The sequence below is a fragment of the Fibrobacter sp. UWH9 genome, from assembly GCF_900129715.1.
Classification (GTDB): Bacteria; Fibrobacterota; Fibrobacteria; order Fibrobacterales; family Fibrobacteraceae; genus Fibrobacter.
Genome location: NZ_FQWP01000005.1, coordinates 173,015 through 256,998 on the forward strand (window position 1 = coordinate 173,015; position 83,984 = coordinate 256,998).

Annotated in this window: 72 protein-coding genes and 1 pseudogene (1 of these 73 cut by a window edge); 55 read left to right on the top strand and 18 right to left on the bottom strand. The window is 48.3% G+C overall.

What is annotated here, in order from left to right; translation table 11 throughout:
- On the top strand, positions 1-1,272 hold the 3' portion of the coding sequence (locus BUB94_RS06550) for a carboxylesterase family protein (protein WP_112131790.1). The gene continues 129 nt to the left of window position 1, outside the view; only the last 1,272 of its 1,401 coding nucleotides appear in the window; its start codon lies off the left edge, out of view; its stop codon occupies positions 1,270-1,272.
- A gap of 421 nt (positions 1,273-1,693) precedes the next feature.
- Here BUB94_RS06550 and BUB94_RS06555 read toward each other — a convergent pair whose 3' ends face one another.
- Positions 1,694-2,809, bottom strand: a complete 1,116-nt coding sequence (locus BUB94_RS06555) for an FISUMP domain-containing protein (protein ID WP_073235299.1) — start codon at positions 2,807-2,809, stop codon at positions 1,694-1,696.
- A 322-nt stretch (positions 2,810-3,131) separates the two neighbouring features.
- Positions 3,132-4,604, bottom strand: coding sequence for a DUF2914 domain-containing protein (locus BUB94_RS06560; RefSeq protein ID WP_249505503.1), 1,473 nt, complete (start codon positions 4,602-4,604; stop codon positions 3,132-3,134).
- A gap of 123 nt (positions 4,605-4,727) precedes the next feature.
- On the opposite strand from BUB94_RS06560, the gene BUB94_RS06565 reads away from it, so the two are divergent.
- From BUB94_RS06565 to BUB94_RS06595, 7 genes are all read left to right on the top strand, one after another.
- Positions 4,728-6,422: a proline--tRNA ligase gene (locus BUB94_RS06565; RefSeq protein WP_073235305.1), complete on the top strand. Its 1,695-nt coding sequence runs from the start codon at positions 4,728-4,730 to the stop codon at positions 6,420-6,422.
- Between the two features lie 15 nt (positions 6,423-6,437).
- Complete coding sequence (locus BUB94_RS06570; protein ID WP_073159411.1) at positions 6,438-7,742, top strand: FKBP-type peptidyl-prolyl cis-trans isomerase N-terminal domain-containing protein; 1,305 nt, start codon at positions 6,438-6,440, stop codon at positions 7,740-7,742.
- A gap of 151 nt (positions 7,743-7,893) precedes the next feature.
- Positions 7,894-9,810 carry a tRNA uridine-5-carboxymethylaminomethyl(34) synthesis enzyme MnmG gene (mnmG, locus tag BUB94_RS06575; protein WP_073159409.1) on the top strand — a complete coding sequence of 639 codons (1,917 nt, stop codon included), beginning with the start codon at positions 7,894-7,896 and terminating at the stop codon, positions 9,808-9,810.
- A 90-nt stretch (positions 9,811-9,900) separates the two neighbouring features.
- Positions 9,901-10,233: a hypothetical protein gene (locus tag BUB94_RS06580; protein WP_073159407.1), complete on the top strand. Its 333-nt coding sequence runs from the start codon at positions 9,901-9,903 to the stop codon at positions 10,231-10,233.
- A 95-nt stretch (positions 10,234-10,328) separates the two neighbouring features.
- Complete coding sequence (locus BUB94_RS06585; protein ID WP_073159405.1) at positions 10,329-10,937, top strand: penicillin-binding protein activator LpoB; 609 nt, start codon at positions 10,329-10,331, stop codon at positions 10,935-10,937.
- A 27-nt stretch (positions 10,938-10,964) separates the two neighbouring features.
- Positions 10,965-12,137: a putative heme d1 biosynthesis radical SAM protein NirJ1 gene (gene nirJ1, locus BUB94_RS06590; RefSeq protein WP_073235308.1), complete on the top strand. Its 1,173-nt coding sequence runs from the start codon at positions 10,965-10,967 to the stop codon at positions 12,135-12,137.
- Between the two features lie 73 nt (positions 12,138-12,210).
- Complete coding sequence (locus tag BUB94_RS06595) at positions 12,211-13,275, top strand: Lrp/AsnC family transcriptional regulator (RefSeq protein ID WP_073235311.1); 1,065 nt, start codon at positions 12,211-12,213, stop codon at positions 13,273-13,275.
- On the opposite strand, the gene BUB94_RS06600 is transcribed toward BUB94_RS06595, so the two are convergent.
- On the bottom strand, positions 13,272-14,114 hold the full coding sequence (locus BUB94_RS06600; RefSeq protein WP_158535416.1) for a hypothetical protein: 843 nt from the start codon (positions 14,112-14,114) through the stop codon (positions 13,272-13,274). The two genes, BUB94_RS06595 and BUB94_RS06600, sit on opposite strands and share 4 nt — an antisense overlap.
- A gap of 61 nt (positions 14,115-14,175) precedes the next feature.
- Here BUB94_RS06600 and BUB94_RS06605 point away from each other — a divergent pair, with 61 nt between their 5' ends.
- From BUB94_RS06605 to BUB94_RS06635, 7 genes are all read left to right on the top strand, one after another.
- A complete protein-coding gene (locus BUB94_RS06605; RefSeq protein ID WP_175549687.1) occupies positions 14,176-15,414 on the top strand; it encodes a CotH kinase family protein in 1,239 nt (412 codons plus the stop codon).
- Positions 15,415-15,444: 30 nt separating this feature from the next.
- A complete protein-coding gene (hemA, locus tag BUB94_RS06610) occupies positions 15,445-16,671 on the top strand; it encodes a glutamyl-tRNA reductase (RefSeq protein ID WP_073235317.1) in 1,227 nt (408 codons plus the stop codon).
- A gap of 32 nt (positions 16,672-16,703) precedes the next feature.
- On the top strand, positions 16,704-17,705 hold the full coding sequence (gene hemC, locus BUB94_RS06615; RefSeq protein ID WP_073235435.1) for a hydroxymethylbilane synthase: 1,002 nt from the start codon (positions 16,704-16,706) through the stop codon (positions 17,703-17,705).
- A 45-nt stretch (positions 17,706-17,750) separates the two neighbouring features.
- The gene (gene cobA / locus BUB94_RS06620; RefSeq protein WP_073235320.1) at positions 17,751-19,427 is read left to right on the top strand and encodes a uroporphyrinogen-III C-methyltransferase; all 1,677 of its coding nucleotides are present in this window, start codon (positions 17,751-17,753) and stop codon (positions 19,425-19,427) included.
- Positions 19,424-20,311: an NAD(P)-dependent oxidoreductase gene (locus tag BUB94_RS06625; RefSeq protein WP_073235323.1), complete on the top strand. Its 888-nt coding sequence runs from the start codon at positions 19,424-19,426 to the stop codon at positions 20,309-20,311. The genes cobA and BUB94_RS06625 overlap by 4 nt, the downstream gene beginning before the upstream one ends.
- Before the next feature lie 86 nt (positions 20,312-20,397).
- The gene (gene hemB / locus BUB94_RS06630) at positions 20,398-21,366 is read left to right on the top strand and encodes a porphobilinogen synthase (protein WP_073159389.1); all 969 of its coding nucleotides are present in this window, start codon (positions 20,398-20,400) and stop codon (positions 21,364-21,366) included.
- Positions 21,367-21,534: 168 nt separating this feature from the next.
- Complete coding sequence (locus tag BUB94_RS06635; RefSeq protein ID WP_073235326.1) at positions 21,535-23,358, top strand: FISUMP domain-containing protein; 1,824 nt, start codon at positions 21,535-21,537, stop codon at positions 23,356-23,358.
- Between the two features lie 125 nt (positions 23,359-23,483).
- Here BUB94_RS06635 and BUB94_RS06640 read toward each other — a convergent pair whose 3' ends face one another.
- The gene (locus BUB94_RS06640) at positions 23,484-24,008 is read right to left on the bottom strand and encodes an Rpn family recombination-promoting nuclease/putative transposase (RefSeq protein WP_256375049.1); all 525 of its coding nucleotides are present in this window, start codon (positions 24,006-24,008) and stop codon (positions 23,484-23,486) included.
- A gap of 303 nt (positions 24,009-24,311) precedes the next feature.
- On the opposite strand from BUB94_RS06640, the gene hemL reads away from it, so the two are divergent.
- From hemL to BUB94_RS06710, 14 genes are all read left to right on the top strand, one after another.
- Entirely contained in the window at positions 24,312-25,598 is a 1,287-nt protein-coding gene (gene hemL / locus BUB94_RS06645) for a glutamate-1-semialdehyde 2,1-aminomutase (protein ID WP_073235332.1), read from the top strand.
- A 52-nt stretch (positions 25,599-25,650) separates the two neighbouring features.
- A complete protein-coding gene (locus BUB94_RS06650; protein ID WP_073235335.1) occupies positions 25,651-25,989 on the top strand; it encodes a hypothetical protein in 339 nt (112 codons plus the stop codon).
- Positions 25,990-26,126: 137 nt separating this feature from the next.
- The gene (locus tag BUB94_RS06655) at positions 26,127-27,314 is read left to right on the top strand and encodes a cytosine permease (RefSeq protein WP_073235338.1); all 1,188 of its coding nucleotides are present in this window, start codon (positions 26,127-26,129) and stop codon (positions 27,312-27,314) included.
- A gap of 85 nt (positions 27,315-27,399) precedes the next feature.
- The gene (locus BUB94_RS06660) at positions 27,400-27,750 is read left to right on the top strand and encodes a hypothetical protein (RefSeq protein WP_073159377.1); all 351 of its coding nucleotides are present in this window, start codon (positions 27,400-27,402) and stop codon (positions 27,748-27,750) included.
- A 109-nt stretch (positions 27,751-27,859) separates the two neighbouring features.
- Positions 27,860-28,852: a putative heme d1 biosynthesis radical SAM protein NirJ2 gene (gene nirJ2 / locus BUB94_RS06665; protein ID WP_073235350.1), complete on the top strand. Its 993-nt coding sequence runs from the start codon at positions 27,860-27,862 to the stop codon at positions 28,850-28,852.
- 44 nt (positions 28,853-28,896) lie between these two features.
- Entirely contained in the window at positions 28,897-29,316 is a 420-nt protein-coding gene (locus BUB94_RS06670; RefSeq protein WP_073159373.1) for a hypothetical protein, read from the top strand.
- 18 nt (positions 29,317-29,334) lie between these two features.
- A complete protein-coding gene (gene tadA / locus BUB94_RS06675) occupies positions 29,335-29,847 on the top strand; it encodes a tRNA adenosine(34) deaminase TadA (RefSeq protein WP_212668344.1) in 513 nt (170 codons plus the stop codon).
- A gap of 23 nt (positions 29,848-29,870) precedes the next feature.
- A complete protein-coding gene (locus tag BUB94_RS06680; protein ID WP_073159371.1) occupies positions 29,871-30,701 on the top strand; it encodes a hypothetical protein in 831 nt (276 codons plus the stop codon).
- Positions 30,698-31,432 (top strand): right-handed parallel beta-helix repeat-containing protein, encoded by a 735-nt coding sequence (locus BUB94_RS06685; protein WP_249269270.1) that lies wholly within the window; start codon positions 30,698-30,700, stop codon positions 31,430-31,432. Before BUB94_RS06680 ends, BUB94_RS06685 begins: the two co-directional genes overlap by 4 nt.
- A gap of 48 nt (positions 31,433-31,480) precedes the next feature.
- The gene (locus BUB94_RS06690) at positions 31,481-32,356 is read left to right on the top strand and encodes a hypothetical protein (protein ID WP_249269269.1); all 876 of its coding nucleotides are present in this window, start codon (positions 31,481-31,483) and stop codon (positions 32,354-32,356) included.
- 17 nt (positions 32,357-32,373) lie between these two features.
- Complete coding sequence (locus BUB94_RS06695; RefSeq protein ID WP_073159367.1) at positions 32,374-34,266, top strand: fimbrial protein; 1,893 nt, start codon at positions 32,374-32,376, stop codon at positions 34,264-34,266.
- A 3-nt stretch (positions 34,267-34,269) separates the two neighbouring features.
- Positions 34,270-34,908 (top strand): OmpA/MotB family protein, encoded by a 639-nt coding sequence (locus BUB94_RS06700; RefSeq protein ID WP_073159365.1) that lies wholly within the window; start codon positions 34,270-34,272, stop codon positions 34,906-34,908.
- Positions 34,909-34,930: 22 nt separating this feature from the next.
- Positions 34,931-35,587 (top strand): hypothetical protein, encoded by a 657-nt coding sequence (locus BUB94_RS06705; protein WP_073235353.1) that lies wholly within the window; start codon positions 34,931-34,933, stop codon positions 35,585-35,587.
- Positions 35,588-35,656: 69 nt separating this feature from the next.
- Positions 35,657-36,100, top strand: a complete 444-nt coding sequence (locus BUB94_RS06710; protein ID WP_073235356.1) for an FISUMP domain-containing protein — start codon at positions 35,657-35,659, stop codon at positions 36,098-36,100.
- 215 nt (positions 36,101-36,315) lie between these two features.
- Here the strand turns inward: BUB94_RS06710 and argH are convergent, their stop codons facing one another.
- Genes argH through BUB94_RS06735 form a run of 5 tightly spaced genes read right to left on the bottom strand, consistent with a single transcriptional unit; the run spans position 36,316 to position 40,803 of the window.
- The gene (gene argH / locus BUB94_RS06715) at positions 36,316-37,770 is read right to left on the bottom strand and encodes an argininosuccinate lyase (RefSeq protein WP_254793690.1); all 1,455 of its coding nucleotides are present in this window, start codon (positions 37,768-37,770) and stop codon (positions 36,316-36,318) included.
- Positions 37,771-37,788: 18 nt separating this feature from the next.
- A complete protein-coding gene (locus BUB94_RS06720; protein WP_139260155.1) occupies positions 37,789-38,208 on the bottom strand; it encodes a hypothetical protein in 420 nt (139 codons plus the stop codon).
- Between the two features lie 10 nt (positions 38,209-38,218).
- On the bottom strand, positions 38,219-38,992 hold the full coding sequence (locus tag BUB94_RS06725) for a lysophospholipid acyltransferase family protein (protein ID WP_073159358.1): 774 nt from the start codon (positions 38,990-38,992) through the stop codon (positions 38,219-38,221).
- Positions 38,993-38,997: 5 nt separating this feature from the next.
- Positions 38,998-39,687 (bottom strand): beta-ketoacyl synthase chain length factor, encoded by a 690-nt coding sequence (locus BUB94_RS06730; protein WP_073235362.1) that lies wholly within the window; start codon positions 39,685-39,687, stop codon positions 38,998-39,000.
- 24 nt (positions 39,688-39,711) lie between these two features.
- Positions 39,712-40,803 (bottom strand): methyltransferase, encoded by a 1,092-nt coding sequence (locus tag BUB94_RS06735; protein WP_073159355.1) that lies wholly within the window; start codon positions 40,801-40,803, stop codon positions 39,712-39,714.
- A 127-nt stretch (positions 40,804-40,930) separates the two neighbouring features.
- Here BUB94_RS06735 and BUB94_RS06740 point away from each other — a divergent pair, with 127 nt between their 5' ends.
- The 14 genes from BUB94_RS06740 to BUB94_RS06805 are packed head-to-tail and all read left to right on the top strand — an operon-like array spanning position 40,931 to position 54,920.
- On the top strand, positions 40,931-41,206 hold the full coding sequence (locus tag BUB94_RS06740) for a phosphopantetheine-binding protein (protein ID WP_073159353.1): 276 nt from the start codon (positions 40,931-40,933) through the stop codon (positions 41,204-41,206).
- Positions 41,207-41,224: 18 nt separating this feature from the next.
- Complete coding sequence (locus tag BUB94_RS06745; protein WP_073159351.1) at positions 41,225-41,482, top strand: acyl carrier protein; 258 nt, start codon at positions 41,225-41,227, stop codon at positions 41,480-41,482.
- Complete coding sequence (locus tag BUB94_RS06750) at positions 41,482-43,821, top strand: ApeI family dehydratase (protein ID WP_073235364.1); 2,340 nt, start codon at positions 41,482-41,484, stop codon at positions 43,819-43,821. The genes BUB94_RS06745 and BUB94_RS06750 overlap by 1 nt, the downstream gene beginning before the upstream one ends.
- Positions 43,814-44,569 (top strand): glycosyltransferase family 2 protein, encoded by a 756-nt coding sequence (locus BUB94_RS06755; protein ID WP_073235367.1) that lies wholly within the window; start codon positions 43,814-43,816, stop codon positions 44,567-44,569. Before BUB94_RS06750 ends, BUB94_RS06755 begins: the two co-directional genes overlap by 8 nt.
- A gap of 19 nt (positions 44,570-44,588) precedes the next feature.
- Positions 44,589-45,554, top strand: a complete 966-nt coding sequence (locus BUB94_RS06760; RefSeq protein WP_073235369.1) for a lipid A biosynthesis acyltransferase — start codon at positions 44,589-44,591, stop codon at positions 45,552-45,554.
- A 39-nt stretch (positions 45,555-45,593) separates the two neighbouring features.
- Complete coding sequence (gene hutH / locus BUB94_RS06765) at positions 45,594-47,120, top strand: HAL/PAL/TAL family ammonia-lyase (RefSeq protein ID WP_083538154.1); 1,527 nt, start codon at positions 45,594-45,596, stop codon at positions 47,118-47,120.
- Positions 47,121-47,135: 15 nt separating this feature from the next.
- Entirely contained in the window at positions 47,136-47,561 is a 426-nt protein-coding gene (locus tag BUB94_RS06770; RefSeq protein WP_073159343.1) for an acyl-CoA thioesterase, read from the top strand.
- A complete protein-coding gene (locus tag BUB94_RS06775) occupies positions 47,561-48,253 on the top strand; it encodes a LolA family protein (protein WP_073235374.1) in 693 nt (230 codons plus the stop codon). The genes BUB94_RS06770 and BUB94_RS06775 overlap by 1 nt, the downstream gene beginning before the upstream one ends.
- Positions 48,254-48,265: 12 nt before the next feature.
- Positions 48,266-50,587: an MMPL family transporter gene (locus tag BUB94_RS06780; RefSeq protein ID WP_249269267.1), complete on the top strand. Its 2,322-nt coding sequence runs from the start codon at positions 48,266-48,268 to the stop codon at positions 50,585-50,587.
- A 26-nt stretch (positions 50,588-50,613) separates the two neighbouring features.
- A complete protein-coding gene (locus BUB94_RS06785; protein ID WP_073235377.1) occupies positions 50,614-51,222 on the top strand; it encodes a DUF3261 domain-containing protein in 609 nt (202 codons plus the stop codon).
- Positions 51,222-52,451 carry a beta-ketoacyl synthase N-terminal-like domain-containing protein gene (locus BUB94_RS06790; RefSeq protein ID WP_073159337.1) on the top strand — a complete coding sequence of 410 codons (1,230 nt, stop codon included), beginning with the start codon at positions 51,222-51,224 and terminating at the stop codon, positions 52,449-52,451. The genes BUB94_RS06785 and BUB94_RS06790 overlap by 1 nt, the downstream gene beginning before the upstream one ends.
- 15 nt (positions 52,452-52,466) lie before the next feature.
- A complete protein-coding gene (locus BUB94_RS06795) occupies positions 52,467-52,934 on the top strand; it encodes a hotdog family protein (protein WP_073159335.1) in 468 nt (155 codons plus the stop codon).
- A gap of 16 nt (positions 52,935-52,950) precedes the next feature.
- A complete protein-coding gene (gene fabG / locus BUB94_RS06800; protein ID WP_073159333.1) occupies positions 52,951-53,694 on the top strand; it encodes a 3-oxoacyl-ACP reductase FabG in 744 nt (247 codons plus the stop codon).
- Positions 53,691-54,920 (top strand): beta-ketoacyl-ACP synthase, encoded by a 1,230-nt coding sequence (locus BUB94_RS06805; RefSeq protein WP_073159331.1) that lies wholly within the window; start codon positions 53,691-53,693, stop codon positions 54,918-54,920. Before fabG ends, BUB94_RS06805 begins: the two co-directional genes overlap by 4 nt.
- Before the next feature lie 74 nt (positions 54,921-54,994).
- On the opposite strand, the gene BUB94_RS06810 is transcribed toward BUB94_RS06805, so the two are convergent.
- Positions 54,995-55,876: a tRNA modification radical SAM protein MnmL/YtqA gene (locus tag BUB94_RS06810; RefSeq protein ID WP_073159329.1), complete on the bottom strand. Its 882-nt coding sequence runs from the start codon at positions 55,874-55,876 to the stop codon at positions 54,995-54,997.
- A gap of 137 nt (positions 55,877-56,013) precedes the next feature.
- On the opposite strand from BUB94_RS06810, the gene BUB94_RS06815 reads away from it, so the two are divergent.
- Positions 56,014-56,964, top strand: coding sequence for a fibrobacter succinogenes major paralogous domain-containing protein (locus tag BUB94_RS06815; protein ID WP_139260156.1), 951 nt, complete (start codon positions 56,014-56,016; stop codon positions 56,962-56,964).
- Positions 56,965-57,041: 77 nt separating this feature from the next.
- Here the strand turns inward: BUB94_RS06815 and yfcE are convergent, their stop codons facing one another.
- Together yfcE and BUB94_RS06825 are read right to left on the bottom strand one after the other, a co-directional pair.
- Positions 57,042-57,629, bottom strand: coding sequence for a phosphodiesterase (gene yfcE, locus BUB94_RS06820; RefSeq protein ID WP_073235382.1), 588 nt, complete (start codon positions 57,627-57,629; stop codon positions 57,042-57,044).
- Positions 57,630-57,923: 294 nt separating this feature from the next.
- Positions 57,924-58,652, bottom strand: coding sequence for a sulfite exporter TauE/SafE family protein (locus tag BUB94_RS06825; RefSeq protein WP_073235444.1), 729 nt, complete (start codon positions 58,650-58,652; stop codon positions 57,924-57,926).
- Between the two features lie 104 nt (positions 58,653-58,756).
- Between BUB94_RS06825 and BUB94_RS06830 the strand changes: the two genes are divergently transcribed.
- From BUB94_RS06830 to tnpA, 4 genes and pseudogenes are all read left to right on the top strand, one after another.
- On the top strand, positions 58,757-61,216 hold the full coding sequence (locus tag BUB94_RS06830) for an FISUMP domain-containing protein (RefSeq protein ID WP_073235385.1): 2,460 nt from the start codon (positions 58,757-58,759) through the stop codon (positions 61,214-61,216).
- Positions 61,217-61,418: 202 nt separating this feature from the next.
- Positions 61,419-62,366, top strand: a complete 948-nt coding sequence (gene mdh, locus BUB94_RS06835; RefSeq protein WP_073159321.1) for a malate dehydrogenase — start codon at positions 61,419-61,421, stop codon at positions 62,364-62,366.
- 276 nt (positions 62,367-62,642) lie between these two features.
- Positions 62,643-62,819, top strand: coding sequence for a type II toxin-antitoxin system RelB/DinJ family antitoxin (locus BUB94_RS17480; protein ID WP_073159319.1), 177 nt, complete (start codon positions 62,643-62,645; stop codon positions 62,817-62,819).
- Between the two features lie 210 nt (positions 62,820-63,029).
- Positions 63,030-63,338: pseudogene (gene tnpA / locus BUB94_RS06845) on the top strand (IS200/IS605 family transposase); the annotation flags it as partial.
- A 312-nt stretch (positions 63,339-63,650) separates the two neighbouring features.
- On the opposite strand, the gene BUB94_RS06850 reads toward tnpA, so the two are convergent.
- From BUB94_RS06850 to BUB94_RS06865, 4 genes are all read right to left on the bottom strand, one after another.
- Positions 63,651-63,995 carry a hypothetical protein gene (locus tag BUB94_RS06850; protein ID WP_249269265.1) on the bottom strand — a complete coding sequence of 115 codons (345 nt, stop codon included), beginning with the start codon at positions 63,993-63,995 and terminating at the stop codon, positions 63,651-63,653.
- 132 nt (positions 63,996-64,127) lie between these two features.
- Positions 64,128-65,243, bottom strand: coding sequence for a hypothetical protein (locus BUB94_RS06855; RefSeq protein ID WP_073235389.1), 1,116 nt, complete (start codon positions 65,241-65,243; stop codon positions 64,128-64,130).
- Positions 65,244-65,325: 82 nt separating this feature from the next.
- A complete protein-coding gene (locus tag BUB94_RS06860; RefSeq protein ID WP_073159315.1) occupies positions 65,326-66,684 on the bottom strand; it encodes a response regulator transcription factor in 1,359 nt (452 codons plus the stop codon).
- Positions 66,685-66,923: 239 nt separating this feature from the next.
- Entirely contained in the window at positions 66,924-68,321 is a 1,398-nt protein-coding gene (locus tag BUB94_RS06865) for a hypothetical protein (RefSeq protein ID WP_139260157.1), read from the bottom strand.
- Positions 68,322-68,806: 485 nt separating this feature from the next.
- On the opposite strand from BUB94_RS06865, the gene BUB94_RS06870 reads away from it, so the two are divergent.
- Both BUB94_RS06870 and BUB94_RS06875 read left to right on the top strand, forming a co-directional pair.
- Entirely contained in the window at positions 68,807-69,907 is a 1,101-nt protein-coding gene (locus BUB94_RS06870) for a DUF2278 family protein (RefSeq protein WP_073235395.1), read from the top strand.
- A gap of 224 nt (positions 69,908-70,131) precedes the next feature.
- Positions 70,132-71,874 (top strand): PLAT/LH2 domain-containing protein, encoded by a 1,743-nt coding sequence (locus BUB94_RS06875; RefSeq protein WP_254793697.1) that lies wholly within the window; start codon positions 70,132-70,134, stop codon positions 71,872-71,874.
- Between the two features lie 206 nt (positions 71,875-72,080).
- Here BUB94_RS06875 and BUB94_RS06880 read toward each other — a convergent pair whose 3' ends face one another.
- The gene (locus BUB94_RS06880; protein WP_073235400.1) at positions 72,081-75,503 is read right to left on the bottom strand and encodes a LamG-like jellyroll fold domain-containing protein; all 3,423 of its coding nucleotides are present in this window, start codon (positions 75,501-75,503) and stop codon (positions 72,081-72,083) included.
- Between the two features lie 838 nt (positions 75,504-76,341).
- Between BUB94_RS06880 and BUB94_RS06885 the strand changes: the two genes are divergently transcribed.
- On the top strand, positions 76,342-76,614 hold the full coding sequence (locus tag BUB94_RS06885; RefSeq protein WP_139260158.1) for a hypothetical protein: 273 nt from the start codon (positions 76,342-76,344) through the stop codon (positions 76,612-76,614).
- 179 nt (positions 76,615-76,793) lie between these two features.
- Here BUB94_RS06885 and BUB94_RS06890 read toward each other — a convergent pair whose 3' ends face one another.
- A complete protein-coding gene (locus BUB94_RS06890) occupies positions 76,794-79,121 on the bottom strand; it encodes a cellulase family glycosylhydrolase (protein ID WP_073235405.1) in 2,328 nt (775 codons plus the stop codon).
- A 300-nt stretch (positions 79,122-79,421) separates the two neighbouring features.
- On the opposite strand from BUB94_RS06890, the gene BUB94_RS06895 reads away from it, so the two are divergent.
- The 4 genes from BUB94_RS06895 (at position 79,422) to BUB94_RS06910 (ending at position 83,829) form a co-directional block, all read left to right on the top strand.
- A complete protein-coding gene (locus BUB94_RS06895) occupies positions 79,422-81,506 on the top strand; it encodes a family 43 glycosylhydrolase (protein ID WP_254793691.1) in 2,085 nt (694 codons plus the stop codon).
- A gap of 77 nt (positions 81,507-81,583) precedes the next feature.
- Entirely contained in the window at positions 81,584-83,248 is a 1,665-nt protein-coding gene (locus BUB94_RS06900; RefSeq protein WP_073235450.1) for a family 43 glycosylhydrolase, read from the top strand.
- Between the two features lie 97 nt (positions 83,249-83,345).
- Positions 83,346-83,552, top strand: a complete 207-nt coding sequence (locus tag BUB94_RS06905; protein WP_073235409.1) for a NusG domain II-containing protein — start codon at positions 83,346-83,348, stop codon at positions 83,550-83,552.
- Complete coding sequence (locus BUB94_RS06910; protein ID WP_073235412.1) at positions 83,536-83,829, top strand: Gx transporter family protein; 294 nt, start codon at positions 83,536-83,538, stop codon at positions 83,827-83,829. The genes BUB94_RS06905 and BUB94_RS06910 overlap by 17 nt, the downstream gene beginning before the upstream one ends.
- Positions 83,830-83,984 lie beyond the last annotated feature (155 nt).

Sequence of the window (83,984 nt, forward strand, 5' to 3'; positions counted from 1 at the left end):
GTTAGCTTCGCTACCAAGGTGCCGCACCTCAGCTCCTATCATACCATTACGGAATCCCTGCTGAAGTACAATCAGGCTGCTTCAATTCTGAAGCAGGACCCCACGACGGTCGCCTACTTCTACAACAACGAAAATGATACCGAAAAGCGCGACCTGAAGCTGGACCTTTATGAACCGAAGGATGACAAGGCCAAGGATCGTGCCCTGGTGATCGTGAGTCATGGTGGTGCCATGGTGGCCGGAGCCAAGGACGATTTCGAACAGAAGTCCGTGAACTATTGCGACTCCCTGGCTGCCCGCGGTTACGTGGCCGCTTCCATTGAATACCGCCTGGGCGTAACCTTGACCGGTAAGGATAAGCAGCTCAGCATCGATAGCGTTGACTTCGCCCGCGCCGTTTACCGTGGCGTTCAGGACGTTCGTGCCGCCGTTCGTTACTTCCGTGCCAACGCCGACAAGTACGGCATCAACCCCGAACGTATCTACCTCCTCGGAAATAGCGCCGGCGCAATCATCTCCCTGGAAGATGTTTATGCCCGTACCGAAGATGATTTCCCCTCTTATATCAAGAAGAAGGGCGCTCCTGACCTGGGTCTCCTGGATGATTACGGTTCTGAGGGAAATCCCTTTGCCAACGGTGTGGTTGCCCTGTGGGGTGCCGTTCACAACCTGAAGATGATTGGTGACAACAAGACTCCGGTGCTCCTGATTCACGGCACCAAGGATGAAACCGTTTACTTCAAGACGGGTCGCCCCCTGAGCAATGTGGCCAAGGTGCTGCAGAACCTGATTCCTTCTGAATTGGGTGCCACTGTGGCTTCTTATGCCTTGGATTTGCACGCTCCCACTCTGTATGGCAGCTATGTGATTGACTCCCTGCTGACCAAGAAGAAGATTGAACATGAAACTTACTTTGTCGAAGGTGTTGCCCACGAATTCTACGATGACGATCCCAAGTACGAAAAGGAAGTGCAGAAGAGAGCCTTCGAGTTCCTTTACAAGCTGACCCAGAGCGAACCTGTGGTGGGTATCGAACGCAAGCCCATTATGCTTGCCCAGGCTTCTGCAATCCGCATGGGCGCAGGCAACATGAACTTCAGCGTTTCTCGCGGCAAGGACCTGCAGTATGCAGTTGTGGACCTTCGCGGTCGTGCAGCCATGAGCGGCAATGTTTCTGCCGGTCAGATGGTTGACCTGAGCTCCCTGAATAGCGGCGTGTATGTGCTCCGCGTGCAGGGTGAACGCGCTATCCGCTTCGGCCTGGGCAAGTAATCGGCCTGAACAAAATCAGCCCGAGTAAGTAATTGCTGCGGGCTCCCTCGGGGCTGTAGACCTCGGAATGGCGCAAAAAAACGGACTAAACTTTGCTTTGATGCAGGTTTAGTCCGTTTTGTTTTTATGGGTTTGATCCGCGAAAGAGTTCGTCTGACCTTTAATATTTAGGCTAAAATACTAAAAAATGGTCTAACCCAACAAAAATTAGGTTAGACCAAGTATCTAAGATACAGTTTTTAGGTAGGTAAATCTCAGATTATAATAGGGTGTGTTTTTTAGATAGTTATATTACATCTACACTTTGAAAGAACATAGCCTGTTTTTATTGATATTGGACAAAGATTCCCCCCTGCACGGTGTATCGCCGTGCCTTTTTTGTTTAAAATTTCTTGAATTTGGCCTGGATTATGTCAGGCGGCTAGTAATTCTTGACGCAGCGGATGTAAAGAATGTTCATTCTCTTAAAAGCACCAACACTCTTTCCGTAACTCACGTAATCATCATTAACAGACACCACGTTCGCCAATGAGTCATTCATTTCTTGAGGCAATACAAAATCAGTCAGCATCCAGCTGAGTTCATAGTCGCGCATGTCGAACAGCACGGACATGCCGAGCAGGTTCGCGCCGGTCTTGTCCGTTGTCCAGTTCGCCTTCGACGCCATGTCCTGGCCGGTGCCCTTCGCATAGTTTTCCCACTCGTAGCCGTTCATGATGTGCCACCCCTCCGGGCAGATGCCCTGGTGTATGCGGGTGTTGCCGCCGGTCGTATCCTTCCAGAGCACGGAATCGTACTTCGACGATATCCCCATCGCCTCGCTCCAAGTGTAGCGGCCGCCCCAGCCGTTCTCGCAGAACCACTCGTCGTTTAGCTCGCAGTACTTCTCCACCTTGCCGTCGTCCAGCCGGTGGACGCTCGAGTCAACCATCTCGCCGTAGTTCAGGTTCTGCGCGAAAACCTCGATGGAATCGTCTTCCACAAGTTTTCCATTCAAATCATACTTGTGGAGTATCAGCGTCGTGTACTTCTGGCCGTCACGCGGGTCCGTGAACTCGCTGAGTGTGCTGTACGGGTTTTCGAATTGGCGGTCCATGTTCGGGTAAACCTTGGGCTTGGGGGCACATATCGTAGAGTCAATATTCCACTCGAAATCCACACAACTAAAATACACCATGCACGACAAATCATCCACAAAGCTTAGAGTGTCACCACTTTCGCACATGTGGTAAACAAACGTACTGCTCGACGATGCCGCCCCGCTACTGCTAGACCCCCGGTCGGTGCCAGCTGCAACGCTCGAACTTGACAGCCGACCCTGAGACGAGCTCAGGGTGACATCCGCGGAGCTTGCGCCGTCGCTCGAGGAGCTATTCTTGGAAGTCTTCCCGCTGCTGGAGGCGGCGTCGAGGCCTTCGTCGTCGCTCGAGTTCACGGAAATTTCGTCGCTTGCGCCACTCCCGGAGTCGCCTCCGCAGGCGGTAAAGAACATGGTGGCGGCAACAAGGGCAAGGGCAAAAGGTAACAGTCGATTCATTTGTTCACTCCAAAGAAAGAAGATAGAAATTGTTGATGAGGCACGGTTCGAGCGACTCGATTTTGAAGCTGTTCTTGCGAGACTTGTTCTTTTTCTTGTTGTTTTTAGGCTATGTTCTATTAGAGTGTAGGACTGCCATTTTATGTTGAATTTACTGAAAAAATGGTCTAACCCAACAAAGATTAGGTTAGACCAAGTATCTAAGATACAGTTTTTAGGTAGGTAAATCTCAGTTTCTAAAAGGGTGTGTTTTTTAGATAGTTATATTACATCTACACTTTGAAAGAACATAGCCAATATTTATGTAGGGGAGTCAGGTTGATTACTGCAGGGTATCGCGGACGAAGGTGTCTTCGGGGGTGGCGTCAAAGACCTCGAACGCACCTGCGCCAATCACGGCGCCGTTCTTGTAGGCGATTTCTACGCGGTATTTGCCGGGGGGCGCGTTCTTCTTGCGAGAGAAACTGCGGAATCCGGTTTCGCGTCCACCGTTAATGACCATGCGGCCCGAAGAGATCTTGTCGGTCAGCTTGAACTTTTCGGTGGTGGGGTCTTCGTAGTACCAGCGGTATTCTATTTCGGCCTTGAGCTTGGCGGGGGCATAAACCGAGGCCAGGAAGTAGACTTCGTTGCCTTCTTGCTTATGGACGGTGGGGGTGCCCAGGCCGATCTTTTGCAGGAAGGTGGGTTCGTCCATGTCGCAGGTGTAGGTGGCCTTGTCAAAATTCTGGCAGGCCATGTGTTGCTTTAATACCAGGGGAACAGGCGGAACCCAGTTCATGAGGTAAGCAACCACCAGCAGGATGCTGATGAGGGCGGGTGCAATCAGGACGCCCCTGGAACGGCGGGAAATCTTCCAGATGGCGGTACAGATGCCGAAGGAAAGAAGTGTAGAGAGGAAGAACCATCCGAAACCGATGCTGTGAACCACATGGGGGATGGTGAAGTTCATGAACATGGTTCCCAGCAGGCAGAACAGCGCCAGGTTCAAGCCGAAACTTTCGTAATGCTTCTTGAGGAATTCGTTTCCGACCAGGAGAATTGCAAGTAAAATAACGAGGATGAAGGAGGCGATGGAACCGCTGCTCTTGAAATAGCAGACCACCAGGGCGCTGAACATGCCGCCGAAGAAGAACTGCAGGGCCCAAGTGAAACGGTCCTTCCAGACGGGACTCCATTCGCGGTCCAGGAAGTGGTGCTCTACGACGATGGCGTTCTGGGGGATGGCGGTACTTTCGTAGCCCACCTTGTCGGCCAGCTTCCCGGCGGCGTTTGCTGCGGCTCGGGCGGTGGCTCCGGCGGCGTTTGCTGCGGCATTTGCAGTTGCCTTGGCGGCAACTCCCGCGGCGTTTGCGGCTACACCTGCTGCATTTGCGGCCACTCCTGCTGCCATTTCGGCGGCCTTGCCCAGTTTGCCGGTGGGGGCGGCCTTGGCGGCAGTTGCGGGCTTGGGGGCTTCTGCCTTGATTTCGGCAGGGGGTTCAACCTTTGCTTCGGCCTTGCTGTCGGTTTTTGCAGTGCTTTTGGCGGCGGGCCTTACAGGCTGTGCGGCGGCAGCGGCTGCCAGGCGCTCCTTGGTCCATCCTTCAGGGTGTTCCAGGCGGGCAGACAGCAAAATGACCAGGATCAGGGCGCCGGTGTAGTAGGCCAGCAGAAACCACAGGTCCGAATCATCGATAGACATTCCCAGGGTAATGGAATCCCAGCCGAAACCGCCTAAAAAGGCGATTGCCGGGAAAAACTTCATGATTTTTTGAACGGAAGGCTTGTTGCGAACTTTATCTATAAATTCCATGGCCGAAAAAATACAAAATTGGCGGTGCCAAACCCTGACATTTAAAAAAATAGCTGTTGTAATATTGCTAAATTTTCGCCCGAAAAATTTGTCTTATAGTCCATACGGATTTAAAGGATCGTTATGAAACTCTCTAAGTACTTCTACGTCACGCTCCGCGAAACGCCCAGCGACGCTACCATGCCCAGCCACATCTTCCTGATGCGCGGCGGCTACATCAAGCCCGTTTCCACCGGTATCTATTCCATGATGCCCATGGGTTTCCGCGTGATCCAGAAGATCACCAACATTGTTCGCGAAGAAATGAACAAGATTGGCGGTATCGAAGTGGATCTGCCTGTGGTTCAGACCGCAGACCTGTGGAGCGAATCTGGCCGTTACCAGGCCATTGGCGAAGAACTTCTCCGCTTTAAGGATCGTAACAACCACAACATGGTGCTGGCCATGACCCACGAAGAAGCCATGACCGATATGGCTCGCTACGTGCTGAACAGCTATAAGCAGCTGCCTTTCATGCTGTACCAGTTCAAGACCAAGTACCGCGACGAAGCCCGTGCCCGCGGCGGTCTGATCCGCGTTCGCGAATTCCTCATGAAGGATGCCTACAGCTTCCACTCTTCTCAGGAAGACCTGGACAAGCACTACCAGGAAGAATATGACGCCTACCTCCGCATCTATCGCCGCGTAGGCATTGAACCGGTGGTGGTGCAGAGCGATACCGGCATTATGGGCGGTAAGGTTGCCCACGAATTCATGCTGGACACTCCCAACGGCGAAGACTACCTGATCCTCTGTAAGAAGTGCGGCTACCAGGCCAACCGCGAAATCGCAAAGTTTACCCGCGAAACCTACAAGGGCGACGCCAATGCCATGCCCGAAAAGGTTGAAACTCCTCACTGCCCGTCTATCGAAGAACTGAGCGCATTCCTGAAGATCGACCCCAAGTCCACTGCCAAGTGCGTGTTCTTCGACTTCGAAGGCAAGCTCATTACCGTCATGGTTCCGGGCAACCTGGACGTTTCCGAAATCAAGCTCCACAACCTGCTGAAGGCCAAGGAACTTTACCCGGCAGACGACGCTCTCATCAAGTCTTGCGGCATGGTGCCGGGCTTTGCTAGCCCCATCGGCGCACACGACACCCGCATCATCGTTGACGAAGCTCTGGCTGACGCTTGCGATCTCGTTATGGGCGCAAACGAAGAAAACTACCACTTGCTGCACTGCACCCCGAAGCGCGACTTCCCGGCATTCGAAGTGGCCGACATTGCCGAAGCTCAGGGCGGCTGCAAGTGCCCCAGCTGCGGTGGCGAACTTTCTGAAACCCGCGGTATCGAACTGGGTAACATCTTCAAGCTGGGCACTAAGTTCTCTGAATCCATGGGTGCCAAGTATCTCACTGCCGAAAAAACTACCGCTCCCGCCATCATGGGCTGCTATGGTATCGGTATCGGCCGCCTCATGGCTTCCGTTGTTGAAAACAGCCACGATGACTTCGGCCCCATCTGGCCCAAGTCCATCGCTCCCTTCCAGGTGGAAATCGTTCCCATCGGCAAGGAACCGGAACTGGTGGAACTTGCAGAAAAGTTCGAAGCAGAACTTGAAGCAAACGGCATCGACGTTCTCGTTGACGATCGTGACGAACGTCCGGGTGTCAAGTTCAAGGATGCCGACCTGTGGGGCAGTCCTGTCCGTATCGCTATCGGCAAGAAGGGTCTTGCAAACGGCGAAGTGGAATGGAAGTTCCGCAACGAAAAGGAATTCACCATGGTCAAGGTGGAAGACGTTGTCGCCAAGGCCAAGGAATATTTTGCTGAATAATTAGGAGATTACAAAATGAACATGAAAAAGTTTGCTCTGGGTGCCGCAGCCCTCGCTCTGGTTGCCTGTAATGAACAGGCTGCCAAGAAGGTTGTTGCCATCGATGCCAATTCTACCGACGACCAGAAGTTCGCCTATATGCTTGGTGCTCAGTTTGGTGGTCAGAACGCTACCTTCATTCCTCGCCAGATGGGCGAAGAACTGTACATGGACGCTGTGGTCCAGGGCGTACGCGACATGGTGAAGGCTTCTAAGGATACCAGCTTCAAGCCGCAGATGACCGATGATTCCCTGCAGGCAGTGGGTGGCCGTTACACAGCTATCGCCCGTAACCGTGCCCAGGCAACCCGCCCGGATAGCGCAACCTTCGCTTCTTTCGAAGGCGACCAGCAGAAGATGCGTGCCTGGATGGATTCTGCAACCAACGCCCTGCCTGTTGTTGCAGCCCAGGCTTCTACCGGTGCTAACGTTACCATTAACGCACAGTCCAGCGACAATGCCAAGTTCTCTTACCTGATCGGTATGCAGTTCGGTAACCAGCTGAACGCTATTGGTGGCCAGTTCGATACTTCTCTTGATGAAGACTACTTCATTCTCGGTATCAAGGAAGCTGCCGCCAAGGTGAAGGACTCGACCCTTACCCTCCAGCTGCCCCAGGATTCTCTGGCTGCAGTGGGCCAGCGCTACCAGCAGAAGGCTCAGGAACTCCGTCAGGCAGCCATGAAGAAGCAGCAGGAAGAACAGGAAAAGGTGAAGGCTGCCGTGGCTGAACTCCGTGGCGATACTCTCGCTAACGGCATGCCCAAGCTCATGAACTACAAGGTTCCTGTAACTGGTGTTACCGGTAAGTCTACCGACCTTTCTGACATCGCCGGCAAGTCTGCCCTGGTGTTCTACTTCTCTGCAACTTGCGGCCACTGCCAGCACGCTGCTCCCCAGATTCTCGACATCGCCAAGGAATTTGCTTCTACCGGCCTGACCACCCTGGCTGTTGCTAGCGGCGGAAACAACAAGGTTGGCATCCGTAAGTTCATGGACAACGCCAAGTGGGACGAAACCATTAACGTTGTGTGGGATGAAACCCGCGAATTCGGCGAACTCTATAGCGATGGCTACGTTCCCAAGGTCTACCTGGTGAACCCGGATGGTACCTACAAGCTGTACGGTTCCTTCGAAAGCGAAAAGGAAACTTTGAAGACCGAAATCGCTGCCTTGCTGAAGGGCACTCCGGTTGTCTGGACTGTCGAAGCTCCCAAGGCTGCCGAAGCTCCGGCTGAAGCACCTGCCGCTCCTGCAGCACCTGCTCCCGCAGCTAAGTAGTTTAGAGTTTAAAGGTTAAAGATTAAAGGTTAAAGGATTTGGCTGATTCTAATGAGCTCGATTCTTTAACCTTTATCCTTTCCGCTTTATCCTTTCCGCTTTAATCTCGCTTTAACCCTTATCCTTTCTGCGATCCGCTTTATCCTAACCTATGATTATTGCTGAATACGACGTTGTTGTGATTGGTGGCGGTCATGCCGGTATCGAGGCCACGCATGCTGCCTGGAAACTTGGCGTAAAGACGGCCATGCTGACTATGGAAATTGATGCCATCGGTCGCATGAGTTGCAACCCGGCTGTGGGCGGTGTGGCCAAGGGCCAGATCGTTCGCGATATCGATGCCTTGGGTGGCCTGATGGGCTTGCTGACCGATAAGGCCGGTATTCAGTTCCGCATGTTGAACATGAGCAAGGGGCCTGCCGTTTGGGGCCCCCGCGCCCAGTGCGACATGAAGTATTATAGCGAAGTGGCGAAGGAAGTGATTACGAACCTCCCGGGGCTGGATGTAATCGAAGGGGAACTGGCTGCCTTTGAACGTATGGCTGATGGCCGCCTGGAATTGACCTTGCTGGACGGCAAGCGTTACATTACCAAGTCTATCGTGGTGACGAGCGGAACCTTCCTGGCTTCTAAGATGTTTACCGGTCTGGATACCAGCATCGGTGGGCGAGTCGGGGAGCCTAGTTCCGACAAGCTTTCGGAATGCCTGGCCCGCGAAGGGGTGCAGCTCCGTCGCCTTAAGACGGGTACGCCTAGCCGCCTGGATCCGGATTCCATCGACTTTAACGAATGCGAAGTGCAGCGTGGTGACGATTCCCCGTGGCCCATGAGCGACCGCCACTTGGACAATGCCGTTCCCGGCCGCGATGCGAACTACTTCTGGGGCGACCCCAAGAACAGCTTTGTCCGCAACGATTGCGTCTGCTGGATTACCCGCACCAACATAAAGACTCACGATATTCTGCGTAGCGGCTTTAAGGATAGCCCCATGTTCAGTGGACGTATCCACGGCAAGGGCCCCCGCTATTGCCCCAGTATCGAAGACAAGATCAACCGCTTTGGCGACCGTGATGGCCACCAGCTGTTCCTGGAACCGGAACAGGCCGATATTGGTCGAGTGTATATCAACGGTTTCAGCTCCAGTCTGCCGGCGGATATTCAGCTCCAGGCCATTCATACCATTCCCGGTTTGACCCGCGCCAAGGTGCTGCAGATCGGTTATGCGGTTGAGTATGATTCCGTAGATGCGACCCAGCTTTACCCCACCTTTGAATGCAAGAAGGTGCCCGGCCTCTATTTTGCCGGCCAGGTTTGTGGCACCAGCGGTTACGAAGAGGCTGCTGGCCAGGGTTTGATGGCTGGTATTAATGCTGCCCTTAAAGTTAAAGGCGAAGAACCTCTGATTCTGGGCCGCTCCGAAAGCTACCTGGGCGTCATGGTGGATGACCTGGTGAACGTTCTGCTGGACGAACCCTACCGTATGTTTACCAGCCGTGCCGAATACCGTCTGTTCCTCCGCAGCGATAACGCCGAAGCCCGCCTCAAGGAAAAGGCCCGCAAGATCGGCATGCTGTCGGAATCCGACTTTGCCGACTGGGTCCGCCGTCAGGAACTGATGGCTACTGTAAAGGAACGTCTTGCAACTACCAGCGCCCTCCCCGAAGAGGCAAACAGCATTCTGGCCGAAGGTGGTCAGGCCCTGGCAACGGAACGTACCCGCTGGATTAACGTTTTGCGCCGCCCCGGCATCGACCCTGAAGTGTTCTTCAAGGTGGCTACTCCCGATTTGAACATTTCCCGCCGCGACCAGTGGTATATGTATGCCGAAGAGATTTATGCCGGTTTCTTCGACCGTCAGGCCCGAGAAATCGACGACCAGAAGAAGATGGAGTCTGTAAAGCTGTCTCCGGACCTGGATTTCATGCAGATTTCGGCCATCAGTATCGAAAGTCGTCAGCGCCTGAACGCCCAGAAGCCCCTCACATTGGGCCAGGCAAGCCGAATTCCGGGGGTCCGACCGGCCGATATTACGGTTTTGGCCCACTGGTTGGAGAATCGCTACGCCTAAAGAGGGATTTTTTGCTTTACAATCTTTGCTAAAAATCAAAAAATTACTACATTTGGCCCGACAATTAACAATATTTTCAAGAGGTATATCATGGCAGAAGAAAAAGTCGAAGAAGTTAAGGTTGAAGCTGCAGAAGCTGCAGAAGTTAAGGTAGAAGCTAAGGAAGAAGTTAAGGCTGCCGATAAGAAGAAGGCTCCCCGTAAGGGTGGCAAGCGCCCGTTCAACAAGAAGGGTGGTAAGTTCGGTGGCAAGCCGGCCGCTCCTAAGGCTCCCAAGGTATTCAGCGACTCTCTTGAAGATCGTTTCCCGGCTCTCGCTGCAAAGCTGAAGAAGCAGATCGAAGATGGTATCAAGCAGAAGATCAAGGACGCTCAGAAGGACCCGAAGGTTGCTGAAGCTTCCAAGAAGTTCGCTGATAAGTAATTCTTCTGAATCTCAAAAAATCTTGAAAGTGCCCCTGTCCTCGGATGGGGGTATTTTTTCTATATATGGGTCATAAAATCTAAAAGGAGATAATTATGCGTAAACTGTTCGCTCTTCTCGCCGTTGGTTGCAGCCTTTGCTTTGTTGCTTGCAGCAGCGGTGGTGGCAAGTCCGTTACCCGTATCGACGAAAATTCCACTACTGACCTGTCTGGCAAGTGGAACGACACCGATTCCCGCCTGGTGGCTGACGAAATGATCTCTAGCTGCCTTTCTAGCGCAAAGATCGACCGTCTCATCAAGTCTATGGATCGTACTCCCACTGTCGTAATCGGCAAGGTCAAGAACAAGAGCCACGAACATATCAGTGTCGAAACCTTTACCAAGGACATGGAACGTGCCCTGCTGAACTCCGGTGCTGTTGACTTCGTTGCCAACTCCGACGAACGCGCAGAACTCCGCCAGGAAGTTATGGACCAGCGCGGCAACGCTACCGAAGAAACCGCCAAGGAACTGGGCATGGAACAGGGCGCCGACTGGATGCTCACCGGCACCATCAACACCATCGTCGACCAGGAAGGTGGCAAGTCCGTTATCTTCTACCAGGTTGATATGGAACTTACCGACCTCCAGTCTCACAAGAAGCTCTGGATTGGCGACAAGAAGATCAAGAAGTTCGTCTCCCAGGATTCTGTGAAGATGTAATTTGACCTTAGGAACCGAGAATTCACGATGATCAGTATTACCAAGCTTTTGATGGATGCCCCAAATTATGGGGACCAGTTGCGCTATACTCCCAAGGCTCACGAAGCCAAGAACGGAGTTTCTGAAGGCCGCGGCCCGGTGGTGGTTTGGAACTGCACCAAGACCTGCAACCTGAAGTGCGTACACTGCTATGCCCGTTCTGAAGCCATCAAGTATCAGAACGAACTGACCCACGAAGAAGGTCTGGCACTTATCGATCAGCTGGCTGAATTCAAGGTTCCTGTGATCTTGTTCAGCGGTGGCGAACCTCTGCTTCGCCCCGACTTTTTTGAACTGGCCAACTATGCGGCCAGCAAGGGCATTCGCCCTACAATTTCTACCAACGGTACATGCATCACTCCCGAAGTGGCCGAAAAGCTGAAGGCCATGGGGGTGGGCTATGTTGGTATTAGCCTTGATGGTAACGAGTCTACCCATGACAAGTTCCGCGGTAAAGAGGGCGCCTATAAGCTTGCCATCCGCGGCATTCGTAACTGTGTGGCTACCGGTCAGAAGGTGGGCCTCCGCTTTACCATTACCAAGGACAATTTCCGCGACCTGAATTCCATCTTCGATTTGATCGAAGCCGAAAACATCGATCGCGCCTGCTTCTACCACCTGGTCTATAGCGGCCGTGGCAGCGGCATTGTTGACCATGACCTGAGCCACGAAGAAAGCCGTGAAGTCATGGACTTGATTATCGACCGCGTTCTTGATTTTAAGAAGCGTGGTCTCAATAAGGAAATTCTGACTGTCGACAATCACGCCGACGCCGTGTATCTGTACCAGCGCATGAAGCGCGAAGATCCGGAACGCGCCAAGAAGATTCTGGAGCTGATCCAGAGCAATGGCGGTAACCGTAGCGGTATGGCTTTCGGTAACATCGACAGTATCGGTAACGTTCATCCCGACCAGTTTACCCAGTACATAACCCTGGGCAATGTTCGCGAACGCAAGTTCGGCGATATCTGGACCGACGAATCCAATCCCATTATGGCGGGCCTCAAGAACCGTAAGCCGCTGCTTAAGGGGCGCTGCCCCAAGTGCGCCTTCCTGAACCTTTGCAACGGTAACTTCCGTACCCGCGCCGAAGCTGTTACAGGTGACTTCTGGGAAATGGACCCGGCCTGCTACCTGAACGACGACGAAGTGGTTATCTAGTCAACAGTGATTAGTGGTTAGTGATTAGGATTATAAACCTGTTTACTAACCACTGCTTACTAACCACTATATTATGACTGAATTAGAACAGCAAATCCTTGACATCATCCAGGACGGATTCCCCATTGTGGAACGTCCTTATGCTGTCTTGGCCGATATGCTGAATCGCGAAGCCGTGTTGCAGCATGCGGATGATGCTCAACATTTGCATACTACGGAACAGCTTGTATTTGATGTGGTTGAATCCCTTCGTTCATCTGGCGTTATCCGTCGACTTGGCGGTGTGTACGATACAAAACGACTTGGTCTGGTAAGCCGCCTGTGTGCCGGCAAGGTTCCTAGCGTGGCGACTGGTGCCACTGACGATTCTGCCCTGGAACAGTTTGCTGCTGCGGTTATGGAAATTCCTGCCATTACCCACAATTACGTCAGGTCTCACCAGTATAATGTGTGGTTTACGGTCATTGCCGAAAGTGAATTGGCTTTGCAGGCTGTAATCGATAAACTTTGCGGGGAGACCGCTCTGCACGATGTTCATTCCATGCCGGCCCGCAAGATGTTCAAGATCAACACGGTCATGTCTCGGCGTTCCAGGACTTCGGCAAAGCAGGGCGAACCTTCGGCTAGCGCGATGAACTCGGTAAGTTCGGCGAATGCCTTGAACGTTTCGGCGTTGTCTGTTTCTGACCGAACCCGCATCCGGTTGCTGAGTGGAGATTTGCCTCATTCCCTGACTCCGTTTAACGAACTTTTCGCGGATGTCATTAGCGGGACGAAGTCTCTGGAGGATCTTTTACAGGATGCTTGTTCTGACCTGACGTCCAGGCGTATGCGCCGATTCGGGGCCGTACTTCGCCATCAGGATGCCGGCTTCCCGTGTAATGCCATGGTTTGTTTTGATGTGGCTGATGGGTCTGCTGCCGGTGCGGTTCTCGCGGCGAATCCTCATGTGTCCCATTGCTATGAACGCCCTCCGTTTGAGGGGTTCCCCTATAATGTTTATGCCATGTTCCATGCTTCTACAAACGAAGAACTTCTGCGTTTTGTGAACGAGGCTGTGGCGGCTCTTGGCAATCCTCAGTTTGCGGTACTGCATTCTGTACGCGAACTTAAGAAGACCAGCTATAAGTACTTCTAGATTCCTGCTTTCAGGAAGATGCCGATGCGATGACCCGTCTCGAAACCGAAGAGGGTGCCTTCGTGAATTTCGTAATTGAGACCTAGGCTAATGGGGAGGGCGCTGAACCTTCTGGAAAGGTCGAATCGCATCTTGTAACCATGGAAGTCGTCCTTCATTTTGCGGTAGGGCTTGTCCATGTGCAGGTTTTCGGATTCGTGGATTCGGTTCTGGTATAGGAACACCTGGTCAAAAATCCAGCCACTCTGTGTGCTTTCGTTCCACCAGAATTTCCATGCCAGAGATGCCTTGAAGCCGACTTCGTCACCTGGGGCGAAGTCGTTCTTTTCAAAAAATCTGTTGTACCTGAATGCGGTCCCCAAAATCAATCTTTGCGTAAACTTGAACGCGTAGAAGGGCTCTATGTTCAGACGGTGGAATCGGTTCCGCTGGGAACCTTCTCCTGGAGGGAATCGCCAGCCGACGTTCAGGCCGGCACCTTTCAGAATGTCGGCTTCTTCGTTGACGAAGGGCATGAACTTGGCGCCTACGTAGGTTTCGTTAAAACCGTTTACGTGAAGGTTGCAGTAATTGTGGACGTACCCCTTGGTCGAATATTCGTAGCTGAAGCTCAAGAAGCGGAAGGCTCCGTCAACATAAAGGCTGGCCTTGCCACCGGTCATAGGAAGGGCGAACTCGGCAGAGACATTCATGTCGGCACTGTAGATGTCTTCGTCTAGATCGACGGCTCCTTCTACAGAGGCCCAGGTGCTTGGGGGTAAAATAGGGTGCAGGACTTCGGTTGCGTAGGCCATGGCGGCCGCGCCCAACAACATTAAAATGGAAGTCCCTCGCATCATGCTCCAAATATATCAAAGATTTAAACAAATGATGATTTATGTTGTATTTTTGAAATGTCGTATGCGGTTGTCTTTCGTAAAAAGTTTGATGTTCCTTTTGATCGCCTTGTTGTTTGGCGGTTGTGTTTATGATGGAACGGATGACGAAATGGATTACTTGCCCATTGATGATTCGCAGTACCCTTATGCGGGTATTCCCCGTGTGGTTATCGAGACCGAAAATTTTTCTCAGATCCGGGATGTTGAAACGGAATTCCCGTCGCGGCTCCAGATTTATGGCGACTCGGCTCCGGTTAGCGGTGTCTATAAGCTGACTGTTCGTGGCCGCGGAAATTCAAGCGCCAAGATGCCCAAGTACGGGTTGAAACTGGAATTTGAAGACAAGGTAAAAATGTTCGGCATGCCCAAGAATAGGGACTGGGCCCTGATCGCCAATTATGGGGACAAGACTCATTTGCGGAATTTTATGATGTCCAGAATTTCGGAATGGCTTGGGGCGAGATATACTCCCAAGATGCAATTTGTAGAGCTTTATCTAAATCGCAAATATATGGGCCTCTACCTTTTTTCTGAAACCGTAAAGGTGGGCAAGAACCGGGTGAACATCGAAGAGAACGATTCTACCTTTTTGTTTGAAAAGGAAGACAGTAAAAAATTGGATCCGCCTTATGTGACCACGAATTTGGGATACACATTCCATGTGAAGTCGCCCAAGAATATGACGGAAAAGTCAGAAGCGCTGCTGACGGAACACCTGAATGAATTTGAGATTTTTATTCATGGCGGTCACAATGGTTATTCTGATACCATGAGCAAATGGATTGATATGGAAGATTATCTGCGCTACTATTGGGTGCAGGAATATTCAAAGAATGAAGATGGCTCTTTTGCCCGAAGCGTTTATATGACTTGGTCGAAGGGAGGCTTGATTCATTTTGGCCCCCTGTGGGATTTTGACCTGGCTTTCGGCAATGCTTCCTATGATCAGAATAAATCTGCCGATGGTTGGTACATTCGTTCTCAACGCTGGAACCGTCTAATTTTCAATGACTATTACATTCGGTTGGAAGCGCAAAAATTCTGGGAAGATCACAAGGAACTTTTTTATGACTTGATCGATAGCGTGCCCCTGTACCGTAAGGGAATCGAGAAGGCTATTGCCAATGAATACAAGCGTTGGCCCATTATCCGCAATACCGAAAACTGGGCTTTGAAGGAACCGTATGATTCTTACGATGAAGCGGTTGAAGCCATGGTGAAGTGGATGAAAGAACGGTACGAATGGATTGAAGAACATTAAAGATCAGAACGTTTTTTCTACATTTGGGCCATGCGAAAAATCTACATGGCAGGAATGAGTCATAAGGTCGCGGATATTGCTGTCCGCGAGAAGTTCTATATCCCCATGGATATAAAGACCGAAGCTCTCCAGCGCAAACCTTTTGATGAACTTTTGATTCTTGCCACCTGTAACCGCACTGAATTTTACGTGGCCAGCGACAGGGAACTTGAGGAAGGCGAACTGGTCCGCTACATTTGCGGATTGGTTGGACAGAAGTTTGAAGACTTCGGACAGTTCTTCTATGTGAAGTGTGGTGACGATGTGGCCCATCATGTGATGAACGTGTGTGCGGGCCTGGATTCCGTGGCCGTGGGGGAGGACCAGATCCTTAACCAGATTAATCGTGCTTACGAAACGGCTCACCAGCTTGGGGCTACAGGCAACAGCCTGAATAAGCTTTTTCAGAGTGCCATTCACACCACCAAGCGCATCAAGACCGAAACCAATTTGAGCAAGCTTAGCTGCAACATTCCCTTTTTGGCCATGAAGCAGGTCCTTAAGACTTTTGACGATCTTGAAAACCGTTCGGTCTACATTATCGGCCTTGGCGAAATGGGTTCCCTGATGTTGAAGTATGTTCAGGAATATACGACTCACATTTTTGCCAGCAGCCGCACTTTTTCTAATGCCGAAAAGTTTGCCGACGTGTTGACTCCTGTTCCTTTTGAAAACCGCTACGATGTGGTTGGAACGTGCGATGTGGTCATTCTATGTAGCGCTTGCCATGACCCGATTATTACCAGGGATGAGTACGCTGCCGCCTTAAAGGAAAAGTCCCACTTGGTCATCGACTTGGGAAGCCCCCGTAATGGTGAAGCCTCTATTGGCGAACTTCCGGACGTTACCTATGTCTGCGTCGATGAACTGCAGAAAGTTGTGGATGAAAACCGCCGCCTCCGCGTTATCGAACTGGAGGCCGCCCAGAAAATCCTTCAGGAAGGTATCGAGGAATTTTTGCAGTGGTACCGCATGGATGATGTGGCCAAGCTTATTAATGTCCAGGCCGAAAAGATGATGCGGATGGCTTCCGAGGAATCTGAGAAATTGCTCCGCTCCTTGCCGAATTTGGAAACTGCGGAATCTGAAAAAATTCAGATGATGTTTGAACGGTTCGCCAAGAAAATCGCCAGCGAGTACCTCTATAAGGTAAAGGACAAAAATTCTCCTGAAGACGTTCAGAAGTATTTGGAATGCCTTTGCAACGTGTCATCCTGAGCGTAGCGAAGGATCTAGCAGAAGGTTTTGTAATGAAGCTAAGAATCGCGACCCGTAAGAGCGCCTTGGCGCTTGCCCAGACCACCCAGGCTGCCGATGAAATCGTTGCGGCCAACCGCAGTTTTTTCGCTGACGAAAAGGTCGGTGGGAATTGCGCCGATGGTGGGGACTGCGCGGGCCTCTCATACGAACTGGTTTCTATGACTACTGAAGGGGACCGTCGTCTGGACAAGTCCCTGGCAAGTTTTGGAGGCAAAGGCGTTTTTATCAAGGAACTTGAAGTGGCTCTTCTGGAAGGGCGCGCTGACATTGCGATTCATAGCCTGAAGGATATGCCTGCCGAAGTGCTTCCCCAGTTTAAGTTGGCTGCCGTGTTAAAACGCGAAGATCCCCGTGACGCTTTTTTGGCCCGCGGGGGTGTCGCTGGCATCCGCTTTATGGACCTGCCTGCGGGAGCCAAGGTTGGAACGGGTAGCATTCGACGTGTCGTTCAGCTGAAGGCCTTGCGCCCGGATTTGGAATACGTTCCCATTCGCGGAAACATCCAGACCCGCATTTCTAAGCTGGCCGAATTGGACGGTGTTGTCCTTGCTGCCGCCGGCTTGAACCGAATGGGTTTGGCGGATCAGGTGACTGAATATTTTAGCACCGGACAGATGCTCCCTGCCAGCGGCCAGGGCATCCTCGCCATTGAAACCCTGCGCCAACCCGAAGAGCTGTGTGTCGAAACGATCCTCTCCCGCGTAAACCACGTTCCCACCTTCTGTATTGCCGTTGCCGAAATGGCTTTCTTGAAGGCTCTGGATGCAGGATGCCAATTTCCTGTGGCAAGTTTTGCAGAATTTGAAAAAGACGCAATTGGTGATGTACGTACTTTGAAAATTCGCGGTATCTATTGGGACGAATCTTCCTCTCGTTTGCTTCGTGCTGAAACGTCCCGTGAAATCCACATGAATGAATCCAATACGCTCGAAGAATCCAAGGCTTTGGGCGTTGCCCTTGCGGAACTCATTAAAAAGCAGCTGGCTGAATAATAAAAGATTTTACGTCCTACCATAAATTCTAAATTTTAATACGGAATGAAGAATTTTGGAAAAGTTTATTTGATTGGCGCAGGCCCCGGTGATCCGGGTCTGTTTACCTTGAAGGGCAAGTCCATTTTGGAACGTGCCGATGTTGTTGTGTACGACCGTTTGGTTTCTCCGGCAATTTTGTCTTTTTGTAATGCAAGTGCCGAAATGGTGGATGTAGGCAAGATGCCTACTCATCACAAGGTTAAGCAATCCGAAATCAATAAACTGTTGGTGAAGTTTGCCCAGGAAAAGCCTGGTGCCGTAATCGCCCGCCTGAAAGGTGGTGATCCCTTTGTGTTCGGTCGTGGTGGCGAAGAGGCTTTGGAACTGATTGATGCCGGTGTGGAATTCGAAGTGGTTCCCGGTATCACAAGTGCCATTTCTGTGCCCGCCTACGCAGGCATTCCTGTAAGCCATCGTGGAATTGCTACCAGCTTCCACATTGTTACCGGCCATGAAAAGCAGGAAATGCAGACGTGTCATTCTGAGCTATACGAAACTAAGAACTTTAGTTCTCAAGTTGAGTTATGCCCTTTGGGTAGAAGCACGAAGGGCGGAGTCGAAGAATCTAGCATTTCTGGTCTCGATTTTCCCGCTCTTGCCAAGTGCCCTGGCACTCTGATTTTCTTGATGGGCATTTCCAATATGGAAATGATTTCTCGCCGTCTGATTGAATGCGGTAAGGATCCCAAGACTCCTCTGGCTTTTATCGAAAAGGGAACAACCCCCTACCAGCGTACCGTTATGTGTACCTTGGAAACCGCAGGGGAGACTATCCTTCGTGAAAACGTAACCGCTCCTGCCATTACCATTATGGGTGGCGTAGTGGAATTGGGCAAGTCTCTCGCTTGGCGAAAGAACTTGCCACTTTCGGGTAAGCGTCTGGTGATTACTCGAGCCGCAAAGCAGGCTGGGGGAATCGCTTCCCGCCTGACGGCTCTCGGAGCCGAAGTTATTGAGACGCCCATGATCGAGACTCGTGGTGTTGAACCTCGCGTAGGTTCTTTGGATGGGACTGCTGCTGATTTCGCAGACCTTTCAAACTTTGACGTCCTCGCATTCACCAGTACCAACGGCGTAGATTCCTTCTTTGAAGCCCTCTTCAAGGCGGGCCTGGACATTCGCATCCTTGCCGGCAAGAAGATTGCATCTGTCGGGAAAATTACCGAGAAGAAGTTGCTGGAACGTGGCATCCGCTGCGACTACGTTCCCGAAGACCACACCGGCGAAGGATTGGGCAAGCTGCTTGCCGCCATATGTCATCCTGAGCAAGCGCCGCGCGTCGACGGATCCCGTCTTGACGAATCTCGCATCCTCCTTCTCCAGGGAAATCTTGCCGACGATACCATCTTGAAGCTTTTGCCGAAGGCAACCCGTTGGGTGGTTTACGAAACCCTTCCTGTGGCCACCTTGCCCGACTGGAAGCGTGAAGCCGTTGCCGGTGCTGATGCCGTCGTATTCGCCAGCTCCAGTGCCGTGGAAAATTTCATGAACGCTTTGAAATTACCTCAAAGCACCGAAGGTGCGGCCTCAAACCTCAGCGCGCAGCGCCCTCATTTGGCCTTCTCCATTGGTCGCCTGACCTCTGCCACCGCCAAGAAGTACGACTTTGAAGTTGTGGAAAGCGAAGAGACTTCCATGGATTCCCTGGTCAAGAAAATCACGGAATACTACGCCGTATGAAAGTCGTTCTGATTATCGCCCATAACTGCATCCGTCCGGGAGCTTACCGCGGTTTTGAAACTGTTCTTGACCGCCTTCGTAAGGATATGCCTGGCGCTCGTATAGCAAGTACTAGCCTTGTGGATTTGGATAATGATTTGCGTGCTATCTTACGCGAGGATGTGGAATCCGTAACCTTGTTGCCTTACTTGCTTTTGAACGGTCAGCATTCCAAGGGTGATATTCCCGCCATTGTTGCCGCAGCCCAGAAGGACTTCCCGCAGATTCCCATGACGCTTTTGCCACCCCTGGGAGAATGGGATGGCTTTGCGGATATGGTGGTCAATGGTGTTCGTCGTGCGAATCGCGCCGAAGCACAAAAGGAAAATCAAGCTCATTCCAATTCCAGCCTTTTCGCTATTGAAATGAATCTGGAAGGTAAAAATGTGCTGGTGGTGGGCGGTGGCCGCATAGCCCTTCGTAAGGTAAAGACCTTGCTTCCTACAGGAGCCCGCATTACGGTGGTGGCACCCATGTTTGATCCTGAGTTCAAGACTCTAGAAGTGCCGCAGAATTCTTTTACGACTGTAACTCTGGAAGAGCGTCCTTACGATGTTCTGGATCTTCGTTCTGTTTCTATGGTATTCATCTGTACGGATCAGCCGGCAGTAAATGCACAAGTCAGTAACGATGCGCGAGCCCGCCGCATTCTGGTGAACAACGCTTGCGATTACCTGGACGGTGATTTCATTGTTCCCGCCCGAATGGACTTTGGTAAAAACATCACCGTAACCGTTTCCACCCAGGGCCGCGTTCCCAGCCTGGCAAAAAAACTGAAACAGAAAATTCAGGCAGACTGGAAAAAAGACCTAGAACAAATTGAAAAAGAAAGCTGTGAGCTATGAGTAATGAGTTTTGTGCTAAAACAAGGCGCCCTCGGCGCGATTATTAAACCTCATACCTTTAATCTTTAACCTTAAAACTTTAACCTATGATTATCCGTCCTCGTCGTCTTCGTCAGAATACTACCATCCGCAACATGATTGCGGAAACTTCCGTTAGCCCCGATTGCCTCGTTTACCCCATGTTCGTGGTAGAAGGGGAGGGCGTCAAAGAAGAAATTCCCAGCATGCCCAACCAGTTCCGCTTCAGCATCGATGAACTGCTGAAGGAAATTGAAACCTTTGGACCTTTGGGCTTGAAGTCCGTGTTGCTGTTTGGTATTCCCGACCACAAGGACGAAATGGGCTCCCAGGCTTATGATGATGATGGTATCGTTCAGCGCGCCACCCGTGCAATCAAGGCCAGATTCCCGGAAATCTACGTGATTTGCGACGTCTGCCTTTGCGAATACATGAGCCACGGCCACTGCGGAATCATCAAGGATTGCGATGTGGATAACGATCCCACCTTGGAACTTCTGGCGAAGACAGCTGTTTCTCAGATTGCTGCCGGCGCAGATATGGTGGCCCCCAGTGATATGATGGACGGTCACATTACCGCCATCCGTGAAGCTTTGGACGAAGCTGGTTTTACCAACGCTCCCATTATGGGTTACAGCGCTAAGTTCGCCAGCGCCTATTACGGCCCCTTCCGCGATGCCGCCGATTCCGCACCCCATTTCGGCAACCGCAAAACTTACCAGATGGATGTCCGCAACATCCGTGAAGCTATGCACGAAGTGGAACTGGATTTGGAAGAAGGTGCCGATATCGTTATGGTAAAGCCGGGCCTTGCTTTTTTGGATGTGCTTCGCGGTGCTGCCGAAATCAGCAACGTCCCCGTAGCCGTCTACAACGTCAGTGGAGAATACTCCATGGTGAAGGCCGCTGCAAAGATGGGCTGGATCGACGAAGATTCCATCATCCGCGAAAATATGATTGCATTCAAGCGTGCCGGCGCCGACATCATCATTACCTACCACGCCAAGGAAATTCTGGAAAAGGGACTGCTAGGGTAGAGTGCTTGTTGTCTAAAAATGACTCTACTGTTTTCGCAGGGGCGTTTTTTTTATGCAGGAAATAATAAATAAAAAATTTTTTTTGTCTGAAAAAATAAACTTACTTTTTGTAGACAAAATCATTTTTTTTTCTTACATTTACCGCGTCTTTTTTTAAAAGGAGTGAGTATGAGTGCTCAGTTTAGTAAATATGCAGTAGTTGCATCTGCTGTTATTTTGGGATTGTCTGCTTGCGGTGATGAATCTACCGTATCTGACGGAGGATCTAACGTCTCGATTCTTGACGAGAAGCTTGGTGAATGCAGCGAAAGCAACCAGGGCGCAATGGCCTATGTGACTGATTCCGCTGCCCTGTATTTCTGTGCTGATGGGGAATGGGTTCCCCTGAAGGGCCAGGATGGCGAAGACGGCAAGGATGGTAAGGACGGCAAGGATGGCAAGAATGGCGCAAGCTGTACTGCCAAGGTCGTTGATGACGGCGTCGAAGTTAGCTGCGATGGCAAAGTCGTAGGCACCATCAAGAATGGTGAAGACGGCAAGAATGGCGAAAACGGCAAGAACGGCGAAGACGGCAAGAACGGCGAAGACGGCAAGAACGGTGAAGACGGCAAGAACGGTGATAAGGGCGACAAGGGTGACAAGGGTGATAAGGGCGACAATGGCGACAACGGCACCAGCTGTACAGCCGAAATCATTAATGAAGGCATCGAAGTTAGCTGCGATGGCGAAGTCCTAGACACCCTCAGGAACGGCAAGAGCGCCTTCGAACTGGCTGAATCTGAATTGTCCTTGGAAGACTGGCTTGCCAGCCTGAAGGGTGATAAGGGTGACAAGGGCGATAAGGGCGATAAGGGTGACAAGGGCGACAAGGGCGATAAGGGCGAAGATGGCCTTTCCTGCTCTGCATCGCAGATCGAAAATAATGATGGCACGAAGACGACGACCATCACTTGCGAAACCGCCGAAGGCGAATCTGCCGAATATGTGGTGAATGACGGTAAGGATGGTGCCAGCTGCAGCATCAGTGACAAAGGCAATGGTGTCGTGAAACTTATCTGCGGTGACAATTCCGTCAATCTCAAAGAGCCCTTGTGCGGAAGCACTCCCTATGATCCGGAAGAATGGATTTGCCTTGACGACGATGAACTTCTTCAAAATACTGCCTCCAGCACAGCAACCTCCAGCGCTGCACCAGCCTACTCCAGCGCGGCCGCTCCGATAATCTCCAGCGCATCCTATTCTAGCGAAGCTGCTCCTAGCTCTAGCGCATCTGTTCCGAGCTCCAGCGCTGCACCTGCCTACTCCAGCGCGGTCGCTCCGATAATCTCCAGCGCATCCTATTCTAGCGAAGCTGCTCCTAGCTCTAGCGCATCTGTTCCGAGCTCCAGCGCTGTACCGGAAGTATTTGAATACAGCTCCAGCGCGGCCGCTCCGATAACCTCCAGCGGTGCAGCCCCCTCCTGTGAAGAGACTGTTAAGGGTACCTATGCCGATACTCGCGATGATCATGAGTACAAGACTGTGACCATCGGTGATCGGACATGGTTTGCTGAAAACATTCAATATAGTGCTTCTTCCGTCACGACAAAAGTACATACTAACGGTGTACAACTGCTTTATTACGGTGCAAATGGTGTTTGCCCTGAGGATTGGCGTTTGCCGTCGAGGGCTGATTTTGAGGATCTAATCGCTCGTGCCACATGTGGGGGAACCGGCGATCCGTCCAAAGTTTTGAGATCCACGACATGGGACGGAACTGATGAACTGGGATTCAGTGTCGTTCCCACAGGTAATTGTGGATCGAGCGATTGTTGGAATCCTGACAAGTATACGGCATTCTGGACGACTGATGCTAATTCGGTGGCAACAAGTACGTATTCCACCTTGGCTTTTGACTATGCTGATGATGACCCTAATAAAGGAAAAATGTCTTTTACTGAAACTAAGACAGCTTATGCAATATCCATCCGTTGCGTAAAGGATAAAGAATAACTGTTTAATTCTCAAAAGCCCGCTGGTTTTAGTGCCGGCGGGCTTTTTTTACTACTGGTTTCAAAAAAAACTCACCCGCAGTATATAACCGCGGGTGAGATTTTTTTCTGAAAGAAATCTGAATCTTAGGGCTTTGGGATTGCAAGCTTCCTGATCTCTTCTTCTTCCCTGAGAACGTCGCCGACAGTCTTGTAATTGGGACGAACGAAATCCATCTTGAATGCCTCCATAAAGTTGGCTCTTAACCATCCTTTCAAATATACATCCATCTGGTACAGTAAGTCAAGGGCTTCCGATTGGGGCAGTTCCCTGTGGATTCGGTCCAGTACTTTAGAGAATGTCTCCCGAGAATTGTCTGGATTCCAGATGTACTTCATGGCGCAGATGAAGGCTGCAAGGCGCGCCCCGAATCCGTTCAGAGATTCGTCAGAAACCTCCTTCACGTTCAGCAGGATGCACTTGAAGGGGAGCAGGTACCTCTGGAGTTCCTTGGGGTACGCCTGCAGCTTTTTAAGCGGGTCCCAGTTGTCCTTGCCATTGTAGAGGATGATTGCCACGGAGGGAATCCCCTTTTCCGCATTGGCCTTCAGCTGGTTTTCCATCAGATAGTAGTGGTACTTGCGGAGCTGATCCTTCTGTGTTACTGTAATCGCCGGGAACCTGCCCTCGGGTCACCTCCTGAATTCAAGGGTGACCTCGGTTTAGATTGTTGTAAAGAAGGTGCCAATCCAAACTGCGGAAAATGCAGGTTAAAGGTTGAAGCTATGTAAAAAAAATCTGCATTCGCAGATGAATACGATATATGAAAAAATCTGCACTCGCAGATAGACGGAATATATGAAACTTAGAACAAACTGTCAAGCGAGATGCTGCAGAAAAATCATGAAGTTTTTTGATGCACAACTGTAAAATCTTGGGGATGCTCAAAGTTCATAATTCCTATATTGTATCCTATGAATCATTCTGTTAGTGAAAAACTGTTTGCTGAAGCAAAGTCCCTGATGCCGGGTGGTGTCAATAGTCCTGTTCGAGCCTTTGGAAACGTGGGGGCAACTCCTCCCTTTATCGCTCGTGCCAAGGGTAGCCATATCTATGACGTTGATGGAAACGACTATGTGGACTATGTGGGTTCCTGGGGCCCCATGATGTTGGGCCACGCTCACGATGCCGTTATCAAGGCTGTTGCCGAAACGGCTCAGAATGGCCTTAGTTTTGGCGCACCCTGCGGTCTGGAATCTGAACTTGCGAAATTGGTGATGCAGTTGGTTCCCAGCATCGAGATGATTCGTATGGTGAACTCCGGTACCGAAGCTACCATGAGTGCCATCCGTGCTGCCCGTGGCTTTACCGGGCGCGATAAGATTGTCAAGTTTGAAGGTTGCTATCATGGTCACAGCGATAGCCTGCTGATCAAGGCCGGCTCCGGCATGCTGACTACGGGCAAGCCCAGCAGTAAGGGTGTTCCCGCAGACCTTGCCAAGTATACTTTGACGCTCCAGTACAATGATGTGGCTCAGGTTCGCGAAACTTTCAACGCCATCGGTGATGAAATCGCAGGCGTTATCGTGGAACCGGTGGCTGGCAACATGGGCGTTGTTCCTGCGACTCAGGAATTCCTCCAGGCTCTTTCCGAAGAAACCAAGAAGCATGGCTCCATCCTGATTTTCGATGAAGTGATGACCGGCTTCCGTGTGGGTGTTCATTGCGCCCAGGGCCTTTACGGCATTAAGCCGGATCTGACCACCTTCGGTAAGATCATTGGCGGTGGCATGCCGGTGGGTGCTTATGGCGGCCGCCTGGATGTGATGCAGCAGATTGCTCCCTTGGGCGGAATCTATCAGGCTGGCACCTTGTCCGGCAATCCGGTGGCCATGGCTGCGGGCCTTGCTACCATGGGCGAACTGAGCCGCAATCCGGAACATTACACTCGTGCGGAACGATCCACGACGAACTTGTTAAAAGGCCTCAAGGCTGCTGCCCAGGAAGCGGGTCTCCCTATGACCACAAACCAGGTGGGTTCCATGGGTTGCGTCTTCTTCACTGATGGTCCTGTAAATTGCTTCGCAGATGTTCAGAAGTCTGACTTGGAGCTTTTCCGCAAGTATTTCCTGGGAATGTTGGATGAAGGCATTTACTTGGCCCCCAGCCAGTTCGAAGCCATTTTCGTCAGCTCTGCCCACACTGATGCCGACATCGAAAAGACTATCGAAGCTGCCCGCAAGGTCCTAAAAGCACTTTAGCTTAGGTTTAAATCACTTTTTTTGAAAAAAGACTGCTCTCGCACTTGCTGCTATGGGTTTGGCAGCCATGTTTACTGCTTGCGGTGATGACTCTTCCTCTAGCGGTGGTAAGATTATATCTTGCGATATGAAGACTGAACGCGTTTTTATGGGTGAAACCCTTACTTCGCATTCCTGTGCTGAAATTTCTTCCAATGCTGTTGCTGCTGATGAGTTGGAAAAAAGCTGTGTAGGTGCACCGGATTTCGGAATTACAGCTACTAAGGGTTCTGGCTGCGCCGGTGGCGAAAAGAAGAAGTGCGATTCTCCTGACGGAAGTGGTGCTGTGTACTTCTACGACGCTGATGCCGCCGACTCCAGTTGTGATAAACTCTTGGACGGTGAAGACTAATAATTAGTCTTTCTAAATCAAGTTTCACATATAAAGGTTTCCTGATGTCAGGAAGCCTTTTTTGCTTTTAGAGTAATAAAACTAGACTTTTATTTCTATCTTTTTCCCAAAAATTTGAAAAACTCCTAGGAACTTATATGGAAAAGAAGACGAGCGTTTTTACTAACGGAATCATTTGGTTTGGTGTAGCCATCTCCGTTTCTGAAATTGAATGTGGTATCGAGATTGGGGCTTCCAATACCCCCGATGGTTTGTGGCTCCCGCTGATTCTTGGTCATGTCTTGGGCGGTATCATGCTGTACTTTGTGGGACTTATCGGTGCCAGGGTCCGCTTGAACGCCATGGAGACTACGGCTTCCACTTTTGGTAAGTACGGTTCCAAGTTTTTTGCCTCGTTGAACTTGCTGCAGCTTATTGGCTGGATTGCAGTTCTGAATGCCCAGGGTGCCATGGCTTTGGCGGGTTTGAACTTGCCGGTTTCATTCCCGTTGACTTGCATTATCTTGGCTGTGCTTATTGCGGCCTGGGTTTTTGTGGGGCTTCGCCGTACCCAGAAGATCACCACGGTGGTCATGGGCTTGCTGGCCGTTCTTTTGGTGGTGCTTACCGCGAAGTTCTTTGGCCTGGGTGGTGCCGCGGCTACGGTAGCTTCCAGTGGAGCAGCCTCTAGTCTTCCTACCTTCAATTTCTGGACGGTCTTTGAAATTTCCATTGCCATGCCTCTTTCCTGGTTGCCGGTAATTTCTGACTATACCAAGGACGTGGCTCGCCCCAGGGCGGCAACTGCGGTTTCTGCCATTGCCTATTCTGCCGCCAGCTTCTGGATGTACTTTATTGGCCTGCAGATTGCTGGTCTTGGTGTGGGGACCAACATCGCCCAGGCAATTCTTTTGGCTGGCATCGGTATCCCAGGCATTTTGATTGTCGCCCTTTCTACGGTGACGACCAACTTTTTGGCCGCCAACTCTGCAGGTGAATCGGCCAAGGCCATTGTGGGTAGGCTGAATCCCAAGGTTACGGGAGTCGTGGTTTGCGCCCTCAGTACGGTTCTTGCTATTTGGGGAATCGTGGACCACTACATTCATTTCTTGTATCTGATCGCTTCTGTATTTGCGCCCATGGCGGCTGTTCTTCTGGTTTCGTTCTTCTTTGTGAAGGAACATCTCGAAAGAAAGTGTTTCTGGATCTGGAATTTGTTTGCCTGGCTGGTGGGTTTTGCATCTTACCAGGTGGCTGTAAATACTGGCTTTGATGCTGTTGGTCCCACTTTGCTTGCGGTTGCAATTTCTGCAGCACTGACATTTGCTGCAAAAATCAAGAAGTAGTTTTTTCTATATTTTTATCGATGATGAAAAAATATTTCATTGTTATATTTTAGGAAAGAAAATTTCAAAATCTTTAGGAGAATAAATGAAAAAGTTCTTTATGATTCTTGCTTCTCTGGGTCTTGCCGCTGCAATCTCTGCTTGCGGTGATGATTCTTCTTCGTCTCCGTCTGCATCTAACGGTGGGGACAATGGTGGAAACAATGGCGGAAGCAAGTCCGGCAAGGCTTGCCTCAATACATTCAATGATGGTGAAATCCGTTGTTTTACTCACGAGTCTGTAGAGTTCCTTTGCGGTGGCTCCAGTTCAGACTTGAAGTCTTCGGTTTTGGTGGACGCCTGCCCGGAAGGCTATACCATGGAGTGCCCGAATGATGTGGGTGAAGGCGCTACCTACTTTTATCGGGAAGGCATGACGGACTGCCATAAGTTCTAATCAGACATTGTTTGTAATTGATAACCAAGTTATTAACTGATATGGAAATGGAAATCCAAACTGAGGATTTCCATTTTTTATATTTAGCCTTAGTAAAAAGAGGATAATCATGATCGTTTCTTGGATGACCACCAATAAGTGTAACTTGACCTGTAAGCATTGCTACCAGAACGCTGGTGGTACCAGGGATCGAGAACTGACAACGGCCGAAGGCCACAAGCTCATTGATGAAATCACCAAGGCCGGTTTCAAGATCATGATTTTCAGCGGTGGCGAACCCATGACCCGCCCGGACATTTTGGAATTGGTGGAACATGCTTCCAGGAATGGTCTCCGTCCGGTGTTCGGTACTAACGGTACCATGATTACCGCCGAATTGGCCCAGGGACTTAAGAAGGCCGGAGCCATGGCCATGGGCATTAGCATTGACAGTATCGATCCCAAGCGTCATAATGATTTCCGTGGCTTGGACAACGCTTTTGAACTGACCATGGCTGGTATCGAAAACTGCAAGGCCGCAGGTCTCCCGTTCCAGATTCATACCACCATTATGGATTGGAACCAGGGCGAAATCCTGGAAATTATGGATTGGGTCAAGAGCATCGGTGCTGTAAACCATCAGATTTTCTTTTTAGTGCCGGTGGGACGTGGCAAGGAAATTGCGGATCATGCACTTCATGTAGCGGAGTACGAAAAGTTGCTCCGCAGCATTATGGAAAAGAGCCGCACTCTGGGTATTCCTGTAAAGCCTACTTGCGCTCCGCAGTTCCTGCGTATTGCTGACCAGTTGGGCATCAAGACTCGCTACACCCGCGGTTGCCTTGCCGGGCTGGATTATTGCATTGTAAATCCGGTGGGCCTCGTTCGCCCTTGTGCTTACATGCTTGAAGACGCAGGCGATGTTCACGATACGCCCTTTGACGAAATCTGGGCCAATGCGGAAGTTTTCAAGAAACTGCGTACCAAGGCTTACGAAGGGGCTTGCGGCAAGTGCAAGTTCAATGACCGTTGCGGAGGCTGTCGCGCCCGTGCCGCCTACTATCACGATGGCGACTATATGCAGGAAGATAACAACTGCGCCTATGGAAGAGGCTTGAAGTAGACTGAAATATTCGGGATCACGTTTGGGTATAAGATGAGGTGTTTATGTCAGACGTAAAAGAAAGTGAAATTTCGGAACTTCGTGAAAAGGATCGTGAGCACGATGCTCGCCTTGATTCCCTGAGCTCACAGAATCAGAGTCAGGAATTCAAGTTGAAGTCTCAGGTGGCCAAGGATCGCGAACATGATTTCCGCCTTGATTCCATTACCAACAAGAATGATGCACAGGATCAGGAACTCCATCGTCAGGCCATCAAGGACGAAGAACACGATAATCGTTTCGAGGGGCTTGAATCCCGTTGTGCCGCCCTGGAAAAGCAGGTGAGGTTCTTGATCAAGTTGCTTCCCGAAAATATTCGACCCGATGCAGAGCTGCCTAAGGAGCCGAAGTCTCCGATTTCAATTGTCTCTTTATCGTTAGCTGTTCTTGCCCTGATTATCTCCATTATTTCTTTGTTTGTATAATCCCCTTTTGGTTTGTTTATGACCGATTCCCTAGAAAACCAGAATGCTGAAGACGAACGCTTTATGCGTATGGCCTTGCGTGAGGCCGAAAAGGCTTTTGATGAACGTGAAATTCCCATTGGCTGCGTTATCGTAAAGGACGGTGTGGTCATAGGGAAGGGGCATAATCAGATCGAGATGCTGAAGGATGCCACGGCCCATGCCGAAATTCTGACTATCGGTACGGCGGCCAATGCGCTGGATAACTGGCGTTTGGATGGTTGCACTCTCTATGTGACTTTGGAACCGTGTCCCATGTGTGCCGGCGCCATTTTGAACAGCCGTGTCGGTCGCGTTGTGTATGGTTCCCCGGATACCCGTTTCGGTGGCTGCGGCACGACCATTGACGTGATTGCCAATAATGCCCTGAAAAGGGTGGTTCCCGTGACAGGCGGAGTTCTGGCAGGGGAATGTTTGGGGCTGTTAAAGCTGTTCTTTCAGCGGATGCGCCTTGAAAAGGGGGACTCTGGCGCCAAACCGCCTGTGTCGTAATTTGAAAAAATTAAATTTTACTTATGAATTTCTTTAAGCTTTTCGCCAGCTCTGCTGCGCTCATGTTTTTGTGTTCCTGTGACGGTAACGAATTTACTTTGGCTTTTAATACCCAGAACGTTCCGCCCCAGACTTATTACCTGGAATCTTCCCTGAATGCCATTTTGCCGATGGATACGGTGACTGGCACTCCCGAGGCCATGAATACACATCTGGTGGTCAAGGCTACCAATACTTTGGTGACCGCCTATGATGATGGGGCTGCCAAGTTCCAGATGAAGATTGATTCTGTGGACTACAAGTCCGACAAGCGTTCTGTGGATGAATTCCGCAGCATGGAACGTTATATGTCCACGGAACATTTCCAGTTCAAGATGGCCAAGGACGGCATTGTCAGCAATGCGGTCATCGAAGATTCCGTGATGCTCGGAACCGAAGCCCTGGATTTGATCCGCCTGTTCCTGAAGGTGCAGCCGTTGCTGCCGGGTAAGCCCGTTGCCGTTGGCGAAACCTGGGAACGTCCCATGGATATTCCGGGCAACAACAAGGCCAATACGGTGGTGTACAAGGCATTTACCCTGCAGGACCAGTATGTTCACGACGGCGTGCAGATGGCAAAGATCGGCATGAACCTGAAGTACAAGGAAGTGGCCGACTCTACTGCCGACGTTCGTATGTCCAGCAAGGGCTTTATTGTGGGTTCCGGAACGATTCTGTTTGATATGACCCACGGGGCCATTTCTTCTGTGAACCTGGAACTGACTGGCGACCTGGCAGTAAGCGACCTGGTGGCCGAAAGTGTTATTCCCGAAATGCACGTGATCCAGAAGATCAAGTTGAGGAGTGAATTTTGATTTTGATTCCTAAGCGAGTTGCGGGGGTTATTGCAGCTGCGCTGACTGCTCTTTCTGTGTGCGGTCTTGCCGTGGCTGGTGAGATGCCTTTCCCGCAGATCGAGAACGGCAAGGTTACTCTTGTGGAGGCTGACAGCCCTTACCTTCTGGAACAGGGGGTGGTGTTCTCTGCTAATGATACCTTGATGGTGGAACCGGGTGTTACCGTTTTGATGGGTGAATACGCCAAGCTGATGCTTCGCGGTTCCGTAAAGATTTCCGGTACCGACGAGAAGCCTGTGGTGTTCCGCAGTGCCGACTCTAGCGAAAGCTGGAACGGTCTACATTTTGTTTCTTCTAGCCGTCCTTTCGAAGTGAAGAACCTGGTGGTGGAGAATGCCTTCCGCAATACGGTGTTCCGCTCCAAGGGTATTTTCGAAAGTGTGCAGTTCATTAACAACTACTATGGCCTGTGGATCGACGACGTGCCCGAGGTTTTCCTGGCCCGTTGCGAATTCACCCGCAACCGTTTTGCCCTTTCTGTGCGTGCTGGTCAGGTGATGTCTGCCGAAACCAAGATTTCCAACAATGTTTACGGCCTCTATCTTGAAGCCGGTGGAAAGTTTGACGGTGATAAGAGCTTGATCAATAACAATCTTGAAGCCGATGTCCGCAGCGAAGTGGAAGAAATGGCTGGCAAGGGCAAGCGCGTGAATCGCAGTATTTGGCATCGTATCGAAACGGCTTTCTAGGGAGCATCTGGCGTAGTGCAGGAAAATTTCCGCAGATCAATTCGAAAGATGACGGGCAACAGTGTCCGTCTGACGGTGCGCCCTAACCGTTCCTCCATGGTGGCAACGCTGTCGCAGTCCATGATGGTCACTTGGTCCATCGTGCTGTACGAACATCTTGATGCCATGCTGAACGACCCGTCTGTGAACGTAGGAACGTCGGAATTGATTTCGTATAGCGAAACCGCTTATAAGTTGGCCGATGCCAGCTTCCCTCAGATTATCGCTGATGCAAATAAGCTTTACGATGAATTCCGCACCAAGTGGATGCAGCGTTTTTCTACTGATGAAGTGATGCGACTCCTTTTGGAAGGAGGTGACTTTTTGCATCATGACGAAGAAAAGGGTTGGTATCTGACGGTCAAGAACAGCAAACAGGATATTAATGCCTTCTATTCGGCAACCATCCATTTGCTGGTGAGCGATGCGGAACCTCTGTTTGTGCGTATGCATGGCCGCGTGATGCAACTGCAGGAAAAGTTGTGCAAGTACTGGCATAGCGAATCCGCCGTAGACGCCATGTCCAAGTTGCTGCCCAGTCTAGAAGCTTCCTTGCGCGATAAGGAAAACTCCATGGTGGTTTCGTTGCGCAGTTCCTTGAACGCCCTGGCCAAGAAGCGTTTTGCTGCGGCCTTTGCTACCAAGGGTAATACTCATTACTACAGTTCTGCCGCTTCCTGTGCCCGTAATGTAGGTCGTTACTGGAATCCCCATTACGCATACGAAAATGGCTTCCTGGCCTTTACCGATGATTTTTGTGATTATGCCCGCGGACTTACCATTCAGGTAATCGAGTGGTACCAGAGCAAGTGGGCTATGTTCCTTCGCGGATTCAACCGCGGTCAGATGAATTTGTTTGAAACCCAGGCCTCTTTTAAGGCTTAATGAAATGCAGGTAAAAAATGAAGAGTGCATTTAGTTCCATCTTATTACTCACCATTGTGGGCCTTGTCGTTTTGGTGGCAGGCGCATTGTACTTTGGCGCTCCGCTGTTTGGCTGGGTGATCATGGGCGCAATCTTTGTCGTGTTCGTGATGGAACAGCTTCTGGCTCTTAAGAAGTTGAACTTGATCGAAGCTGAAAACCTGGTGCTAGACGAATGCGAAAGCCGCGGTTCTTACAGTGTGTCTGGCGAAGGTGTTGTGGCTAACCGCATTCAGCTGGCCAACCGCCTGATGGCAAAAAGGATTCGTCTGGATTCTCCCATCGCTTTCGAAGTGCTCAACAGCAATGTGGGCATTAACGTTCCCCGTAGCGCTGGCGGTACCGTTATTCTGCTGGGCCTTATGGGAACCTTCTTCGGTTTGATGTATTCCGTGGCCACAGCCGGTGGTGCCATCGACAATTCTACCACCCAGGGAACTTTGGATACTATCCAGCTTTTGTTCCAGGGTATGAAGGGTATTTTCGGTACTAGCCTTTGTGGTTTGTTTGCCGCCTTGATTTTGAATACTAGCCGCTCCCTGTTGCTCAATGCCCGCGATTCCTTTATGGCCCGCCTGGATACCATGACTTTGAATCTTCAGGGCGAAACCGGTGACGAACTGGAACAGAACAAGAATGAACTGGAACGTCTGTTTGACGCTGTGGAAAAGAATCTGGCCAAGGTGACTTCTGCTGTGCAGGATGGCCTGGGGGGTATTGTGGCTAAGGTGGGCGAGGAACTGACCGCCGCCACCACCATGATGAACCAGAATGTTTCTGATTCCGTGGCCAAGGTTTCTGCTAACGTGAATGCCTCTGTAGAAAAGGTTTCTGCAGAAATGTCTGCTTCCGTGAAGACTTTGAATGAATCTCTGGCTTCTGCCATGAGCGGCATGAACGAATCCGTCAAGGATCTGGGTAGCTCTGTTAGCGCTTCTATTTCTACTGCATTTGCTCCCATGGAAAACAGCGTGAAGGCTCTGTCTGCTTCTGTGGAATCTATTCCGTCTAAGCTTGAAGATCAGCTGAACGGCCTTTCTTCTGCACTGGATTCTGGTCTTGGCGATATTGCCAGCGGCGTGAAGGCTGGCCTTAACAGTGTGGCTGACGATGTGAAGTCTGCCCTGAGCGATGTTTCTGGCAGCGTTTATGATGGCCTTTATAAGGTTAGCGAATCTGCCCAGAGTTCTCTGGCCGATACTTCCAACAGCATTGCAGATTCCATTTCTGAACAGGTCAAGCAGTCCAACGAACAGTGGAATGAATTCATGCAGCGCCTGGAAGAACGTACCAATGCCAATGTGGATGCCCAGCGCGATGGTCTTGAAACTCTCAAGAACGTTGCCCTTCAGGTGGCCGAAAAGGCTCAGGCCGGTTCTGCAGAACTTTCCGCTTCTGTTTCCGAAAAGCTGGCTGGCCTCTCCAGCGATATCCTGGGCGCCTTCCAGAAACTTTCCGAAACTTCTGCAACTCTGCTCGAAGCCCAGAAGGCTCTTACCGTCAGCATCGACGAACGCGTTGTCAAGGAAAAGGAAGCAACCGACGCTCTTGGCGGCAACATCGTAGAAACGGCAGAACTCATGCGAGTCAACCAGTCTGAACTGAGCGCCAACCTTGAAATGCTCCGCGCTGGTCTTGAAACCATTCTTGAAAAGCTCAGCGGCGATACTGCAGAACGCGACGAAGAAGAAAACTTCATCGAACATCTGAATCAGTCTCTGGAAGCCTTTCACGAACGTGCCAGCGAAGTGCTTATGGAAAATGCGGTCAAAACTCAGGAAATCCTGTTGGAAGTTCTGGAACAGACTCAGCGTCCGGGCTCTTACTCTGTTGCATCCGCCTCTTCCGAAGAGAACAAGGTCGAGGAATAATCTATGCGTTTCAAGCGAGACGAAAACAGCAATCCCTGGATGGCCTACACGGACTTGGGCGTTGCCCTGGTGTCGTTGTTCATCTTGGCTTTTGTGGCCATGGCGACCCTCAAGGAACAGAAGGCCGAAGACCTTACCCGTACCGAAGAGGAAGTGCTGAGCTGTCAGGAAGAAATGCGCAAGATTGCCGCTGAACGTAACGCCCTTCTTTCCAAGAGTTTGCAGACCTCTATCGAGGCTGGCCTTATTGCCCTGGAAGGGGGTAAGATCCAGATTCAGGCATCCTTCCTTTTTCCGGTGAATGGTGCCGACCTGACCAACGAAGGTGTGGGCGTGATTAAGGGAATCAGCAAGGGCCTTCTTGACGCACTGGATTCTACGGATGTAATCATGGTTAGCGGTTTTACTGATGACATTCCCATCAAATCCAATACTTATACCAACTGGAATCTTTCTACGGAACGTGCAGTGAATGTGGTGAAGACCTTGATTGCCCAGGGATTCCCCCCGGATCGTCTTTTTGCCGCAGGCTTTGGCGAACACCAGCCCAAGTATCCTAACGATACCGAAGAACATCGCCGACTGAACCGCCGCGTAGAAATTGGCGTGACCCCGCTCCAGATGATGGATAAGAAGCAGTAAGGCTTGATACTGAAGGATTTTTATGCAGGACCGTTTGGAATCTTTACGACAGAGTGTAGATGCTATCCGCAAGACCGGAAAGCTGCCCCATTGGCGTATGGTTTATGCCGACAACCTGCTGAATCGTGCCGGTGAGTATATCGCCGTTGACCGTCTGCCCGAAGCAGGCATGGTGGCCGAAAAGCTGGACCGCTGGATTGCGACCCATACGCCCAAGGTGGAGACCGACAACCGATTTGCCGAAAGCCCCTTGCTCATCTGGAATGAATCTCTGCTGTCCCAGATTTCCGAAAGAATCAAGCAGACTCTTTCTACTAAGCGCCAGTTGATTCCCGCAACGGAACGTGACGCCACCTTGCGCCGCCTGACTCAGGTTGAAGCCTGGATCAAGGCTGGTGAATTCCTGCTGGCTCACGATGAACTGCTGGCCCTCCGTGCCGCCCTGATTTCCCGTTTGCGCCGAAGCTATCGTGCCCGCATCGTGGCCAAGTCCGCCTATCAGGGGAATGTTTCCATTCCTACGGGCAGCCTGGTTGGTCCTTACAATGCCCGTCATACTTTGGAAGAAACCTTCCATGTGGTGGGCGAACGCGACCCCATCTGGGTAGAAGACTTCCTGGAAATCTATAACGACTTGTTCCGTATTGTGGAGCGCCTGGTTCCGCAGGATAAGAAGTAGTTTTATTGAAAAATGGGCTTTTACAGTCCATTTTTTTTCTAGAAAGTATATTCCATTTTTGCCGAAAATATGAACGCCAATGTGGATGGCAGCTATTGCTATAAGGATGACGAAAAGAACTGCAAGAAGTATGGCCGTCTTTACACCTATGAAGCGGCTAGCAACGTTTGCCCCGAAGGCTGGGAACTTCCGTCTATGGCGACTGTGTACCTTTTGTGGGATAAGTCAGACGCGGGATTCGAAACTTCCAATGCATACTATTTAAAATCTACGACTGATTGGAAGGATGATAATAACGGTGATGATCTCTTTGGGTTTAACGCTTATCCTGCAGGAGGTTACGAATCGGGTGACTTTATTGACTTGAGTACAAGTGCCTACTTCTGGATGCAACCTAACGGAAATCTCAAGGAAGTGATCTGGTTCCGTTATACCAGCGATACATTTGAAACAGTTTCCCGTGAAGAGAAGAACGCTTACTCTGTACGTTGCGTAAAGTCTATGAATCTTTAAAGAGAAAAAGCAAACTATAAAAAAGAAACCGCAACCAGATTGGCTGCGGTTTTTCAATTGTACTAGGGAACGTTTTCGTTCGCGTGTCGTTCTGAACCCCGTAAGGGGTGTAGAATCTAGCATTAATCCTTGCGGAACTTTTGGCACCGATTCGCAGTGCAGAAGTTGGCGGCTCGGTAATAAAGAAGCACTAGCGCTTCTTTGCTACGCTTGCCTTAAACCTTCTTAAACTTTTTAAGCAGAGCTTCGGCCTTTGCGAACTGCTGCTTCACGGACTTGGGACCGGTACCGCCTTCGATGTTACGGCGGCTGACGCTGTATTCGAAGGTGAGGGTCTTCTTCATCTTCTGCACGTCGGGAACGCCGGCGGCTGCCCAGGATTCGTCGGACAGTTCGGTGAATTCCTTACCCTGGCGGGCGGCTTCGCCAACCAGGCTACCGACCACGTGATGTGCGTCGCGGAAGGGAACGCCAGCTTCCACCAGCAAGTCTGCCAGGTCGGTTGCCAGCAGGGCCGGCAGCATCTTGGCTTCCATCTTGTCAAAGTTGAAACGTGCAGATTCCAGAGCTTCCTTCATGACGCGGAGGATGACCTTCACGTTGTGAACGCTGTCAAATACCGGTTCCTTGTCTTCCTGCAGGTCGCGGCTGTAGGAGAGGGGAGCGCCCTTCACCAAGGTGTACATGGCGCTGAAGTTACCCAGCATACGGCCAGACTTACCGCGGATCAGTTCCATGGAGTCGGGGTTCTTCTTCTGGGGCATCATGGAGGAACCGCTGCTGAATGCATCGTGCAAGGTGAGGAAGCCGAATTCGCTGGTGCTCCAGTTCACGAAATCTTCGGCGTAACGGCTCATGGTGTTTGCGATGATGGCGAGGTCGGCGTTGAATTCCAGCATCATGTCGCGATGGCTTACGGCGTCGATGGAGTTGGGGCTCACATCCCTGAAACCAAGTTCCTTTGCAACCAATGCGCGCTGGTAGGGGAATGCTGAACCTGCCATGGCGCCGCTACCCAGGGGCAGCTGGGAGTGCAGTTCCAGGAAGTTGTCCAAGCGCTTCACGTCGCGGGAAACGGCAAAGAACATGCTCATCAGATAATGGCTGAAGTAGATGGGCTGTGCCTGCTGCAGATGGGTGTAGCCCGGCATCAGCTTGCCGAAGTACTTCTTGGAAAGGTCCAGAACGACGTCCATCAGTTCCACTTCCAAAGCGCGAATTTCTGCGGCGCGGTGACGCATGTAAAGCTTGAAGTCGGTGCAGACCTGGTCATTGCGGCTACGGCCGGTGTGGATCTTCTTGCCCAGAGCGCCGATACGTTCGGTGAGAACGCGTTCCACTGCCATGTGAATGTCTTCGTCGGAAGGCTGCCACAGGTTCTTGCCTGCATGATAGTCATCGAGAATGGTCTTGAGACCGTCGCAAATTTTCTTGTATTCAGCCTTGGTCAAAACGCCGGATTCTACCAGACCCTTGCCGTGACCGATGCTGCCTTCGATATCTTCTTCAATCAGTTCGGAGTCGAAGTGGAGGCTGAAGGAGAGGTCAACCATGGACTGTGCCATGCCGCTAGCGAAACGGCCGGTCCACATGTTGGTCTGGGTGCCGGACTTGCCAGAGGTTTTCTTTTCAGCCTTGGGGGCCTTAACGGTCTTTGTATTCATTGACATATAACGTCTCTCTTTGAATTATTCTTCGTCTAAAAAGTCGCTGTCGTCTTCTGCGTCAACAGGCTCTATGTTTGCGATGTTACTTTTTGCGGTTTGTTCCATGCAGAAAGCTAAGCTAACGGAATTTTTGGGATCCAGCATACATACGGACTTGATTTCAATGTCCTTGTTGTACTTAATCTTGGCTACAACCGTGCCGTTGATGGAAAACTTGAAATTTCCGTGTTTCATTCCCTTCTTGCAGGTTCCGATGGCATCTACGGTTTGACCAAAATCATCCACAAAATGCCACTGGGCATTTCGCATGTGGAGGCCCGAGCAGTTAAAAGGAGTGTTCATCTGTTCTGAAGTTTGGAACTTTTGGAATTTACCGCCACCACATGAGGTGAGCATGAGAACTGACGTTCCCAAAACAAGAAATGCGACTGTTTTTTTCATAATACCAAAGTTAGACATTTGAAAGTTCCTGTTCAAGCGCCATCTTCATTTTTTCGGTGAGTTTAATGGCACTCTTCGTCATAGGTACACCTTTGTATGGTGCCACAGATATCTGGGGTAGAACTTTAAGGTTGTACTGGTAGCGTTCCGTGGGGTGGTACTGCAAAAGTTTATCACACTTCCGGAGTCCAATCTTTTCGTTTCCGCCGAAAAATATGGGTACGACATCGTTTTCGGAGAATAGGGCGAAACGTGCGGCTCCCTTCTTGAATTCCCAGGGTTGACCTGGCCTAGAACGGGTTCCTTCGGGGAAGATGATCAGGTTATTGCCTTCCTCCATGGATTGCCTAGCCCGTTCCATCTGTTCGTCAAAAGGAATTGTGTTTGGAATGTAAAGGTTGCGTACGATCAAGGAGATGAACTTGTTTTCGATGAGTGAACCCTTGACAATACAGTCTGCGTTGGGTATCAGCGAAAATAATATGACCACATCCAGTAGGGATGGGTGGTTGGCGATAACCACCTTGGACTTGATATTCGAAAGTTGTTCCTTGTTTTCGACGTTTACGCTGATGCACCGAATGGTCTTCATGACGTTTACGAAAACTTTGAAATACCAATGGTTGAAACGTCGGGCAATGGCCTTAAACTTTTTTTCGGAGAATCCGGCCAAGACATGCATAATGGGGAAAAGCCCAAGGGCCAATCCTAGACTGCATAAACCAAAAAATGCAAAACTGAAAAGTTTTACTGCAATTCGGTAGATGTAGATAATCTTCTGCATAGAGTCTAGAATACGGGTTGCTTCTGCATTTCTAGGGCGCTCAGGAAAGCGATGGCCTGTTCTGCCGCGGTGTCAAAATTCCCCTGAAGCATCTTGAGGTACTCCAACTGAGAATTCAGGTTGATTCCCTTGTAGGCCTTGTCGGCCTTAGCCTCGTCGGTGGTGAGTCGGAGGGCGAGACCGCAAACGGCATTGGGGTAGGGGACTCCTGCCACGGGTGCGTAAGTTTCGGGAATTAGTTCGTCTGCAAAGATGAAGGTTCGTTCCGTAGCGTCGTCGCAATTTTGCAAGGCGGCGAGGCAATCCGTGAGGCCCGAGGTAAAGGATTCCTTTCCCGAGAAGACGGCTGAGTAGCCTGCGGTGTTGTTTTCGAGAATGGTTGCGTTTGCGACAGAGGCGTTAAATACCGAAAGGCTAAAATGGGCCGGAGAAACCGCGCCCGTATCAATTAGCGCCTGGGATATTTTGAGCTGCTGGGTGATTTCGCCAAACTGAGAGGCGAACGTCACCTTGCAAGGAGGCAACTTGTTGCCTTCGCTATCCTTGGATACCATATCGCTTACGAGAACGACCATGCGGGAAACATAGGTCAGGCGACGGCGGGTAAGCATCGGGACGAAAGATACGTCAGGCTTGGGTTGGGCGTCGTTGGGAATGAAACTTGCCAGTCGCTGGATATAAACGTTCTTTGTCATAAGATTCCTTACAAAAAGAGCGTCTTACTTGATACGGAAACGAAGAAGGGAATAAGCATTGGGGCCCACATTGTGGTGAGCTTCCTTCAGCTCGAAACCTGCTACTTCGATTGCCTTTTTCAGTTCTTCGTAACGGTACATTTTGCTGTTGCCGTTGGCGATGCAGGTGAAGTACAGTGATGTCGCCTGAAGGGAATATGCTGCTGCTTCGAATCGCTGCTTGTCCCAAAGGGGTTCCAGAACGTAGACGTCTGTATCGGGGGCTGCAGCCTTACGGATCTTTGTCAAAATCTTGGTGATTTCTTCCAGAGAGAAACAGTCCAGGAATTGGCTCATCCATACCGCATTGGCTCCGGTGGGGAAAGCGGTGGTTTCGTCCAGCACATTGCAGGGGAGCGTATTGATGCGTTCGGCAAAACCCGCTGCGGCAGCATTCTTTTCGGCAACGGCGGTCTGGCCCGGAAGATCGATAATGGAAACTTTTACGTCTGCGTTGTATTTGCAGCAGGAAATGGCCCACTTGGCAGTATTGCCTCCGATGTCAAAGAGACGTCCAACGGGCTTCTCGAAAACGATGGGCAGGGCTTCGGGGAAGGCCAAATCAGAGTAGAAATGGTCAAAGCCGAACCAGCTCTTCTTTTCTTGTTCGGTCAGCTGGGAAAGACCTTCGTAAACAGTTTTCCACGGTCCCAGGTGGGGAAGTCCTGCGGGCTTGCCTTTCAGGATGGATTCTTCCAGATTTTCGGCACCGCGGTAGCAGATGTCCTGGGAAAAGTCCATGTTTACCTGGGTCATTTCATCTTTCATGAGGAAAAAGCCGATCTTGCCTAGGGTAAGGCGCAGGTCATCGTCATCAGAATCCTTGTGGACCTTGATAGCTCCCATGCCAAGTCCCATTTCTACCAGTACGCCGATTCCATAGAGAGAAATGTTCAACTTCTGGGATAGTTCGGAAATCTTGATTCCCTTTTTGCGGGCGTTGCTAATTTCATCCAGGATTCCCAGGTTGCGCAGGGCGCGGGCGGCCTGGAAACTAAGGGGGGCAAACGCAATCTTCTGAGCTTCGAACTTGGCGTTTACAGCGTCAATATTGTCGTTAATATAAAAGTCAAACATGTTCCACTCTCCGAAACCTTTTTAGAGGGGTGTAAAGCAGTTTCAAATATAATTTTTTCTATATTGCCTAATCGTATTTTTGTAACTCTTGACTCGGTTGTCATGTATATAAACATTTGGAGGTCTCATGTCTGATCTGAACACCCGCATTAAGGAAGTGCTGATCGAATCACTGGAACTGGAAGATATCACTCCGGCCGACATTGTTGATGCGGCTCCCATTTTTGGTAAAAACGAAAAGGGTGAAGGTCTCGGTCTTGATTCCATCGACGCTCTGGAATTGGGTATTGCCATCAAGGAAAATTTTGGCGTGACCTTCACTGTGGCTAACGAAGAAACCAAGAAGCATTTCGCCTCTGTGGATGCTCTTGCCGCATACATTTCCAAGCACACTGACGCATAAGGGCTTAAAGGTACACAAATGGAAAAACAGGAAATTTTTGATAAAATCAAGACCGCCCTCATCGAAGAATTCGAAATGGATGAGGCCAAGCTTACGCCCGAGGCTCGTCTTTACGAAGACCTGGAACTGGATAGCATCGATGCTGTGGACCTGATTGTGAAGTTGAAGTCCTTCCTTCCTCGCAATATCGATCCGGAAGTGTTCAAGACCGTGCGTACCCTTCAGGATGTGGTGGATGCCATCTACAACCTGATCCAGACTGCGGAATCCAAGTAATGAAATCTATAGCGGGAAAGGTCTTCTTTACCGCAATCTCTGTTCTGTACCCAGTACTCGTCTTTTGCGGGATGGAGTTCTGGGGACTTTCTCCTAGGCGCTTGAGCATTTTGCTCTTGGCGCTTGCCTTTTATCAGTTCCTCAATTTTACCCGCAACCGTGGGGCAGGGGAACTCGGCCGCGCGAATTCCATAAAGGCAGCGGTTCTCGTTGTGCTGATCCTAGTCTGTGGGGTCGTCTCCTTTTTTGCAGACAACATTTTGTTCCTGAAGTTCTACCCCGTGTTGGTGAACTTGAGCTTGCTCGCCTTTTTTGGCTTTACCCTATGGAAAAAGCCTAGTTTCGTATTCCGCATGGCCAACCTGGGCGATAAGACTATCAAGACTTCGCCAAGCAGGAATTATGTGGAACGGTACTGCGACAGGGTGACTTTTGCCTGGTGCATCTTCTTTGTGGCGAACGCCTGTGTGTCTGCAACCACCGTGTTCGTTGGTTCTGACCGTTTGTGGTCCTTGTACAACGGGCTTTTTTCCTACATTTTAATCGGTGTATTTTTTGCCGTTGAATTTTTGATCCGAAAGATTATGCAGAGTAAATTGCAATCCTATGTTCCTGTTTGCGACTTGGAATTGAATTCCCGCCCCGAAGGGGCTGTTGTCAGTTTTGATGGTGAAAGCGTAAAGACATGGTCTGACTTTACAAGTGACGTTTCCAAGGTTCGTTCCTTCTTGGAATCCCGGGATAATTGCCCCTGGATTTTGCATTGCGAAGACTCCTATTTCTTTGTGGTGGCCCTGCTTGCCATGTTGCAGAGTGGCCGTAAGGCTCTCGTGACTGCCAATCGCCAGGATGCCTTCATCAAGGAAATCAAGAAGCCTGAATATGGATTTATTACCGACGAACCGTTTGGTACGGCGGCCGATGGGGCTTCCCTGATTCAGGATATCCTGGAGGGCGAAACTTCCGATACCGCAAACCTGAAATTTGGGAAGTTTGATAAGTCCAAGGCCGAAATGGTCATGTACACTTCAGGCACCACTGGCGAACCTAAGGCCGTATTCAAGCTGTTCCTGCAATTTGAGAACGAACTGTTTGAACTGGTGAAGGTCTTTGGTAATGACTGGGTAGACCACAAGGTCTATAGTACGGTCAACCATCATCATATTTATGGTTTGCTGTTCTCGGTACTTTTGCCTATCGCTACAGGACTGCCTTTCCGTAGACGCCGAATCGACTTCCCTCAGGAACTTGCCGGCCTCGTAAATGAAAAGGCTGTCATTGCATCAAGCCCTGCATACTTGAAACGCCTGGCCGCCGATAGCGACAAGCCTTTCGATTTTAAGTGCGCTCCCATCATTTATTCTTCCGGTGGTCCCTTGCCTAAGGAAGTTGCCGAAAGGGCTTGCGAACTGACTGGCTACTGGACCATGGAAATCTATGGCAGTACAGAAACAGGTGGCATTGCCTATCGACAGTCTAAGAATGGCCCTGTGTGGACACCCTTTGAAGTCTGCAAGATGAGTCTGGGCGAAAATGATTGTCTGAACGTCAAGTCCAGCTACATCCTGGAACCGGATGGTTTTACCACAGGCGATCTGGTAGATATTTACGATGACGGTCGATTCCTCTTGAAGGGACGTTCCGATTCTATCGTAAAGATTGAAGAAAAGCGAATCTCCCTGCCCGAAGTCGAAAACCGCTTGAAGCAGACGGGGCTGGTGCAGGATGTGCGTGTGGTTCCCATGGTGGGCAAGCGTCAGTACTTGGCTGCAGCCATTGTGCTGAATGCCGAAGGCCGTGAAAAGTTTGCGGGCTCCACCAAACTTCAGATGAATAATTTCTTCCACGATTACCTGGTCAAGTTCATCGAAAATACGGTGTCTCCCAAGAAGTGGCGCTATCTAGAAGAATTGCCTCAGAATACCGAAGGCAAGATCCGCATGCGTGATGTGCAAGCGCTCTTTGGTTTAGCTGAAAGTCCCAATTTCAGAATTTTGAAATTCCGTCGGGAGACGGGCGTGCTGACCGCCAAGCTGATTTTCCCTGCGACAAGTGATTATTACGACGGACATTTCCCGGAGTTCAAGTTGCTTCCCGCCGTGGTGCAGGTTGACATGGTTCTTAAGTTGGCCCGTAATTTCCTGGATGTTCCCAAGGAACTTTCAAAGATTCATCGAACGAAATTTGCAAATCCCATTTTCCCGGATACGCCGGTGAATGTGAAAATTTCCTATGATGAGGAAGCAGGAAAGGTTTCCTTTAACTATACCGATGAATTGGGCGAAAAGACCTTGTCAAATGGCTCCTTCACTATGAATGTAGGTGGCTTGAATGGCTAGTTTGACTGATATTAAGATTTGTGCGGTCGTTCCAGTATACCGTCATGAGGCGGCGTCCCGTCATGTGGTGGATGTGCTGGCTTCTTATGGCATACCGGTTGTTCTTGTGGACGATGGTAATGCGCCCGAAGGGCATCAGATTCTGGAACAGATTGCTAGTGAAGTTCCCAATACCATTCTTGTGACCCACGCCGTAAATGGTGGCAAGGGCAAGGCTGTCTGTTCTGGCCTTGAAGCGGCTGTAAAGGCTGGCTTTACCCACGCGTTGCAGGTGGATGCGGATGGTCAGCATGACATGGGCAAGATTCCCTTCTTTGTGAAGGCCGCGCAAAAGCATCCTGACGATCTGATTGGCGGCTTCCCCCAGTATGACGAAACCGTTCCCAAGGCTCGCGAGCAGGGGCGCAAGATTACCAACTTCTGGGTGTCCATTGAAACCATGTCCAGGGAAATTCCTGATTCCATGTGCGGTTTCAGAGTTTATCCGCTGGCTAGTGTCTGGCCCGTAGCAAAGAAAATTCGCAATTACCGAATGGGCTTCGATATTGAGATTCTAGTGAAACTTTCCTGGAATGGCCTTAAGATGCGCTTCTATCCCATCAAGGTTAGCTATCCCGAAGACGGTGTTTCCAACTTCCGTGTTTTTCACGACAATGTCGCCATATCTGCAACGCACACTAAGCTGTGCTGCGGCATGTTCCTTCGCAGTCCCATGATTCTTGCTCGCAGACTTTTTAAGAAGAAGTAGATTTTTTCAAAGGCATTTTATGGAAAACGAAAAGGTAAAATCGGAGCATTGGTCCGAAGTGAAAGAAGTTGGAGGTAGCCTCTGGCACTTCCGCTTTATGCTTTGGATTGTGTGCCATTTGCCTTTGTTCCTCGTAGAAGTCTGCACGGCGATTATTTGTTTTTTCTTTTGGATTGGGGCCAAGCCGGTACGAGCCCGCTCACGGATTTATCTGGAACATTTGGCTCGCGTTCAAAAAAGACGTCCTGATTTTCTTGGACCCTATAAACACATTTTGTCCTTCGCCCTTTCCATGATGGAAAAGCTACTTGGCTGGAAAGGGGCCATCAAACTGAACAACATCGAAACACAAGACGATGATTTGAATGCCTTGGTGGATCAGCTGAATCGTGGGGAAGGGGCATTCCTCCTTTGCTCTCATCTAGGCAATATGGAAATGCTCCGTTCGCTTACGGGTTACGATGAATATCATACCCAGAAGGATTTTGAAGTTTTCCCTGTCGTTGATTTCTCGGGTACCTCAAAGTTTAACGCACTTCTTCGAGAGTTAAATCCCGATCTTATGGATCATGTGGTTGATGCCAATAATATCGGCGTCGATACCGCCGTCTGGATGAAGGATCAGATTGCTGCCGGTAATCTGGTGGTGATTGCCGGGGACCGAACCTCTGCCAATTCCCGCGACCGCAAACTGGAAACGGAATTTCTTGGCGAAAAGGCGAACTTCCCGGAAGGCTCCTTCTCTCTGGCTGGAATTCTGAACGCCCCGATTTATTTTATGTTCGCAATCCGCAAGAAGGATTTCGATATTAAATCCACTTATGAGATGCATGTGATTCGAGCCAAGACTTCATTGGAATGTTCCCGTAAGGAACGCCCTGAACGTCTGAAGTTGTTGCTGCGGGAATACACATCGATTTTGGAAAAACTCTGTTTGAAACATCCATACCAGTGGTATAACTTTTACAACTTCTGGGAAGATTGATCCGCAGACAGAAAAATTTTTGATGATTGAGGAATGATTATGGAAACTGTAGTTGTTGGTAGCAGAAAACTGACCGTCGAAGATGTGGTGGCCATTGCCAAAAAGCAAGTCAATGTTGAACTGGATAGTTCCGAAGCCTTCCAGAGAATGATTGATGCCGGCGCAGAATTCCTGGATAAGGCTCTGGCTGAACATGGTGGCATCTATGGCGTAACGACTGGTTACGGTGATTCCTGTACTCAGGTCCTGCCTCCGGAACATTACTACCAGCTTCCCATTAACCTGACTCGTTTTCATGGTTGTGGTATGGGAAACTATTTTGATCCTGAAACCACCCGCGCCATCATGGTGGTGCGTATGAATACCTTGGCACAGGGTTATTCCGGTGTCAGCTATGCTCTCCTCAAGATCATGATGACCTTCCTGCAGAACGACATTCTTCCTCTGATTCCTCAGGAAGGTTCCGTGGGCGCCAGCGGCGATTTGACTCCGCTGTCTTATTTGGCCGGTGCTGTAATCGGTGAACGTAAGGTGCTGTACAAGGGCGAAGTTCGTGAATCTCTAGACGTGATGAATGAACTGGGTATTACCCCTCACAAGTTCCGTCCCAAGGAAGCAATCGCCATTATGAATGGTACCGCCGCCATGAACGCCGTGGCCTGCATGGCATTCTCTCGTGCCCAGTATCTGTCTGACCTGGCTTGTCGAATTACCGCCTTGATTACTGTTGCCATGAAGGGCAATGCCTACCATTTCTACAAGCGCCTCTTCGAAGTTAAACCTCATCCGGGACTGATGAAGGCCGCCAAGAAAATTCGCCATGGCTTGAATCTGGCCGAGGCCAACAATGTGGTTCCCGAAAAAATTCAGGACCCTTATTCTCTTCGTTGTGCTCCCCATATTATCGGACTTTTCTACGATTCCGAAAATTTGCTGCGTCAGTTGATTGAAGTGGAATTGAACAGCGCTAACGACAATCCCATTGTGGATCCGGTAACCCACAATATTTTCCACGGCGGTCATTTCTATGGTGGACATATCTGTCTGGCTATGGATACCTTGAAGAATATTGTGGCCAATATGGCTGATCTTCTGGATCGTCAGATGGCCATGATTGTAGACATCAAGTTCAATCGCAACTTGCCGCCGAACTTGGCTGGCTCTAAGGGTGATTACGATATTAATCACGGTTTCAAGGCTGTTCAGATTGGCGTCTCTTCCTGGACCGCAGAAGCGCTGCACCTGACAATGCCCATGAGCGTCTTTAGCCGATCTACCGAATGTCATAATCAGGATAAGGTTAGCATGGGTACAATTGCGTCCCGTGACTGTATCCGCATTCTGGAACTTTCTGAACAGGTGGCTGCTGCTGTACTGTTGGCCTCTGCCCAGGCCGTGCGCATTCGGTTTGAACGTGGCGAAATTTCCGCAGACCGCATGATCAATCTTCAGAACACCTACGATCAGGTCTTCTCTAAGTTTGCTCCCCTGGAATGTGATCGCCAGCTGGAAGGTGATCTCCGCAACACCTTGGAACTGATCCGTCAGAAATTCTACGCAGTTTAAATTAGACAGGTTAAAATGAAGAAAATTAAAGAAACCGTCGAATTTAATGTTGAATTTTACGATGTGGATTCTATGCAGGTGGCTTGGCATGGGAACTATGTGAAGTTCATGGAAGTGGCCCGTTGTGCCTTGCTTCGTAAAATCGGTTATGATTACAGGGATATGACCCGCAGCGGTTACCTTTGGCCTGTGGTGGATCTGCATGTGAAGTACATTCGCCCTATGGTATTTATGCAGAGAATCCGTTGCGAAGTAACCTTGACTGAATACGAAGTCTGTATGAAGCTGGCTTACAAGTTTATGGATGCCGAAACGGGTGCCGTGCTGACAAAGGCTGAAAGTACCCAGATGGCCGTGGATATGAATACGAAGGAATCCCTCTGGACTTGCCCGGCCTGCTTCGTTGATCGGGTGAGAACTGCATTGGATAAGGAAGACTGATGAAATTCCTGGACAAGTTTGCCTATTCCGTTTTTTGTTTGATGGTTTCCGCGACTTTTGCTTTGGGCGCAGTCTTTGATCATCCTGTAAATGACGGATCCCGCAAGCAATTAACTGCGGCCCTTGAACAGATGACTTCCCATGGAATTGTCTATGGAAATTTCAAACAGACGAAGTCCATCAAGAAGCTGAACCGCGATTTCGTTTCTACGGGGGACTTCATGATTTCCAGCAAGTATGGAATTTCGTGGAACACCCTGAAACCTTTTGCCTCCTTGATGATGGTGACTCAGAGCGGAATTTTCCAGCAGGCGGGAAAGGGACCTATCAAGAAAATTTCTTCCCAGGAAAATCCGGTCTTTGCCGAATTTTCTAGGACGATACAAGCGGTCTTTTCTGGCAACTGTCAGGAGCTAGAGAAAAATTTCTCGGTGTATTTTGAGAAAGCAGGAAAGAACGTGGTGATTGGCCTCGTGCCTCGCGAACCAGCTGTTCGTAAGGTTATCGAGAGCATTGTTCTTGAAGGCTCCTCAAGTCTTGACAAGATGAGCATTTCCGACGGGGAAGGCAACCCTGTTGTGTATGAACTTTCTGACCAGAAGCAGATGAGTGAATCCCAGATGGATTCGCTAATTTCTGCAGAAGAAAACGTTCCGGTTAGGATCTATAAAACTCTTAGAGATAATCCGTAACTTGGTGATTCTATGGGTTTGAATAAGAAAATCGGTGTCTCAATTTGGGTTGTGCTTCACGCCCTTCTTTTGATTATCGGTATTTCTGTTCCCTGGAATGTGGAGTCCGATCTTTATTCGGTGTTGCCGGATTCCGATGAATTGCATCATGTAAGTGCAGCCGAAAAAGTCTTGAGCGCTCGCAGTATACGGAATATTTCGGTACTGGTGGGGCACGAGAATTTTTCTATTGCCAAGGCTTCCGCTGAAGCGCTGTTCGCGTCCTTTGAAAAAGATGAATCTTTTGATGAAATCCGTCTGCATGTAGATGAAAATGCCATGCAGGAAAACAGAGATTTTCTATTTGAAAATCGCTATGTGTTGCAGGGATCTCCTGTACGTGAAATGTTGAAGTCCGGGGATGTAGAAACCTTGAAGAACGAAGCTCTTCAGAAAGTTTATGGTGCATTCTCCCTGGCCGACTTGAATCGTCTTGAACAGGATCCGCTTTTACTTGGGGAACAGAGCTTTGAATATTTCACCCTGAATTCGCCATTGATGGGCGGCAAGTTTACCTTGAAGGAAGGGGTGCTTACCGCAACGGATTCCGCAAACGGTTTATTGGAAAGTCCCGTTAATTACGTCATGTGGAGTGCCGTCCTATCAGAAAAAACACCGTCCATGGCTTCAAAGGGACATGTTCTCTCTCGATTGGACAAAGCCTTGGATTCCCTGCAGCAGGTTTACCCTGGGCTGAAGGTAGCCAAGTCTGGCGTACCTTTCCATAGTTATGAAAGTTCTGGCAACGCCCAGTCCGAAATCGCCTGGATTTCTGGAATTTCCATGGCCTTGATCATTTTGCTTCTTCTGCTAGCCTTTAAAACCGTGTTCCCCCTTGTGGCTACTGTTTTGTCTATTACCGTGGCCGCTGCTACGGCTTTGGCTGGAACCTGGGCTATTTTCGGATCGATTCATATTTTCACTTTTGTTTTCGGCACCAGCGTCATTGGCGTGAGCATTGATTATGCCATTCATTTCTTTACCAGCTGGAAGAATGGGGTGAAGGACGTTCGCAGGCATATCTTCAAGGGACTGCTGTTGGGATTTATGACCACGGAACTCAGCTACATTGCCCTCACATTTGCTGAATTCCCTTTGTTGCGCCAGATGGCTGTGTTTTCGCTTATCGGGCTGGCAAGTTCCTTTGCGACAATTACCTTGTTGTTCCCGGTTATTTCGCAGCCTCGCCGCCAGGGAGGTTTGCCAGCCCTCGTTCCACAAAAGGTGCTGAAGGTATACGAACGTTTTCCTGCGGGTCGCAATCTTCGTCAAATTTTAGGTGGCGTATTTGTTGTGGCGTTGCTTCCGGGACTTTACCTGCTGAATGTTCATACGGATATGCGAGCTCTCTATAGCATGAGCGATGAACTGAAGGCCGCAGAAATTTTAAACGCCCGTCTTAACAACCTTGGAATTTCAGCCAACTATTTCATTGTAGAAGGCGATTCTCCTGAAGAGGTTCTCCAGCGAGAGGAATCGCTTGCTCTGCAATTGGCGTCCGCCCAAACGGATTCCCTGTTATCCGGTTTTCTGGCCACAAGCAGCTTCTTGCCTTCGGTAAAAACGCAGAAGGAAACTTGGACTGCTGTTCAACAGCTTGCTCCATCAGTGCAGTCATTTGTGTCCGAACTGGGAATCGTCAGCGATTCAGCCTTTAAGGCGAGCCTTGCTACGGAACCCGCTTACTTAACTCCCGAAAGTCGTTTCCCCTCTTCTACCAAGAGCCTTCTGAATATGTTGTGGATTGGCGAGGTGAACGGGAAATTCTACAGTGCGGTTTTACCTTTGCACGTATCTTTAAAATTTGATGCAGCTGCACTGACTCAAGACCTACCTAAAGTTTATGCCGTGAACAAGATGGCGAATATTAACGCAACCCTGACAAAACTATCCCATGCGTCTCTGTTGCTGGTAGCTGTTGCCTATGTAATTGTATTCCTGGTTCTTGTTCTTGTATACAGAATTCGTCAGGCAGTCCGCATAATTCGCGCACCTGTTCTGGCGTGCCTCTTTTTGGCTGCTGTTTTTGGGTATGCAGGAATCGATTTCAATTTCTTTGCCATTGTAGGGGTGATTCTTACCCTTGGTATCGGTATCGATTATGCCCTATTCTTCAAGGAGGGGGGGCGTAGGAATCTGGTGACCACGTTGGCGGTTATGCTTTCGGCTTGTACCACGCTGATTTCTTTTGGCAGTCTAGCCTTTAGTAGTTTTGTGCCGGTCGCCACCTTTGGCCTAGCGACCCTTCTAGGCATTATTTGTTGCTTTATTTTGTCTCCCTTTAGCGGGGAGTGAATTTAAATTTTCTAGCTTTGCTCTCGATGGAATTCCTTACCCCGAGAGCTTTTTTTATTGCCGCAGCATGTCTATGTTGCCTGTTTTTTGGGGCATGCCATAAGGCTGTAGTAAAACCGGATTCAACAGCCCCGGTGTTTTATTCCGATGGACGTTCCGTACAATTGCTGCCTACACAGGCCATGTCTGGTTCCATAGACATGGCTCAGCGTCTAGAGGGACATTTTGCAAAACCCGATGGCGATACCAGCTCTTTTTCGGGTGACACCTGGGTTTGTGCCAATGATTCCATTCTTTCGATTCACCTGTTTGGCGGTTTTGGTACGACCATTGCAGAATTGACCTATACCAAGGATTCTGTATCCCTGTCCAGTTCCTTCATCGATGGCGAAAAGATGAAGGCTGAATACGTGCTGGCGGATTTCCAGGTTTGTTTTTATCCTTTTGACGCTCTCAAGAATAATTTTGAAAAGGCTGGTTTTGAATTCCGTGAGAAGGTGGAGGGGGTTGACTTTGAACGGACCCTTCTTGAAGACGGGAATACAATCCTTCTTGTCAAAAAGTCTGGTTCCGAAATTGAACTTGTGAACGAGCTGCGAAAATACCGTTACCATATTACCCTTAGCGAAAACTGATGAAGCGTCCTTTATACATTAATGACTTTGCCTTCCACTGCATTCTTGGCGGTGGTAACATGGCCAATCACCATGAAGTTCTTGAAAAATTGAATAATGCGGAACGCGGTGAATTTACCATGTACGATGTGGCAGGCGTTATGCGGCCGGCTGCATCGATTGATCCGAATACCTTGCCTCCTGTAGCTGACAAGTGGTTCGATAATCGCGTGAACCGTTTGGCTCAGGCGGCTTTGTCTGGTATAAATGGCGACGGACTGGATGATACAATCAGGAAAGCCGTTGAAAAGTTTGGTGCAGACCGCGTAGGTATTTTTATCGGTTCCTGCGATAATGGATCTGAGGCATCCCTTTCGGCATTGCGTTGTTTTAAGGAAACGGGCAAGTATCCAGAAGGTTATGTCCTGGATATGCAGCGTGCTGATTTCCCCGCAAGGTTTATTGCGGAACGTTATGGAATCAAGGGCACGATTCTTGTTCATTCCACAGCTTGTGCATCTAGTGCCAGCGCTTTCATTTCTGCCCGAAATAGTCTCTATGCCGGTCATTGTGACGTGGCGATTGTGGGCGGGGTGGATATTTCCTCGTTACCGGTCATTCTCGGGTTTGCATCGTTAGAAGCGATGAGCGATCAGCCTACCAATCCTTTTAGTGCAAATCGTTCAGGTCTGACCCTGGGCGATGCGGCAGCCTTCTTTGTGGTGACCAGGGAGCCTTGCCCGGAACTGTGTGCAGAGCCGACCTTGAAGGTGATTGGTTGTGGTGAAAGTGCCGATGCCGACCATATTACGGCACCCCGGACCGATGGAATGGGTGCTGTTCTGGCGATGCATGCCGCTCTTGAAGATGCCGGAATTTCAGCGGATCAGATTGGCTATGTGAATCTGCATGGTACTGGAACCAGGTTGAACGATTCCATGGAAAGCAAGGCCATTGCCAAGGTGTTCGGCTCCGAAGAAAATGGGGCGTCTGTCCCGGTAAGTTCCACAAAGGCCTTGACCGGTCATTCTCTGGGGGCTGCCGGTGCTCTAGAGATTGCGTTCTGTTGCATGTCCCTAAAAAATGGGGGAGTGTTGCCTGCTCATCTGAATGATGGGGTGGTGGATCCGGCATTCCCTGCGGTACATCTCGTGGCTCCTGGCGAAATTGCCAACGGGTTGAAGTATTGTATGAGCAACTCCTTTGCCTTTGGCGGATGTAACGTCTCGCTTATTGTAGAAAACGGCTAAGATGTAGGAATACTGATGATTGAAGAATTCAAGACAAGAGACTCCGTCAGTGAACTTGTGCCCCACAAGGGTAAAATGCTTCTGCTGGACCGAGTCCAGAGCTATAGCCTAGAAGAGATTTCCATATCCACGGAAATTGATATTCGCAAGGACTGCATGTTCTATGATGAAAATCTAGGCGGTGTGCCCGCCTGGATTGCCTTTGAATATATGGCGCAGAGTATTTCCGCTCTGTCGGGAATTTATGGACGTTCCAAAGGCGAAAAACCGAAGGTCGGTTTTATTATGAGCGTGTCTAGTTTCAAGACGGATATTCCTGTGTTTAAGACGGGGGATACTGTCGTGGTAAAAGTTCGCCAGACCATCCGCATGGATATGGCGGTAACATTTGATGGATCCGCTTCGGTAGACGGAAAGCAGGTCGTTGCTGCAACGTTGAATACCGTAGAGGTTCCTGATCCCAAGGCGTCCTTGGGTTTGTGAGTGTGTAGAGGGTAAAATGGATAATAATAAGACTGAAAATGCTAAGAGTGTATTGGTTACAGGAGCCAGTGGCGGAATTGGACTTGCCATTGTCGAAGCCTTGGCCAATGCCGGATACACCGTGGTGGCTCATTACAATCGAAATGCGGCTCCCGTTGATGCCTTGGCCGAAAAGATTCGCGCCAATGGCGGTTGTGTTCGTACTCTGCAATTTGATATCAGCAATCGCGAGCAGTGCAAGGAAGTAATCGAAAAGGACATTGCCGAAAATGGCGTTTATTATGGCGTCGTGACCAATGCCGGTGTCTGTGCCGATATGCCTTTCCCTGCCATGACCGGCGAGTTCTGGGACAAGGTGATCGATACCAACCTGAACGGTTTTTATAATGTGATGTTCCCCATTGTAATGCCCATGTGCCGCAAGCGTCGTGGACGTATTGTGACCATTTCTTCTGTGTCTGGCGTTATCGGTAATCGTGGCCAGGTAAACTACAGTGCATCAAAGGCTGGCCTTATCGGAGCCACAAAGGCTTTGGCCACCGAACTGGCTAGCCGTAACATCACGGTGAATAGCGTCGCTCCTGGCATCATTGAAACCGAAATGATCAAGGATGCCCCTCTGGATATGATCTTGCCGGCAGTTCCCATGAAACGTGTGGGCAAACCTGAAGAAGTGGCCGCCACGGTTGTGTTCTTGCTTTCTGATGGAGCAGCCTATATTACCCGCCAGGTAATTTCTGTAAATGGAGGTTTGGCATGAGTCGTAGAGTTGTCGTTACCGGTGGTTCCTGCATTTCTTCCCTCGGCATGGAACTGGATGAAATCTTCACTAGCCTAAAGTCTTTGAAGAATCGCATTGTCCGTATGGAAGATTGGGATAAGTATACCCAGATGAACACTCGTCTGGCTGCACCCATTCTTTATGACTTGCCGGAATACCCCCGCAAGAAAATCCGTGGTGCCGGTCGCGTGGGACTCCTGGCTTTGGCCTCTGCCGACAAGGCAATGCAGGTGGCTGGCCTCACTGGCGATACCGAACTTTTAAAGTCTGGCCGAGTGGGTGTGGCTTACGGTTCTTCTATGGGTAGCGTCAATCCTCTGATGGATTTCTTCTCCATGTTGAATCCTCCCTACGATTGCTCCAAGATTACAGCTACCACTTATATCCGCTCTATGCCCCAGACTTGCGCCGTGAATATCAGCGTGTTCTTTGGCATGACTGGACGTCTGATTACCACCAATACCGCATGCACCAGCGGAAGCCTTTCTATCGGTTACGCTTACGAAGCCATTAAGTATGGCATGCAGGATGTGATGGTGGCTGGCGGTGCCGACGAACTGGATCCTACAGAATCTGCAGTCTTTGATACCTTGTTCGCAACTAGCGTCAAGAACGATACTCCGGAACTGACTCCTGCAGCCTATGACAAGGATCGTGACGGTCTGGTCATTGGCGAAGGTGCCGGTACCTTGGTGCTTGAAGAATATGAACACGCCAAGGCCCGTGGCGCGCACATCTATGCAGAACTGGTGGGCTTCGGTCACAATACCGATGGCGACCACATTACCCAGCCCAAGAAGGAAACCATGCAGCATGCCCTGGAACTTGCCCTTCTGGATTCCGGTGTTGCTCCCGAAGCCATTGGCTACGTGAATGGTCATGGCACTGCTACCCATCATGGAGATATTGCCGAAAGCTGGGCCACTTACGGTGCCTTCAGGAATCGGGCCGTTCCTCTGTCCAGTCTCAAGAGCTACATCGGTCACTCCCTCGGTGCCTGTGGCGGCATTGAAGCCTGGCTTGGCATCAACATGATGAATCGTGGCTGGTTCAGCCCCAATCTTAACTTGAAGAACGTGGATCCGGAATGCGCTCCCCTGGATTACATTACCGGTTCTGGTCGCGAAATGGATGTGGAATACTTTATGTCCAACAACTTCGCTTTCGGCGGTATTAATACTTCGCTGATTTTCAAGAAAGTCTAATTAAGAAATGGACCTTAAAAAGGCTGCGGTTCTTTTTGAACAGCAGCCTTTCTTCATATGGGATAAAACGTCTTTTAGCCTTCCAGTTTTTTATTTACCAGCGCGATAATCTTGTCCCTTTCGCCACACCAGTTGGGGGCGATCAGCAGTTCGCTGGGGCTTTCACCGCTAAAACGTTCGATGGCTGTTTCGGTTCCGATAATCTTGATCATTTCTGCAACGGCGTCGCAGTATTCCTCGAATGTCAGGAGGGTAATCTGTCCGTTGGCGTAATCCTCGGCCATGGCTGTTCCCACCACGATATGCAGGGGGTGAATTTTCACGGCGGCCAGATGCAGGTCGCGAACCACTTGGGCCGTGCGCTTGAAGTCGTCCATGGTTTCGCCGGGGAGGCCTACGATGACATGGGTCGTCACGCAGAGACCTGCTGCCTGGCAACGGGTGACTGCGTCTTCGAATTCCGCCAGAGTATGTCTACGATTAATGCCAGCCAATGTCAAGTCGCTGGCTGTCTGCAGTCCGATTTCCACGATTATGGGCTTCTTCTTGTTTAGAGACGCCAGGTAGTCCACCTTGTCCTGTTCCAGGCAATCGGGGCGGGTTCCGATGGCGAGACCGGCAATTTCCGGATGCTTGATGATGGGGCCGATAATCCCCTTTAAGTGTTCCAGGGGTGCGTGGGTATTTGTATAAGGCTGCAGATAAGCCAAAATACCGGCGTTGGGGTACTTGTCCCTCAGTTTCGGCACGAATTTTTCCAGTTGTTCCTGGATGCTGACCTTGGCTTGGTCAAAAACAGGGCTGAAACTGCGATTGTTGCAGTAAGAACAGCCCGAAAAACCCTTGGTACCGTCCAAATTAGGACAGTTCATGCCTCCGTTAAGAGGAAGTTTCCTCACTTTTAGGTAGTTCGGGAACAATTTTGCTAACAAGTCACGGTAAGGCGTGTAGTTCATACTTGAATAATAGCTTAAAAATGATGCAAATGTCGCAACAGATAATGCTCTTTGACGTAATAATTAAGGTTTGACATGACGTATTTCGTTAAATTGTATTTATATTTCCTTGTGGTATGGGATGAAACGAGGAAATATTGAAGCTATTTCGTCTATTTACATCGGCTTTTTTGTGCATTCTTGCATTATTTCTTGCAAGCGTCCTTTTTGGATGCAAGAAAGACGAGTCCGTCATACTCCGTTCGCACCCTGTACCGCCTCCCAAGGATACTGTCGTTATTGTTCCCGTTGATACTGTTCCTGCTCCTGCCGATACAGTAGTTGATTCTGTCGAAACACCTGTCGATACGGTTCCTGCGGTTGATACCGTGGCTCCCGTGCCGCCGCCAAAGGTCGAGGCGAAGCCTATTTCCAAAAAGAAGATTACCCTTATTACGTCTCAGAAAAAATCTAATAACAGTGCCGTCGATTCCCTGGCCCTTTTGCCTGTGCCTACCGAACCGGATTCCGCCATGGTGGCTCTTTGCAGCGACGTGGGTGAGAACGAATTCTGCGATCTTCGCGACGGTAAGCGCTACGATATTGTTGTCATTGGCCGTCAGACCTGGTTCCGTCGTAATCTTGCTTACGAAGCAGAAGGCAGCTGGTGTCCCAACGATCAGGAAGAAAACTGCACTCTTTACGGTAGACTTTATCAGTGGAGTTCCGCCAATTCTTGCCCCGAAGGGTGGCATCTTCCCACGATGAGGGATTTTACCATTCTTCATGATTATGTGCTCAAGAAGAATGCCGGTCAAGAAGGTGTTGGAACGAGCCTCAAGACTATTGTCGGCTGGAATGACGATGATATGGGTGAGGTCCCTGTGGGTACAAACCGTTATGGCTTTGGTGCAAAACCTGCCGGCTATCGCGACAATCGTGGACTCTACGTGTCCGTTGGCGATGAAGCCAATTTCTGGACCTCACACGAAATCATCGGTGAAAACAGGGCTTCTTACTGGAACCTCTACTACGGCAACCAGGACTTCATCGGATCTTACGTTGGTCTGAAAACCTCCGCCATGTCCGTCCGTTGCATCAAGGACTAAGCCCTGGATAGCCTAGAAAAGACGTTGTTCCAATACCTGAATCAAAAGGTCTTTGTGAACTGCAAGTGAAGCCTGCGTTACAAGGTGACGGAAGCTAATTCTTCGCCGGTTTCAAGATGGTGGATGCTGAACTTGCCGTTATCGTAGAAACCGAAGGTGGGTGGGTTGCCGCCCTTGGGCAGACTGGTTGATCCGGGATTTACCATGAGCACGCCCTTGAAGTTCCTTTGCAACTGGTAAATGTGTGTATGGCCATAAAGATAGGCGTCAATGGGGCGGTCTTCTTTAAGGGTGGGGTCCAGCTGAGAAAGTGCGTTAGACGGGAAACATTCCGGCATAAAAATATGGCCATGGCTTAGGAACAAGCGCACGGGTCCATCTTCAACTACGGCATATTCATCTTCGATCTTGATGAAGTCCAGCATCATCAAGTCAACGTCGGCATCGCAGTTGCCGCGGGCGGCTACAATCTTATCCGCATAAGGTCGCAACGCTTCCACAACACCCATGGGACCGTGTCCTTCGGGCAGCGGGTTACGTGGCCCGTGATAAAGAGTGTCTCCCAGTAAGAAAATCTTGTCGCAGCCGAACTTTTCGAAGAAGGACAATGCCTGTCGTGCTGCGATTGCAGAACCATGAATATCAGAAAGAATTAAAGCACGCATACGAAGCAAAAGTAAATAATTAACAGTGAATAGTGAAGAGTGAACAGTGAATAGTGAACAGTGAATAGTGAAGAGTGAAGAGTGGGGGGGGCTGCGTGTCATCCTGAGCGAAGTCGCGAAGCGACGAAGTCGAAGGATCTAGTGACGTAGATATGAATTAATAAGCCAGGTGCAATCGGCGCGATTATTTACCTGAAAGGAGTCGCAGGCTCCGCCCTCATACCTCCCGTCTACTACCTCCCGTCTACTACCTCCCGTCTACTGCCTACTGCCTACTACCTACTACCAGCGCTCTCATCCGTTTAGTGCCGCGATTCCGCTCACGGCCATATACGCATACACGATTTTCTTTAGCACCTTGTGGGGAATTTTCTTGAAAACCTTGCCGCCGATAAAAGCTCCAAGAATCACGGCGGCCAAACCGTAAACGTAGGCGGCTCCTACTGCAGGTGTTACGAATCCGTTTGTCGCTCTAAAGAACGTCATCATTAGGTTCCCTAGGGCGAAATACACCTGACTGTGGGCGATGTACTTTTCCTTGGTCTCGCAAGATGCCAAAAAGTAGAGCACTGCTGGCGGCCCCTGCATGGCGAACAGGCCTCCCATGACTCCAGAAATAATCCCTAGGACTGCCTGGACGAAAATGGTGGGCTTCAGCTTGATTTTTTCGCTGATAAAGAAGAAGTAGATGCTGATGGCAATTAGAATTACCCCCAGCACATGTTTCAGCATCTTGTCATCGAAGTTTGCCACGGCCCCTACAGCAAAAAAGCTGACTACGGCAAAAATGGCCAGGATGGGCAAAACTTCTTTCCAGACGATGAACTTTCTCATTCGCAGGGCCACGACGATGGACATGGAACCTGCCAACATACCCGATAGAGCTGTAGCTTCTCCATAACTGGGCAGTAGGTGGGGGAGGATTGTCATCACGAAAATGCCGAACCCGAAACCGCTGACCCGCTGGATGAAGCTACCCATGCAGCTAATGCCTACCAGTATGAGAATGTAATGTATTTCCATTATCAATCTCAAATTTAAAAATCTTACTATAATTTTGCATAGAATAAGAGGGAAATATGAAAATGCAAAAAATTTTATATTCATTTTTGCTGCTAGTTGCAGTTATGTGTTTTTGGGCCTGCGGGGATGACAATGGATCTTCTGCGGAGAAGGATGATTCCCCAAATCGTCTGGGATTGAATGTGGTTTCTGCAAAATCAGACCTTGATTCCTGCAAGAAATCCATGGAAGGGGAAATGTCCTATGTGACAAGTACGGGCGAATTGTTGCTTTGCCTGGAAGGGGACTGGAAAACCTATGGTGTGAGCAAGATTCCCGTATACGAGTCAAGTGACGGTAAGGATGGTGTCAATGGCACCGACGGTAAAGATGGTGTCAATGGAACCGATGGCAAGGACGGTGTCAATGGAACCGATGGCAAGGACGGCATCAATGGAACCGACGGCGAAGACGGCAAGGACGGTGTGGACGGCAAGGATGGTGTGGATGGTCTAAGCTGTTCTGGTGAATACCGCGATGACGAAAAGGGCATCGATATTTACTGTGGCAAGGATTTTATAGGAACGATTTGGAATGGAACCAATGGCCAGGCCGGTAGCAATGGTGGTACCACTGCAAGTATTGATTTTAATAAGGCCGAACATGTGGAAGTTGGCGATACCGTATGGAGTTATTCCGATTCCTTGTTAATTCGTATTAGCGATAACGATATCCTGACTAAAAAGGATACTGTTGAAGTTACTGTGACCAGTACCTCTGATTCCAAGGGAATTGTGCTGACTGCAGAACTTAGGGACGGTTTCTACTATGCCATGCTGTTCTTCGCTCAGAAGAGTTCTGGATCCAGGACGATCAAGGTGCAGGATGGGGATAACGTGGTTATCAGCTACAAGGATGAAAACCCTGAAAGAGTCATTAAACGCAATGTAGCCTTTATCCTAGCATCCAGGAATGAACGGGACTTCATCTCCCTGGATAAACCTTGGTATTACGGGGACAGTGCCGAAGTGGTTGTTACCGTTAATGATAAGAATGCCGAAGGAGATTCCATACAGGTATCCATGATTTTGTGCTATAACGACGGCTATGAATGTCATTATACAGAAAATGAGGGCGGCTTCGGTACCTATGACGCCCATCTCAAGCTTGCTGGTGCAGGTGGCCTTTATAAAGGAAGTTTCTTTATTGTGAATGAAGGTAAGAATCACGATAACTACTTCTATTCCGATTCTGCGAAAATTTTGACAGTTGATGTGCGATATACCTTTAAAGATGAAAAAAAGACATTTGAAAACGTAACTGTCTACTGGAAGAAAAATGCCGATAGCCGAGTGGAGTTTGATGCGGATCGATATAACCAGGCTTCCAAGGGACATTTCTATGTCTATGACGAAGGTTGCGGTAAGGACTCCGTAGAGGTGACGATCTCCAGTAAGGTGAAGGGCGATGAAATCCGCGCTGTTGCTTACAGATATAAGGATTACTTCTATGGAGAATTCCTTATGAATGGCCTCAAGAATGATGGTGTTCTGGCCATTGATGAAAAGGACACCATTCTTATCCAGTATAAAGACGCAACGTTGGGGACTGTATCAAAGGATATGGCCAAGGCTGGATTCGCTCTTTATGCAACGGTATCTTTCGGTGATTCCCTGTATATGGATGTTACTGACAAGGCCGTCTTGAAACTGGTGGATGAGAGCCTTACCGAAAACGATGCGGTGACCATCCGGGTTTCGTCAGAATCAGATTTTTATGGCGTGTTGGTTGACATGTATACTATTCCTGGTGGAGATGGTACGGAACGTATCGGTTACGTTGAATTCACGAAGGATCCCGAGGTTGTAAATGCAGAGAACTTCGAGAAAAAAGTCTTTGTGAAGGATAAGGAAAATCTTCTTGCGTCCTATAGTACCAATCGATTGGCTTCCTCGACCAAGTGGTTTGAGGCTAAGGCCTTCTGGGCTGACAAGAATACGTGCTTTATAGACAAGCGTGATGGCAGGGCTTATAAATACGTTACCCTGGGAGACCAGGTTTGGATGGCAGAAAACCTTGCGTACGGAGATGGAAAATTCTACGATAACGATTCTATCAAGTACAGTTCTTACGGAAAGCTTTACACCTGGGCGCAGGCTTTAGATACTGCAGAAGCGATTTGTGGGGTGAGTCGTTGTAAAATAAAACGCCCGTATAAGGGTGCTTGCCCTTCTGGTTGGCATTTGCCGAGTCTGGATGAGTTCAAAACCCTTCTTGGTTTTGTGAGTGGTTTCTCGGAATATGGTTCAACGCCATCTCTCCTGAAGACATCCTATGGATGGAAAAGTTATGCAGGCGTCGAAAGTGGCAAGGACCGCTGGGGCTTTGGCGTTTTCCCCATAGGGTATTATTCCAGTTCATCAGATTTTAAAGGCAAGGGCGAGCGTGCGTATTTCTGGCTGGATGAAGATGTCTCTACGACTATAGCTAAGACTATGTATTTCTCTTATCCTTCGGACGTAATTCTTGATACGGAAGAGTATAAGACGTATGGCTACTCTATTCGATGCGTCAAGGATGAGTAAATTGAGCCTCCAGGGGCAGTTTGCCCCCTTTCAATGTTATAAAACAGAGTTTTCTTTAATCTTTATCCTTTTACGCTTTCCGCTAAACGTGTTTTTTATCTTCTTTTGCCAAAACCTTTATCCTTTAACCTTTATCCTTTCACCTAAATGTGCTATATTTATGACGTAAATTTTTCAACACCTTATTAAGGAAGGTAAAATCATGGCAAGAAAGAAGATTGCACTCGTTGGTGCTGGTCAGATTGGTGGTACTATGGCTCTCGTCCTCGCTCAGAAGCAGCTGGGTGACGTGGTCCTCATCGATATTCCGATGACTGAAGGTATGCCGAAGGGTAAGGCTCTCGACATTATGGAAGGCCGCTCCGTTATGGGCACTTCCTGCAACCTCTCCGGTTCTACCAACTATGACGATATCGCTGGTGCAGACGTCGTTATCGTTACCGCTGGCGTTCCCCGTAAGCCGGGCATGAGCCGTGATGACCTCCTGGGCATCAACTGCGGCGTTATCAAGGACGTGGGCCTCAAGATCAAGGAACTCGCTCCCAACGCATTCGTTATCGTTATCACCAACCCGCTGGACGCAATGGTCTACAACATGCAGAAGGTGACCGGCTTCGATTCCTCCAAGGTTATCGGTATGGCTGGCGTTCTGGACTCTTCTCGTCTCGCTTGCTTCGTTGCAATGGAACTGGGCGTTTCTGCTGAAGACGTTAAGGCAATCGTTATGGGCGGTCACGGTGACACCATGGTCAGCCTCTATGACTGCGTCTCCGTCGGTGGCATTCCTCTGCCGCAGCTCATGAGCAAGGAAAAGTTCGACGAACTTGCTGCTCGTACTGCTAACGCTGGTGGCGAAATCGTTTCTCTCCTCGTCCGCGGCTCTGCATTCTACAGCCCGGCAACTTCCGCTATCAAGATGGCTGAAGCTTACCTCCTGGACAAGAAGAGCGTTCTTACCTGCGCTGTCAAGCTGGACGGCGAATATGCTGGTAAGGGCAAGGGCCTCTACTGCGGCGTTCCCTGCGTGATCGGCGCAAACGGTGTCGAAAAGATCTTCGAAGTGAAGATGAACGACGCTGAAATGGCTGCCTTCGAAAAGTCTATCGAAGCTTGCAAGAAGAACGCTGAATGGGTTGACGCTAATACTTAATTATTAGCCCCCTCGTGTAAAAAGGACCTGCCTTAAAGGGCAGGTCTTTTTTTAGTTTGTAGAATATGTTTTTTTTACATTGTCTGCAATTGTATTATTTTTGTTGTATTTTTGTAATACCTTATATAAAGTGTCTTAATAAAGTGTTTTACTTTGAATTGAAAAAAATGTATAAATTGTGTTGATTTTATTCGTGTATTATATTATTTTTCGCGCAGAAATTCGGATGATAAAAACACTGAATTTGGTTTCTTTATAAGAGAGGGTTAATGCATAATGAGTACAATTTGCGTTAGGTTGGACGAGAAAACAAAAAAAGAATTTCAGGAATTCTGCGATTCTGTTGGAATTTCGGTAACGTCAGCGATTACAATCTTCATTAAGTCTTCTATTCGTGAGAATCGTTTGCCTTTTGAAGTAAGGGGAGGTGAATCACGATTGATTAATGGGTAGTCACCTAAAACTTTTGGGGGGGTATGGGATAAATGTGTGCTTGAATTTTTGAAACTACCTGATGGTAGTTTTTTTTTGTATGAAATGAAAACCCCCAGCTATGCTGGGGTGTTCAAGTAAAGCCTTCTGGCGATCATGAAAAAAGAAATCCTTTGGCTAAATTGATGGTGCGGTCTGCCAACTGCATCACAATAAAACCAAAGGATTAATATGAATAATAGAAATACAACTGCACATACAACGTGGAATTGCAAATATCACATTGTGTTTGCCCCAAAATTTAGAAGTAAGGTTTTCTACGGGGAACGCAGACTTGAGATAGGGAAGATTCTGAGAAGATTGTGCGAATGGAAGGATATTGAGATTGTTGAAGCCGAAGTCTGCGTTGATCATGTACACATGTTGCCTTCGATTCCCCCGAAATACTCGCCATCATCAATCGTCGGATACCTGAAGGGCAAAAGCAGTTTGATGATCAATGAGAAATATCCTGAATTACAGAAAAAATATCGAAGCCGAGTACGGAGAACAGTTAGGCCTATTCGGAAAGAAATAACCCGTTTACGGGTAGCCGGGTAAGGACCATCGCAGGTGGCAGACTGCGTACGCGTGTTAGCGCGTGCCGTAACATAGGGCTTTGCCCGCCTATGAAGGACCACCGGCTTTGCCGGTGGGTTCCTTTTGTGAAAATTGGACTAAAGTATCTGGTTGGAATGACTTTTTTTGTGTGTTTGTATATATGCCGTCTTACACTGTTTATACATTGACTGAATGTGAAAAACTCATCCGCTTTCGCGAATGAGTTTCTTTTTCTCCTTCTTTTTTATGGCTTTACTTTACGTCATCTAGTTTCAAGTCGTTGATGAGCGTTGTGCCGCTAATGGTGTAGTGGGCTATCATCGAGGCGTCACTTGTGTATCGGAACTGCTCGCCACCTTCCTTATCCTTGCCCAAGACGACATCGGCGTGCAGACGGACGTTGGCTCCTTCGGGGATGCCGGTTTCGGAGAGGTTGATTGTCCTTTCCCCGGCTGCGCAAATGTCGTGGTAGCCGGAGGGTTCGTACACTCCCGAACTGTTGTCGGATTCCGGGTCATTCCAGTTGATTCGCATTCTAACAACGAATGCACCAGAATTCTTCAGCGTGATTGCCTTGATGTGCTTGATTTTTGCCATTTTATTCTCCTTCTTAGGCGTGTTTTTTAACTAGGAATGTGTAGACATTCCCATGGGGTGTTTTTCGGAATAGGGGATGCTTGCGCACCCCCTATATTTTTTGAGGTGTAGTTTCTTTATTGGGGTTTGGACCTAGATCTTGCTAAAATCGGTCAACTGTTCGTGGGGCAGGTTTTCATCTGCACGATTCAGGTGGACCTTGCCGATTTTTTTGACATTTTCAATGTTGAAGCATAGGTCGTTGGGGGTTACGAACATGGCCTGCATCTCTCGAGCGTTCTTGATCATGTCCTTAATCGAGGTGAAGGTAAATCCCAGCACTTCCATGAGTGTTTTCAGCAAGTTTTCGATGGCGCTGCTGAGTGCGTTTCCCTTCAGCATCATGACGCGGTTACTGCGGTCGCTTTCGACGATCTCTTTTGCGAGGTCTTCAAGATTGGCAACAGGTTCTTTGGGGTCCACAGCCTGGTGGAATGCCTCTGTCTTGAAATCGTATTCTGCGGCATGTTCTGCGTACAAATCCAGGAGTGTATTGGCCTTTCTGCGGTTTTGGTTGAGCAGCCCCTTCTTGGAGGTGCGGCAACTCAAATCGGCGTCCTTTGTCAGTTTCAGCTTAAATTTGCGATTCTTCTTCGAGGCATCCAAATAGCACTGGTAAACCAGGGACGAACAGACCATGGTGTAATTGTGTCGGTATTTATCGTCTAACAGTTTTTTTAATTCAGCGGCAAGGCATCTGAGAAGTGCGATGATGATGGATTGCTTGATCCCTGCCTGGGAATGGTCCTTGTAAAGGAGAATCAGGGATAAAAAGACCAAATCTGCGTAGGGGTAAGGAAGGTTTTGCTCTACGTACCCCTTGGCGGCTACCAGGACGGGAGCCATTTCCTTGTCGGAATAGAAACTGCTCTTGTTGCCAATTTTAGAAGTCTTGATCAGGCGACTGACATAAGCAACGCGATCTTCGGGATTACTGGTTACCTTATGACCCTGGATTCCGGTGGATCCTGCGTCGGCCAGAGCTTCAATGGGACCATGCTGATAGAATAATGCTCCGTGAGAAACCCAGGAGTTGGTGAAGCAGAGGATCAGCTTGGTGATAAGAGCTTCTTCGCCTTCGCCACTGAATGCCAAAATGTCGCCGGGGCGTAGGTCTTCCAGAGGAATTATCTTAGTGTAATAATCGTCGGGCTTCTTGCCGGTGATTTTTTTTAGGTAGGTGTCAATCTTTTTGCTGTTCTCTTCCATTTTTAGGTTTCCTTTGCTGATGTTTCAAAGATAACCCCTGGTAGTATGGTTCGTCCATCACTCAAATGGGTGATTTTTAGCATTAGTCTAGATTCCACAATAGGCTAATAAAGCATTCCTGCTGCTCTTCAGTAACGCCTTTCAGGAATTCCTTTACGTCGTTTTTCTTGAAATTAGGGTGGTATTCCCTGAGTTTTTGCACATGCTTGTGGCTTTCTTTCAAGTTGCCCTTCTTATTGTTGCAGGCGATCATGAAGAGGCGGGCGAATGGAGTCTCGGGGTGGATCATCAAGACCTGCTGAGAAATGAGTTCGCATTTCTCGTATTCGTCCTGTAGAAGGTAGATAAAGGATTTGGCGATAAGTTGGAATGGTTGCTGATTTACATCGGGAATGTAGAGACTGTTTTCGTCTAAAAGCTTCAGGGCTTCTTTTTGCTTGCCTACCAGCAGGAAGATTTGCGTCAGGTATCTTCGTGCCATGACGTCCTGAGGATTTGCTTCCAGGATTTGCTCGAAATAGGCTATGGCGTCGCTCTTGTTGCCTATTAGGATGTTGTAGAGGGCCATCATGAACTGCGAATAGGCGGAATAGGGTGTGTTCCGCATGGCCTCGCAGGCCAACGCCCCGATTTTGGATGTGTAAATTGTCGCGTCAACCCAGTTTTCGATGATGGCTGTGTAATAGACGTTGGCTAGAGTGTATGCGAGATAACCGTTTCCTTTCTGGGAGTCGAGAATGGATTGCAGACTTGATTCGCATTTCGAAAATTCGTCCCTGTTGCGATTTTCCATCATTACGTTTGCGAAGCTGGAAGCGTACCACCAATCGGATTTTAGATCCGAATTTTCGGCGTACTTGGACGCTGCCGAAATGGTCATGTTGCGGAAAATCTGTATGGCGATGCGGGCTGCGAAAAGTTTGATCTCGTCTTCTGACTTGATCTTTTGAAGATTGGACCAAAGCAAGGTTGAGGATTCATCTTGGTAAAGAGTGATGAATAGAGAGTCGCCGGAACCATGAGTAGCTGTAAGTTTAATCTGGTAATCCGTGCCGTTGTTAATTTCTTCAGGAGGAACGACCTGTATTTTGAAAATATGGTATTGGTGCAGCGCCTCGATCGTTGCGCAGACGACGCTGTAGGCTAGGGGAGTGCTTTCGAGAATGGAATTTTTTTCAAAGGCTACGACAATCTCTCTCTTGTTTGGCGATTGAGAAGATGGACGCTGGCTAAAGTTCTCTTCTGTCAAATCAATCGATGCGGCTTCAGTCCTGTTAGTTACATCAAGAATCTTGTAGATGTTCGCTAGATGGGTTTTTACCGTATTTTCTGAAATGTTCAGAGTACGGCAAATTTCCCCGTTTGTTAATCCCCTTCGCAGCAGATTTAAGACTTCAAGTTGCCGGGATGATAATTCCTCTTTTTTTGATTTTCCAAACATGAGGCAAAATTTAGCCAAAATGTATGTTTTTTTGTAGAAAGTAATAGAATTTATGCGTAAAATTTTTGTTTTGTTGTGAAAATAATTTTTTGCATATTTTAAATAAAATGCTTAACTAGTACGTTGTATGACAAATGTATAACTAATGTATGACAACGCGAGTGTGCTCGTTGCAGTGAACCTTTAAAAAAGGAAAGCCAGACGAGACGCCTGGCTTTTTGTGTGCGATAAGAGTTTTCCTATTTCAGGATAATGCTCTTGCCGCTGGCGATACCGTTCTGCTTGACAGACATGATATAACGACCTGCCGGAACCTTTGCGGAATTCCAGTTGATGCTGTGGGAACCCGGCTGGAGGTTTTCGGTGGTGATGCTGGCGTAAGAATGGCCGTCAACACCGATAAGGTTGATTTCGACCTTGCCTTCGGAGAGCAGTTCTACATTTATGGCAGTACGGCTTATACCCTTGATTGTGACTCCAGAAGGTGCAGCAATGGGGGCGTTGACCATGTTTTCGGCAACCACGGGCTTTGCTTCAGAAGCGGCTTCCTTAGTTGCAGAGGATCCTGTCATCCATGCGATTCGGTAGTCGGTATCTACCGATCCTGAAATGATGTTCTTGATGCGGCTGATGTAATCATCGCTCAGGTTGAAGAAATTCCAGGAGTTGTTGTTACGGGTGTCTTCGTCATCAACATGCAGGGTGCTCTTGGATATATTAGATGATGCCGTGGGATTTGCGAAGATACCGTAGGTGCTTGCGAAAGGATAGCTTCTGCCGTTCTTGGTAGCTGCCGGTACGAAGCAATAATACATCTTGGCGTCTTTTTGGATTACGCTGGGTTCCATGAATCCGTATACTTTATTGCTGGGGGTGTTATCTTCGGTATCGTGATATCTAACGAATTCGTAGGATCCGCTAGGACATTCGTCATCAAGCTTCAAAACGATGTAATCGTATGTGGCCTGGTATAAGGACATGTTGCTGACACGAAGAGGGCAATAGTAGAATTCGGGATTCTTCTTGTCGTCAATTACAACGCCTTTCGGGTTTTTTGAACCGCTACTGATTTTTGTGGCGGGATTTGTGTCTTCGGCATCAATATGAATGTAATTCTTCTTGCCGTTAAAGCCGGGACAGACGTAATCCTTGTCTACCAGCAAACCGATTCTGTTGTTGAATGTGGGGTGCTTGCTGTTGGAAAGGTATCCTCCATTGCTGCTTTCAAGGACTATGTCGTAAGGGTAGTTGTTTCGGGTATAGGGCTGGTAGCAGCGATTTGAAGATGACGGCTTGATGGAGAAGGGGTTGCCGAAATCTTTTGTCTGCAAATCACCGATAGGATACCAACCGTAATTAATGACGACTCGGTATACGTTACCATTAACTTTTTCAATTTGAGCAGGGAAGTCAACGTTGAGTTTAAAATCCTTGGTTGGGTCGGAACCATCGTTGCTTGAGAAATAAGCGTAAAGCTTTAAAGTCCAATTGGTTGTTGGAAGGTAGTTGTAGATTTGAAATCTAGGTGCGTATTCGCATTGTGCACCCTGCGAACCGTAGAAATCTACGCGGAGATTGTTGGAGGCGAAACTCATTGTTGCCGCCAGAAGTGCTGAAGCCAGTATTTTTTTATTCATTGGGGATATACTCCAAAGACCATTTCTTTGGTTAAGAAACGGTACGTTAAATAATCGTACTGTAATGAGGTACGAGAAGGTCTTTCGTTAGTTTATGAATAGAATCTTCCTAACCGATTTTTTCGTCTAACGAATCTTCTTGCGAAAATATAAGATTTTGTATAAAAATACGGACTTTGTTTTAAAAAAATATTTTTGTGGATTGTTTTGTTTATCGTGTATTTTGTATTTTCAAAAAATTTTTTTAAGTGCGATGAAATTGTTAGTAAGAGAATAATGTATAGATAAATGATTTGTTTGAATGACTGCTGTATTGATTTTTGCTAACTATGTAATACATTGTGTAGCAAAATGTTTTGTCTGCAGAAAGTTGTAAAAAATGATGGAAAATTTTTTTAGATGAAAACACATAGACAAAATAATGTGATTTTTCTAACATGAAATCGCTTTAAAAGTTTTAGAGCGTTAATCCGAAAGGGAATTACATGAAGATATCATTGTGGAAAAAGGTTGCGTTGCTTGGCTTAATTGCTTTGGCTGCATCTGTATTTGCTCAGCAGAGTAAATATGGTTATGTTGTGGGAACTTTTGTTTCTGGCTCAAATGAAGTGGAACGCATTGGGCAAGAAGGTAAGTTTCTTCATTATCGTTTTAAAATAAAGACAAGTAACAATACGGTGTATGAATGCGTTATTGACGTCAAAAATGGGCATAAGTATGAATTCCCGTATAGAATTGTCGACATGCGTGATTATAACGCTAGCTATTATGGTAATATATGGTCTGCAACAAATGCGTATCACCCGATTACAATGATTTCGGGTGTGGGCGGCACCGCTTCAGAAGGAGCTTTGGACTACATTCGTCATAAAGGAATTCTTCTTGATATCGCTGGTAGAAGATGGCAGCATGCTATTGCTTATCGGACAAGTGATCCTATGCAGTATAAGCTGCCGATGTTTGATGATCTCTTTAAAAATGTCAAGAGAATTTACGTGTTTGGTGCCCCTTATTCAAAGGGATATGGAATGCATCTGATCCACCAGAATCAGGGGGACCAGAATCCTGCTCATATATCGGGAAACGGTATTTTCCAGGATGGAGCTGTCATATTTGAGTATTCTGCGATAGGTGCCAAGAAGCCTGTGCGAAAAATGTTGATGGTTAAATTTGATGACCAGCCGAATGAACCGGGCCAATCTGATTTTTCTTATACAACCGATCCGGATGGAAGCGGCCCTCTGCATATTGGACAGGCTGCCCCTTATTATGAAGAAGAATTTTATTTTAGTGGTAGGCCTGGCCTTTCTGAAGCTACTGTGTCAAAAATACACGGACCGTTTAATGCTGAACAAATCGAAGTTTATGCCGATAATAATGAAGACGATTGTATGTCTTATAGCGATGTGGATTTGTTCCTTGGCAATACTCCTACATTGACGAAAGATTCTGGCTCTTTAACCTTTTCTCGACAAAATGGTTGTATTAATGAATTCGTTCGTTACTATGGCAATGATCATTACTACTATTACATAAACGCCTGGGATCCGGATTCAAGACCGAGAATCCGTCTGCGCTATAGGTAAACAATTCAAATAAAAAATGAGAATCCATTCGCTATGCGGATGGATTTTTTTTTTGTTTTCCAAAGAATAATTGCGTGATAATATTTTTTTACGATGAAATTTTTGTTTGTACGTTATATGACTTTTGTATTGCATTCTGTAATACATTTTGTTTTCTCTATTTGCGATTAAATGCGTAATGTCATTTTTTTTGGAACTTTGTGTGAAATTGACGTTGTTTGGGTGTGGTTATAAATTTGTATCAAAAAAATATTTTAACCTCAATAAACAAAAAACAAAGGAAAAAAATGACTACATATAGAGTTAAAATTAAAACAGGAAACGTAGATGGTGCTGGTACTGATGCTCATGTCTTTCTGACCATTCAGGGGTCCCGTGGTACAAATACATGGGTGAATCTCAATGATGAATCCGATAATGATGACTTTGAAACAGGTGATTTGAATACAATTGAGGTTCAGAGCGCCTCTGATCTCGGTGAAATTAAAAGCATTATTATTGGCCATGATAATGCAAATAAGAGGGCTGGTTGGTATTTGAGTTATGTTGAGATTACGAATCCCGATTCCGGTAAAACATGGAACTTCATTGCAAATCGTTGGCTTGCAAAAGATGAGGGGGACAAGAAGATTAGTGTTACTTTGACTCCGTCATCTGTATCCCAGTTGACTTATTACAAGATTACCATTTATACGGGTGAAGCTAATGATGCTGGTACTGATGCACGTGTTTATATGAATATCTTTGGTTCTAAGGGATCAACTCTTAATTTGTTGAATCTTGATGACCCTAATGATAAGGATGATTTCGAGGCGGGCAATGTAAATACCATTGAAGTTTCCGCCCCCGACGATTTGGGTGATATCCAAAAGATTGTGATTGGCCATGATAATGCGAATAAGGGTGCTGGTTGGTATTTAGATGGTGTTAGAATCCAGAATCTTCGCACGAAAAAGCAATGGGTTTTCCCCGCTTACCGTTGGTTTGCAACAGATGAAGATGACGGCAGGATTGAAAGAACATTGACTCCTGGTCAGGATATGGTTCATTATGATTATATTAACACATATCCCAAGGATCGTGAAAATGGTTGGAGTGAAGAACTGAATGGCGTTTGTCATGATGAGTCCAATTGGTATTTTACTCAAAATGGCAATTTGTGGAAATTTCCTGTAAAACATAGCCTTAATGAAAAAGTTACTAAGGAGAATGTTTCTAAAGGCATTTATAAGAACCATTACGGTAAGCATTTAGGCGATCTTGATCATTATCAGGAACACTTGTTTGTTCCTGTTACCGATGATGGAGATCCGTATATTGCTGTTTTCTCAACAAAGGACATTCATACTAGAATTACGATTCAGAAAATGAAACTTCCTAATGGAAAGAAATATGGTGGACTTGGTTGGGTTGCGATTAATCCAAAGAATGGATTATTGTTTACTTCTGCGGGTGGCTTAAGTAAGGACTCTCCTATTTATGTCTATAAGATTGATCTGAATGCAATAAAAGCTAAGAGAACTGATTTCTTGACTCTTTACACGCAAATCCGCGTTGTTGATGAAGAAGGTGATGATTGCGTAGATAGAGAATGGATGCAAGGCGGCTGCTTTGACAATGATGATCACCTCCATCTTACTAATGGTGCTCCGACAAGAGGTCCTACGGGCGGAAAAATCTATAACCATGCTAATAGAAAAGGTGGTATTACGGTATACGATATTCCGAGCAATCTCGCTTATGCCCCAAACAAAGTCGTTCTTGTGAAGGTTCGAGCCAGGTCCAATCAGTCGCATGACTTCCGTTTCCAATTTGACGGTTATAGAAATGAGCCTGAGGGAATCACCTATTGGGATCTTGACGGAAAGGGCGCTCCTGGAATTTCTGGTCAGCTCCATGTCATTATGATTGATAATAATGGTACTGGAGATGATGATTTGTATTTCAAGCACTATAAGAAGATTTAGCTTTTAATACTTATGGAAAAACATCCGCAAGAAATTGCGGATGTTTTTTTTGTTAAGGTGTGATTTTATGGGCGTATTTTGATATAATGTATAGTTGTAATATGATTTTTTTTTTCGTGTAACTAAATTTAAGGTTTTAATGAAATTTTTTAGAAAAAGTTTCCTTGCCATATTTGACAAGGAAACTTTTTTTATCCTAAAATACCTTAGAGGCTTCTTTTTAGTAGATTTGCTGTGATTTCACTACAGCATTTAGAACAGCCTGTGATATTGGCTGCCAGACTTCTTGCAGATTTTGTAGCTGCAAGGGGTGTGGTGAATTTGCCAATAAACTGACTGGTTGATGTGATGGCAGAACAACCTTCGCAATGAATTTCGCTTTTTGTACTTGTTTTTTTATTCAAGTAGAACTTCAGTTTTTTGACTGTTACGATTTCCTTCTTTATTGATGCTGAATTGAAGGCCTGAACCGGTTTGAGTGTCGTGGAATCTGCAATTTTGATGGAACTTGCTGTCGTGCTTGTAGCCAGATTGAGCTTGGGTGCCCCCTTACGGATTCCCTTCAGTACGAAATCAAACTTCTTGTTTTGTTCAGTGATGGAAATGGTGGACATCTTCTTTCGAGAAATCATGGCCACAGAACGAGTTGCGATACCCTTATTCTTGATGGAAATGTTTGCATTTTCATTTGCTTCTGCAAAATAAAGTTTTAGACCGATTCCAGAGCCATTCGCTGTAGACGGCATGGGTATGTCGAATGCCTTGAACTTGGTGGATCCCGAAGATTCAATCTCGCAGTCGGATGTGGCTAGGAATATGATAAATTCCTTGAGATTGTTTGCCGCGAAATTTCCGATGAGGAATACGCTTTCGAATAGCTTCTTTGTCAAATCCCACCAAGACGGTACTCGCGGGTACTTTGAAACGATGGAGTACGGTGTGCAATAACAAATAGAATAATTTTTGTTGGAAATGCTTAAATGGAATGGTTTGCTTATGTTGTTGTAGCTGATGTAAGAAGCGTCCTTGTCGGATGCTTTTGAATCCCACCAGGGGTAATTACAATCAGCGACATAAATCCTATTGTCCTTGCACTTGTATGCCAACACGGTGTGTCCGCTTGAAACCCCATCGCAAAGGTTGACAAGGCAGTATTTGTCTTTTTTTAATGTGGCTTCAATGTCTTTATAGACTCCGCTGTAAATGAGCATCTTTCCATCGACGCATTTGTTAATCAGCATATTGATGTGTGCCCAGCCTGCCTGGAATGTGTGCTTAATGCGAATGGTTTCTGCAAAACCAGATTCAACTTGGCTTTCGCTACTGATATGTTCGTTTTTACGGCTTTTGGTGAATGTCCAATCGTTTAAAGGAAGTGTGTAAGCGCTTTTTTTGTTTAATGCACGTATTGCTTCTGTGCATAGTCCGAAGCACTGACCTTCTTTGCCACTGAAGTTATCAGATACGATTTCGTACCAAATGTTGTCCCAAAAATGCAAAATCCAATCATACCAATCACCGGTCTGAGCTCCAAAAGTAGAGTTGAAAGTGGTACGACTAATTTTTGATTCTGTCTTGTAATTGTCGATTGACCAGAAACCGTATTTTCTGAAGTAATCATCGACGTTGACTTTTTCTTGTTTTCCTTTAAAACTAAGGTCCAACTTGATGTTCTTGTAACCATTTTTATTGTCTTTGCCAGTATTCATCAAGTAGATTTGAGTGTATGTGGCTGATGTTCCGGAATTATTTTTAGTATAGCTTAATCTTTGTGTAGAACTTAGAACATCGCTGACAAGGCCCCATCCACTTGTAATATCAAGATTAATTGTGTAACTTCCGAGATAGTCGTTTGATGTATGTTTGTCGTAATCGTAGACTCTGATGTGGAGGTTGATGGTGTCTTCGCCTTGCAGAGTGTTCAAATCGTAGTAGACGTTTGTGTTTGCCGGGTGTGCTGCATCTACAACACTTCCTTCGTATACGATGTCAAAGGCTGTACCTCCGTCTGTGCGTTTGCTGTAATCGGGCCAACGCTTGCCGTCTACAATTTTCTTGCCGTTTCTTGTAAGGTATGTTTCAATGTAAAGTTCTGCTTTGTTATCTCCTGCACCGTCATTAATGGCCCCTGCTGCGATACGGATTAATATAAGCTTCCATAGAGAGAAGTCGTACATGTTCCCGTTTTTGTATTTGACAATGACGCCTCCATTGCAGTTGAGGTAGGATATTCCGTCAGAACGGGTTTTCTCTGGTGCTAGTGGGTATTTGTAGTCACCGAATTTTTTTTGGTAGTCTAATCCTCCGGTTTTGGCAAAATAATCAAAGAATTCGTGAGACAGATTGAAACTTGTGACATTGGAACTAGATGTAGTTGAATTGTCTGTCGTTTTCTTTTGAATGCAACATACTTTTTTTGAACACTTGATGTAGGTGTACTCAACGCGAGACACGCTGGTCAAGAGTGTAGTTGTACTTGTATAACCGTCGAAGGTTTCGTCAATTAGACCGAGTGTACTGTAGTTCTTTAGATATGCTTCGCCTGCAACTTTAGAAAGTCTAACGATGCTATCTAATCCGCTGGCTGCTTTGAATTCAAAAATATAGGCGTCTGCGAATTCCATGTAGCAGACATTTGTGCTTTCGACCGTGATTTGGTATTGGTCGCTTGAGGGAAAGCCCAATTCGTTGCCTTCTGCCTTACTGTTTGTCCATTCGGTCAAAATGCCGCTGGGCATGAAATAGGTTGTTGTCCCGCGCTTGAATATTGCACCCATGTCGAAAATACAGTATGCAGAACCATTGGTGTCTGCGGGGGCTTCGTCGGCCATCGGCAGGCCAATCGCTGCGGATTCCAAGACAGTCAGGTAACGATGGAATATGGCTGTAGACATCCAGACGCTTTTGTATGCTGGAGACCAGAAAATGACTCCTTTACTATAACGATTATAAGAACAATTGCTTCCGCTGACGACGGTTACATTTTCGTTGGTGAGGGAACCGGTGTCAATGCCGTCATAGCTAAGGTCTTCTTTTTTACCGTCTTTTTCGCGGTATCCCTTGGCTGCAAGATTTTCTTCTGTGGTTGTGTTTGCGGTGCTAACGGTGTTTGACAGGGTGACGCTTTCAAGTTGTCCCGTGAATCCGTTGCCGATAACGAATGTTGAAACTGCAGCGGATGTCGGTAATGCAGAGAATGTTCTGCGACCGACGGGAGTTCCATCCACAGAGAAGAAGAATACGTTTTCGAGTAATACTAATTCAAAGCTGTGCCATGTTCCGTAAGCAAAAGCCTTGTCGGACTGACAGGCTCGAGTTTGGCCGTTTGCGGTGGTCGCGCATTTGACGTAGAAGGTTGTAGCGGTTGCTTTGACCAAAGTGATGGTGAAGGGAATTTTGGATCCCTTAATGAAAGACTGTACAGAGGTCGTTGTCTTGTTGGCCTTGAAAGAGGCTGTAATTGTGAACGCCTTGTTAGAATAGGGTATCAAACTTTCAGAAATGCTGATGCTACTTTGGGAGGTGAAATCCGCGCATTCGCGGTTGTCTACGGTTGTGTAGGAAATGATTTTCCCTGTTGCAGTTACGGAAGAAACTAGATTTTTGTTTTTTATAGCTAATGTTATCATTATGCCTCCATTTTGAGTTTATTAGTGAATTTTGATTTGGGAGGCAATATAATATTTTGTTATTTCGTTTAACAAATAAGTTATTTTTAATAAAATTTTAATTTGTATGGTGTTTTGCGTATTGTCTGTATTTTGGTTAAATGCATTTGTTGTATGTTGTATTGCTGTTGTGTTGCTGTTTGTGTTTTGTAATGATTTGTGAAAAATAATGTTTACAAGATGTTTGTGTGAATGTTTTGTTGCTGGTGTGAACTATGTTGATGTCGCTGATTATTTTTTACGTTGTTTGTGGTTGATTAAATATTTTGGGGAGTGTATTGTCTAACAATCTTTTTTACAAAGTTGTTTTGCTTGTTACGCTAGTGGCTTCTGCTTCCTTTTTCGCGTCATCTGGTTCTTCCGAATCGGATTCCGTTTTGCCAAATTCAGCTTTTATAGGGATGTTGGTGTTTTTATAGTACCGGATACTGGATTTGTTCTGACGTACTATGAGATGCTAAATGATGTCTCTTTTACGATTAATTTGTGGAGTGAAAGGGTGAATACGCGCTTTGAGACGGATTTTGACCTGTGAGGGTTGGGATAAGGCTAAGAGAAACCCGTTTAGGGGAATGACTGGGGAATATGTTCTGCCGGCTATTGCGAACGATCTTTTTCTGTTTTGCCTTGTGATTTGATTGATTTTTCTTCAATGAAAGCGATTCTCTTTATGTGCGTTCTCTTTTCGGGACGACGCAACTCCTGAAGTGAAAATATGGGCTGGGTTTTGGGAAGCAAAAGCAGACTTTTTCTGGGGAAAATGCAGTCTATTTTTTTTTGTTTTTGCAACAAGGATCGGTTGAGATCGATCAGGATTCGGAAGAATCCTGCTGAATTCTGTGCGGAATTCGGCAAGGATGCTGATGAATATAGTCTTCATCTTGTAGAAAATGTTGACTTGCCGCCGGATTCTAACTGGTTTTTCCCGGATTCGGTAATGTGCGAATCCTGCAGTCCCCGTGAACCTGTTTTCAGTCCCCGTGAACCTGTTTTTTATGAAAAGTGGGTGATGAGGGTTCCTGGGGGAGAGGGTGGGTATGCTAATGGTGTTTCAGGGAACTTGGCGTGCTGATTTAAAGGGTTCAATTTTTTCTTACGAGAAGAATTATAATGCGGTGATTGTTGGTGAGTGTGGTAAAAAAAGGTGATGATGCGAATGCTTGCCAGAAGTGTATTCGGCAGGAAGAGCGAAAAAGGCTCGGTCGTATGACCGGGCCTCTTGTCTAATGTTCTTTTTTTTGTTTGCTTTTTTTACTTTACGTTCACCTTGATTGTGGACGCCCCGCTCTTGCCGCTGATGCGGACTAGGTAGGTACCGCTAAGCATATTGTTCAGCTGGAGGCTGATGCTGCCAGTGGCGCGGGTTTTCATAACCGTGTTGCCCATGATGTCAAACATTTCAACCTTGAAGGCGCTGCCGTTGGGGCTGTAGATGCTGAGGGTGTTGTCCTGGCGGCTGATGGTGTAGCCTGCACGGGCTGCTTGAGCCTTAGTGATGGTTGTTGTTTCGCAGTCGGAGCATTCGTCCATTGAGGAGCTGCTTTCAGTCTGCTGGCTTGCAGAGCTTGCGCTGGTGGGCGGGAGCGGAACGTCGTCAGAGCTGGAACTGATGTCTCCGGAGGATGCGCTGGTGGGCGGGAGCGGAACGTCGTCAGAGCTGGAGTTGATGTCTCCGGAGCTTGCGCTGGTGGGCGGGAGCGGAACGTCGTCAGAGCTGGAACTGATGTCTCCGGAGGATGCGCTGGTGGGTGGAAGCAAAATTTCGCCAGAACTGGAACTGATGTCATCGGTAGATGCGCTGGAGGCGGGTCTTTCGATTTTTGTGCCGTTGCAACGGATGTTGTCTACGAATAGGTAGTTGTAGGTTTTGTCCTTGACTTCCCAGGAGAATCGTCCGATGTTGGTTTTGTCCAGCTCGGCCTCTTTGCCCCAGCCTACATCCTGGTAAAGGTCGCCCCAGTCGATGACGGCTGTTGTCCAGGTGCCGCTAGCGTTAACTTTTGTATGGTGATTATTGTATTCTGTGAGTTTTCCGTCAAAGTCTCCGGCCATGACGGCCTTGAAATTGTGGGCGGCTCCCTTGTATTCGTACTTGATGGCGGTGCAACTGCTTAGGTTGTAGCCGTCGTCCTTATTCAGGTTTAGTGCCAAGGTAACGTAGGGATCGTACATATAGTCGCCCTTTACCAGCTTGATATCCTGGAGTCCTGCTACATAATTGGATTCGTTTAGGTTAGGGAACGTGATGTCGTAGGCGATCTGTCCCTTGACCGTTTTGGAGGAGTTTCCTATGGTGGAGTTGGGACTGTTTCCGTCGTCGTCCTTAGAGGTGTTGTCGGTGTAGGCGATCCATTCGCCGGGGGTGTAGGGGAAGTTGTCGCCATCTTCCAGATCGTCAATGATATCGCTGCCGTCTTCGGCGTCCTGGGGAATGGTGGGGGTGTCAGGAATGTATTCGGGGACTTCGTATCCGCTCTCACATTCGCTGTAGGAGGTTGGGTTGCTGGAGAGGTAGCCCTTTACCATGGAACCGGAGGTTGTGTAGTAGGTTTCGTTCATCAGGGAGCCTTTGCCCTGATCGTCTTGAGTGAATGCGGCGCAGGCTTCGTTGACCTGGGAGGCGGACCAGTTGGCGGCGGACAACTCGTATGTGTTCATCCAATTTTGCCATTTTGTATTTTCTTCATTATTGATGGAGCCGTTGCCGGAGGCTTCGCATACGCCCCATTCGGTTACGAATACGGAAAGGCCTCTCTTGATGGCGTTTGCGGCGCTATTGCCTTGGTTGCTTACGGTGTGGGTGGAACCGTAATAGTGGAATGTGTAGGCGATGTTGCTGTAGCCGGTAAGGGGGCTTTGGGCTGCGCCGCTAAGGTCTGCGGACCAGGAGGGCGTACCGACTACGATCAAGTTGTCGGAATATTCGCGGATGACGGGAATGACTTCTTCGGCGTAGGACTTGACCGTTGACCAAGTGACGAATTCATTGCTTTTTTCGCATTCATCGTCTGCGCCGGTGGCGGTATGGCAGGTCTTGGCGGGTTCGTTATAGATTTCAAAAATGACGTTGTTGTAGCCGCCGTAGGTCTGGGCCATTTTCTTGAAGAACTTTTTGGCCAGCTGGGTTTCGGTGTGGGCCGTATGGGAATGCCAGTCGATGATGACGTAGATGTCGTTCTTGATGGCAGCTTCCACTACGGTCTTGAGGAGGCTTTCCTGGGTATAAGGGTCGGAGTCGTAGCCCTTGTTGCCCCAGTCGCTGGCGGTGCCCATGGCGAAACGGATGACTTCTATGTTCATTTCGCTGACCATGGCGTCGATAGCCTGTTCTGTATAATATTTATCGGTGGCGTCCTTGAGAAGGCTCCAGTAAAGGCTCATACCCCTGACCTTTACTGCGTTTCCGCTTTGCTTGTTGTAATCTTTGCAGGATCCATAGATTCGGCCCTGGTTACTGGCATTCTTATCTGCCTGCAGCTGACCGTATTGGGTGACGGGGCCGATGCGGTTGGGAGTGGCGGCCATTGTGGTGGTGGCTAGACTCAATGCCAGGGCTATTCCAAAACGGAAGATGTTCATGGACTTTCTCCTTGCCTTCTGTAAATAAAACTTTTCTCTTTAAAATAATTTCTGTATGGATTGTGTAACATGAGGAAACGTCCAATGTGGAATGATTAAAAGTGTGGACATTAAATGTTGAAGTGTAGACGTCTAATTTTGATGTTTGATTTCTGTTTGGGTAGTTTTGAAGTGTATTTTTAGCTTACTTTAGGGCCTGTTCTTAATAAAAATGTTGACTTTTAATTGATGGAATTTTATATTCCCTATAAAATTGGGATTTGGTTTATAACTGAAAATATTATTGTCTGGAGTATGGTCATGAAACGTTTTACCGGTTCTGTGGTGGGAATGCTGGTGTTAAACGCTGCATTTAGTTCTGCTTTGGCTGCCGATTGGTATGCCAAGGATAACTTGCAGCCTGGGCATGACCCAAGCATGATTCGCCTGGATGATGGCTATGCTCTCATGAGTACCAATAACCATCTGCAGCTCTGGACTTCCGAAGACGCCTACACTTGGAAGGATAACGGTCGTACCATGCAGGCTGTGCCGTCCTGGCTTGCTCAGTACGCCCCCGGCATGGAAGACGTCTGGGCTCCGGATATTTACAAGTTTGATGACGAATACCGTGTTTATTACTGCGGTTCTGAATTTGGTAAGCGCAACTCCGCCATCGGTTATACCGCTTCCAAGTCCATGATTCCAGGTACGGCTGGCTACGGCTGGACTGACAAGGGTCATGTGTTCCACACCAAGGAAGGTACTGACAAGTATAACGCCATTGACTCCGATATTATCAAGACTAGCCAGGGTGAATACTGGATGGCCTTCGGTTCTTTTGGCTTGGGCATTCAGCTGATCAAGATTGATGGCAAGACTGGCTACCAGGCTTCCGATGACATGACTGTCTATAACATTGCCCGTCGTACAAGTACTGCCAGTGGTGGCGCTGAAGAAGGCCCGGCCCTGATTGAACATAATGGCCAGTTCTTCCTGTTTACTGCATGGGATAAGTGCTGCCAGCAGGGTAACAACATTGAGCAGACCACTTACAAAACCGCCTATGGCCGCGCAGATAAAGTGACCGGTCCTTACAAGGATAGGGCTGGTTACAACATGGCGACTGGCGGTGGCACTATCTTGCTGGAACGTTATGGTCGCTATGTGGGCCCCGGTGGTGGCGAACCGTTCCAGGATATTAACCGCGTCCGTTTTGTCCATCACTACTATGATAATGCCGGCGACAAGTACAATCACATCCATATTCGCGATGTCGTTTTCACGGATGACAACTGGGCCGAAATGGGCCAGCCTTTCTTGGGGCGTTATTTGAGTGCCGAAGTGGAACATGGTGCTTTGACTCGCGGTGTTAGCGGCGATTTGGTGATTACCTCTAGCAAGACTGCGTCTAACGGTGAATACTTGGCTTATATCAATACCGAGGGTACTGTAATTCGTTTGCCTATGAATATTCCCCAGGCGGGTGAATATTTGCTGCGCTACCGTTATGCCAATGGCGGTACGGGTGATGCTACCCACGGGGTTTCTGTCAATGGAAAAGAGCGGATTGTGAAATTGCCGCCTACGGGTTCCTGGGGGACCTTCCCCGAAAATTCTGTGGTCATGATTCCTGCTACACTTAAGCGTGGTGGTAACTTTATTGAAGTTCGCCCCGTTCCCAATGATTTCTTCTCTGAACTGGACCGCATCGATTTCTTGCGCGTGATCCGTGATACGATTCCGGGTAACGGCTTTGATAATGGTATCCGTATTCGTCTTGATGAAAATGATCAGCTAGCTATCAGGGATGGGGGCTATGCCATTTTCGAGAACGTGGTGACGGATTCCATTACAAGTACCGCGGTTCGCATGCAGGTTAAGAATGGTTCTGGTAAGCTCTCCCTGCACGCTGGATCCAAGGACGGTAAGGTAATTTCTGAATGCGACTTGAGTAAGACCGTAAAGGCCGAAAACGGCTGGAGCGAGGTTGAGTGTTCCTCGCTGGGTGGCGAGTCCAAGTTGTCTGGGGTTCAGGATTTTTACCTTACCGCTAGCGGCCAGTCCGGAGAAGTTGTTATTGGCAATATCATCTTTAAGGCTGCAAGCGTGGAAGCTTCTTCCTCAAGTGATGAAACTGTAGAATCTAGCGACTCCGGTTGCGAATCTGACGAGGATTGCGGTACGGGTATTCGCATAAGCGAAATTGCAGGTGCTCGCTTCTCTGTTTCCCGCATGGAAGGTGTCTATAGTGTTCGCCTGAATGACTCTAACATCAATAACGTTTACCTGTTGAATTCCATGGGTCAAATTGTGGGCGTGCGCAATGTTCGTGGCTCTATGGTGGGTGCAGATGTCCGCTTTGAAAATCTGCCCAAGGGCAATTTCATTGTTCGCGTGAAGTAATTAAGGGATATGGCGTAGTTTCAAAAAGAAGTTGGGATATGGGTATAAGGAAGCATTTGGGGGTTGCAGCTTGTGCAATGGCCGCTGTGTTTGGGTTTGGCCTTGCACAGGCTGCTAATCCTTTGACTACGGATTTTTATTCTGCAGACGCTGCGGCACTTGTCTACAACGACAGCTTGTTTATTTTTGCTGGCCACGATGAACAGGGCCCTGAAGGAGCCAACAATAAGTTCTTCTTGATGAACGATTGGCATGTGATGGTCACCGATGATATGGAAAATTATCACGATTACGGTGCCGTTCTCAGTTACAAGACTTTCAAGTGGGCTGATGCCAGTGCCTTCGCAGGCCATTGCGAATATCGTAACGGAAAGTTCTACTGGTATGTGGCGGTTCATCATGCATCCATTAAACAGGATGAAGGATTTGCCATTGGTGTGGCCGTAGCAGATCATCCGTCTGGCCCGTGGAAAGACGCCATCGGTTCTGCCCTCATTACGGACCTTACTGAAAACGATGTTAAGTTGAATATCGACCCCGCCATCTTCTACGATGGGGACGACATCTGGCTTTATTGGGGCTCCTGGAGTGCTGGCCGTCGTGTAAAATTGAAAGAGAACATGGTCGAGCTGGCAAGCAAGCCCGAAGATATTGGCATCAAGGATTTCTTTGAAGCTCCCTGGATGCACAAGTTCCGCGGAAACTACTACTTCAGTTACGCTTCCGGTTATCCGTCTACCACAAACTATTCCATGGCTCCGACCATTAACGGCCCCTGGACTCAGAAGGGCGTGATTAACGCCAAGGAAGATAATTCCGAAACTAACCACCAGGCCATTTTCAAATATATGGGCCATTGGTACTTTATGCATCACGGCGCCAATTCTCCAGGTGGCTGGACTTATCGACGTTCCGTGAACATTGATTATCTGTATTACGATCGTGATGGAAACATTCAGAAGATTGTACGTACCGCTGGTGTAGACAAAGTAAATAATGCCCTTGTAAAGGATGGCGGTTATCGTCTTACGGTAAGCCATAGCAACTTGGCTTTACAGGATGATGGGGATATGGTTGTTCAGCAGACTGCTGATGAAACTGCAGATAATCAACTTTGGGTAATCGCTCAGGGGAAAACCAAGCGTCACTACACTTTGCAGAATTATGGTACCAAGAAGTATTATTGCCCGTCTACAACCTTGCTGGATACGGTTCGCACCAGCGCTACGCCCTGCGAAATCCGCATTGAGAATGCTTCTGAAAAGAAGGGCTACTTCCTGTTTGCCAATTACGATGATGATTATCTTGGCGACATCCTGAATATTTCCAAGGATCCTGGCATGCCCTTGATCACCTGGGTTCGCACTGGAACTGATAATCAGAAGATTCAGTTTAAAGCTGCTGAATTGCCTAAGGATCCTGAAAGTTCTTCTTCTGACGTAGTTCCGAACTCCTCTTCCAGCGTCATTCTGAGCGGTAGCGAAGAATTCAGTAACTGTGAAAATTCCAGTGACGAAAACTGCAAAACGGGATTGCGTTTGAAGGTCGAGAAACCTTCTATGAACTACGACATGTCTGCCGGGATTGTCCGCTTGGAAAATGATTCTCATTGGACCATCTTTACCTTGAATGGCAATGTCGTCCAGTGCGGATTCGGTTCTCGGATTGCGTTGAAGAGCATGCCGAAGGGAACATATCTTGTGCGAGTTGGACGCGAAACTTTGAAGATTGTAACTCCCTAACTTATGATTCTTTAGCGAATGGGCCTGCTGAAAAATGCAGACTCTTTTTTATTGTTTTGGGAAAGTTGCTTTAGGCTAGCTTTTGCCGTATTTGGTTATGATGAAAGTCATATCCTACAAGACCCCGGGACCTTTAGGTGAAACCACCGTACAGGTCAAGAATGGTCGCGCCCGCATTGTAGAATCTCCTTGTCCGAAAAAAATCTGTATTCGTCAAGGTTTTGCAAAGCCTCTTGTGTGCCTTCCCAATAAAATCATCGTAGACGTTGAAGATTCGGAGGGCTTTGATGCGGTTGCGCGATAGAAACTATATCGCCTATCTTGGGGCGTTGACTCTTCTTTTTTCGTATGCAGAAATGTTCCTGCCTCGAACGGTCCCTTTCTTTAGGCTGGGCCTTGGAAATACGGTGGTCTTGCTGGCGTTCGGTCTTGATTTCCCGGCGTTTGTTGTCTTGCTTTTGATCAAGGCGATTGCATCGTCCTTAATGGCTGGCACCTTGTTCTCTCCCTCTTTGCAAGTATCCTTACGGCGTTCTTGGCTTTGCATTTGCATATTCCGGAAGAAGCTCCTGTTATTTTGAACTCAAAAAATGAACTCGCGGATTCTCATCGTCAAGTAAATCCGATCTAGGCTGAAAACAAAAAAAATCCCTAGAAAGTGAATTCTAGGGATGGTTAGGTTTCTAACTTGCGTTTTCGACCAAGAAAAGGACAAGCGATGAGACTTAACCGAGAC

Bases quoted from the DNA above. Each gene is read 5' to 3' on its own strand.
- BUB94_RS06825 (WP_073235444.1), bottom strand. From the start codon at position 58,652: ATGGAAATACATTACATTCTCATACTGGTAGGCATTAGCTGCATGGGT.
- hemA (WP_073235317.1), top strand. From the start codon at position 15,445: ATGCGAAAAATCTACATGGCAGGAATGAGTCATAAGGTCGCGGATATT.
- BUB94_RS06805 (WP_073159331.1), top strand. From the start codon at position 53,691: ATGAGTCGTAGAGTTGTCGTTACCGGTGGTTCCTGCATTTCTTCCCTC.
- hemB (WP_073159389.1), top strand. From the start codon at position 20,398: ATGATTATCCGTCCTCGTCGTCTTCGTCAGAATACTACCATCCGCAAC.
- BUB94_RS06655 (WP_073235338.1), top strand. From the start codon at position 26,127: ATGGAAAAGAAGACGAGCGTTTTTACTAACGGAATCATTTGGTTTGGT.
- BUB94_RS06740 (WP_073159353.1), top strand. From the start codon at position 40,931: ATGTCTGATCTGAACACCCGCATTAAGGAAGTGCTGATCGAATCACTG.
- nirJ1 (WP_073235308.1), top strand. From the start codon at position 10,965: ATGATCAGTATTACCAAGCTTTTGATGGATGCCCCAAATTATGGGGAC.
- BUB94_RS06580 (WP_073159407.1), top strand. From the start codon at position 9,901: ATGGCAGAAGAAAAAGTCGAAGAAGTTAAGGTTGAAGCTGCAGAAGCT.
- hutH (WP_083538154.1), top strand. From the start codon at position 45,594: ATGGAAACTGTAGTTGTTGGTAGCAGAAAACTGACCGTCGAAGATGTG.
- argH (WP_254793690.1), bottom strand. From the start codon at position 37,770: ATGTCAATGAATACAAAGACCGTTAAGGCCCCCAAGGCTGAAAAGAAA.
- BUB94_RS06890 (WP_073235405.1), bottom strand. From the start codon at position 79,121: ATGAACATCTTCCGTTTTGGAATAGCCCTGGCATTGAGTCTAGCCACC.
- BUB94_RS06895 (WP_254793691.1), top strand. From the start codon at position 79,422: ATGAAACGTTTTACCGGTTCTGTGGTGGGAATGCTGGTGTTAAACGCT.
- BUB94_RS06595 (WP_073235311.1), top strand. From the start codon at position 12,211: ATGACTGAATTAGAACAGCAAATCCTTGACATCATCCAGGACGGATTC.
- BUB94_RS06690 (WP_249269269.1), top strand. From the start codon at position 31,481: ATGACGGGCAACAGTGTCCGTCTGACGGTGCGCCCTAACCGTTCCTCC.
- BUB94_RS06785 (WP_073235377.1), top strand. From the start codon at position 50,614: ATGGAATTCCTTACCCCGAGAGCTTTTTTTATTGCCGCAGCATGTCTA.
- BUB94_RS06635 (WP_073235326.1), top strand. From the start codon at position 21,535: ATGAGTGCTCAGTTTAGTAAATATGCAGTAGTTGCATCTGCTGTTATT.
- BUB94_RS06695 (WP_073159367.1), top strand. From the start codon at position 32,374: ATGAAGAGTGCATTTAGTTCCATCTTATTACTCACCATTGTGGGCCTT.
- BUB94_RS06650 (WP_073235335.1), top strand. From the start codon at position 25,651: ATGGGTTTGGCAGCCATGTTTACTGCTTGCGGTGATGACTCTTCCTCT.
- BUB94_RS06600 (WP_158535416.1), bottom strand. From the start codon at position 14,114: ATGATGCGAGGGACTTCCATTTTAATGTTGTTGGGCGCGGCCGCCATG.
- BUB94_RS06660 (WP_073159377.1), top strand. From the start codon at position 27,400: ATGAAAAAGTTCTTTATGATTCTTGCTTCTCTGGGTCTTGCCGCTGCA.
- fabG (WP_073159333.1), top strand. From the start codon at position 52,951: ATGGATAATAATAAGACTGAAAATGCTAAGAGTGTATTGGTTACAGGA.
- BUB94_RS06710 (WP_073235356.1), top strand. From the start codon at position 35,657: ATGAACGCCAATGTGGATGGCAGCTATTGCTATAAGGATGACGAAAAG.
- mdh (WP_073159321.1), top strand. From the start codon at position 61,419: ATGGCAAGAAAGAAGATTGCACTCGTTGGTGCTGGTCAGATTGGTGGT.
- BUB94_RS06795 (WP_073159335.1), top strand. From the start codon at position 52,467: ATGATTGAAGAATTCAAGACAAGAGACTCCGTCAGTGAACTTGTGCCC.
- hemL (WP_073235332.1), top strand. From the start codon at position 24,312: ATGAATCATTCTGTTAGTGAAAAACTGTTTGCTGAAGCAAAGTCCCTG.
- BUB94_RS06905 (WP_073235409.1), top strand. From the start codon at position 83,346: ATGATGAAAGTCATATCCTACAAGACCCCGGGACCTTTAGGTGAAACC.
- BUB94_RS06720 (WP_139260155.1), bottom strand. From the start codon at position 38,208: ATGAAAAAAACAGTCGCATTTCTTGTTTTGGGAACGTCAGTTCTCATG.
- BUB94_RS06850 (WP_249269265.1), bottom strand. From the start codon at position 63,995: ATGGCAAAAATCAAGCACATCAAGGCAATCACGCTGAAGAATTCTGGT.
- BUB94_RS06680 (WP_073159371.1), top strand. From the start codon at position 29,871: ATGAATTTCTTTAAGCTTTTCGCCAGCTCTGCTGCGCTCATGTTTTTG.
- BUB94_RS06830 (WP_073235385.1), top strand. From the start codon at position 58,757: ATGTGTTTTTGGGCCTGCGGGGATGACAATGGATCTTCTGCGGAGAAG.
- BUB94_RS06900 (WP_073235450.1), top strand. From the start codon at position 81,584: ATGGCCGCTGTGTTTGGGTTTGGCCTTGCACAGGCTGCTAATCCTTTG.
- BUB94_RS06735 (WP_073159355.1), bottom strand. From the start codon at position 40,803: ATGTTTGACTTTTATATTAACGACAATATTGACGCTGTAAACGCCAAG.
- BUB94_RS06565 (WP_073235305.1), top strand. From the start codon at position 4,728: ATGAAACTCTCTAAGTACTTCTACGTCACGCTCCGCGAAACGCCCAGC.
- BUB94_RS06605 (WP_175549687.1), top strand. From the start codon at position 14,176: ATGCGGTTGTCTTTCGTAAAAAGTTTGATGTTCCTTTTGATCGCCTTG.
- BUB94_RS06730 (WP_073235362.1), bottom strand. From the start codon at position 39,687: ATGACAAAGAACGTTTATATCCAGCGACTGGCAAGTTTCATTCCCAAC.
- BUB94_RS17480 (WP_073159319.1), top strand. From the start codon at position 62,643: ATGAGTACAATTTGCGTTAGGTTGGACGAGAAAACAAAAAAAGAATTT.
- nirJ2 (WP_073235350.1), top strand. From the start codon at position 27,860: ATGATCGTTTCTTGGATGACCACCAATAAGTGTAACTTGACCTGTAAG.
- BUB94_RS06670 (WP_073159373.1), top strand. From the start codon at position 28,897: ATGTCAGACGTAAAAGAAAGTGAAATTTCGGAACTTCGTGAAAAGGAT.
- BUB94_RS06870 (WP_073235395.1), top strand. From the start codon at position 68,807: ATGAAGATATCATTGTGGAAAAAGGTTGCGTTGCTTGGCTTAATTGCT.
- BUB94_RS06570 (WP_073159411.1), top strand. From the start codon at position 6,438: ATGAACATGAAAAAGTTTGCTCTGGGTGCCGCAGCCCTCGCTCTGGTT.
- BUB94_RS06725 (WP_073159358.1), bottom strand. From the start codon at position 38,992: ATGCAGAAGATTATCTACATCTACCGAATTGCAGTAAAACTTTTCAGT.
- BUB94_RS06780 (WP_249269267.1), top strand. From the start codon at position 48,266: ATGGGTTTGAATAAGAAAATCGGTGTCTCAATTTGGGTTGTGCTTCAC.
- BUB94_RS06855 (WP_073235389.1), bottom strand. From the start codon at position 65,243: ATGGAAGAGAACAGCAAAAAGATTGACACCTACCTAAAAAAAATCACC.
- BUB94_RS06585 (WP_073159405.1), top strand. From the start codon at position 10,329: ATGCGTAAACTGTTCGCTCTTCTCGCCGTTGGTTGCAGCCTTTGCTTT.
- BUB94_RS06755 (WP_073235367.1), top strand. From the start codon at position 43,814: ATGGCTAGTTTGACTGATATTAAGATTTGTGCGGTCGTTCCAGTATAC.
- hemC (WP_073235435.1), top strand. From the start codon at position 16,704: ATGAAGCTAAGAATCGCGACCCGTAAGAGCGCCTTGGCGCTTGCCCAG.
- BUB94_RS06865 (WP_139260157.1), bottom strand. From the start codon at position 68,321: ATGAATAAAAAAATACTGGCTTCAGCACTTCTGGCGGCAACAATGAGT.
- BUB94_RS06625 (WP_073235323.1), top strand. From the start codon at position 19,424: ATGAAAGTCGTTCTGATTATCGCCCATAACTGCATCCGTCCGGGAGCT.
- BUB94_RS06770 (WP_073159343.1), top strand. From the start codon at position 47,136: ATGAAGAAAATTAAAGAAACCGTCGAATTTAATGTTGAATTTTACGAT.
- BUB94_RS06705 (WP_073235353.1), top strand. From the start codon at position 34,931: ATGCAGGACCGTTTGGAATCTTTACGACAGAGTGTAGATGCTATCCGC.
- BUB94_RS06810 (WP_073159329.1), bottom strand. From the start codon at position 55,876: ATGAACTACACGCCTTACCGTGACTTGTTAGCAAAATTGTTCCCGAAC.
- BUB94_RS06910 (WP_073235412.1), top strand. From the start codon at position 83,536: ATGCGGTTGCGCGATAGAAACTATATCGCCTATCTTGGGGCGTTGACT.
- BUB94_RS06775 (WP_073235374.1), top strand. From the start codon at position 47,561: ATGAAATTCCTGGACAAGTTTGCCTATTCCGTTTTTTGTTTGATGGTT.
- mnmG (WP_073159409.1), top strand. From the start codon at position 7,894: ATGATTATTGCTGAATACGACGTTGTTGTGATTGGTGGCGGTCATGCC.
- yfcE (WP_073235382.1), bottom strand. From the start codon at position 57,629: ATGCGTGCTTTAATTCTTTCTGATATTCATGGTTCTGCAATCGCAGCA.
- BUB94_RS06760 (WP_073235369.1), top strand. From the start codon at position 44,589: ATGGAAAACGAAAAGGTAAAATCGGAGCATTGGTCCGAAGTGAAAGAA.
- tadA (WP_212668344.1), top strand. From the start codon at position 29,335: ATGACCGATTCCCTAGAAAACCAGAATGCTGAAGACGAACGCTTTATG.
- BUB94_RS06700 (WP_073159365.1), top strand. From the start codon at position 34,270: ATGCGTTTCAAGCGAGACGAAAACAGCAATCCCTGGATGGCCTACACG.
- BUB94_RS06555 (WP_073235299.1), bottom strand. From the start codon at position 2,809: ATGAATCGACTGTTACCTTTTGCCCTTGCCCTTGTTGCCGCCACCATG.
- BUB94_RS06750 (WP_073235364.1), top strand. From the start codon at position 41,482: ATGAAATCTATAGCGGGAAAGGTCTTCTTTACCGCAATCTCTGTTCTG.
- BUB94_RS06745 (WP_073159351.1), top strand. From the start codon at position 41,225: ATGGAAAAACAGGAAATTTTTGATAAAATCAAGACCGCCCTCATCGAA.
- BUB94_RS06790 (WP_073159337.1), top strand. From the start codon at position 51,222: ATGAAGCGTCCTTTATACATTAATGACTTTGCCTTCCACTGCATTCTT.
- cobA (WP_073235320.1), top strand. From the start codon at position 17,751: ATGAAGAATTTTGGAAAAGTTTATTTGATTGGCGCAGGCCCCGGTGAT.
- BUB94_RS06860 (WP_073159315.1), bottom strand. From the start codon at position 66,684: ATGTTTGGAAAATCAAAAAAAGAGGAATTATCATCCCGGCAACTTGAA.
- BUB94_RS06880 (WP_073235400.1), bottom strand. From the start codon at position 75,503: ATGATAACATTAGCTATAAAAAACAAAAATCTAGTTTCTTCCGTAACT.
- BUB94_RS06560 (WP_249505503.1), bottom strand. From the start codon at position 4,604: ATGGAATTTATAGATAAAGTTCGCAACAAGCCTTCCGTTCAAAAAATC.